The organism is Gardnerella sp. C0684A1 (genome assembly GCF_055326835.1).
In genome coordinates this window covers 115,344-230,686 of the sequence record NZ_JBLTSX010000003.1, presented here as the reverse complement: position 1 = coordinate 230,686, position 115,343 = coordinate 115,344, and the positions used below count along the sequence as shown (strand labels likewise).

Genomic DNA, 115,343 nt, shown 5'->3' with positions numbered 1-115,343 from the left:
CGTTTGCGGCATCAATTACTTTATTCAATGTAACAGTAACTTTTTGTTGAATATTTGTACTGAGTCGTTGTCTTTCTGCGTTTGCTGCAAGTATTTCTAGCTGCTTTTGTTCTTTTTCAAGCTCAGTTCTACGTGCTTTTAGAAGCAATAAATTATTGTCATCATTTCTGCGGTAATAAGCGAACGCAATAACTGTAAAACAGATTAACGCAACTATAAATCCAAAAACTAATCCAACGGACGCCATTTGCATAATGTCATAAAAATTGAAAGTGTTTAGGTTTGATGTAAAAGGTTGTATTTTATTTACATCTTGTGGAACATTTCTTGAAGCTATACCAATTTTTACTGCAAAAATAGCACATTCTACAAGCACTGTTGCGCTAACCCATTGCCATGTGCGTTTCTTACCGTAAAGCACTGCAGAGTAAATAATGCTTGGTATGAATAAATTAGCGAACAAAATATTAGGTAAGAATATTAGCTGTATTGCAGAAAATGTTGCAGCAATAACTGCGCAGGTAATTGGAGCTTTTCTGCGAAACATCAATGGAATCATAGTTGTGAGCGTAAATATTTTATAAAGCATTTGCAGAGAAAGTGACGTGGAATAGTTGTAAGTCATGTTGGAACCAAGAATAAAATCATAAGTTGGTACGAAAAACATAATAATCGTCCAAGGCGTGGCATAAATAATATCTCCAACAAGCCAATGTTGTTCAAACCAGTGTGATAATTGCTCAATTTTATTTGTAGAACCGGTTTGAGATTCAGGATTTTGTGCTGTTTTTGTGCTAGAAGCATTAGATTTTACATTATTTATAGTATTGTCTTGAATGCTCTTAAATGTTAGAGAATCAGTCATGCTTGATGAAGTATCTTCGTAAGAATATGGAATAAATGCAACAATACTGAATTTTCCATTCTTTTCTTCATAATCTAATTTTCCTTGAAGATGCTCAATTCTTTCTCTCATGCCAATTAATCCGTATCCGTGTGTGGATTTTGGATTACTATCGTGCTCTTGTTTTGCTTCTGTTTTATTTATTTCGTTAATAATCTTCAAAGTAAGACCCTGATTATTCCATTGTTCGTGAATATTTACTTTGACTCCGTCTCCAGCGTGCTTTCGAATATTACTAAGTGCTTCTTGGATGACTCGATACGCTACAATTTGTGCGTCTTTGTTGAGTTTATTTTGAGAATTTATTCCGCTTACTGTATGCCAAAAAATATTATTTGGAGAGGCAACGCGCGCTTTTTCAATAAGTAATGGTACATGATCCCAATCTATGGTTTGGGAAGAAGAATCGTTTAAAGCTTCTAACATTCGTCTCATGTCATGAACTGCGCGTTCAGCTTCATTTTTAATAATATGCATTGTTTTTTTAGCAAGCAAAATGTTTTGAGACGCAGCGTAACGTCCGCCATCAGCTTGCACAATAATAATAGAAAGTGTGTGAGCAACAATATCGTGCATATCTCTTGCAATTCTTGCTCGTTCTGCTGTAACAGCAATATGTTGTGCCTTTCTGCGGTACGTGCGTATAGCGTTATTGTGTTCTTGTAAAAGTTGAATAGTATGTACGTGAGTGCGTTGCCAGTAGCCAATAATGACAGTAATAGTAGTAATAATAATTGCAAAAACTACGGAAGGAATCGAAAAATCAAGTATATTTGAAACGCAATCTTTTATATTACTGCTATTTATATTTCGTACACTGCAAGTATAACTAGATTTCGAATGATTGCTGCCAAATATTGATCCCATTACAACATTCCACGATATTGCAACGCAAGATAGCACAGTTGTTATATAAGCTGCAGTAACAAATGTTTTTGTATGTTCTGTATTTCCGCGTGCAATAACATTAACTAGCAGCACAAAACCAAAGAAATCAGCAAAGACTATTGCTGGACCAAAAAGTATATGTATTGTGCAGATAATAAGAAAAATAATAGCTGTTTCTTCCGGCCATATTTTGCGTACTGAAAGTAATATTGCAATAACAATATTTATAAGCGTGATTGTGATATAAGAGCGTTGTGTTAATAAACCGTCAACATAATTTATAGAATGTCGACTGCTTGAAAATGTAAAAATAATAAATGAAATAACACCCAATAATATGTCGTTTAATGAGAGCTCTTTTCGTAAGAGCTGTACAACACTTTGAAACATATTAGGTACTTTCATATTTACTAGGCTAGTGCATAGCACTTTATAGAACAATCGAACTTGAGTATGATTTATAGAAGAGTGTTATTAATAGTTGCAATGTAGCACGCGAATATAGAAAGGGAATGCACTAATGGCGTTACTTACAAGTTATTATGTTCCTGGATTGCACGTAGAAGAGCGTGCGATTGATGTTCCACTTGATTGGGAGTCAAATACTCCAGGTGGAGCTATTAAAGGTGAGACTATTCGTTTATTCTGTAGAGTTCTTACGTCTCCTGAACATGTTCATGATAATTTGCCTCTTCTTGTATTTTTACAAGGTGGCCCAGGTGGTCAGTGCCCACGTCCACTTTCTCCATTTAGTGATGGTTGGATTCAAGAGGCTATTAAACATTTTCGTGTAGTTTTGCCAGATCAGCGTGGTGTTGGGCGTTCTTCTAGAGTAGATGCTTCTACTATGAGGCGTATGGCAGATGACGGTGTTAGCGTTGAGCGTCAAGCATGGTTTTTAAAACGTTTCTTAGCTGATTCGATTATTCGTGATTTTGAACATTTACGACTTACTGAATTTGATGCGAAGCCTTGGGTTTCTCTAGGTCAAAGCTACGGTGGTTTCTTAACTCTTACATATTTGTCACTTTTCCCTCAAGGTTTAATTGCAAGTTTTACTACGGGTGGAATTCCTCATGTTCCAGCTAATGCTCGTGAAGTTTATGAGCATACTTTTCCTCGCATGGCACGTAAAACTGAACAATTCTATGAACGTTATCCGCAGGATGTTGCGCGTGCTGCTGCTATTGCGGATCGCATTTCACAGGGTGATGTTGAACTACCTAATGGTGAAAAACTTACTGTTGAGCGATTCCAAATGTTGGGTTCTTCGTTTGGTATGAAACCAAGTTTTGAGCGAGTACATTGGTTGATTGATTCTGCTTTTGCAGATGGTGACGGATCGTTGAAAGCATTTAAGCATTGTGGAGGAGCTTCTGCTGGTAGTTTAAGTGACGAATTCTTATATGGTGTTATGGATGCGACCTCTTCAAGTCCGTTGTATTGGCCTTTGCAAGAATTTATTTACGCTGATGGCGATTTAGATCATCCTATTTCTTGGGCTGCTCAGCAAGTTCGTGAAACAATGCCTGAATTTTCCGGTTCTGCTCGTCCTCTTCTCTTTACTGGTGAAGCAATGTTTCCTTGGATGTTTGATCAGGAGAAAGCTTTGCAGCCTTTCTTGCCAGCTGTTGATTGCTTGATGAGTAATATGCAGTTTGGAAAGATTTATGATCAGGATCAGCTTGCTAATAATGAGGTTCCATTGCAGTCTGCAGTTTACTTCGATGACATGTATGTTGATTCCGGTTTGCAGCTTGATACTCTCTCTCGTATCGCCAATTCACATTATTGGACTACAAACGAATTTGAGCATGATGGTTTACACGGAGATGTAGTATTCGCTCATCTTTTCAATGAAGCTTTGAATCGTGGTGATTTAGAAGCATTATATAAGTGAGTTATTTGCGTAGTTTTGCGAATGAAATTGTACGAATATCTTGCGTACGACAGTATATGGTTTAATAGATTGGTTAGTTCAACTTATTTATTAAATTATAAATATTGTCGTACGCAATACATTAATAAGTGATAGGGGATTGTGTTCATGAGCGTTGTGCGCATAGGTACTGTAGGTTTTGTTGGTTTTGGCAATATGGCTCAAGGTATTGTGCAAGGTTTGATTAAAGCGAATGTTATTAAGGGTGAGAATATTGTTGCTTGCGCTCGCCGTTTTGATAAGCTTGCGAACAGTGCAGCTAAGTTTGGTGCACAAGCACTTCATAGTGCAAAAGAAGTATGCGAAGTAAGTGATGTGCTTGTAGTTGCTGTTAAGCCAAATCAGGTTGATGAAGTTCTTAAGCCTATTGCTGATATTATTTGTGAACGTCGTGTTGCTGTCATTTCTGTGGCTGCAGGTTGGACTCTTGAACGCTATCAAAAATTACTTGGTGAGAATGCTCATGTTCAGTGCATAATTCCAAATACTCCTATTGCTGTATGTCAGGGTGTGACTTTAGCTGAAACTAATCATTCGCTTACCGATAGTCAGCTTTCGATATTTAACGCTTTATTTGAGCCAATTTCTTTAGTAGAGCGTGTTACAGCTGATCATATGAATATTGCAATGTGTATTTCTAGCTGTGCTCCTGCTTTTACAGCAATGTATATGGAAGCGTTGGGGGATGCTGGCGTGAAGTATGGTTTGCAACGTGATTGCGCTTACCGTTTGGCTGCGAAAATGATTGAAGGAGTAGGCGCATTATACATGGATTCGCGCACTCACCCTGGGATTATGAAGGATGCAGTTTGTTCTCCTGGAGGAACAACTATTCGTGGTGTTGCGCAGTTAGAATCTCGCGGATTTAGGGGAGATGTTATATCTGCTGTGGATGCTATTGAAAATAAATAGTAAATAAAATCAAGTTGTGTCGGCTTTCCCGACGCTGGTCTAAACTAGGTGAATATGTCTTTAACTATTGGAATTGTTGGATTGCCAAACGTGGGCAAGTCCACTATGTTTAACGCTTTAACTCGTAATAACGTTTTGGCGGAAAATTATCCGTTTGCAACTATTGAACCGAATACTGGTATTGTTCCACTGCCGGATCATCGTTTACCAGTTTTAGCTAAATTAGTTAATACTGAAAAAATTGTTCCTGCAACAGTTACTTTTGTTGATATTGCAGGAATCGTTAAAGGCGCTTCTGAGGGTGAAGGCTTAGGTAATAAGTTCCTTGCTAATATTCGCGAAGCTGACGCTATTTGTGAAGTTGTGCGCGCGTTTAACGACGACGATATCGTGCATGTTAACGGAAAAGTGGATCCTGCTGACGATATTGATACGATTAATACTGAGCTGATTCTCGCCGATATGCAAACTATTGACAATGCTCTTCCAAAGTTGGAAAAGGATTTGCGAGGCAAGAAAGTTACGCAAGAATATGTTGATGCAGTGAACAAAGCTAAGGAAATTCTTGCTTCTGGAAAAACTATTGATCAGGCTCATAACGAAAAGCTAATCAATAAAAACGACGTCTACGATTTGCATTTGCTTACTGCTAAGCCGTTTATTTACGTGTTCAATGTGGACGATTCAGAGTTAGCTGATGAAGATTTGAAAGCACGCTTGTCTGCTTCTGTATCTCCTGCAAAAGCAATTTTCTTAAACGCTCAGTTTGAGTCAGAACTTACTGAACTTGACGAAGCTGACGCTCGCGAAATGCTTGAGGATGCTGGCTTAAAGGAATCTGGTTTGGATCAGCTTGCGCGTGTAGGATTTGATATTTTAGGTCTTCAAACTTATTTGACTGCTGGTGTTAAGGAAGTTCACGCTTGGCAGATTCATAAAGGTTGGACTGCTCCACAAGCTGCTGGCGTGATTCACACTGATTTTGAGCGTGGATTTATTAAAGCAGAAATCGTATCTTACGATGATTTCGTTGCAGCTAACGGTTCTATGGCAAAAATTAAGGAAGAAGGAAAGCTTCGTCTTGAAGGCCGTGACTACGTTATGCAAGATGGAGATATAGTAGAGTTTAAGTTTAATGTTTGATTTTGTATTAATATCACTATTTTGTGATTTTTTACAGTCTTAATTAATTAAATATTTTTTGGCGTTAACTTTTATTTTTATTGATAAGATATTAGTTAACGCCATTTTTTATTAGGAGGTGCGGTGTTATGAGAGTGTTTTTGAAAGAGATAGCATCGTGCGTTCGTAATATTTCAAATGCGTTAGCTTGGTGGCGTCGTAGTTCTGTTATTCTAAGAGTTTCTGCGATGGTATTGATTATGGCAATTACGTTACTCTATTTGGGTTTTGTAGACGCTGAGCTTAATAACATAACTAAATATGCTAATAAAAATTATCATTCTAAAATTTTAGTTAATAAACCAAAGAAAACGATTTCGAAGAATAAGAAGAACAATAGTACTAACGCTAAAGTTGCAGAGGATAAAAAATCACCAGTTAAATCAGATGATAAAAATGATTTTTGGATGAAACCAACTGGAGGTGAATATCCTAATCTTTCGGGAGTAATGGCTAATAGAATTCATGTAGAGGTTGATCTTTTTTCTCAGAAAGCGCGAATATACGTAGATAATAAAAACGTTTACACCATGATTATTAGTTCTGGAATTGCTAATACTACTCCTAAGGGAAGTTTCAGAATTAATGGAAGGGGTAATCATTTCTACAATTCTAGAGAAAAATTAGGTGGAGATTACTACGTGAACTTCTGGGGTTCTAAGTATTTGTTCCATTCTGTTCCGACGCGTCAAAATTTTGGAGATTATATAGCTTCTGAATCCGCAAAGCTTGGAACACCTGCCTCGCATGGTTGTGTAAGACTGAGTGTTTCCGATGCAAAATGGTTTAATGAGCATATACCAGATGGAACTTCTGTGCATATTGGCTGATATTTAATTGTGTATGAAAAAGGGAGATTCTTTTACGAATCTCCCTTTTGGTTTTATTTTATGAAATTTTATTAGAAGAATAGCACTGCTGCAGTGTAAGCCAAGGCTACTAAAACGATAGAAGCCAGGAAACTTGCTGCAAAAGCTGCGCGACCCTGCTTAAAAATAACTTTAAAGTTTACGTTAATTCCAAGTGCAGCCATAGCCATGCCAAGGAAAACGTATCCTGCTTCTACAAGAGTTGAAGAGTGTGCTGTTATGAAAGGAACATAAGTTCCAATAACAGATGCTGCAATAAAGCCAAGCATAAACCATGGGAAGCTAATCTTATGCTTTCCGCCATTTTCAACTTTGCTATGACGAGCATTCCACCAAATTGCAATAAAGATGGAAGCTGGAACGAGCATAAGAACTCGCGAGAGCTTCATTATTGTTGCAACATCGATACTATCGAATGCTCCGCCAGCTGCAACAGCATGTGCGATTTCGTGAAGTGATGCACCTGCTGTAATGCCAAGCTGTTGTTTAGTCATTCCAAAGTTAGGCAGGATGAAGATTTCAGCAAGAGCGTAAATAGTGCCCATAATTGCAACTGTTGCAACAGCCATAACTTCGTTCTGCTCTTTCTCATCTTCCTCTTCTGGAAGAACTGGCATTGAGCCAGAGAGACCCATAACTGCAGCAGCTCCACAAATACTTGTGCCTCCTGCTGTAAGCATTGCAAGCTGAGGATTTACTTTCAAGAGTTTAGCAATGTTATAAGTTACGCAAACCATTATTGCAACTAACACAGCTGCAATAGGCAAGCATTTAATGCCCTTGGTAAACAAATCATGCAAATTTAACTTAAAACCGAGGAGGATAATACCAAGACGAAGAAGCTTGTTTGCAATCAAACCAGCTGCGTTTTTAACGCCTGTTCTTCTTGAGTCATTATTTTTCTTATATACGTGCAAAGGCAGCTGCAGAGCCATGCCAACAAGCAACGCGATTATAAGAGCACCCAAAAGGCTAAGGCCTGGGTACTGTTTAAGCCAACTTCCTATAAAGGAAGCTATAAGTGTCAATACGGCAATAAGAGCCATATCGATGGTGCAGATTTTCTTTTTCCATTTAACAAAGAAATTAACCATTTAACCAAGTATTCTCCCATAATCGGACAAAAGTTAACAATAAATTAGAAATATTGCCTAAAAAAGGCCAATTTAGCTACAATTTTAAAAGACACGCCGAAATGTTATAACAAATAGTAACAAAATAAATAATTTTGTAACTTGTGTAAAAGTTGCTTTTGCTAATACTGCATGTTAATTTCAGGATTATTTTTAATACTCGAATGTTGGTTGTGAAGATTTTCAGCTTTAAAGAATTTACGATTATAAACTTTTGTTGGTTTGTATAAACAAAAATAAGTTGTGTATCCAGTTGGCATATAAATTAATTTTTGTTCTTATAGCTGGGTTTTATTAACAAAAGTTTAAGATTTTGTGTTTTTTCTCGACAGTATTGTGTACGCACATTAAAATGTCCATTTGGCGTAATTGCTTATATTAGAATCGTGAAAACAATTTTGCTATAAGCATGCACATAATCCAGTACTCTTTATGAGCAGGAGAAGATATGAATAATTTATTTACGTGGCAGCTTCACGGTGATGGCAAAACGTTAAAGCCTGGTGAAGTTGTAGAACCAGACGAGCGTTTGACTTGGACTCGTACTGCTGGAATTGGTGCTCAGCATGTTATTGCAATGTTTGGTGCTACGTTCTTGGTGCCTATTCTTACGCACTTTGATCCATCAACCACCTTAATGTTCACTGCTATTTCTACAGCACTGTTCTTACTTATTAATGCAAATAAGCTTCCTAGTTATCTGGGAAGCTCTTTTGGTCTTATAGCACCTGTTTCGGCTGTAACAACAGCTAATAAGGGTATTGCTGTTGCGAGCTTTGGCATTATGTGCACAGGCTTGCTTCTTGCTCTTATCGGTGTGATTGTGCATTTTGCAGGAGCTAAGTGGATTGACATTATTATGCCGCCTGTTGTAAACGGTGCAATAGTTGCAATTATTGGTTTTAATTTAGGGCCTGCAGTTTGGACTAACTTCCAAGTAGCTCCAGATACAGCGCTTGTAACATTAGTTGCTGTAATGCTTATTGCTGTAGTTTTCCGAGGTCTTATTGGTCGTTTGAATATTCTTTTAGGTGTTCTTGTTGGTTACGCATATGCATGCTTCCAGGGTCAAGTTGACTTTAGTAAGATTGAAGAAGCTTCTTGGATTGGCTTCCCTAAGTTCCACACTCCACAAGTTGACTTCTCTGTTTTGCTTATGTTCTTGCCAGTTGTGCTTGTTCTTATTGCAGAAAACGTTGGTCACGTAAAGTCTGTAGCTCAAATGACTGGTCGCGACTATGACTCTAAGATTGGAACTGCATTATTTGCAGACGGTTTTGGTACAGCTATTGCTGGTTTATTCGGAGGTTGCGGTACTACCACTTACGGTGAAAATATTGGCGTTATGGCTGCAACAAAAGTTTATTCTACTGCCGCTTATTGGTGTGCTGCAGCGTTTGCTTTCATCTTAAGTCTCTGCCCAAAGTTCGGTGCTGTTGTGAACTCAATTCCAGCTGGTGTTCTCGGTGGCGTGACTACTTTGCTTTACGGCATGATTGGTATGATCGGCATAAGAATTTGGGTTGAAAACAAAGTGAACTTCGATAAGCCAGTGAATATTATGATTGCTGCAATCGTTATGATTATTGGCATTGCTGACTTCCAGTTTGCAGTTTCTGGTATTCAGTTCAACGGCATTGCAATCGGAACCGTTGTGGTGTTGGTTGTATATCACTTATTGAAGGCTATTGGAAAGCTTACTGGAACAATCGCTAAAGATGATCCAGATATTGCTTAATCTTATGAGTTTCAATAAAATTTAACATTTATATTTGCATAAGCGCGTTTATGGTTACTTCTGTAAGCGCGCTTAATTTTATATGTAAACAAAATTTTGTACTTATTTTATTTACATAATTTAATATTGCGAGTTACATAATATAGTATTCTTATTAATATGTTTTATGTTATTTTGAAAATTTTGCTTCCGTTAGCAGCAGTCATTTTCATGACTCTACTTAACATATACAGAGGCAACAAAACGCGTCATCGTTCTGGTTATGCGAAAAACAGTAAACGTAAATCTAATAATACTGAAAAATCATATCAAAACGAATATAGTGATGGTAATCGCGCAAATCAAAATAATAATGAACCTGAAATTATTGATATAAGCGTTGATGAAGACAGTAATGAGAATTCAGAATCTTCTAACGATTCAGTAGGCAAGAATAGCAAGTTTTTATCTTTTATAGACGAAATTGAACGTTTAACTAATGGCTACGATGAAGATAGACCCATCGGTGATAAAAAGGACGATTCAGATAATCAAAAATCATCTAAAAAGAGTGAAAAAAATAGTAAAAAGAAGGAGAATAATTCTTATATGCACATAGATCTTAATTTTGATAAATTTATTAATATTACGAAAAAATGGCGTTGGATTTTAGCTGGCATAGTAGCATTTATAGTTTTTGCATTTTTAATAATTGTAGGTTTGTCTACTTTTATTAGTGATTGCATGTGGTATTCACAGCTTGGATTTGAAAGCGTAATTTGGATTCAGCTAGGAGCAAAAGTTGGAGTTTGGGCTCTTTACGCTGTGCTTATGGCAGTATTCGGATATCTTTCAGCATCACTTGCTATACGCACTCGTCCTACTAATGCTGATGGATCTTATATTCGTATTAGTGGAAATATAATTGATTTTAAAAAGGGCGTTAGTTCTAAAGTAGCTTTCCATATTGCAGGTATTGTATCTCTTATTGTGGGAGCGTTGTTTGGCTCGCAGTTTTACTCTCATTGGGCGCAAATTTTGCTTATGTTCCACGCTCAGCCTTTTGGTATTAAAGATCCGCAATTTGGCATTGACAACGGTTTCTACGTGTTTGTTCTTCCTGGTTTGCTGCTATTTATGAAAGCTTTTATATTACTACTAGCTTTATCATTACTATTCTCTGTTCTTACGCATTTCCTTATGGGAGCTATTCGTATAACCATGCCTGTAAATGGCAATGGCTTGTTTAATATTACAAAGCATGCTCGTAGACAAATTGGTATTTGGTTCCTGTTGCTTATGATTGCTTGGTCAGTAATACAGATTCTTGATATGTTTACGCTTGTAATTTTTGACGGTCCTAGAATTACTGGCGGATCTTACACTGATATGAACGCTAGAGTTCCAGCAAGTATTATTATGGCTATTCTTACTCTGATTGTTGGCTTAGTGATTTTTGTGTGGATACTTAAATCTCATTCTCTTAGCGGAAAAGTAGAGTTAGAAACGCGATTCTTTGCAGCTGTAAAAGCTTGGAAAACGCCTGCAGTAGCAGTAGCTTTCTTAGTGGTAACATCTATGATTATCTCATTCGCATGGCCGCTAATACTTCAAAGATTTAAAGTAAACCCTAATGCTCAAGAGCTGGAAGCTGAGTATATTCAGAGAAATATTAATGCTACAAAATTCGCATACGGGTTAAATAATGTTGAAGTGGAATCTTATAACGCTGCTTCGGAAGGTAAATCTGGAGCTTTAGCTAAAGAAGCTGAGTCTACGGCTCAAATTCGTCTTCTAGATCCTCAAGTAACTTCACCTACTTTCCGTCAGCTGCAGCAATCAAAACAGTATTATATGTTTGCAGATACGCTTGCAGTCGATAAATACAATATTGATGGAGTAAGTCAAGATACTGTTATTGCTGCTCGAGAACTTAATTTATCGGGTAACGACAATCATAATTGGGTAAATGATCATACTGTGTATACACATGGCTACGGTATTGTTGCTGCGTACGGAAATAAAGTTACAGCTGACGGTCAGCCGCAATTTATGGAGTATGGTATTCCTACTCAAGGTAAGATGACAAAATCTCAAAAGTATGAACCTAGAATTTATTTTTCTCCTAATGCTCCAGAATATTCTATAGTTGGTTCTCCTAAGGGAACTGCTCCATGGGAGTTTGATTATCCTACAGGTTCACAAGGTGCATTAACAACGTTTAAGGGGAATGCTGGTCCAAGCTTAGGTAACTGGTTCTCTAGGCTTATACACGCTATACGTTTTAGGTCAGATCAGATACTATTCTCAGATCGTGTAACTTCGCAGTCTCAGATTTTGTATGATCGAAATCCTAAAGATCGTGTATCTAAAGTAGCTCCATACTTGACTTTAGATGGTCGTGTTTATCCTGCTGTAGTAGACGGTAGAGTTAAGTGGATTGTTGACGGTTATACTACTTCTGATTCTTATCCTTATTCTCAAATGACAGATTTTGGTAAAATAACTCAGGACTCTACAACAAAAACTTCTCATTCGATTAAAGGTTTAACTAATCAGCGTGCAAACTATATTCGTAACTCTGTTAAAGCAACAGTAGATGCGTATGATGGATCTGTTGATCTATACGTTTGGGATACTAAAGATCCTGTTATTAAAGCTTGGAGATCAATATTCCCTGGTCATTATCATGATATTTCCGAAATTTCAGGTGATTTGATGAGTCACTTAAGATATCCGGAAAGTTTGTTTAAAGTTCAGAGATATTTACTAGCAAAGTATCATGTTGGTTCTGCTAGCCAATTCTTCTCTGGAGAAGATTTTTGGCAGACTCCTGTTGATCCAACTGAATCTCAAGCTGCGCAAAAGGACGATATTTTGCAGCCACCTTACTACTTGACTTTGCAAGCAGCAGGTACTAAGAAGCCGGTGTTCTCGCTTGTTTCTACTTATATTCCTGCAGGTAAAGTAACTCGCGAAATATTAACAGGATTCTTATCAGCTAATTCAGATGCGGGTAATACTCCTGGAAAAGTAAGTCCTGGCTATGGAAAGCTTAGATTGCAAGAATTACCTAAGGTTTCAAATGTTCCAGGCCCTGGTCAAGCTCAAAATAATTTCAACGCTAACGCAAATGTTTCTAAAGAGTTGAATTTGCTGGAATCTGGTTCTACTAAAGTAAAACGTGGCAATCTTCTTACTTTGCCGCTTGGTGGAGGATTGGTTTACGTACAGCCGGTTTACGTACAGTCAAGTGGTTCAACTAGCTATCCGTTACTTAAGAAAGTATTAGTTGCTTTTGGTGAACAAGTTGGATTTGCTGATACTTTGGATGAGGCGCTAAATCAAGTGTTTGGAGGAAATTCCGGAGCTGCTGCTGGAGATGCGTCTAATAATTCCGAATCTTCTGTTGCGAAGGCAGATAAGGATAATAGTACATCTCAAAAAGCTCAGGAAGATAAAACTAGTAGTCAGAGTTCTAATCAGACTACTATTAATCCTCAAATTAAAGATGCTTTGAATCGTGCTGCTAAGGCTTTGAAAGATTCTGATTCTGCAATGAAAGCCGGCGATTGGTCTGCTTATGGTAAAGCTCAGAAAGCCTTAAGTGATGCTATTTCGGATGCTTTAGCTAAAGAGTCTGAGAGCAATAATTCTGAGCAAAAGGAAGAATCCGAGCATAAGTAATTTGAAATTGAATTTATAACTCAACTATAAAGCGCCAGCAGATTCTCCTGTTGGCGCTTTTACTATACTTGTACTTATTTGCTTTACTTTTAGCGGTGCGTGTGAGTGTGCGCGTATCGCGCGTATTGCATTGTATTTATTAAAAATTAGAGTTGGTTATCTGGATCTTCCTCATCTTCAGCAGGTCCTAGAAGAATTCTTTCAGTTAAATTTACTGCGCACATCAATAATGTTGTAAGAATAATAATTACAAAAGTTGCAGAAAAAATAAGTGGTGTTCTGTACGAATTGTACGCAAATTGCAGCCAAATTCCGAGCCCATCTTTTGCGCCTAAATATTCTGATGTAGAAGCTAAACCGAAAGCGTATGCAGCACTTATTTTTATTCCTCCGAATATTTGTCTTGCTGCGACTCGTAATTTTACATGCCACAAGGTCCATACTCGTCCAGCTCCGCACGTTAGTGCAACGTCACTATAAAAAGTCGGTACTGCTTCAAGTCCTCTAATAGTTTGAACTGCAATAGGGAATAGGCTAAAAATCATAACTATTATGATTTTTCCAGAAATCTCAAAGCCGAACCATATTAGAAATATTGGAGCTATTGAAATAAGAGGTAGCGTTTGTGCAGCGCATAAAAGTGGGAATAGTGCAGAATGTAAAGGTTTGCATACGTGGAATCCAACTCCAAGAAGAATACCTAAAAATATAGCTAGCAGGAATCCAATAACAGTTTCTTGTGAAGTAACTATTGTTGCTGGTATTAGCGTAGGCCACGTATCATTCGTAGCATCTGCAATTGCTAGTGGTGATGGAATAAGATTCTCTGATAGCTTGTAATACATACACGCTAACTGCCATAAAGTAAAGAAAAGTATTACTGATACTACTGTTGGCAGATATTTGAAAATTACGTGTTTTAAACGCGAGTGCGTCATACGTGTAAATTCCTTCCGTAAAAGTTCCGTAAAAGTCATAGTATGTGCGAAATTCGATTGCTGCCCCAATCGGAATCTTTCAAGATTACTTATGCACAAGTCTTCAACTATTGTAAAGATGCGTGCCAACCATTTTTTATTTATAGAAAAATTAGTTTTTGTAATTAATCTTCTAAATGTCGGATGATGTGTGCATAATCAAAATCGTTTCGTGAGTCAATGTGTGGCAAACCGTGCATCGTGCTTTTTAAAGAGCGTGCGGGGGCATTGAACGGGCGCGGGCTAGGACCTTCATACCGTTTTCTGCCAAGTCTGTGCTGCATTTCCCAGAAAATGGTGAGTAAAAACAAAGTAGGGAACTCATGAATATGCGTGGTGTTAAACGCTTCTGTGCAGCACTTCTTTCAGTATGCTGTTTATATTCGTGTGCTGCATGCGGATCTTCGCAACAAAGTAATGGTAAAAATCTTCGTAAAGTATCGTTTATGCTTTTTTGGGCACCTGATACTAATCATATTGGTATTTATGTTGCAAAGCATAAAGGTTGGTTTAAAGATGCCGGTTTGGATGTTAATATTCTTGCCGTTGCACAAACCGGTTCTGAACATGCTGTAGATAGTGGTGCCGCTGATTTTGCTCTTACTACACTAACTAATGTTGCTGATTTTTCCACTAAGGGTGCAAATCTTGAGCAGGTTATGCAAGTTCAGCAGAAGCCAAGTGCTATATGGTGTTCTCTTGCAAGCAACAATAAGATTCATTCTCCTAAAGATTTTGATGGACGCACTTTTGCTACTTTCGGTTCTGCTGAAGGTGATGCTGTTATTCGTAGAATGATTCAGCATGATGGTGGAAAAGGTAACTTCAATAAGGTAACTGTTGGTACTTCTACATTCCGTACTCTCGAAACCGGTAGAGCTGATTTTGGTGGATTCTACGGTACTTGGGAAGGAGTTCAGTCTGAATTATTTGGACCGAAACTTCGTTGCTTTAAAGAAGGAGATTACGGTGTCCCAGGTCAGCCTGATACTATCGGTATAATTACCAACAAGAACACTATTAGTAAAGATCCAAAGCTTGTTCGTGCTTTCGTTAAGGCTGCAAAAAGAGGATACGAGTATGCGTACGAGCATCCAGATGAGGCTTCAAATATTTTGGTTGAAGAAGCAAAAGAAGCTAATCTTGATCCAAAATTCGTTAAGAAAAGCATGAAAATGATTGTTGACGGCGAATATTGGGGAAGTCACGCAGATATTAAAAGTGGAAAGTTTGTATTCGGTACTAGCGATGTAAATGGTGCTCAAAAGTACTTTAACTTCCTGAGTAAGGAAGGTGCTTACACTGATTCTAAAGGTAAAGTTACGAATCAATTGCCTAATGCTAAGAAACTTTCTACTGACGAGTTTTTGAAATAATGTAGGTCAAAAATAATATTGGCTATTTTCTTGCTAGAATAGGCAGGAGTATATAAAGGCGTATCAGCAAAGCGTCAATGTACGTTATGCGCGTGATACGCCTTTTTGTTTTATATTGCTTGTTTACAAATAATAGGCAAAGAAAATGGGGATAGTATGTCATCGGATTTTTGGCTGATTGCAGGTTTAGGAAACCCTGGTACGAAATATGAAGGTACTCGCCATAATATGGGGTTTATGGTTGCTGATGTGCTTAGTTCGCGTTGGTCAATATCTTTTTCGGATCATAAAGGTTTGGCTAAGCTTGGTAAAGGTGTTATGAATCTTGATGGCAAGCTTGCTAAGTTCTTTTTGGCTAAGCCTCTTACCTTTATGAATGATTCAGGTGCTGCTGTTGCATCAATAAGCGCATACTATCAGATTGAGCCGGATCATATTGTTGTTATTCATGACGATATGGATTTAGATTTTGGTCGTATTAAAGTAAAAGCCGGTGGTTCCGCAGGTGGGCATAATGGTATTCGATCAATTGATAGATCTCTTGGAACTCCTCAATATGCTCGTGTGAGAATGGGAGTAGGTCATGCTCAGAGAGGCTCTCATGCTCACGAGAATACAGTGAACTGGGTTCTTGGAGGTTTTGCTCCTCAACAACGAGCTGAACTTGATAATTTTTTGGCTGATGGTGCTGATGCTGTAGAAAGCGTTATTTTCCGCGGTCTTAGCGCAACTCAAGAGCACTTTAATGGACGCTAATTGTGCGTTATAGCGCAATTTTATAATTTGTAATTACACTAGTAAAACCGGTAGTTTTATGCAAAAAACTGTTACTTATCGCTCTGAAGTATCTTATAAAAAAGAGAATAATTATGGGGGAGCTTTATCTGATCTTCTTTCGCGCTTATGCGCAGGAGATGAGAAGTTTAGTAAACTTTGCGATTTGCGTTCTCGGCTTGAAAAAGAGCCTCAGAATGTGGATGAAAAGTATGTGAATATTGTTAATGTTTCTTCTCCTGTTGGAATAAGACCTGCTTTAGTTGCGAAAGTTGCTGAACAGTATCCTGTAGTTTTAGTAGTTCCTTCTGGAAGGGAAGCTGACGAAGTAACTGATTCTATTCGTGACTGGTATGAGGGAAATCAAAAAGATATAGCGAAACTTGAAGCTTGGGAGACTTTACCTCATGAAAGATTGTCGCCTAGAGCAGACACTGTTGCTTCGAGAATAGCTGTTTTTCGCAGATTGCGTCACCCTGATTCCTCTAGTGATTTATTTGGACCGATTCGCGTACTTGTTATGCCGGTAAGATCTCTTATACAGCCTGTTGTATCTGGTCTTGCTGATGTTGAGCCTCTTGTGTTTTCATGCGGATCTCAAATACCTTTAGAAGAAGCTATAAAACGTCTTGTTGAGAATGCTTATACGCGTGTCGATTTAGTTATGGAGCGAGGAGAATTTGCTGTAAGAGGCGGAATTCTTGATATTTTTGTTCCAACAATGACTCATCCTGTGCGAATGGAATTTTTTGGAGATGAGATAGATAGTATAAAACAATTTCATGCTTCCGACCAGCGTACGTACGGTAACGTTATACGTAGTCTATGGGCTACTCCTTGTAGAGAATTACAGCTTACTGAAAGTGTTTGTAAACGTGCTAAGTCTTTAATTGGTTCTATTCCTAACGCTGATGACATGCTTGAATCTATTTCACAAGCTATACCAGTAGAAGGTATGGAATCTTTAATTCCAGCTCTAATAGACAATATGGAATCAGTGCAAAGCATGCTTCCAGATGATGCTGTAATCATGTTTTCTGATATTGAGAAATGTAGACGAGCTGCTGATGATGTTACTAAAACAGCTAATGAGTTTCTTGCAGCAAGCTGGCATGTTGCAGCGAGTGGACGCGGTTCGGGTGCTCCTATAACTTTTGATCAAGCTAATTTCTTAGATTTTGAAGAAACATTATCATCTTTATATTATTCGCAACATGATGTTTGGAAATTAACATCACTAAATATTGATGCAGATACAGTTAGCAATAATCAAATAAACGTTAATCTTCCTGCTATATCTCCTAATGAGTTTAGAGGTAGTGAAGAAAAAGTTACAAACGGTATTAATGCATTGCTTGATGACGGATATGATGTGACGATTACTGCAGCAGCAAGTGGTACTGTAGCAAGACTAAGCCGTGCGTTAAAACAGACAGGAATTGTACGATTTTCTTCTTTAGTTTCTAATGCAGTAGACGGATTTATAGACGAAAGCGCTCGAATAGCTTTACTAACTGAAAGAGATATAACAGGACATTCTTCTGCTGCAAGTCGTCTTAAAACTCCGCAAAAAAGACATAAAGCTATTGATCTTATGGAGCTTAAGCCAGGTGATTTCGTTGTACACGATCAGCATGGCATAGGCCGTTTTATTGGTATGAAACAGCGCAATATTGCTGTTTCTGGTGGTACGGCTGAAAGAGAATATTTAGTAATAGAGTATGCTCCAAGCAAGCGTAACGCTCCTGCAGATAAACTTTTTATACCAACAGATCAACTTGATGCTGTAAGTAAATATATTGGTGCGGAAATACCAAAACTAAATAAGCTTGGTGGGTCTGATTGGGCTGCTACAAAAGCGAAAGCAAGAAAACATGTTCATGAGATTGCAGAAAATCTTATTAAACTATATTCAGCAAGACAACAGTCTAAAGGTTTTGCTTTTAGTAAAGATACTCCATGGCAAAAAGAGTTGGAAGACGCATTCCCATATCAGGAAACTCCAGATCAGCTTACTACAATTGATGAAGTAAAAGCTGATATGGAAAAACCAATGCCTATGGATCGTTTGATTTGTGGCGATGTAGGCTTTGGTAAAACTGAGATTGCTTTAAGAGCTGCGTTTAAAGCAGTGCAAGATTCAAAACAGGTTGTTGTACTTGTTCCAACAACTCTTCTCGTACAACAGCATTTTGATACTTTTACTGAAAGATTCGAAGGTTTTCCTGTAAAAGTAGCTGCTATGAGTAGATTCCAAACTAAAAAAGAGATAGATAATACTTTGGAGGGTCTTGCGGACGGTAGTGTTGATGTTGTAATTGGTACGCATAAGCTACTTAATCCTAGTATAAAATTCAAAGATTTAGGATTAGTCATCATTGATGAAGAGCAGCGTTTTGGGGTTGAGCATAAGGAAACTTTAAAAGCTTTACGTACGAATGTAGATGTGTTGAGTCTTTCTGCAACGCCAATTCCTAGAACGCTTGAAATGGCCGTAACTGGAATTCGAGAAATGTCAACTTTGGCTACGCCTCCTGAAGATCGTCTTCCTGTATTAACTTACGTTGGCGCATATGAGGATGCTCAAGTTGCTGCTTGTGTGAAGCGTGAATTGTTGCGTGCAGGTCAAGTATTTTATGTGCACAATCGCGTAGAAGATATTAGTTCTGTTGCTAATAAAATTCATGAGCTTGTTCCGAATGCGCGCGTTGCTATCGCGCACGGAAAAATGGGAGAGAAACAGCTTGATGCTGTTATTCGTGATTTTTGGCATAGAGATATTGATGTGCTTGTTTGTACCACGATTATTGAAACTGGACTTGATATTTCCAACGCAAATACGCTTATTGTAGATCATGCTGACAGATTTGGACTAAGTCAATTGCATCAGTTGCGTGGAAGAGTTGGTCGTGGACGTGAGCGCGCATACGCTTACTTCTTGTATGATCCGTCTAAGTCTATGACACAACAGTCTCACGATAGACTTGCAACAATTGCTCAACACACTGCACTAGGCTCTGGTTTTGATGTTGCTATGAAAGATTTGGAATTGCGTGGTACTGGTAATCTTCTTGGCGATGAGCAAAGTGGTCATATTGAGGGCGTTGGTTTTGATCTTTACGTCCGCATGGTTTCCGAAGCTGTAGAAAAATATAAGGAGCCTGAACGTAAAGAGGCTGTTTCGGTTAGTATAGATCTTCCTATTGAAGCATCTATACCAACGGATTATATTGATGCGGATAAATTGCGATTAGAAGCTTACAGGAAACTTGCGCAAGCTCAGAATGATAATGATCTTAAAGAAATCAGTGATGAGCTTACGGATCGTTATGGTAATCCTCCTAAATCTCTTGAAGCTTTATTTGATGTTGCCCGTCTTAGATTTAAAGCTAGAGATTTAGGAATAACTCAGCTAGTTTCGCAAGGTCACTCACTTAGAGTTGTGGGATTTGATCCAAAAGAGTCAGTATTGATGCGAATGAAACGCATATACAAATCATTACAGTACAGGCCGTTAAATCATTTGCTGATTGTTCCAACTCCTTTTGAAACTTCTCTAGGTTCTGCTGCTATGAGCGAGCATGAAATCATAAAGTGGGTAGATCAGTTGCTTGATGATCTAGCATGGTAAGTGCAGTAATTTCGCTATTTTTTGCTATTTTTTCTACTCTTGCTACTTTTACTGCACTTTAGTTATGAGATTGTACCCATGATTAGTAAGAACAGACTGTAGTTGCAATAAGTATGTGTGGGCTGCGTCAGAAAGATTTGTTCTCTCATTTTTTATCCAGCCAACAAGCATTGTTTCTTCGCACTCCAAAGGAATCGTAACAATTTTTTCATTATTAAGATCGCCGTTGTCAATTCCAGTGCAAACTGTGTAACCGTTTAAACCAATAATAAAGTTAAGAATTGTTGCGCGGTCACTTACATTAATTTTCTTTGGAGGATGATTAGGCCAAACTGCCTCTTCTGCAAAGAAGAAACTTCCATCTTCGCCCTGCTCGTATTGTATAAAAGGATATGGTTTTAAATCGTCCAAAGTTAAACTGCTTTTTGAAGCAAGTGGATTGTCTTTCGAAATAAAAACATGAAGCTTTGCGCGGAAAAGTGGGTGAAATTCTAAATGCTTTTCTCTTAGCATTTTTCCAATAACATCTTTATTGTAGTCTGAAAGATACAAGATTCCTATGTCTGCGCGCATATCATTAACTTGATTAATAATATTTTTTGTACGTGTTTCTCTAATAGAAAACTCATACTCATTTGACTGTATGCTACGAATCATTTCTACGAAAGCTTCAACAGCAAACATGTAATGTTGAGTAGCCACGCTGCATAATTGCCTTCTAGGTTTTTTACTAGAATATCTTTCCTCAAGTAATGCAGCTTGATCTAAAACCTGCCTCGCGTAAGTCAGAAATTCTGCACCTTCTACAGTAAGAACAATTCCTTGAGATGATCTCATAAAAATTTCTATGCCGAGTTCTCTCTCTAGTTCGCGAACTGAAGAACTTAAAGCTGGTTGTGATACATATAATTCATGTGACGCTTCATTCATAGATCCGCATTCGAAAATTTTTACAATGTACTTCAACTGAAGTAGCGTCATAATAAGTACCTTCCTGGCTGCTTTTTATAATTTTTCTATTTAATTTTTCTATTTCTCAGTGTATTTAAATTAAATAGAGCTTTTACTCAACAATTCTGTCACTGCTTAAGCGTTAGCTAACTGTTACATAACTACTATAAACTTACGCCTAGTGAAGCTAAATCTTTGCGTGCTTGTTCAGCTGTTGTAAATACAAATGCATTCATATTTACATTATTAGCACCATCAATATTTTGCGGTTTGTCGTCAAAAAATACTGTACTTTCAGCTTTTAGTCCAAACCTACTAATAGCAAGTTTGAAAATTTCCGGCTGTGGCTTATGCAAATGTTCTACACCAGAAATAATAGTTCCTTGCAGAAGTGTTGAAATCTCTGGGAATTTTTTCAACGCAAGTGGGAAAGTCTCACTAGACCAATTCGTTAATCCCCAAACACCATAACCTGCATTTCGTAAATCTTTCAGCAAATCAACCATGCCAGGCATCATGCGCGTAAGAACTTGATCATAGTGTGCGCAGTACCAGCGGAAAGCTTCAGCGAGTTCACTTCCAAAACGGCGTTCGTATTCAGGCATAAGATCTTTCAAAAGTTCGCCGCCGTCCATGCGATCTTCAAACTCGTAGAATCCGGCTAAATCGTCCTTTCCAAAGCTTCCATTAGGGCAAATCGTATCAACTAAATTTGGGAATTGTTTTTCTAAGCAATTTCTACAGTTCCACTCTAATAGAACTTTGCAGTAATCAAACATAACGTCGTGAATCTCAACTGTTTTTGTACTGTTCATATTTTTGATACTTCCTATTTTTTCGTATTTGTTTTTCATATTTGTTTTTCGTGTTTGTTTGCGTATTTTTATTAGCTTATTTTTAAGATTTCACTTCATATTTATGAGAATCCCAAAAACGTGTGGTAATGCTGCGATTATGTCGCTAGCAACAATTGGGTGTTCAAGCATAAGAGGTTTCTTGGCTTTCACAAGTTCCTTAACAAACTGTGTGTAATTATTTTCGCTACTGCTATAAGCTGCCAACATTGCTGAAATGCCATGTATTACTGCTGCGCTAGCCGCAATAATAGCGTAGTTTTCGATAGTTTCTTCCTGTTGAGCGAGAGTAGCGCCAATAATTCCAGACAGTACATCTCCAGATCCTGCTGTTGCGAGCCAAGATGGACCATATTGTGCTACATATACTGGTTTATTAAGATTTTTTGGCGATGCAACAATTGTTTTTGCGCCTTTAAGTAGTACTGTTGCGCCAGTAAGATCTGCTGCTTTTTGTGCGTAATAAATTGGATTGCTTATTATTTGCTGCGAGCTTATGCAAGAATCATATCGTTTAAAAAGGTAACTTAATTCGCCGGCGTGTGGAGTTAAAATTACTTTTTGGCAAACGTTTTTTGGTAGTAAGTCTAAAGCGCCTGCGTCTACGCATACTGGCGGCAAGGATTTTTGAGTTTCTGATTGTATATTATTTTCTTCAGATTCGTATTTTTTGAGTATTTCTTCTATATATTTTCGTTGAGATTTTGTTTCTTCGTCGTAACTGTGTTCTGAATCTGATATTCCTGACCCTATTGTTAAAGCGTTTATTTTTCCTTGTAATTTTTCAGAAACGACTGCTTCTGGCAGTGATTGTAATACTAAATTTTGTGCGCGTAACGGTCCTGCGTAACGCACCATTCCTATATTGCAATATGCAGCTGCTTTAGTACTTAATACTGCTGCTCCGGGATACGAATTTGAACCTGTGATTAAACCAAGAACTCCTCGTGAATACTTATTGTCAGTACTTTGTGGGGTTCGTACGTATTTTGACACAGTTTGCATGTTAATTTCTATTGCAGATGTGCCTTCTGTTTGTGAATAACTATTTTGAGAATGTAGGTTTAGCTGGGTTTCTTGGAATGTCATATTATTAAGTTTAATCGTTGTGATGCATGTTAGTAAGTTTGTTAGTTTACTGTTTTATTTTTTATATTTGGACAAATGTATTGTTCGATTAACATATGTTGTGTTCCAATATGTAAATATTTTGAGAAGAAATGTAATTTTTGAGTTATTCGCGTGTTGCGGCGTGTCGAGCGTGTTGAGGTAAAAATTAGAATTTTTTATAGCAGAAATATTTGATATAACAAATTTATTAGTGCTTTCAGTATTTGCTTATATATAGCCGTTTTATCTATGTTATTTTTTGTTTGATTTTATGCATCAAATCAAAAAAATAGTATTATATCAGATAAAATTTTAGCAAAACGCGTTTTTTAAAAATAAATTATATTTTTCCACATTTTTGATTGACCTATGCGCATATTTTTCTTATGCTATAAGCGTTATTGCGAATGATTATTTTTTTCATGAGCAAAGTCTCGAAATCGACCCCTGCAATAACGCTAAAGATTCCTGAAAGGAACAATGTGAAAACTGCACGAATTTTCGCAACTGCTGCTGCGGTTGCATTACTAGCAACTTCTATGAGTGCTTGTGGTTCTTCAAAGAACTCTGATAGCAAAGCAAAAGGTAATCAAGTGAACGTAGTTGCAACAACTACTCAGATTTGCGATTACGTAACACAAATTGCGTCAACTGCAGACGCAAAATCTGGATTAAGTCTAAACAAAACCGATTCTCAAGGTAAGAAGTCTGTAATCGGAGCTCCTCAAGATAAAGCAAAGTCCACTATTAATTTGACATGCTTACTCGCACCGAATGCTTCTGCTCACGAACACGAAATGACTCCAGCTCAATCTAAAGCATTATCTAAAGCTGACTTAATGCTGGTTTCTGGCGTTGATCTTGAGCACTTCTTGGATCAGGCTGTAAAAGCAACTGGCTTCAAAGGCACTATGGGCGTAACATCCGGTATTCTTACAGCTGATGAAATTAAAGATCCAAAGGCTGAAGCTGCTAAAGAAAAGAATCTTCCATACAAGATTGATCGTGGTATTGCTAAAGTGCATGCTGAAAAGTGGCCATTCCCTCCAGAAGAAGGTGAAAAAGAGCCTGAATTCCAATATGATCCACATATTTGGACAAGCACTAAGAACACTATGATTCAGGTTAAGAATATCGGTAATTTCCTCGGTAAAGCTCTTCCTGGAAGCAAAACAATTTTCGACGAGCACGTTGAAAAGTTTACAAAGTCTTTGACTGATTTGGATTCATGGGCTACTGAAGCTTTGAATAGTGTTCCTAAGGAGCATCGCGTTCTCTTCACTTCTCATGATGCTTTCGGATACTTCTCAAGAGATTACGACGTAAAGTTCATAGGTGCTGCACTATCTGACTTCAATAGCCAGCAGGATGCAACAGCTGAGCATATTAAGCAAGCTGCAGAAGCTGTTAAAAAGTCTGGTGCGGTAGCGCTCTTTGCTGAAAATTCCAACAATTCTAAGTCAATCAAGGCTGTTGCTTCTGCGGCAGGTGTAAAAGCTATTATTGGTGACGATGCTTTATATGGTGATTCTCTTGGACCAGTAGGCTCTGCGGGAGAAACTTATATTGGATCCATCGTTCACAATGTTGAAACCTTAGTGAAGGCTTGGAATGGTAAGGTTCCAGAGCTTCCAGACACGATTAAGTCCATGTTGAAGAAGTAGTTAACGATATAAAAGGTCGGTAAATAGTGAGTAAGAGCGTCCTCGCAATGAAAGATTGCGACCTAGCATACGGCTATAAAACCGTAGTTACTGGGATTAACGGTAGCTTAGAATCTGGTGAGGCTTTGGCTTTGATCGGTCCAAATGGATCTGGAAAAACAACGTTTTTGCAGGCCATAATCGGAATTGTGCGCGTAAGTCATGGAGAGTTACGCATGCCAAAGTCAATCTCAATTGGCTACGTTCCTCAGCAAGTTGATTTGGACTTGACATTTCCAATCACTGCTAGGCAAGTAGTAGCCATGGGATTGAGCAGAAAAACTGGATTCTTTGGTATTTTGCGTAAATCGCAGAAAGCTGCCGTTGAGGACGCTCTTCGTCACGTTGGTCTTTTAAAACGTGCAGACATGCGCTTTGGTGATCTTTCTGGAGGTCAAAGACAGCGAGTTCTTCTTGCTAGAGCTATAGTTGCAAAGCCGACTTTAATATTACTTGATGAACCGTTTAATGGTTTAGATGAGCCGAATAGGCGAGAACTTCTTACAATTATGAAATCAGCGAAACAAGAAGGTATATCTTTCGTAGTTTCTACACATGATCTTGTTATAGCTGACGCTATATGTGAAAAAGCATTGTTGCTAGCTGGTAAGCAAATAGCATTCGGAAATTTGCGAGAAGTAATGACAAAAGAAAATATTTCTATTGCATACGGCGGTACTATTCCAGCATCAACAGCCGGATTGACGCTTAATGAAATTTCTGATGAGTCTGCAAATAATGATGATTCAAACTCTTTAAAGGGTGAGAATCATGCTAGCTGAACTCGTTGAATATTTGAGGCAACTTTTAGAACCAATTGATGAGCTTGATTTTATAGCATCAGCACCTTATCTTTTTCGACCGTTCTGTCTGCTAGTTATGCTTGCAATAGCGAGTGGCGTAGTAGGTGTTTTTGTGAATTTGCGTTGCGCTGAGTTTAATGCTGAAGCGTTTGTTCATGGAATATTCCCAGGTATAGTTGTTGGAGCGCTTTACGGTGGTATAGATAATATTCTTCCCGGTGCGTCCATTTGCGCTGTAATTTTAGTAATTGCGCTTGTATTTGCCACAAGATGTGAACGAATAAACGAGTCTATTATTGCAACTGTTCTCACAACATTCTTCGCGTGTGGAATCGTTATCTCGCTTAAAAAAGGAGATATGTCAGGACAGTTAGAAGCTCTTATGTTTGGGCGACTTCTTGACGTTACTGACGATAGAATGACCCAAGCTATGTGGATTTGCTTGCTAACTATAATTGTTTTGCTACTGACTTGGAAACAGCAAGTTATTGTGGCATTTGATAGAACGAGCGCACGTCTTATGGGCGTAAATACTCTTTTTGTTGACATAATTTTGAATGCTGGAATTGCTGCAGTAGTTGTTTCAGCATCATCCGCGGTTGGAGTGCTGCTTGTTATAGGATATTTGATAATTCCTGGAGCTAGCGCAAGATTAGTTGCAAGAACTGTCAGATCAATGGCTTTCGTGGCTATTGGCGTTGGTATTGCTGGAGTTTTGCTTGGAATGTATGTGATGAATCTCGAATTAGATCACCCTATTTCTCCTCAAGCTGCAGTTGCTTTAAGCATATGCGCAATGTTCGTGGTTGTACTTATTCTACGAACAATTTATAGATGCATATATTCACTGCTTCAATCTAAAAGAATTTTGAAATTAAGTAATTCTCAGTCAGATACTGATGTTGATCTTACTGATCTTACTGACGCAAAGCGAGGCTAATCATGGTAAGTATGTGGCAAATTATTGCGCTTCCCATGGTTGAGGCGGTAGTTGTAGGAGCCTTGTGTGGACTTGTTGGATCACTAGCTTTATTAAATCAGCGTATTTTCTTCACTGAATCTATTACACATGCTGCATTTCCTGGAGCAGTTTTAGGTGTAGTTGTAACCTCAATGTACACAATTGATCAGAATATTCTTTCTATAGGATTATTTGTTGGAGCAGCTTTTGCTTGTATAGTTCTTTCTTTTGTAATGCATGCTCTTTCCAAATTAAAAGGAATATCTTCTCAAGCTGCTGCTGGAATTACGCTTACTGTTGGCTTTGCAAGTGGATACTTTTTAAACAAGTGGTTTGCTCCTCTTCCGTTACGTATTGAAAGCTTCTTAGCAGGATCATTGCTGAATTGTACTCATGCTGATGTTGCAGCTGCATCATTTACGCTTTTGCTAGCATTATTACTTTGGATGTTGAACGCTGCTAACTTGGTTCACTGCTCTTTTGATCCTACTGATTACAAAGCTTCTGGTGGAAGAGCTGGATTAATGCAAGGTCTTGTATTAGCTCTTATTATCATAACTGTTTCTGTTATTATTCCTGCGGTTGGAACTGTTGTTTCTGTCTCTCTTATAGCTGCACCTGCTGCAGCGCTTAAGGGCAGAGTCTCGTCAATTCACATGTTTGTTATTGCTTGCGTTTTAACTTCTGTGATTATTGCTTTAGCTGGATTGGGTATAGCGGTAATATTTAGTCTTTCTGCTGGCGGTAGTATAGCAATCGTTGCTGGAGCTTTCTTCCTTGCAGTGAAGTTATGTGAAAGTTTATTTGTTGCCTTACATCAGTTATTTACAAAGCATTTTTCTTCTAAACAAAAACTAGCAAGTAGAGTATTTAGTAAAATTTAATACAATTAGCGAAAATAATTACAAAAATCTATTAGTTTTTAGTAATTTTACTATTCTGTCTGCTGTGTGTTCTAGAGTGACAAGCAATTGTGCGTGAAAAATGCGCGCGATTGACGTCGTTGTTTTAAACGGCTTGCGTAATTTTGTTGCGTAAGCCGTTTATGTATGTGATATGTTTATAAATTCATCGACGCCACACAAGTCCAGGTCTGCACATTAGTAACGCAAGACCCCGATAGAAAAGGACAATTATGGCTGAAAATACCATCTCCATCACCGTAAACGAGGAACGCAAGGAGGTGGATGCAAGCTTCACTGGCGTTGAACTTTTCGCGGAAGATAAGAATATTATTGCCGTGCGTTTAAATGGCGAGTTGCGTGATTTGTACACGCCTCTTCATGACGGCGATACCGTGGAATCAGTAGCTCTTGATAGTGAAGATGGCATCGCAATCATGCGTCATTCCGCTACCCATGTGATGGCTCAAGCTGTTCAAGAAATTCGACCAGACGCAAAGTTGGGCGTAGGTCCTGTAATTAAAGACGGCTTCTACTACGATTTCGATGTTGATACTCCATTTACGCCAGACGATTTGAAGCAAATCGAAAAGCATATGCAGCGCATTATTAAAGAGTCTCAATCCTTCCGTCGTCGCGTTGTAACAGAAGATGAAGCGCGCGCTGAAGAAGCAAACCAACCTTATAAGTTGGAGTTGATTGGGGATAAGGAAGCGGCTCTTGATCCGGCTGCTGCTGGCGAAATCAGCAAGCATGAGCTTAGCATGTACGACAATTTGGATCGCGAAGGCAATAAAGTTTGGAGCGATTTGTGCCGCGGACCTCACTTGCCAAATACTCGCTATATTAAGGCTTTTAAGCTTGAGCGTGTAGCTGCAGCTTACTGGCGTGGCTCGGAGCAGAATCCTATGCTTCAGCGCATTTACGGAACTGCATGGCCAAGCAAGGAAGAACTTAAGGCTTACACAACTCGTATGGAAGAAGCTGCTAAGCGTGATCATCGTAAGCTCGGCCAAGAGATGGATTTGTTCTCCTTCCCAGATGAGATTGGCCCAGGCTTGGCAGTGTTCCATCCAAAGGGTGCTGCAATCATTAACGCAATGGAAGATTATTCTCGCGAGCAGCATCGCAAGCATCACTACAGCTTCGTACAAACTCCTCACATTACTAAGGGTGGATTGTATGAGACTTCCGGCCACTTGCAGTGGTACAAGGATGGCATGTATCCTCCAATGAAGCTTGACGAAGAGCGCGACGAAAACGGTAACGTAACCCGCCAGGGCGCTGACTACTACTTGAAGCCAATGAATTGCCCAATGCATAACTTGATCTTTAAGTCTCGTCAGCGTTCTTATCGTGAGCTTCCTTTGCGCTTGTTTGAGTTTGGTACCGTGTATCGCTACGAAAAGTCTGGCGTTGTTCATGGCTTAACTCGCGTGCGTGGCTTGACTCAGGATGATTCGCATATTTACTGCACTCGTGAGCAGATGCGCGATGAGTTGAAGAGCTTGCTTAACTTTGTGCTTGGTCTTCTTAAAGACTTCGGTTTGAACGACTTCTACTTGGAGCTTTCCACTAAGGATGAGCACAAGTTCGTTGGTTCCGACGAGATTTGGGAAGAAGCAACTAACACTTTGGCAGAGGTTGCTAAAGAATCTGGTTTGGAACTCGTGGACGATCCAGGTGGAGCTGCATTCTACGGCCCGAAGATTTCTGTGCAGGCACGCGACGCAATCGGCCGCACTTGGCAGGTTTCTACTATTCAGCTCGACTTCAACTTGCCTGAGCGTTTTAAGTTGGAGTACATTGCAGCTGATGGTAGCCACCAGCGTCCGGTTATGATTCACCGCGCACTCTTCGGTTCTATTGAGCGTTTCTTCGCTATTTTGCTTGAGCATTATGCAGGCGCATTCCCAGCATGGTTGGCTCCAGTTCAGGTAACTGGTGTTCCTGTTGCAGACGAGTTTGCTCCACACTTGCAAAAGTTTATTAGTGATTTGGAAGAGAATATGGTTCGTTGCGAAATGGACAGCTCCGACGATCGCTTTGGCAAGAAGATTCGTAACGCTTCTAAGTCTAAGGTGCCTTTCACTTTGATTGCTGGTGAAGAGGATGTGAACAACAATGCTGTGAGCTTCCGCTTCCGCGATGGCAGCCAATTGAATGGTGTTCCAGTTGAGCAAGCTAAAGAGTGGATTTTGTCCATTATTAAGCAGCGCGTTCAGGTGAATACCGCCGAAGATTTCGAGTGCTACACTAAGTAATTTAAGTTAGCTAGGTGGTAATCTAGCTAGCCTAAATCTGAATGTAAGCTGAATCCGTAAATAAAAAGCCCACACTTCTTAGCGTTGTGTGGGCTTTTTTATATCTAAATCTCTACACCGTTATTTTCTCAGTTTGTTGACTGAGTTTTTAACGGTGTTTTGCTATTTACCGTTATTTTCTCAGTTTGTTATCTGAGTTAGTAACGGTGTTTGTATCTTCTTACAGTCGCTTGGTTAGTATGGGATTGTTTATTAAACACAAGCCTTATTTGTTTAGTTACGCTAGGAAGGTTGAATTCAATGCTGGAATCATTACGCAGTGGATTTAAACGTGCTATTTCTCCAATTGCAAAATTCCTAGTGCGACTAGGCGTAACTGCTAATTCAATAACAATTGTTGGCACGGTAGCAGTAGTTATTATTGCTTTTGCTACTGCTTTTAGTAAACAGTTTGTTATTGGTACTATATTCTTAACTGTTTTTGTGCTTGCAGACAGTTTAGACGGTTCTGTTGCTGCTTTAACAACAGGCGGTACTAAATTTGGTGCATTTCTTGACTCAACTCTTGATCGTATTGCGGACTGGTCTTTATTTATATCAGTGTGCATATGCTTGTATAAAGCTCACGAAAAAGAAATGTGCACTTGGATTCCAACTTTTAATGGAAACATAATAAAATACGTAGGATTGTTAAGTTGTTTGATTGCTCTTATGGGAGCTTTCGTAACTTCATACACTCGCGCTAGAGGGCAGTCAATAAATGTCGATCCTAAAAAAGGTTTAATCACTCGCGCAGATCGCGTAGCTGTGATCCTTGTATCTATGGGACTTGTTGGTCTTACAAATCAACTTTTTTGGTTAAGTCTTTCTATGATTTTGCTTGCTATTGGCGGTATTATTACCGTTTTCCAGAGAATTTTTGAAGTCAAAAAAAGCCTTAATCGTATAAGTGAGTAAATTTGTCTTGAAAGCGCAATAAAATCGTTTCGTTTGATTAACTGTACGTTTTAGGAGTATCATGTCAGGTCATTCCAAGTGGGCGACTACAAAGCACAAGAAGGCCGCTATAGACGCAAAGCGCGGCAAGCTTTTTGCCAAGCTTATTAAGAACATTGAAATTGCTGCTCGTTTGGGCGGTGGTGATCCTGATGGTAATCCTACATTGTACGATGCCATCGTAAAAGCTAAGAAAGCTTCTATGCCTGCCGATAACATCAAGCGCGCTGTAAAGCGTGGCTCTGGTGAAGAAGCTGGCGGCGCTAACTATGAGGAGATTGTCTACGAAGGTTACGCTCCTGCAGGTGTTGGCTTGATTATCGAGTGCCTTACAGATAACCGTAATCGTGCTGCTGCTGATGTACGTTCAACTCTTACTAAGGGTAATGGCTCTTTGGCTACAAGTGGTTCTGTGAGCTTTAACTTCGAACGTAAGGGTTTGATTGAAGTTCCATCTGAAGGCGTTGATTACGATAAGCTTTTTGATGTTGCAGCTGAAGCTGGTGCTGAAGATGTTGTTGATGACGGAGACGTTTACTCCGTTTACACTAATTCTAGCGATTTGGTTACAGTTCGTAAGGCATTGCAGGAAGCTGGTTTCGACTACGATTCTGCTGACGTTATTATGCATCCAAATAACGAAGTTGAGTTGAGTTTTGAAGATGCTCAGAAGGTTTCTCGTTTGATTGATAATCTCGATGACCTCGATGACGTTCAGAATATTTATAGCAACTGGACTGCTTCCGACGAGGTGATGGCTCAGCTTGAGGAAGACGAATAATCTCCTATGATGATTTTTGGCGTTGATCCCGGGCTTACGCGTTGCGGGGTCGGCGTGATTGAAGCCGGCGTTTCACGTCGGCTTTCTTTTATTCACGTCGATGTGTTACGTAGTGATCCTGACGTTTCGCAGGATTTGCGTCTTCTTTCTATATATAACGGTTTAGTCAAAAAAATTGAGCGGTTTTCTCCGGATGTTGTTTCTGTAGAGCGAGTTTTTGCGCAAGAAAATCGAAATACTGTTCTAGGTACTGCTCAAGTTGCAGGACTTGCTATGCTTGCTGCAGCTCAGCATAGCATTCCTGTTGCTTTGCATACTCCTACTGAAGTTAAACTTGCTGTTGCTGGGAACGGAAAAGCGGATAAAATGCAAGTGGAACGCATGGTTGCGCGTTTGCTTGGTCTTAATGTTTTGCCTACTCCTGCAGATGCTGCAGATGCTTTAGCTCAAGCAATTTGTCATGCTCTTCGACCAGAAGGTGCTTTGCAAGGTGGTGAGCGCGAGCAGCATTTAACCTCAGCTCAAAAGCAGTGGGCTTTAGCTCAACGCGCGGCTCGCACAAATAAATCTGTCTCTCGAGGAATGTAGGATACTTATAGAACATCTGTTCTATTTATGTTTGTTTTGTAGCGCATAAATAGATTAGTTTTCGAGTGTATTGTTGGTTTATTTGCAAGTTGAGTTAGGAAGAAGGTGAGTGCTTGTGATAGGTATGCTGGTTGGGAAAGTAGTGTCTGTTGACGCTCACGCTGCGCTTATTGTTGTTTCAGGTATAGGATACGAAACTTATATGCCTTCAACTGATCTTTCTTCTTTAAGAGATGGACAGGAAGTTACGGTTTATACTTCTTTGCAGGTCTCTCAAGATTCTTTAACTTTGTATGGATTTACTAGTCAATCTGCAAAGAAAATGTTTTTGCAAGTTCAAAAAGTAAGTGGAATAGGTCCGAAAGTTGCGCTTTCTTTGCTTTCTACACTTAATGTTGATCGTCTTTTGAAGGCTATTGAAGAGGGTAATATTAGCGAGCTTTCTTCTGCTCCTGGCTTGGGTAAAAAAGGCGCGCAAAAAATTATTTTAGAGCTTAAAGGCTCTATTGATATTGATTCAATGCATGATTCTGATTCAACTTCTCGCCGTAATGCTGTAGATTCTTCTATGCAATCTATTGTTGATGGTCTTATGTCTCTTGGTTGGAAGCAAAGTGATGCGCAATATGCAGTGAACTCGGTGTGTGAACGTTACGATATTGCATTGCCGATATCAGAATCTGATGTTCCTAAAGTGTTGAGGATGGCTTTAACTGCTCTTGATAGAGGAAAATAGTGTGATGAATTATGATTTATGGGGATGATATGGATAATTTATCAGTTGACAGTATGAGTACTTTTCCTGCAGTAAATACTGGTGCTGCGGAAGACTCGTTGCGCATGGTTTCTTCTTCTCCTTTAGCTAATGAGCAGTTAAGTGACGAAGAATTACGCCCTCATGCTTTGGACGGATTTATAGGACAGCCTCTTCTTAAAGCTCAACTTCAGCTTTTTCTTGATGCTGCTAAAAAGCGTGACGTTCCTCCTGACCACATGCTTCTCGCTGGCCCTCCAGGACTTGGTAAGACAACGCTTGCAATGATTGTTGCTAATGAGCTTGGTGTTTCTATTAGGATTACTTCTGGACCTGCTATTCAGCATGCTGGAGATTTAGCTTCTATATTAAGTGCGCTTGATACTGGTGAAGTTCTTTTTATTGATGAGATTCATCGTTTGCCTAGAGCTGCAGAAGAGTTGCTTTATATTGCTATGGAAGATTTTCGAGTTGATGTTATGGTTGGTAAAGGCCCTGGTGCTTCATCTATACCATTAACTCTTCCTCGTTTTACTGTTATTGGAGCTACTACTCGTGAGGGCATGCTTCCTTCTCCGCTGCGTGCTCGTTTTGGTTTTACAGCTCATCTTGATTTTTATCCTCACGAAGAGTTAGAAAAGCTCGTTGAGCGTTCTGCTAAAGTTCTTGGAGTTAAGCTTGCTGATCAAGCTGCTAAAGAATTATCCTTACGCTCAAGAGGAACACCACGTATTGCAAACCGTTTGCTAAGACGAGTGCGAGATTGGGCTATTGTTCACGAACTGTCTTTAGTTTCTCGTGAAGATGTTGTTAATGCTTTAGCGTTATACCAGATTGATACTTTAGGTCTTGATAGGCTTGATATTGCTGTTCTTCAAGCAATAGTTAAACAATTTAATGGCGGCCCTGTAGGACTTAGTAATTTAGCTGCCATGGTTGGAGAGGAAGCTGAAACTGTTGAAACAGTATGCGAGCCGTATTTGGTTCGTGAAGGTTTCTTAATAAGAACTCCTAAAGGTCGTGTGGCAACTAATAAAGCATGGAAACATTTAGGAATAAACCCTCCTGACAATGTCAGCGAGATAGCATAAAATGATGATTTTGGGCAGCATTTCGACTGTCCTGTGGTTGGATATTTAAGGAGTGTATCGTGCCCCAAGTTCTTAGCCAATATGGTATGCTAATCATCCTAATCGTATTCATGGTCGCTATGATGTGGTTCCAGTCTCGTAACGCTAAAAAGCGCCAAAATGAGATGCGTTCATTCCATGATTCATTGGAAGCAGGAACGGAAGTAATCACAATTGGTGGCATTATTGGCAAAGTTGTTAGCGTAGACGCAAAATACGAAGAAATTGTTATTGATTCAGAAGGATCACTTCTTCGTGTTTCATTCCGCGCAGTAAACAGAACTTATATTCGTCCAGCGTTTATCAGTGATGAAGAAGCTGAAGCCGCTGAAAAAGCTTCTGAAAGCAAATCTGATACGGATGCTAAAGAAGTTGAAGATTCTTCGAAAACAGTAGAATCTAGTGCTAGTACAGAAAATAAATAAATAGTAGTGATAGCAGTCAAGGAGTAGCGCAAAAAATGTTACGACTTGACTGCTCTCTTTTCTAGTAAAATATGTAATCCTTTTGGAGAAAAGAATACTTGGTACTATGAAAACAAAAGATATTACTATAAAGCCTTTGCAAAACGTAAATTTAGAGGATAGAGAATATCTCGTTTCGCTTATTCGTACAATTCCAGGTTTTCCTAACCCAGAGATTACTTTTAGAGATTTTATACCTGTTTTTGCAGATGCTCGCGGTTTTAGTATTTTAATCGAAGCTTTAGTAGATGCGTTGCCAGTACAAGCTGACGATATAGATATTATTGCTGGTCTTGAAGCAAGAGGTTTCTTATTTGGACCAGTTTTAGCATCTAGATTAAAAAAGGGTTTTGTTGCTATTCGTAAAGCTGGTAAATTACCTCCAGAAGTTGTTAGTGAATCATACGATCTGGAATATGGTAAAGCCAGTGTTGAGATTGAAAAAGATATTATTAAACCTGGTCAACGAGTGCTTATTGTAGATGATCTTATAGCTACAGGTGGTACTGCTAAGGCTGCAGCAAAACTTATTGAAAGATCTAAAGCAAAAGTCGCAGGCTTTGAATTTGTTATGGAACTTACTGGCATAAATGGTATGAGTGATTTAAGTGAGTATCATTGCAGTAGTTTAACAACAATGCCAGCATAACTATTAATGCCATATTACGTTTCTACCGTATGATATTAAATAATCGCATATGCTAGTTCTAAAAATTTAAAATAAAAATTTTAGTATTATTAATTATTGACGTAAGTAATATGAAAGAGGGGGTTGGTATGGATAAGTTAAAGTCGTTTTCGCTTAATATTGTCCGCGGTATTGCAGCTCCTCTTGTAGCATTATTCATATTTGCTTTATCAGTTGGTCTTTTTCTTTCTCTTACTCTTCTTGTGGTGTCTATTGAAGAGGGAACTGGAAATCTTTCCGATTCTTCAATGTCTATGACATGGGCTGTTCTAATATTCTCGCAAGGTGTTGGTCTGTCTATCGGAAATTGCGTATTAACTATAATTCCTTTAGGTTTAACGCTTCTATTACTGCTTCTTCTAATATCACTTATTCGTAGATTCCAAGATAGTGTACTATCATACTCAACTGGCTTCGTATGTTGGATACTAGCGAATGCTATTCTTTCTCAACATACGAACGCTATTTTTACTGACTCTTTCTCCATAATTGTTACTAAAAGCGCTATATTTTATGTTGTCGCGCTAATATTTGCAGTATATCCAAAGAGTTCTTTGTCTAATATTTTGCATGAACGTATTAAGCATTATCTTCCTGAGTGGATATTGCATAGTATGCGTGTAGTTCGAATTTCAACAGTGGTGTTGCTTTCGCTTTATGCTTGTGTTGCTGTTATTACTGTTATTGTATGGTCCTTCTTTGGTTCTGGAACTGTAGAAGTTTATTACAATAAAATTGGTATGCAAACTGGTTCTAGAATATTAACTACTTTAGCTTGCCTGGTATGGCTCCCGAACGTTGCTATGTGGGCGTTTTCGTGGATTTGTGGAGCAGGATTCCATATTGGAACTGTTGCCAAATTTACTATGGTAAGTGTTTTCAAAAAAGTTTTACCTCCTATACCAGTATTCGGTGTGTTTCCTGAACCAATTAAAGATAATTTGTACAGGATTATTAGCATCAATATTGTTCCTTCAGTGTGTGTCATATTGATGATTATTGTTCTAGTTCATAAACGTTTCTGCAACCTAAGGATTAAAGGTAGTGATGAGCGTTTAGACATAAAAGAGATGTCTATTGATTTTTCTCGTGCAGCTCTTACGCTGGTAGGTATTTCAGCTGTTCTTACTGTTATTATGAGCATATTTTTCTCCATAGTTAATGGAGCTCTTGGAACTTTAAGACTTTCATCAATAGGTGTCGATGCTATTGATAGCACTAGAGCAGTAGGACATTTAACATTATTTGCTTGTGCTATTGCATGGATTGCTGTGCTTGTATCTTGCCTTGCAGTATGGTTTATTAGACACTTGTATTTCGTTCTTATAACGAGACGTAAGTCTTATAAAAATAATCCAAATGTAGAATCTAATAAAACAATTACAGAAAAGAAACCACCTTTATCTGCGAATCAATCTTCTCCTAGAACGGTGACCTCGCAGATAGTAACAAAATAATCCTCACCTAAATCAAGGAAGGGCGTGACCGTCGTGCAACAGATACATAAGCAAGAAGCAGATGCAGATGTGCTGATAACCACAGGTAAGAGGTCGATTAATAGAGTACTGGTTTCAGTATTTTGTAAAGATGGTTTGGAGCCGCTAGCTGAAGCTTTTGTAAAAGCTGGCACTGAAGTAGTTTCTACAGGCTCTACAGCTGCTCGACTTACGCAGCTTGGTGTTGCTGTTACTGAAGTTTCTGACGTTACCGGCTTTCCGGAAAGTCTTGATGGAAGGGTGAAGACTTTAGATCCGCATATTCATGCTGGAATTCTTGCAGATATGAATAATGCTGATCATGTAAAGCAGCTTGAAGATTTAAACATAAAGCCATTTGATGCTGTAGTAGTAAACCTTTATCCGTTTGTTGACACTGTTATGAGCGGTGCTGATAGTGACGCAATTATTGAGAAGATTGATATTGGTGGACCTTCTATGATCAGAGCTGCCGCTAAAAATCATAATTCTGTTGCAGTTATTACTGATCCTGCAGATTACCAGCTTTTAGCAGATCGTGTGGCTTCCGGCGAAGGATTTAGTTTGCAAGAACGAGAATATCTTGCCGCTAAAGCTTTTGAGCATACTGCAGCTTACGATGCTGCAATATCTCAGTGGACTCAAAAATCTTGGCCAAAGCCGGAAAGCTTGAATACAAACGTTGTTGAAGACGAGTCTAAAAATGCTGAAACTGTGTTGCTTCCAGCAGACTACACGCGAACTTGGCATTTGGAGCATGAGCTTCGTTACGGCGAAAACCCACACCAGCAGGCCGGATTGTACGTGGATCCTTTGCATAAGGGTGGTTTAGCTCAAGCTGAACTTCTTGGCGGAAAACCTATGAGTTACAACAATTATGTTGATGCTGATGCTGCTTGGCGTGCAGTATGGGATTTTGCTCCGCAAATTGCAGTTGCTGTTTGCAAGCATAATAATCCTTGCGGATTGGCGATTGGGGAAACTGCTGCAGAAGCTCATAAAAAAGCTCACGCTTGCGATCCTGTAAGTGCTTACGGTGGTGTGATTGCTGCAAATACTACAGTAACTTTGGAAATGGCAGAAAGCGTGCGTCCAATTTTCACGGAAGTTATTGTTGCTCCAGACTACGAGCCTGAAGCTTTGGAATTGCTTCGCACTAAGAAAAAGAATCTTCGTATTTTAAAGGTTGCAAATCCGCCAGTTTTGGATTTGCAAGTGCATCCTATTGACGGTGGTGCGCTAGTGCAGTCGGCAGATAAAATTGACGACTTTGGTGACGATCCTGCTAATTGGACTCTTGTTTCTGGAAATCCTGCAGATGCTGATACTTTGCGCGATTTAGAGTTTGCTTGGCGCTCACTTCGTTGCGTAAAGTCTAACGCCATTTTGCTTGCGCACGACAATGCTACTGTTGGCATTGGTATGGGCCAGGTTAATCGCGTAGATTCATGCCATTTGGCTGTTGAGCGTGCGAATACTTTGGCTGATGGGGTTGAGCGTGCTCGCGGAGCTGTTGCGGCTTCCGACGCATTCTTCCCATTTGCCGATGGTCCGCAGATTCTTATTGAAGCTGGCGTTCGCGCAATTGTACAGCCTGGTGGATCTATTCGCGATGAGGAAGTGTTTGAAGCTGCGCGCGCAGCCGGCGTAACGATGTACACTACCGGCACTCGCCACTTCTTCCACTAAATCCGTAAATCATTAAGTAAGTAAATATCCTGAAGATGCAGCGTTTGTTATAACTTCAAGCGCTGCATCTTCTGCGTTATGTCCTAAAAGAATTTATGTCTTATTATCTAGTTATTGCGAAGCAGGTATGATACAAGTATGACTAAGAGTGAAAAGCAGATTGAATCTAATAAAACAGAGCATCCTTATGTGTCAGAAAAACGCGAGGGTAAGCCTTATGCTGAGTGGATTGTAGCACTTATAGTATGCGTATCTGCTGTCTTAGCATTTTTTGGGCATACAAAAGCCGCCACAATTATTATTTCTGTGACGGCTATTGCTTTAGGTTTAATGCGATTAATACTTCGCAAACGCAGTCCGTGGAAAGTGCGTTCTGTACTTTTTGACTCTATACTGAGTATTTTTCTTGGGATCGGTTTGCTCGGAACTTATCTATCAATAATATTCATGGTATGAGTGCATCAGCATTATGTTAAGCTAACGCACTCATATGCGCATTTTATTTTATTTGCTTAATGTGTCGAGGGTTTCTTCATCGTCAGTTTCATTATTTTCATTACTTTCATTACTTTCATTACTTGAAACTGATTCTTCAGAATTATTCAACAATTCAAACTTGCTGCTGCGTTTATGAGAATTAAGTTTGTGTGCAGAAGTATGATTTGCTTTTTCTGCTGCAAGAATTATGAGTTTTCCTGCCAAAGCTAGGAAGCCTACAATTGCTGCAGCGAAAATTGGTGCAACAAAGAATACCCAAAGTTGGTTAAGAGGAGGGGTTATAGAAGATTTTGGATTAGCTAAAACTGCTACAGCAGTTGATCTAGCAGGATTCAAACCAACATTAGTTGCGTAGTATGTTAGCAAAGCTGCTACAACATAAGCAACACCAATATACCCAACATAGCCTTTCTTAGCTTTGCCATTTTCGTCCATATTGTTTATTGCAGTAGCAACAACAATTACAGTTGCAATAGTTTCAATCACAAGAGCCGATATAACTGTAAACGTTAAATTATATTGGAAGTGGAATTTTGCAAATGGGAAAGAAACATTGTAACTGTTCGTTGCAGCTGAATACCAGTCAGACATTTTCATATCTTTTAAACCAACTTTTGGAGTAATCAATGGAATAGTAAAAGCTGCAGCAAAAGCACCAACGAATTGTGCAATTATATAGAATAATCCGTCTAAATATTTTGTTTTTCCGGTAAGCATTGCTGCTATTGTTACAGCAGGGTTTACATGACTGCTGTGTAATCTTATAAAAGCAGAAATTGCACAAGAATAAGCAAGACCAGTTACAAGAATAGTAACAGTATTAGTAACAATATTTTGATCTTGAATCAAATTAAAGAATATAGAAACTGCGTATATTACTAGCATCGCGAAGAAGCTTGCGGCAAATTCTATTGCAATTCGTAGAATGAGCGGAAAAGTAGGTTTTGCATTATTCTGCAACCCTTGTGAAGATGTATCTGTCATATTAGATTCCTCAATACATGCGTAATAACACATTGTTATACAATTTTATTAAAAATTACGTTTGTTATACTATCACGGCCATGCCATACGGTAACATAAATAGTTGCGGTGATTTTCAAATTTTCACAAATTTTATAAAAAGCCGCACAGTAATTAGTTTAAAAATAACGAATTGTCGATTATTTAGCGCTGTAGTTTTATTAATTAGTGCGAATAATTGTTTGATAATTCTTTAGGTCACGTTGGGAGAACGATGCCAAACGCATATTCCCGCGCCAATCAGGCGCATTCAGATGACAACAACGCCATTCGACTGCAGAAGCTGCTTGCTGAAGCGGGATTTGGTTCAAGACGCAAATGTGAAGAGATTATTCTAGATGGGCGTGTTGAAGTAGACGACGAATTGGTAACAACACTGGGTACTAGAGTAGATCCAAAACGCCAAAAAGTGCGTGTTGATGGTTCTAGAGTGAAATTTAATACGAAATTAGTAACTCTTGCTTTGAATAAGCCTAAGCGTGTTCTTAGCGCAATGGACGATCCAAAAGGGCGTTTCACTTTAAGAGACATTGTTGGAGACAAATACGAGCGAATTTTCCACATGGGACGTTTGGATTACGATTCTGAAGGTCTTATTTTAATGACCAACGATGGTGAGCTAAGCCAACATGTTATGCACCCAAAGTATGAAGTTGAGAAAACTTATATTGCAACTGTTGAAGGAAAGATCAACGGTTTGGTTTGCAGACGCTTGGTTTCGCAAGGCGTAAATCTTGAAGACGGTTGGATTAAGCTCGATCGCTGCGCAATAATCGACCAGAATCACGATGCAACTATTGTAAAAGTTGTGTTGCACTCTGGTAAGAATCGTATTGTGCGAAGAATTTTTGGAGCAGTAGGATACCCTGTAAAGCGTCTTGTTCGTACGCAAATTGGCCCTATTAAATTGGGTGACTTAAAAGCTGGATCGTATCGAGTGCTTTCTCAAACAGAAGTGCGCTCGCTTTCTAAGGAGGTTGGCCTGTGATTTGCGTAGCAATTGATGGACCAGCAGGAGTAGGTAAATCTTCTACTTCTCGTGCTTTAGCGCAATACTATGGTTTTGCGTATTTAGATACGGGCGCAATGTATAGAGCTGCTGCTTGGTGGTGCTTGAAACAAGGTATTGATTTAAGTACGCAACTTGAATTGGATGAAGAAGGAAATCCTGTAAATCCAGCGGATACTGAACGTTTTAATCAAATTGTTGAAGCCGTTGGAGCTTTGTTCACTGAAAGTGACGCTGATTTTAGCGTTGATCCTAAAAATCCTGTAGTGACTGTCGAAGGTGAGGATATTAGCGAAGAATTGCGTTCTGGAGAAGTTTCTTCGCATGTGTCTACTGTATCTTCAATTCCTGCAGTTCGCCGTATGCTTATTGCTGCTCAGCGTGCGTATATTGCTTCAGAGTCTAGTGAAGATTCTTTCTCAGGCGGAGAAGGAATAGTTGCAGAAGGCCGCGATATCACTACTGTTGTGGCTCCTAATGCACAAGTTCGCGTGCTTCTTACTGCTCGTGAGGAAGTGCGTCAAGCTCGCAGAAACAAGCAGGATATTGCGCAAGAAAATTTGCAAAATAATGAATCTAAGAATAATGAATCTGAAGAAGACGATATTCGCGCTCGTGACGCTAAAGATTCTAAAGTTACGCATTTTCTTCAAGCGGCAGACGGCGTTACAACTCTCGATAATTCTGATTTGACTTTTGAGCAGACTCTTGACGCTCTTGTTGAAATGGTTGATGCTGCGATTGAGCAGGATGAGTACGACCGTTATGCAGCTAATCTTGAAGGCTACGATCTTGACGATGAAGATCGTGCGCTTCTTCGAGGCGACGAAGTAAATCAAGACAATGCGAAAGATTCTAAAGCTGTTGGAGTAATTGCCGTTATAGGTCGACCAAACGTTGGAAAATCAACGCTTGTAAATCGTATTTTAGGTCACAGAGTTGCTGTTGTAGAAGATACTCCAGGTGTTACGAGAGATCGCGTAAGCTACGACGCTGAGTGGGCCGGAACCAACTTTAAGCTGGTTGACACTGGTGGCTGGGAAGCAGATGTTGAAGGAATTGATTCTTCTATTGCTCAGCAAGCTCAAGTAGCAGTGCGTTTAAGCGATGCTGTGATTTTCCTAGTAGATGGCCAAGTTGGTTTAACAGCTACCGACGAGCGTATTGTTTCAATGCTTCGTGCTGCAGGTAAGCCTATTACTTTGGCAGTTAACAAGGTTGACGATGCTAGAAGCGAGTATTTAACTGCAGAGTTTTGGAAGCTCGGAATGGGTGAGCCTTACGGAATTTCTGCAATGCACGGAAGAGGCGTTGGAGATTTGCTTGACGCGGCTCTTAACTCTTTAAAGAAAGCGAATAAAACTTCAGGATTCTTAACTCCAGAAGGACTTCGCAGAGTTGCTTTAGTAGGCCGTCCAAACGTTGGTAAGTCTTCGCTTTTGAATCATTTAGCTCACGAAGAACGTTCTGTTGTGAACGATTTGGCTGGAACTACTCGAGACCCTGTTGATGAGGTTGTGCGAGTTGATGGAGAAGACTGGCTGTTTATTGACACTGCTGGTATTAAGCGCAGGCAGCATAAGCTTACGGGTGCTGAATACTATTCTTCACTTCGTACGCAAGCTGCGATTGAGCGTTCTGAACTTGCTTTGATTCTTTTCGATTCTTCACAGCCGATTGCAGAGCAGGATTTGAAAGTTATGAGCCAGGCTGTGGACGCTGGTCGCGCAATCGTACTTGTTTTTAACAAGTGGGATTTGATGGACGAATTTTCCAGGCAGCGCATGGAACGCTTGTGGAAAACTGAGTTTGAGCGCGTAACTTGGGCTGAGCGCGTAAATCTTTCCGCAAAAACAGGATGGCATACGAATCGTCTTGCGCGTGCTATGCGAACAGCTTTAGACAGCTGGGATAAGCGTATTCCTACAGGCAAGCTGAACGCTTTCTTAGGGCGTATTCAGTCTGCTCATCCGCATCCTTTGCGAGGCGGAAAGCAAGCGAGAATCTTGTTTGCTACGCAAGCTTCTACGCGCCCTCCTCGTTTTGTAATATTCACAACCGGCTTCTTAGAGCACGGTTATCGTCGCTTTATTGAGCGTTCTCTTCGAGAAGAGTTTGGATTCGAGGGAACTCCTATTCAAATCTCAGTAAAAGTACGAGATAAGAAGAAGCGTAAGTAAAGCGCAAGTAAATAAATTTGCGATTAAAGTCACGAGTAAAGCTTAAGTAAAGTAGGAGCGTATATGGCTGGTTTGGGCGAGTTAGCTTTTGATTTGCATCATGCTAGCGAAGATGAGATTTTTCAGGCATTTGTTGATTGGGTTAAAGATAACAAGCATGTAGATTTGTGGCCGCATCAAGAAGAATCCGTTATGGATTTACTTGCAGGAGACCATGTTATTTTAAACACTCCAACAGGTTCTGGAAAGTCGCTTGTCGCGCTCGGTATGCATTTTGCGGCACTCGCCACCGGCAGACGCTCCTACTATACTGCGCCAATTAAAGCTCTTGTATCCGAAAAATTCTTCGATTTAGTAGCTATTTTTGGGCGTGACAACGTTGGTATGATTACAGGCGACTCGCATATTAATGCGGATGCTCCAATAATCTGCTGCACGGCGGAAATCTTAGCAAATCAAGCCTTACGTGAAGGCGCAAACGCTGAAGTTGATTGCGTTGCAATGGACGAATTTCATTACTATGGCGATCCAGAGCGCGGATGGGCTTGGCAAGTGCCGCTACTTACGCTTCCAAATACGCAATTCTTACTTATGAGCGCAACTCTTGGAGACGTATCGGATATTGCGGAACGCTTAGAAAAATCAACAAAACGTAGTGTTGATATTATTGCAGACGCGCCAAGACCAATACCGCTTGAATACGAGTACACAGATAAGCCGCTTGCCACAACTGTAGAACTCTTATTTAACAAGGGTTTAACTCCAATCTACGTAGTTCATTTTTCGCAAGATGCAGCTTTGGAAACAGCGCAAGCGCTTGCTAGTACGGGAGTTTCAAGCAAAGAGCAGCGAGACAAAATTGCTCAAGCGATTAAAGGAACTAAATTTACTACAGGCTTCGGCAAAATTTTGCAAAGGCTACTGCGCACTGGCGTCGGCGTTCATCATGCTGGTATGCTTCCGCGCTACCGTAGGCTTGTAGAACAGCTAGCTCAGCAAGGATTGCTGCCGGTTATTTGCGGCACAGACACTCTCGGCGTTGGTATTAACGTGCCAATTCACTCGGTTGTGCTTACAGCTCTTACAAAGTTTGACGGGAACCGTAGTCGAAAGCTTCGCGCTCGCGAGTTTCATCAAATTGCAGGACGTGCAGGCAGAATGGGATTCGATACTGAGGGCTTAGTAGTTGCAGAGGCTCCAGAGTTCGAGATTGAGAATGCGCGAGCTGTTGCAAAAGCTGGAAATGATCCTAAGAAGCTTAAAAAAGTTAAGCGTAAGAAAGCTCCAGAAGGCTTTGTTGTTTGGGGTGAGCAGACATTTACTAAGCTTATTGAAAGCGCTCCAGAAACTTTGAATCCTCACATGGTTGTAACGCACTCAATGATTTTGAACGAAGTTACGCAAGGTGGGGATGCTAGAGCGCGCGTTGAAAAACTTATTGAAGATAGCGCACAAAAGCCGCAAGATAAAGAAAAATTGCTTGAGCGTTGCGACGATATTTTCCAAACTTTGCTCGATACTAAAGTCATTGAATGCAGAGAGATTTCGGATGGTTCTTGTGATTATGATCTTGATATTGCTATGCCAGAGGGCTTTGCGCTAGATCAGCCGCTTTCTCCGTTCTTGCTCGCAGCTTTGGAACTTCTAGACCCAGAATCTCCAAGCTATGCGCTTGACGTAATTTCTATGGTTGAATCAACTTTAGATGATCCTAAGCCTGTGCTTCGTGCGCAAGAGCGTAAGGCTCGCGATGCTGCAATGGCTGGTATGAAGGATGATGGCATTGATTACGAAGAGCGCATGGAACGCTTAGCTGAAGTTAGCTATCCTAAGCCTTTGGAAGATTTGCTAGCTCCTGCTTTTGCGCAATATCGCAAGGATGTTCCGTGGGCAAACGACTATTGGATTAAGCCTAAATCTGTGCTTCGAGACATGGTTGAAACCGCCTCTGATTTTACTGGATACATTTCTCGTTATGGCATTGCTAGAAGTGAGGGAACGCTTCTTCGTTACCTTTCGGACGCTTACCGTTCGCTTGCTCGCACTGTGCCAGAAGACATGCTTAACGAAGAATTGCGTGACATTATTTCGTGGCTTCGTCTTGTTGTTCGCTCTATTGATTCAAGTCTTGTTGACGAGTGGGAAAGTGCAGGAGGATCGGATGCTGAAGCTAGCGCTGTAACTATGGCTGCGCCTTCAACTTCTGAGTCTGTAGTTGAGGATCGTCGCGGTCTTATTGTGTTGATTCGAAACGCAATGTTCCGTCGTGTGCAGCTTATGGATTTGGAAGATGCGGATACTTTAGGGGAGCTTGACAAGGCTTGGGGCTACGGCGTTCACGAGTGGAATGATGTGCTTGACGACTATTACGATGAGCACGAGTATGTTGGAATAGACGCCAAGGCTCGAAGTGGAGACTTGTTTATTTTGGATGATTCGCTTGAGAAGAGTGAACATTCGTGGAAAGTTCGGCAGATCATTGACGATTCAGACGGAGATCATAATTGGGCTATTACTGGCGTTGTTGATTTGGATGCAACGCAAGATGAAGGCGAAGTTGTGTTCTTCGATTATCAGGTTTCGCACGTGTGATTTTTAAAAATGTGCTAACAGAACGCAGAACGCAGAAGTAGAAGCAGAATGCAATCGAACGTTTGTTCTATATGTAGTGTAAGCTGGTATTTATGGAGCAAGATTTATTTGCAGCAAGTAGCGCACCAAGTGATGTAACGCGTCCTTTGGCAGTTCGTATGCGACCGAGCGCTATCGAAGACGTTCTTGGGCAGACTCATGCGCTAAAAGATGGTTCTCCTTTGCGCAGGCTTGCAAATCCTCAATCTAAAGGTTCTCTTACATCTCCAAGTTCTGTTGTGTTGTTTGGGCCTCCAGGAGTTGGTAAAACTACGCTTGCTTATATTGTGGCTCAACAGTCTGGTCGCGTGTTTGAAGAGCTTTCTGCTGTAACTTCTGGAGTTAAAGATGTTCGAGCGGTGCTAGATCGCGCGCATGAGCGTTTAGTTAGTAAAGGTCAAGAAACAGTTCTGTTTATTGACGAAGTTCATCGTTTTTCTAAATCTCAGCAAGATGCTTTGCTTCCAAGCGTAGAAAATCGCGATGTAACTTTTATTGGAGCTACTACCGAAAATCCAAGTTTTTCAATTATTAAGCCATTACTTAGTAGATCAGTAGTTGTTAAACTTGAGTCTCTTAGTGTAGAAGATTTGCGCACGCTTATTGAACGCGCAATTTCTAGCGAAAATGGTCTTAATAATCAGCTTAAAATCGACGATGACGCTATTGATTCTATTATTCGTTTAAGCGGGGGAGATGCTCGCAAAACTCTTACTATTTTAGAGGCGGCGGCAGGAGCAGTAACAGGAGATGTTTCGTTGCAGTATGGCAAAAAGAAGCCTGTTATTACTGCCGATATTGTTTCTAACGTAATGGATACTACTACAGTTCGCTACGACAAAGATGGCGACGATCATTACGATGTGATTTCTGCTTTTATTAAGTCGATGCGCGGAAGTGATGTTGACGCTTCTTTGCATTATTTAGCGCGAATGCTTAGAGCTGGGGAAGACCCGCGTTTTATTGCAAGGCGAATTATGATTGCTGCTGCTGAAGAAGTTGGCATGGCTGCTCCGCAAATTTTACAAGTAACTGTTGCTGCAGCTCAAGCTGTTGCTTTAATCGGAATGCCAGAAGCGCGCATTATTCTTTCTGAAGCTGTGATTGCTGTAGCAACTGCTCCTAAATCAAACGCAAGCTATAACGCTATTAATAAGGCTTTGCAAGATGTTGATGCTGGAAATATTGGTCAAGTGCCTCTTCATTTGCGAAACGCTCCAACTGCTTTGATGAAAAGTTGGGGCAATCACGACGGGTACAAGTATGCTCACGATTATCCGGGTGCTGTAGCATCTCAGCAATATATGCCAGATGAGCTAGTTGGTCGCGAATACTATCAGCCGTCGAATCGCGGCTATGAGCATGAGCTTACTCAGCGCTTATCTCAAATCCGCAACATTCTTCATAAATCCGATGACAATAAATAAAGTCAATAATTAAAAGGCTCCTTAGAATTTTAAGAAGCCTTTTAATGCAGTATTACTATTTTTTTAAGAGAGTTTTATTCGCGCACGAGCATAATGTGATCAACATCTTCACGAGTTGAGACGCGGAAAAGTACAAAACGATTGCCTATTACTTGCACGATTTCAGCGCCGAGCTTTTGAGAAAGTGCATCAGCAGCTTCTTTAGCACTTAAGCCAGAACCATCTTGCACAGCGCATTTCATGAGTTCGTGGTACTGCATAGTTTCGTCTGCCTGCTTCACAGCTGCATCAGTAATATCGTTCTTGCCAACGTATAAAAGTGGGCTTAGCGTATTAGCTAGCGCGCGAAGCTGCTTAATCTGCTTCTTTGTCAATGCCATAAGGCGTCCTTTCAAATGCAAGTCTTATAACGCAAAAGTTATTGCATAAGTTACACAAGTGCTTAACGGATTATACAGTATATTGCGAATTGTTGCATATTGCTAATAGAAACGTAATATTCCGAACGTAATAATCGCGCTAACAAAACCAACGGCCACAACTAATAGCAGCACGTCTTTTGCGCTAACTTTTAACGTGTGCAAATGAGACCTTGTTGCGCTTGGTGTGTAGCAGCGAGTGTCAAGTGCTAAAGAAAGTGTTTCTGAGTGGCGAATAATGCCTGCAAAAGCAGGAACAATAAGCGAAGATATTGCGTGAATCCGTTTGCAAATTGAGCCGTCCCGTATGCTTCCACCTCTAGCGGTTTGAGCGTGCGCAACTTCTACTGCCTCGTTAGAAAGCGTTGGTAAAAATCTCAATGCTAGGCTCATAATAAGCGATATTTCCTGCGTTGGCACTCCAATAGTTTTAAGCGGCGACAGTAAAGACGTGCAAGCTTCGGTTAGTACTGTTGGGCTTATTGTCATAACTAATATTGCGCCAATAATAATTACAAGCGAGAATCTTGTGGCAAATAGTATTGCGCAATTAATTCCGTCGTAAGTTACAATAATCGGCCCAAGTTTATAAAGTATTTTGCCTGTGCGAACGGCAAGAATATTAAGCAATCCCGAAAAAGTAAATATTGCAATAAGCATGTGTAGTGAAGAAATTAGTTTTATGAATTGTATTTTTGCGACAATAATTAGACACAGTGTGGCAAAAGCAAGAACAGCTAACTGCGTGTAATGAGTGATGCTAAAAGCGCTTAGCATGAGCATAAAGCAGGATATAAGTGTTATTCTGGGATCAAAAGAGCTAAGTAGTGAGGTTGATTTTTCTTGCGAAGTTTCTTCCTGTTTAATCGTTTCTTGTGATGATTTATTTTTATCTTCTAAACTTTCACTTTTGTTTGCCTTTAGTGTTACTAATCTTGCTCCTAAAGATTTTGCTTCTTGAAGATTATGCGTAATCATAACTATTGTTACGCCTTGATTATTAAGAGTTCGAAGAATTTCTAGAATGCGCAACGATGCTTCAAAATCTAATCCTGCTGTTGGTTCATCAAGCACAAGTACTCGCGGTCTAAAAGCAAGAACGCCCGCTATTGCTACAAGACGCTGTTGGCCGCCGGAAAGAGAAAAAGGAGATTTTTCTGCCAAATTTTCAAGATTAAGCAGTCTCAACGTTTCATCTACACGTTCTTTAAGGGCGTCTCCTTTTATCCCAAAATTTTTAGGACCGTAAGCAACATCTTCGCGTACAGTTTCTGCAAAAAGTTGCTGTTCTGGAAGCTGCATAACGTAGCCAATAGTTTTGCGTAAGTTTTGCCGATTCTTTTTAGAAGTTTTTTCACTAACAGGTATTTTTTCTACGCTTATAGAACCAGATTCTGCTTTTAATAATCCGCACAAAGCTTTCGCAAGAGTGGATTTTCCACAGCCGTTTTCGCCCATTATTGCAACTATTTCACCTTCATTTACATCAAGTGAATAGTCGTTAATTACAGCTGGAGATTTATCATCGTATTTAACTGTTAAGTGTGATATTGAAATTGCTTTATTTGTATGTGCGCTATCGCTTATACTTGCGTTTTGCTTCGCATAATTATTAATATTTTCCTGCGCTTTTTTTGAAAAACTATATTTAGAATTGTTGGAATATGATTCCAGTTTTTCTAAACAAATTTCGTGAAGCCCCCCATTTTCTAGCAGAAGTATGCGATCTGCATTCTGGCATTCGTCAATTCTATGTGTAATCTGCACAATACTCGTGCCGCTTTTATGCAAATCGTCAAATAATGTGTCAACGTTTTCGCGAGATTTAGAGTCGAGCATAGAAGTAGGCTCGTCTAGCACAAGTAGCTTTGACTGCATTGCAATAGATCCTGCTAAAGCAACTTTCTGCATTTGTCCTCCACTCATAAGACTCGGGTTAGAAAGTCTATGATTTTGCATGTGAACAGCTTCTAAAGCATTGTTAACAAGTTTTCGCATTTTATGCTGTTCTACGTTTAAATTTTCCAGTCCAAAAGCAACATCATCTTCAGTAACAGTAGTAACAATCTGATCTTCTGGTCTTTGGAACAGAGCGCCAATAAATTTTCGCGCATTTTTGTAAGCGTCAGCATAAGCAGTAGTATTTTCAAAAACTTTTTCGCCGCACAATTTAACATAGCCGCTATCCGGAGCTGTTAAACCGGCAATAATCTTTGCCAGCGTTGATTTGCCAGAACCATTTTTTCCCACAATCGCTACGCGTTCGCCGGAGCGAATTGTAAGACTTAGATTGTTAAGTGTCCAAGTTTTTCCATCATCGTAGCTGAAGCAAATATTTCGCAACACTACTAGAGTATTGTTTTCAACTGCGCAATTTTGAGTTTCGTTCATACTACTGCTTGTGCTGGTATTTTGCATAGTTTATGCCGTTTATAAGATTTACTTGCTGTGGTGAAGTAGTTTAGAAACTGGTTTATAAACAAGCATTGTTACTACAACGTGAAGCGCAAGTTTAATAATATTAAACGGTAACAGTGCTGGAATAATAAGAGCCACAACCTGCGAAACAGTCATGTGAGCGTAAAGAGGAGTAATAACAAGATTTCCTGCTATTGCGAGCGCAATAGCAACAATAGAGCCTGCCGAAAGTGCAATGATTGCGCCTTTTTTGGTATGCATTTTTTTGTATACGATTGCTGCTGTAACGCTAGCTCCTAAAGATACGAGTACGGCCATCACGGTTCCGAGTGGATTAGTAAAGAGGTGTGGTGCAAAACCGAGTATGCTTACGATTGCTGCTGCAGCCGGTCCGTATGCGAATCCTGCTACAAGACACACGATTCCAGAAGGATCGTATTTTAGGAATGAAAAGTCTGGAATAAGCGGGAATTCTATGAAGCTTACTGCCATTGAAAGTGCTACAAATAGCGCATATTTCGCAATTTTTTCGCTTGACCATTGAGTGTTATTGGCGTTTGTTTGATGATTATGAGTATGCGAAATTCCCATGGTGGGTCTCCGTTTCTTCCATCCGGACTGTAACCGTTGGCTTCGGAATTGAACCGAATCAGCAGCTTGTATGCCGCTCGCGGGCTTCGAAAATGCTTGTAATGCTATGTTTCGTTACCGCCAGTAAGGATTTTCACCTTCCCTGAAACTACTATTCTTTTTTATCTCAAGCTAAGAACATTGTGAACTTTTCGTGACGTGCTGATTCTTTTATGTGTTATGGTGGCGAGGGTAAGTGCGAGAATACCAGTATGAGCAATATGGGTAAATTGAAGAATACTAGTGTAAATACTATTGATAAGTTGGCTGTTGTTGTGGTCACTTATAAGCGTCAAGAATTATTGGAACATTTATTCCATTCTTTTGAATGCTTAAACGAATGCCCTTGGCGTATTGTTGTTGTTGACAATGAGCAGAGTGATGAAACTCGCAGTATGGTGCATGGCTTGGAAGATGCTTTAACTGCTCGTTGGGGAAAAGCTGAAAAAGATTCTGAAGGAAATCAATCGCACGTTGTTTATGCTCCTCAGTCTGAAAATCTTGGCGGAGCTGGCGGTTTTAGTGCTGGTGTTAAGAAAGCTTATGAGCTTGGTGCCAAATGGTTTTGGGTTATGGACGATGATGTTGAAACTGTTCCTGAAGCTATTGAACGTCTTGCACCTTGGACTAAGCGTCACGCGGTTATTCAAGGTAGCCGTTTAGATTATGACGGTGGTAATTTCTACTGGCAGTATGATTTTTTGGTTCCTCTTGGTATTCCTAATCCTATTGCTCCGGCCAAATTTGGTCGTTGTGGATATCGTGTTATGAATACGATGTGCTTCGAGGGTGGTTTGATTCGTCGCGATATTGTTGAGAAAATTGGTTTTCCTGATTCTCGTTACTTTATTTATTGGGATGATACTACTTATGGGTATCTTGCTAGTAAAGTAACGAATCCAATTGTTATTCCAGATATTATTCTTCGACGTACGCGTGATATTCCTAATTGGGATATTGCTGGCGTTCGTCAATTAAATTCTACTTCTGACATGAATCGTTACCATATTATGAGAAATCGTGGTTTTATGGCGCGCTATTTTATGGTTCATGGCGATTTTCGACCGTTTATGTTTGCGATTGGTACTGCTTTAACTGCTGCGAAGGAAATTATTCGCTTGTTTGCAGTTGATCGTGAGCATATTTTTTCTGGTATTCGTAAGTTGTTTACTGGCTGGGTTGCTTCTAGAAAAATTTTGCATGATGGTTCATGGAAACCTATGCCTACTTTGAAATAGTTTTCTGTTCGAAGTTTGTATGTAGCTATGGTTTAAAGTTATGATTTAAACGTTCAGCTTTTGAATTTGCTTTATACTAGCTAATAGTCTCATAGCATAATTTTTAAGCGTGTCGTGTAAATAATACGATAGAATGGACGTGATATTCCATTGTCCGCATTCAGAGGAGAGTGTTAACGATGATTGACACAGCACAAGCGTTTGGTGTTGATATTGGTGGTTCTGGTATCAAAGCTGCACCGGTAAATTTGGAGAAGGGTGAGTTCGCTGAGCCGCGTTATAAGATTCTTACTCCTGCAGTTTCTACGCCTCAGGCTGTTGCTGATATTGTTCGTCAGCAGTTGGAACATTTTAACGTTACTCCAGATGTTCCAGTTGGTATTGCTTTCCCAGCTCCAATCAAGCCTGGTAAGAAGCTAGAGTTTATGGCGAATCTTGATCAGTCTTGGATTGGTGTAGACGTCACTGAAGTATTCAGTGAAGCTTGCGGCAGACCTGTAACTGTTGTTAACGATGCCGATGCAGCTGGTTTAGCAGAACAGCATTTTGGTGCTGCAAAAGATAAAGATGGTTTAGTTATTGCAACGACTCTTGGAACAGGTATTGGCACTGCTTTGATTTATAACGGTGTTCTTATTCCAAATACTGAGCTAGGTCATATTCAACTTGAAAAAGGTAAAGGTGATGCTGAAAAGTATGCTGCTTCTTCAGTTCGCGAAAAGTTGGATATGGGTTATAAGAAGTGGGCTAAGCGTTTGACTAAGTACTACGGTTTGATGGAAAAGTACTTCAACCCAGATTTGTTCGTTGTTGGCGGTGGCGTGAGCCGAGTAAGTGAAAAGTTCTTGCCACATATCGATATTAAGACTCCTATAGTAGTTGCTTCGCTACACAATGAGGCTGGTATTATTGGTGCAGCCTATTACGCGATGCAACAACGGGAGAAGTAAGGTGACCCTGCGTAGTTGATAATAAAGAAGATGAGCGCTACGCAGAAGTAAAGTGCGCTAGGTGAGATGATTCTATTCCTCGCCTAGCGCACTCTTATATTAGATAATAAATTTTTTTAAAAACGTTAATTTTTAAGAAAACCTACTCGTATCGACTATGAGATAGTGTAGTTAGGTGCGTTTTTCTTCTCGAGTTGATGTTAGCGAGCCAAATCCTATTATTCTGGCTCAGCGCGAAGCTGTGTCGCGCGGTATAAAGCTTACAAAACTTAATGATTCTAATCCTACTTCTCACGGACTTGCACCAAAATGTTTGAGTTCTAAATATGTTGCTGATCCGCGTGGACCGAAGGAAGTGCGCAAACTACTTGCAGATTATATTAACAATCGAGATAATCGTGGTAGTAGTAGCAATAATTCTGCTGCGCTTCTTAATCCTGATAATTTATATGTTCTTTCTTCAACATCCCAAGCTTACGCATGGTTAATGATGCTTCTTTGCGATGCTGAAGATGCTGTGCTAGCACCAACCCCAGGATACCCATTAATAGAATCTATAGCGCGATTGCAATGCGTAAAAACTATTAATTATCCGCTTAGATATGACGGATCCTGGACTATAGATTTAGTTAAAGTGCGTGAACTTTTAGAGGATTCAAGTAATAGAATTCGTGCTCTTGTGTTAATTAATCCGAATAATCCAACTGGATCTTATATAAAGCCGCAGGAGAGAGCGGAACTGTTAAAACTGTGCGCAAAAAATCAAGTTGCAATTATTGCTGATGAAGTGTTTTACGGTTATAGTCTTGAACCTTTTACCGGTAACAAGCGTTTAGCTGGAGAAGAATCAACGCTTGTTTTTGCGCTTGATGGATTCTCTAAAATGTTAGCTGCTCCTCACGCAAAAGTTGGTTGGATTGAAATATCTGGACCTAATCTTCTAGTAGATGAAGCAAAAAAGCGTCTTGATGTTATTGCAGATGACTTTTTGCCGATTGGTTCTACTGTAGCAGATAGAATTCCTGAACTTTTAGGCTACGCAAACGAGCAAACTAATATTGTTCTTAATCGAACCAGAAATAATTTGCGGATTTTGCGTGAAATATTAGCAAGTTGGCCATGCTGTTGCGTTAGCGCACTTAGAGCGGAAGGCGGATGGAATATTCTCCTGCGCGTACCTTCATGCCTTGATGATGATGATTTATCAATTAGGCTTATGAAAGATTATGCGCTAGTGTCACAGCCTGGATACTATTTTGATATGCCAGTAAGTGGGTATTTGGCTCTTTCTCTTCTACCTGAAACTGAGAAATTTGAGGCTGGTGTTCGCTCGCTGCTTACTACTGTAGATAGAATGATTTCTGAACTTTCTTGATCTAAAAGTATTTTAACTACTTTTAAATATTTTAATTAATACATGAAAGTAAACAGATTTTTTGCAATATGCCACAGTGAAGGGTAGAAGCGTATCATTGAATCTTCTCGTCCTGTTACGAACCAGCTTAAGAAATTAATTGCTATAGAGAAGAACAAGAAAGCAAGTATTGCAGCTCTTAATGCGTATACGAAAATCTTTTTTATAATCGTATCTTCATCTGATAAAGTAGCATATTTTTGAACAACCACAGCGATACCAATAACTGCAGCAAGTGCGAAAGACCAAGCAAAATCAGCAATATAACGCCAACCTATACCAGCTTTAAGACTGTCAAAAATTACTAAAATTATTCCTGCAAATACGTATAGTGCAGAATAAAAATACGATATTTTGCTCTTATAATTTTTTCGCATTATAAGCGCCGCTACAACTCCTATAAACACTAGAGGGCATAGTGCAAAAAGACCGCCAATCATAGGCTCTGCGTATTGCCAACGGTCAAAAGCAATAGGTTGAATTCCAATCCAAGGGAAGGTTGGTATGAATCGCAAAGGAAGAGCTAAATAACTTAATATTGACGGTATTATGTTGCTCTTCGGCAGTTTCATGGTAGTCATATCCGTAATAGTGATTTGATATTCGTTACCAAAGTTCAGTGGAGAGCCGAAACGAAGCATATTGTAAATTCCGAAAGGAATTGCAGTTAGTACAACTGGCATAATCCAAGCGCACAGTAAGCGCAGTAATTTACTCAAATTGTAAGCAACTTTTGTATGATTAAAAATATTAATAACGCATGATAATACGCGTTTATATATAAGCGGAATAGCCAAAAGTATTGCTATTGCAAAAGTTGGTCTGCAACCAATATTTAATGCTATAAAGAAAGAACCTAAAGCTAGTCTTTTAAGCGAAAGATTATTATCTTCTTCTCGTATTGCACCGCAGTAGAACCATAATCCAAATGATGTGAAAGCTAGCGAGGCAGCCATAGGTACTGAATAGAACGATGTGCGGAACAGCAGATATGAAGTGTTTGAAGCAATGAAGAAGAAAGTTAGCGAAAGAGTTACTAATGCTAAAGAAGGATTTTTAACAGTTTTTTGTAAGAGTCTTATTACAAGAAGTGAACCTGCAATGAAGAAGAAAGTTAGGAAAACCAAAGTTGCTGCGGAGGTTGGTAGCATTGCTCCGCCAGGAACCCAAATCTGTGATATTAGTTGATACGGTAAGAAAAGTAATACTGCTGGGAGTAGTCCAAAATATGAATACCAGTGACCGTTGTAATATGCGTAATCCCAGTAAATGTTGCTTACACCGTTTTTAAGCAGCTCATTTCTTGCAGCAGGATCATAAGGGTTACTCAACTGAGTTAGTTCTTTAGGAACTGGAAGCATGAGATGAGTTTTTCCGTGAAGTAATGCGTCTGCAGTGTGAGCGTATTGATCAAAATCGTATGTGTAATTTCCTGGAATGTAGAAACGCATTCTAGTTGCAGCTTGTATGGACCAGATAATAACTGCGATTGTTATAACGATTGAAGGAACCCAAGACGCTACAAGAGCAAATCTTTGCTTTCGACTGCGCGTATTAAGTGGCATGCTCCACAATCTTGACCAAGGATTCCACAAAGCTAACATTATGGAAATTAAGGCTAGTATTGTTACGCGCAACCAAGACCACGTAAATTGTGCGCGCGCATTTGCTCTAACATCTTCTATGTCTAGAACTGTACCAGCAGGATGTTCTAGCCAAACTCGTAGAGTATTAGTTGCTCCGCGTGATTTTGGCGGCATAGGTAGTAAAGCTTCATCAAGAATGCACGGATTGGCGTGTAAAGGTTTTCCAGCATACTTATTTACGTCAATTCGTACATGAATATCACAAGTAATATTGTATTTAGAATTTTTAGCAGGCTCTTTTATTGAACGTTGCAGTCTTATGTAAGGTGAAGATCCGTCAGAAACAACTTCTAAGTACGCTTCAGTAGGATCTGTTATTAGAAGACCTCCGGTTTTTAATCTTGTTACGCCAGAACCTAGAGTATTGTGTGCGAAAGCACTGTCTGTACTTGCAGAAATACTGCTCCAAAATTGTATATTTCCAAGCGTGCATTCAAAGGCACTGATAAGTAGAACAATAAGAAGTGGTATGCGTATAGTGTGCCAAACACGTTTCAGTACATGATGAGTGCAATTACAATTATCAAATGAACTGCTTAAGTTCTCTACTGTAGATTTTTTTACGCAGTTTACTTTCGCTAAATTGTGTGCGTGAGAAATATTATCATTAGACTGAGTTTGCGTTTGAGACGCGGAATCTAGTGTCTGTTCACATCCCATAATTGCACCTCATATTGTTTTCTTTGTTTGCGCACTTACTACTTTAGTAGCTACTTTAGTAACTATTTTAGTTGCTACTCTTCTGCTACCAAGTCAAGATACTCGTCATTCCACAAGTCTTCATCGCCATCCGGCATAAGAAGAACTCGTTCCGGCTGTAATGCTTCAACAGCACCCTCATCGTGTGTAACTAAAACTATTGCGCCCTCATATTTTGCAATAGCTTTAAGTATTTCGTCACGAGAAGCAGGATCAAGATTATTTGTAGGCTCATCGAGAAGCAATACGTTAGCTTGAGATGTAACAAGTGTTGCGAGCGCAAGACGCGTTTTTTCGCCGCCTGAAAGCACTCGAGCAGGTTTCATAGCGTCGTCGCCTGAAAACAGGAAGCTTCCAAGCATAGAACGCGCTTGCGTATCGTCCAAATTTGGTGCAACATGCTGTAGATTTTCCAACACAGTCGCGTCTAAATCCAAAGTATCGTGTTCCTGAGCAAAATATCCGATTTTGCAGCCGTGACCATATTTTACTTCGCCAGTATCTGCTGTTTCTTCTCCTGCTAAAATACGCAATGTTGTAGTTTTACCAGCACCGTTGTATCCCAAAATAACAACTCGAGAACCTTTGTCTATTGCAAGATTAATTCCCGCGAAAACAATATTAGAACCATAAGCTTTAGAAATATCTTTAGCCATAATAGGTGTTTTGCCGCAAGGAGCTGGTTCAGGGAAACGAATGTCTGCAACTTTTTCGCGGCTTTGAGCCTCACTTGTTTCACTGAGCAAACGTTCGGCTCTACGCATCATATTCTGCGCAGCAACAGCCTTCGTAGCTTTTGCATGCAAGCGAATACCTTGCTTCATAAGACGTTCTGCCTTCTTTTCGGCAACTTCGCGCTCTCTACGGCGACGCTCTTCATCTACTACGCGCTGATGCAAATAAGCCTTCCAACCCATAGAATACATATCTATTTGAGCAAGCTGAGCGTCCAAATGCCACACTTTATTTACTACTTCATCAAGCAGCTCAGTTGAGTGCGAAATAACAAGGAATCCACCTTCGAAACGTTTCAAATAGTTTCGCAACCATATAATAGAGTCTGCATCTAAATGGTTTGTAGGTTCGTCAAGAATTAATGTGTCTGCGTTAGAAAACAGAATACGTGCGAGCTCAATACGCCTGCGCTGGCCGCCGGAAAGAGTTCCTAAAGATTGCTGCATAACTTCTTGCGGAAGACCTAAGCTTGTTGCCATTGATATTGCTTCGGATTGTACAGAGTAACCGCCTGCTTTTTCAAAATCTTGCATAGCTTTGTCGTAGCGGTTCATAGCTTTAGTTATGACATCCGGGTCTGGGTCTGTCATTTCTTTTTCAGCCTTGCGGATTCTAGAAACAATAGAAGAAATATCGCGAGCGCTCATAATACGATCAATTACGCTTTGCTCGGGATCAGCTGCATGTGTATCTTGAGGAAGATATCCTAAACCTCCACTTACTCGAATAGAACCTCCAGCAGGAAGCATATCTCCTGTAATCACGCGTGTAAGAGTAGTTTTGCCTGCACCGTTACGACCAACTAAACCGATTTTATCTCCTTTAGTAACGTGAAAATCGGTAGGGTTTAGCAGTGTGCGCGCACCAATTTGTATGGTCAATGCTTGTGCGTCAATAGGCATAATATGTATCCGTTTCCCAAAAATTAGGCTTCTGTTGTGTGTGTATTTAATAAAGTATTAGCCAAACTCACCATTATACTGTTAGGCTGTCACGAAGAGCTACTTAGAACATTATTTTGTGCTTCATTCAACAAAATAAAGTAAATTTTACTTTTTCGAACACTTGTTCTATACTTAGTAAGTGTAATTTGTTTTTGGGGGAGTAGCGTATGCGTGGAGGTGTGTTGTGAATAATAAAGTAAGTCAGCAATCTGATATATTACAAGTATTGCTTAATAATGCTCCACTTAATGAGCATGACGGCACTATAGTATCAGATTTATCTAAAGTTCCTGCTGAATGGAAAATAACAATTCAAGGCGCTCGCGAACATAATCTAAAAAATGTTAGTTTGTCTATTCCTAGGAACCGTATGGTGGTATTTACCGGACTTTCAGGATCTGGCAAATCTTCTTTAGCTTTTGACACATTGTTTGCAGAAGGACAACGTAGGTATGTTGAATCTTTAAGCGCGTACGCTAGGCAATTTTTAGGAAGAATGGATAAGCCTGACGTTGATTTTATTGAAGGATTGAGTCCAGCTGTTTCTATTGATCAAAAAACTACGAATCGTAACCCTCGTTCTACTGTTGGAACTATTACAGAAATATACGATTATTTAAGATTATTATTTGCTAGAATTGGTATTCCTCATTGCCCTGAATGTGGTCAACTTGTTAATGCTCAAACACCTCAACAGATGACAGATACATTACTGTCATTGCCTGAACGCACGAGATTGCAAATTTTAGCTCCAGTGGTCAGAGGAAGAAAAGGAGAGTTTAAAGATACTATCGAATTATTGAGATCAGACGGGTATGCGCGCGCAATTATTGACGGTAATATGTGTGAGCTTTCTGAAGATATTACTCTCGAAAAGCAGAAAAAACATACTATTGAAGTTGTTATTGATCGTCTAGTTATAAAAGATGGTATTAGAGTTCGTCTTACAGATTCTATAGAAACGGCTTTGAAACTTTCAAAGGGCGTTATGATTGCTGACTTTGTCGATGAGCCGAAAGATTCTTCTAATCGTCGTCAATCTTTTTCTGAGAATCGTTCATGTCCTAACAATCATCAACTAGAACTTGATGAAATTGAGCCAAGAACCTTTTCGTTCAACGCTCCTTATGGAGCATGTCCAGAATGTTCCGGAATTGGGTACAATCTTGAGATTGATCCTGAACTAGTTATTCCAGACCCTGATAAATCTCTTGCTCAAGGCGCTATTGAACCATGGTCAATGAATAAAGCTGCAGGTATGTACTATCAGCATATACTTTCCGGCCTTTCACAAGATTTAGGTTTTAGTATGAACACTCCTTGGAAAGATTTGCCAGAAAGTGTTCAGAAATCAATCATGTATGGCCATGATTTCAGCGTAAAAGTTTCATACAAAAACAGGTGGGGTAGGCAACGTGAATACTCTACAGGTTTCGAAGGCGTTGTACGTACTCTTATGCGAAAGCATGATGAAACTGATTCTGATCAAATGCGACAGTATTATGAGTCATACATGCGTGAAGTACCGTGCCAAAAGTGTCAGGGAAAGCGTTTACGTCCAGAAGTTCTTGCAGTAACGGTATCAGATACTTCAATATCTGAAGTTTGCGATATGCCAGTTGAAAAAAGTTTGCAGTGGGTAAATTCACTCAAGTTAGAAGGTTCAAAAGCGCTTATTGCAGGAGAAGTTCTAAAGGAAATACGTGCTCGACTTGGATTTTTAAATGATGTTGGTTTAAACTATCTAACTCTTTCAAGAGCAGCAAAAACACTATCTGGTGGTGAAGCGCAACGAATCAGATTAGCTACACAAATAGGTTCAGGTTTAGTAGGAGTAATGTACGTACTGGATGAGCCTTCTATTGGGTTGCATCAACGAGATAATGAGCGTCTAATTGCAACACTTCATCACTTACGCAACCTTGGCAACACTCTTATAGTTGTTGAGCATGATGAAGATACAATTCGTCAAGCAGACTGGCTTGTAGATATTGGCCCTGAAGCTGGAGAGCATGGCGGTGAAGTTGTTTATTCTGGTCTTTCAACAAATATTGTTAAAGCAAAACGCTCAATTACTGGAGATTATATTTCAGGAAGAAAATCAATAGAAGTGCCTAAAAATAGGCGTTTGGTTGATTCAGAACGCATGCTTAATATTATTGGTGCTAAAGAGCATAATCTTAAAAATATTGATGTAAGTATACCTTTGGGAGTATTTACCTGCATTACAGGAGTGTCAGGATCTGGTAAATCAACACTAATAAATTCTATTCTTTACCCAGTTCTTGCAGATAAGCTTAATGGAGCACGAATTGTTCCAGGAAAGCACAAGAGAGTAGAAGGCCTAGAGTATTGCGACAAAGTGGTTCATGTAGATCAGAATCCTATAGGCCGTACGCCTCGATCTAATCCTGCAACATACACGGGAGTATGGGATAAAATCCGTTCGCTTTTTGCACAAACAGCAGAAGCAAAAGTTAGAGGTTACGGCCCTGGAAGATTCTCATTCAATGTTAAAGGTGGTCGTTGCGAAGCGTGTCATGGTGACGGTACTTTAAAAATCGAGATGAATTTCCTGCCGGATGTGTACGTAGAATGTGAAACATGTCACGGAAAAAGATATAACAGAGAAACTTTGGAAGTTACTTATAATGGCAAGTCTGTTTCTGATGTTCTTGACATGTCTATTTCTGAGGCAGCAGTATTTTTCAAAGCTTACCCTTCTATTTCACGTTATTTAGACACTCTTGTACAAGTTGGATTAGGTTATATTCGTTTAGGACAAAGTGCCACAACACTTTCCGGCGGTGAGTCTCAGCGAGTAAAACTTGCCACAGAATTGCAACGTAGATCTACAGGAAAAACTGTTTATATTCTTGACGAACCTACTACAGGTCTTCATTTTGAGGATGTTAGAAAACTTTTAACAGTTCTTCAATCCCTTGTAGATAAAGGTAACAGTGTTATTGTTATTGAGCATAATCTTGATGTTGTAAAGTCTGCTGATTGGATTATTGATTTAGGGCCAGAAGGGGGAGATTCTGGAGGAACTGTTGTTGCTCAAGGAAGTCCAGAAAGTGTTGCACTATGTGAAAAAAGTTGGACTGGTAAATTCCTTAAGCAAATGCTTAACAATAAATAGAATGCGATCAACCTTTACAGTCTGCTGCAACTTTTAGGTAAATAAATTTTTAAGCAAATAAATGAGATTTTCTTATGTGAAAGGAGGTGAATAATGGATAGTTCGAATAATTCTATAAGCGATAATTTATTAGATAATTTGAAAGATGGTAAGTCTGCAGAAAATATTAATTGGCATAAAACTAAAACTGATTTTAATATGGTTTCTGATTTTAATGAGAATCATGTAAACGCTTTAGGAGCACCATTATTAGGTGACACTAGAGATTTATTCAGGCCGGCTTCTAAAGATATTCCTGCGCAACCTGGTGTATATAAGTGGAGAGATGAAGAAGGCCGTGTAATTTACGTTGGTAAAGCTAAGAATTTGCGAAATCGTCTTGCTAATTATTTTCAGCCTCTTTATCAGCTTCACCCTAGAACTCAAACTATGGTTTTAACTGCTCGTAGTGTGGAATGGACTGTTGTAGAAACTGAAATAGAAGCACTTAGTCTTGAATACACGTGGATTAAAGAGTTTAATCCAAGATTTAATGTTGTATTTCGAGATGATAAAACATACCCTTATTTGGCTGTAAGTGTGGGAGAGAAATTCCCAAGAGTATGGATTACTAGAAACCGTGGTAGTCGTGGAGCGCAGTATTTTGGGCCTTACGCTAAAGTATGGCCACTTCGTCACAGCTTAGATTCATTACTAAAAGCTTTTCCAGTTCGCACTTGCACTTCAAGCGCATTTAATAAAGCAAGAAGAACAGGTAGACCATGTTTGCTTGCTTCAATAGGAAAGTGTTCGGCACCTTGTGTAGGAAGTATTGATTTTAAAACTCATAGAACGTATGTAAGTCAACTCGTTGGAGTGCTTACTGGCAGTGTGGGCGAATCATATTTAGCACAACTCAATCGTGATATGAAGCAAGCAAGTGAAGAATTGGAATTTGAACGAGCAGCAAAATTACGAGACAAAATTAATTTGCTTAGTACAGTTTTGCAATCAAATTCTGTAGTTCTAGATGAAGATGTAGAGGCAGATGTTTTTGGTTTAAGCAGTGACGAACTAGAAGGATCAGTTCACGTCTTTTTCGTACGTTCCGGAATTATTCGAGGTGAACGAAATTGGGGGGTTGAACGTGCCGACGATAAAGACGATACAGATCTTCTTGCCGACTTATTAGTGCACTTGTATGGAGAATATCAAGAAAATGCGCAAATTGATCAAAAAAATCATGAAAGCATCGTAGAAAGTTTAAAATCAAAGAACTCAAATTCTCGAATAGAAGAAACGCGTAACGCAGTATCTAATACTCAGAATGCTACTGCTACGGATTCTAATTTGCGTGCGAAAGCAACAAAAATGAGGCGAGAAAGACAAGAGACAACTGGTAGAGAAGATTTTCTTGCACCAATTTCTCCAATACCTAGAGAAATTATTGTTCCTATCGCTATTCAAGACGAAAGGCGAAGTGAAATAGAATCATGGCTTACGCAATTAAGAGGTTCAAAAGTAACTATTAGAGTTCCTTCTCGTGGAGAAAAACGTGAATTACTTGAGAGGGCAAACGATAATGCTAATCAGGCTTTAACAAGACTAAAAGCCAGCCGCATAAATAGTTTAGAAAAGCGCAGCCAAGCAATGAATGAAGTTGCTAAAGCTTTAGGATTATCTAAGTCACCTCTGCGTATAGAATGTTACGATATTTCGAATACTGTTGATGGTACTTACCAGGTAGCTTCAATGGTTGTTTTTGAGGATGCAATAGCAAAACCAAGTGACTACAGGCATTTTGCTATTCGTGGAGATGATGGTAACGGTCGACTTGATGATTTAAGTGCAGTCTATGAAACAATTTCGAGAAGATTTAAACATGCTGACTCCTCAATAAGCAATTGCGAGAACGAAAATAATATTGGCTCTGAAAATAGTAATACTAAAAATACAGGAAAGAGCAATCACCGTTTTGCTTATTCTCCTAACCTAATAGTTGTTGATGGAGGTAGAGAACAAGCCAAAGCAGCTATGAAAGCATTAGAAGATAATTCTATAACAGGAGTAGCAGTATGTGGACTTTCTAAAAAGTTAGAAGAGGTATGGCTTCCAGATAGTGATTATCCTATTATTCTTAAAAGAAGTTCGGAAGGATTATATTTGCTACAGCGCGCTCGCGATGAATCTCATCGTTTTGCTATAACTTACCATCGCAATCGTAGACGTAAAGGATTAATTAAATCTTCATTAGACTCTATACCTGGAATCGGAGCCGTATATAGAAAGCGACTTATTGGCGCTTTTGGTTCTGTAAAAAACTTGCGTGAGGCTTCAGTTGAACAGTTAAAACAAGTGGAAGGAATAGGAGAGAGTAAAGCTGAAATAATATACGATTACTTCAAAAATAAGTGAGGATGTTTGAAGCATAATATTGAAGCATAATTCGTATAGATAGCAAAATATAACTTCCACTGATGATTAAAATTAGTGTCACTAATAAAATTACAGCCTGACACACTACAAGATGCCAGGCTGTAAATTTAGCTTTAAATCCAAATATTGTAAGTTAATATAACTATTAGCGAATATCACTATTAGCGAATATCACTGTGGAACGGGTTTATAACAACATTGCAACGTTGGAAACTTTTAACATCCACGTATCCTGTTGAAGCCATAGTGCGTCGTAAAGCTCCAACAAAATTAGTTGTGCCATCAGCTTCATGACTTGGTCCAAACAGAACATTTTCCAAAGGAGCAACGGTTCCAACATGACTGCGCATTCCGCGTGGCAAAGAAGCATGACGAGCTTCAGCACCCCAATGAGTGCCGTGCCCAGGTGCTTCAGTTGCTCTCGCCAGAGGAGTGCCTAGCATTACAGCGTCCGCTCCCATTGCTAAAGCCTTTATGAAGTTGCCGGAAGTTCCCATTCCGCCATCTGCAATAATCTGCACGTAGCGTCCGCCTGACTCATCCATGTAGTCACGACGAGCTTCAGCAACATCAGCAATAGCCGTGGCTAATGGAGCTTGAACGCCAAGAGTGTTCATAGTTGCAGATACTGCGCCTCCGCCAAAACCAACAAGAATGCCAGCAGCTCCAGTGCGCATTAAGTGAAGTGCAGAAGTATAATCAGCGCATCCACCCACTATAACAGGAACATCTAAATCGTAAATGAACTTCTTCAAATCGAGTGGCTCGTGATCTTTTGATACATGTTCGGCAGAAACTGCAGTTCCACGAATTACGAAAAGATCAACGCCTGCTTCAATAACAGTGCTATAAAGTTCTTGAGTGCGCTGTGGAGAAAGAGCACCGGCTACAGTGACTCCAGCTTCTCGTATTGTGTGCAAACGTTCAGCTATAAGCTCTGGTTTAATTGGTTCCTCGTAAATTTCCTGAATACGCCTCGTTGCTATATTGTCAGGAAGCTCAGATATTTCCTTAAGAAGAGGCTCTGGGTTTTCATAGCGAGTCCATAAGCCTTCCAAGTCAAGAACACCAAGAGCACCCATTTGACCCATTGCAATAGCAGTATCTGGACTTGTAACAGAATCCATAGGAGCTGCAATAACAGGAACGTCAAATGTGTACGCGTCTACTTGCCAAGTAGTTGATACGGCTTTAGGGTCGCGTGAGCGTCGTGAAGGGAGGATAGCAACATCGTCGAGAGAATATGCGACGTGGGCTTTTTTGCCCAAACCTATTTCAATTTCCTGAGACATACTTACCAGGCTAATGCCGTATATTGACGAAATTAGTACGCATGTTTTATTGTCTAATACTGAAATCACGGAAGTTGTGATTTTATAAACCGTAATGTGTATAACTTTATTTTAAAAAAACCTTGATTTTTCAAGGAACACACCGACACCAGTTATAATTTATACACATTTTTTGATTTTATTCAAAATGCTACTTAATCGCGGTGTATGCTATTTCTAATCCGATTTTAAGTCGATATTTTTCTACTAAAAATTGGATTAAGAAAGATAGAGAAAAAAAGAGATGGGAAGATAAAAATGGTTTCTGTTATGGGAACAATGAAAGAACCATTTGATGAGAATCAAAGCGGTAGAAATGAAAATGAAAAGTGCGGAAACGAATGGGCATGTGGTATGGGAAATTGTGGATGGCAAAAAGAACCACCTCCACAATTTCCATATCGTTCGAGAGAACCATTACCAGCTCATGAGGGAGTATTACCTATTGGTTTTGTGAACTCTTCTGTGCCGTATCATATAGGCGTGTGTTTTAATAGCACGGATGACGAAAAGTTATTCTTATCACTCGCTTTAAGAACGTGCAGAATCGCTTGTGTTGTTGCTGATATTTCTCGCGGTCGTCCAGTCCCGAAGGCAATGAGGGATTTGCTTACGCCTGAATGTTCGGCAAAATTGAAGAATATGTGGTCAGTTTTGGACAACTTTTTTAAGGAAATTGAAGATTCTGAAAGTCGTTCAAGACTGCGCAGATTCCCTGCTATACCAAACATGATTAACGGTATGATGGTAAGTCCAAACCGCTTTGAAGGAGTGGTATGCGTTATGGTTGGCGTAATGCGCTATTGGGAATCACTGTCATTAGAGTATCGTCATGGAGCATGGATATGCACTTACGCAGACTTAGGCTAATCTTGCGAGATTAAGTCATAATTATGCGTGTCTAAGTCAGTTTTCATTTTTTATCTTGACTTTTTGTTTGATATTCGGTAACGAATCTCATTCAAAAAGTCAAGATATCTTTTAGTTGTATTGTCGTTTGTACGAATGTTTTTGTAAAAATAGATAATTTTGTGGGAATATTTTTGTATATATTCTGTTCGTGTCGGCATATTTAATCACGTACAATAAAAAGCATGCTGCGAGAATTTTCTGTAGAGTCTATTCACCCAACTAAAGATGGTGACACAATTTATTCATTGCTTGCCAATAGGGCGATGCATGACCCTCAAGGTTTAATTGCACAGTGGCAAGATGATGATACTCGTCAATGGCATGATGTTACTGCTGCTGACATGCTTTCAAAGGTTCGTTCGGTAGCAAGAGGATTAATTGCTCTTGGCGTTACTCATGGATCAAAAGTTGTTATTTATTCAGCAACATGTTATGAGTGGGGTGTTGTCGATTTTGCTTGCGCTTGTATTGGCGCTGTAAGTATCCCAATTTATGAAACTGATTCTGCTTTACAAGCTGCTGATATTATTGCGGAAGTGAAGCCAGTAATTGCTTTTGCTGGTGACAGTGAGCATGCGCAATGTTTAGAGAGAGTCCGTCAAGACAATAAGAAAATTACTCTTAAAGCAGTTTTTAATTTTAAAGCTGGCGGTATTGGTGCTGTAACTGATTTTGGTAAGTCTGTTGCAGATGAAGAACTTAATAATGCAATCAATGCAGTTCACGCAGATGATTTGTCTACTATTGTTTATACATCTGGCTCAACAGGAAAACCTAAGGGAGCTATGCTTTCGCATCGCAACTTTACTCATATTGTTTTCGCAGGCTATGATGTTCTAAACGAAATGCTTTATAAACCAAGTCGTTTGCTTTTATTCCTTCCGTTGGCACATTGCTTTGCGCGCTATATACAGTATGTTGCTATTGGTGCGCACGGAGTTATTGCTTACGTTCCTAATGCGAAGCATTTACTTGCAGATTTGCGCAGTTTCAAACCTACATATCTTTTGGGAGTTCCACGTGTGTTTGAGAAGGTGTATAACGCAGCATCTCAAAAAGCTGGAGCGGGTATTCGTGGACGTATTTTTGCCAAGGCTGTTAAGCATTTCATTAAATGGTCTAAAGACAGCGTAGAAGGTAGATCGCATTCTTTATCAGCGCGTATACATCACAATTTCTATATGCGCACTGTAGGATCTTCTATTCGCTCAGCATTGGGTCCTAATTTAGCTTGGCTTGCATGCGGTGGTGCTCCTATTAATGCTGATTTGGCGCATTTCTTCAATGGTCTTGATGGCATAACTTTTATTCAAGGTTATGGTATGACTGAAACTGCAGCTCCATGTGTTGTTAATTTCGAGCATGCTAATCAAGTTGGTTCTGTTGGTCGCCCAGGTCCTGGAATTACTATTCGTTTAGCTGATGATGATGAGGTTATGATTAAAGGTCCTAACGTTTTTATGGGCTATTATAATAGGCCTGATCTTACTGATGAGGTTCTTGATAAAGATGGATGGCTGCATTCTGGTGATCTTGGTGAAATAGATGATGAAGGATTCCTTTCTATTACTGGTCGTAAGAAAGATATAATTATCACTGCAGGTGGAAAGAATATTAGTCCAGCTCCTATGGAAAATATTATTTCTCAGTGTCCGCTAGTTTCTCATGCGGTAATAGTTGGTGATGGCAAGCCGTTTGTATCTGCTCTTATTGAGCTTGATCCTGATATGGTTCGTTCTTGGCTAAAGAATCAGGGTATGGATACTTCATTATCTATGGAGAAAGTTGCAAGTAATGATGCTGTTCGCTCTGTTGTGCAACAGTTTATAGATCAGGCGAACAGTACAGTTTCTAGGGCTGAGTCTGTCCGTAAGTTTGTTGTTTTGAGTGAGGAATTTACTCAAGATAATGGTACTTTGACACCTAGCATGAAAATAGTTCGTCCAAAGATTCTTGCTCGCTACGCAGATATTATTGAAACGCAGCTGTATGCTCCTAAGCCTAACACTCGTCCACTTCCTGCGACTGTGAAAATATTAGATAAGACTACTGAAACAGTTAAGCAAGCTCAGGAAACGGTTAAGCAGGCACAAGAGGCTGTTACTCCTCGTGTTCGTCAGGCTTTGGATCAAGCTACCACTCATTTGAAGCATTTTAGTGAAGACTCTTCAGAATTAAATGAAGATTGTGATAATAATTCTGAATCTGCTGAAGATAATAGTAAACAAAAATAGTAGTTTTTAGCTTGAAAGTAAGCTGAGTATGTGTACTATCTTTAGTTGGTATGTTTTCTGATTTTACTTGTGCTTCTATGTGTTAAGGAGATTTTTGTGACTATTCGTACTATTCGAGTAATCCCAGATCCTGTACTTCGTACTACTTGCGACGAAATACGTGATATTAATGCCTCTGTTAGGCATTTAGTTGAGGATTTACTTGAGACTGTGAATGATCCTGGTCGTGCAGGGCTTTCTGCAAATCAGATTGGCGTGAGTTTGCGAGCTTTCTCATACAATATTGATGGTCGTATTGGATATATTCTGAATCCTGTTATTGAGGAGCTCAGCGGAGAGCAGTACGACGATGAGGGCTGCTTATCTGTTCCAGGTTTATGGTACAAGACTCGCAGAGCTAATTATGCGCGTGTTCGTGGCATAGATCTTGACGGTAAAGAAATAGTATTAGAGGGTGAAGGTCTTATGGCGCGCATGTTGCAGCATGAGTGCGATCATCTTGATGGACATATTTATCTTGATAGACTCGAAAAAGATGTTCGTAAGCAAGCGTTGCGAGATCTGAGAAGTAAAACGCGTTAATTTTTACTATTTTGTTTTAATCGCTTTTTAGTCTCGTTTTTATTAATTTATTCAGTCAGTGTTGCTGCCGTGTTTTGCGGTAACAACACTGACTTTTTAGTAGTGCTCTTCTGGTATAATCAACATTCGCGTGTCAATTTTGAGCATGAGTATTGTCGCGTTATATGATTGCTCGCTTTTTATTGTCTATCAGACACGCAAATACGCGCCATGTACGCGTCCGTTCGTGTCGGTCGGCTTGGGTTTTATACGTAAGTTAAACCAAGTTGCATGCGAACAGACATGGCCAGGCAAGAACCGACAAGAAAGGTATAATGATATGGCACAGATTACCATGAGTGAAATGCTGAAGGCTGGTTTGCACTTCGGACATCAGACTCGTCGCTGGAATCCAAAGATGAAGCAGTTCATTCTTACTCAGCGCAATGGTATTCATATCATCAATTTGTTCAAGTCACTCGACATGATTGACAAGGCTTACGATTTCATTAAGCAGACTGTTGCTCACAACGGTACTGTTTTATTCGTAGGCACTAAGAAGCAGGCTCAGGAAGCTGTTCAGAATCAAGCAACTCGCGTAAACATGCCTTATGTTAGCGAACGTTGGCTTGGTGGTATGTTGACAAACTTCCAGACCGTTTCCACTCGCGTAAAGCGCTTGAAGGAACTTGAAGAAATGGACTTCAGCGATGTGCGTGGATCCGGATTAACTAAGAAGGAGCTTTTGCTTCTTGAGCGTGAGAAGGATAAGCTTTCGAAGCAGCTCGGCGGTATTCGTAACATGAACCGTACGCCTTCTGCTATGTTCGTGGTTGACATCAACAAGGAAGCTTTGGCTGTTGAAGAAGCTCATAAGCTTGGTATTCCTGTTATAGCTATTGTTGATACAAACACTGATCCTGAAGCTGTTGAGTATCCAATTCCAGCTAATGACGATGCAATTCGCGGCGTTGAACTTCTTACCAGCTTGATGGCTGATGCTGTGGCTGAAGGTTTGCTTGAGCATGCTGGCAAGGGTGCTAAGGCTGATGGTGCTGAGGCACAGCCAATGGCAGCTTGGGAGAAGGAACTTCTTACCAAGGAAGGTGAAGCTGAGGCTGAGCCTGCTAAGGAAGAGAAGTCTGAAGCAAAGGCCTGATAAGCTAAGATTCATTCAGTAAAGCTGTGTTAATCGTATTGCTTATTTTTAGTACGTTTGCATCTTTACTGTGAATCATATTGATATGAGGAGAACAAAATGGCAGCAATTACTGCAGCGTTGATCAAGCAGGTGCGTGAAGAAACTGGCGCCGGCATGATGGACGTTAAAAAAGCTCTTACTGAAGCTGAAGGCGACGTTGCTCGCGCTAAGGAGATTATCCGCGCTAAGGGTATTCAGGCCGCTGGTAAGCGTGAAGGCCGAAAGGCTCAGGAAGGCACCATCGCTTCTAAGGTTGTAAAGTCCGATGAAGGCGAAACCGGTTACGCAGTTGAAGTGAACTCTGAAACTGACTTTGTTGCTAAGACTCCAAAGTTTGTTGAGTTCTCTGAAACTGTTCTTAACCATGCTATTGATGCTTCTGCTTCCACTGCGGAAGAAGTTTTAGCAGCTAAGACTGGAGATGCAACCGTTAAGGAAGCTGTTGAAGAAGCAGCTGCCTTGTTCGGTGAGCACGTCAAGGTTGGCCAGGTTGCTAAGGTAAGCGGTCCACACGTTGAGATTTATGCTCATAAGAAGTCCGTGGAGTTGCCTCCAAGCATCGTGTCCATGATTGCTACTGATGAAGCTGGCGCTAAGGTCGCTCATGAAGCTGCTTTGCAGATTTCCGCTATGGGTGCTCAGTGGCTTCGTCGCGAAGATGTTCCAGAGGAAGTTTTGGAATCTGAGCGTCGTGTTGCTACCGAGAAGTCCTTGGCTGAAGGCAAGCCAGAGAAGATTGTTCCAAAGATTGTTGAAGGCCGTATGAATGCCTTCTTCAAGGAAACTGTGCTTCTCGAGCAGGCTTACGTAAAGGATCCTTCCAAGAGCGTTGGTGACTTGTTCAAGGAAGTTGGCGGTACCGCTTTGGCTTTCGCTCGTCTTGAGGTTGGCAAGGGTGCTGCTGAATAAGCATCGCTTATAATAAGAATCAAATCTGGTTCTTAATTAAATGAGCTATGTGCAATCTTTGCGCGTAGCTCATTTTTATATTTGTGTTTTAGGTGTCGTTGTTGACGGATACCATAGCAATGATATGCTTGCATTCGCTGTGAGGACTGGAGGATCTATGACTATCGCACAAGCGGAGGAAAGCAAGTCCCGTAGAGTGTTATTAAAACTTTCGGGAGAAGCATTTGGTGGTGGAGCTGTTGGCATTGATACTCATGTGATTCGTAGAATCGCTGGTGAGATTGTTACTGCAGTGCAGCAGGGTGTTCAAGTTGCTATCGTTGTTGGTGGCGGTAATTTCTTCCGTGGTGCTGAGTTACAGCAGGCTGGTATAGATCGTAGCCGCGGCGATTATATGGGAATGCTCGGCACTGTTATGAACTGTCTTGCACTTCAAGATTTTCTTGAGCAAGCTGGCCAGGCAACTCGCGTACAAACTGCTATTACAATGGGGCAAGTAGCTGAACCGTATATTCCGTTGAAAGCAATTCGGCATCTTGAAAAAGGTCGTGTAGTTATTTTTGGTGCCGGTGCAGGTATGCCATACTTCTCTACAGATACTGTATCTATTCAGCGTTCTTTGGAAATTCACTGTGATGAAGTTCTCATGGGCAAGAATGGTGTTGATGGAGTTTATAGTGCGGATCCTCGTAAAGATTCAAATGCTAGAAAATTTGTCACACTTAGCTACAATAAAGCTCTTGTTGATGGTTTAGCTGTTATGGATGCTTCTGCTCTTTCTATGGCTAGAGATAATAAGCAGAAGATTCGAGTATTTGGTTTGGAAGGCGATGGTAATGTTACAAGCGCACTGATTGGTAAACAAATTGGTACTCTTGTATCCGATGCTGAACCTACATTTGCTTAAAACGAAATTTGCGTAGCATTTGAATATTGTAATTTCGTAAATTATATTGTGAAAATTGACTGATGACAGGAGAACACACATGTCAGGTATTATTGACCAGGCTCGTGAACAGATGAATAAGTCTGTTGAAGCTACTAAGGAAAATTTTGTTGGTATTAGAACTGGTCGTGCTAATCCTGCATTACTTAACGGCATTATGGTAGATTACTATGGTGCTCCAACACCAATTAAAGCTGTTGCTTCTATTGGAGTTCCAGAGCCTCGTACGCTTTCTGTCACTCCTTTTGACGCTTCGCAGGCTAACGCTGTTGAGAAAGCTATACGTGACTCTGATTTGGGTGTAAGTCCAAATCGTGACGGCAATGTTATTAGAGTAACAATGCCAGAACTTACAGAAGAACGTCGTAAAGAGTACGTTAAACTCGCTAAGCTTAAGGCTGAAGAAGGCAAGGTTGCTGTTCGTAATATTCGTCGTAAGGCTAAGGAAAATATCGACAAGTCTGTTAAAGATGGCGATATGGGCGAAGATGAAGGCGATCGTTTACAGAAGGATCTCGATAAGCTTACTAAGCAAATCACTGATTCCTTAGATTCTCTGCTTGAAGGTAAGCAGAAAGAAATTATGGAAGTCTGATTTTAGTAAGATCTCCTATAAGTATTAATAAATGGGTGTTGTATGAATCAACTTAATCATGATGATATAAGTGCGAAAAATGAATTAGTTAATGATAACTCCAGTAAGCTAGCTTCTGCTGAGTTATCGTCGCAAAAGAATTCTTACAACGCCCATGAAACATTAGATGATATTAATCGTCGTACAGGTCGCAATATGCCTCAAGCTATTGCGACTGCTGTAGTTTTAATTGCGGTTATTGTTGGATGCTTGCTTATTAGTACTGATGCTTTTGTTGTGCTGCTGTCTGTTTTTATGGTATTAGCACTTTGGGAATTGCATGTAGATTTTGCAACTATAGGATTACATATTCCTTTCGTTGTTTTATCTTTATGCTCTTTATCAACAATATTCGCAACATACTACGCTAAATGGCATGCTGTAGCAATGGCTAGTGGTATTGCGGCTTCTTTGCTGTTGACTGTTATTGCTGCAACTCTTAGTAGTACTGTATCTGCTAGAACTATGCAGGCTGTTGAGAAAAAATTACAGAGAACTTCTACTTTTGATTTAGAGCGCAATACTCTTACTAATATGTCTGCTTCTCTGTTTGTTGTTTTATATATACCTCTTCTTGCGTCTTGTCTAATTCTTACCTTAACGGATACTAAATATTCTATGGCACATGCCATGCTGCTAGTGTTTTTACCTGCTTTAAGTGATACAGGCGGATTATTTGCTGGTGCGTGGCTTGGCAAGCATAAGCTTTCTCCGAGAATTTCTCCTAAAAAGTCAGTTGAGGGTTTGCTTGGCTCAATGTTTTTGGCGATTATAGGAGCTTATGCTATTGTCGCCGGATTCTACGGTAATAGTTGGTTATCGTATTGGTGGATTCCATTCGTTATGGGTGCTCTTTCCGGCGTAGTTGGAACTTTTGGAGACTTATGTGCTTCTATGCTTAAGCGTGATATTGGTATTAAGGACATGGGTCATTTACTTAAGGGTCATGGTGGGGTATTAGATCGCGTAGATTCTATTCTTCTTTGTAGCCCAGTTCTTATGGTTTTGCTTGGATTTGCAAAACTGTAATATATTTATTTTTTATCAATCATGGGCTAATACTAGAATTTTGCCCATGTATCTCGCTTATATTCCTTCGCCGAGCTTTTCAAAGTTTTCTATCGGCCCAATTACTATTCGTTGTTATGCACTAGCTATACTTCTTGGTATTGCTGTTGCTATGTATATTATTTCTCGCCGTTGGAAACGATGTGGCGGCAGTTTCGATCAGATTATTGATCTTTCTTTAGTAAGTATTCCTTTTGGCATTATTGGTGCTCGTTTATACCATGTGATTACAACTCCTGAACGTTTCTTTGGTTCTCATGGAGATTTTTTCGAAATATTTCGTATTTGGAATGGCGGCTTAGGTATTTGGGGTGGCATTGTTTTAGGTGCATTGGCTGCATGGTTCTGGTGCATGCATAAACATTATCCTACTGCTTTGTTAGCTGATGCTGCAGCTCCTGCGTTGCTTATAGCGCAGGGCATAGGTCGTTTAGGCAATTGGTTTAATCAAGAGCTTTATGGTGCTCCTACAACTCTTCCTTGGGGATTGAAGATAAATAATACGGGTAGCGCTATCGGTAATTTTGAGAGTTGCTACGATGGTTCTACTTGTCCTGCTGGAACTCTTTTCCATCCAACTTTTTTGTACGAAATGATATGGAATTTTGTTGGTGCAGCTTTGCTTATTGGATTCGGTAAAATGCTTTCTGAACGTTTGAAAGCTGGTTCAATATTTGTTCTGTATGTGATTTGGTACACTGCTGGAAGAGCGTGGATTGAAGCGTTGCGTATTGATTTTTCGCATCTTTTCTTGGGTGTGAGAATTAATGTGTGGGTTTCTATCATCGTGTTTATTCTTTCGGTATTTGTTTTTGCTTATTTGCAGAAGAGTAAACAAACTCGCAGTGAGCTTTCTAAAAAACTTATTGATATTACATCTGATGAGATGGAAATTCAGCGTCAAGCAAAATAAAGTTTTATGCTGTAGTCTCTTGTATTTCTTAGAATGGAACCCATGAATATACAAATAGCACCTAGTATTCTTTCCGCAGATTTTTGCAATCTTGAGCGAGATCTTGTTGCGATTTCAAATGCGGATCTTGTTCACGTTGATGTGATGGATCACCACTTTGTACCGAACTTAACTTTAGGCGAACCTATTGTTAAGCGTATTTGTGAAGTTACAGATTTGCCTGTTGACGTGCATCTTATGATTGAGGATCCTGACCGTTGGGCTCCTGAGTACGCGAAGCTTGGAGCTGATTCTGTAAGCTTCCATATGGGAGCCACTCATGCTCCTGTGCGTTTAGCTCGTCAGTTGCGTTCTATGGGTTGCAAAGCATGTTTTGCTGTGCGTCCTGCAGAACCTGTGGAACCTATTTTCGACATTCTTGACGAATTTGACATGGTTCTTATTATGACCGTTGAGCCAGGTTTTGGTGGTCAGAAGTTTTTGAGTAATCAGATGAATAAGGTTCGTCGTTTGCGTGACGAAATTACTCGTCGTGGATTGCAGACTCATATTCAGGTTGATGGAGGAGTTAGCCCTTCGACTGCAGCAACGGTTGCTGAAGCTGGCGCTGACGTGCTAGTTGCAGGATCTGCGGTTTACGGAGCTGAAAGTCCATCTGAGGCTATTGAGACTATTCGTCAAACTGCTCAAGCCGCTTGGCGTGCATAGTTTTTTTAAATCGGGGGCATTTGTAATGTCCCCGATTTTGTACTTTCTGATTATTTAGATTGTGCAGTATTTTATTTTGAATGTGGGTTTCTGCTGTAAGTTAGTTGGATTGATTGTAGTGCTATAGCATGTACAATGGCAGTATTAGACGCGTTATGGTGCATTGGAGGACTTTTTATGGCTACATCTGCTTCGGATAAGGAGTATAGTCCAGAAGCGCGTAATAACGTTTTTACTGTGCCTAATTTAATAAGTTTTTTGCGTATTTGTTCAATACCATACGTTGCTTGGCTTATTGCGCATCATGACATGTTATTGGCGTTGATTATTCTTGCTGTTTCTGCTTTTTCTGATTGCGTAGACGGTTATATAGCTAGGACTTTTAATCAGGTAAGTAAGCTTGGTCAGATTCTTGATCCTATTGCTGATCGTTTGCTTATTGTTTTTAGTACTCTTGCTCTTGCTTACGCTAATGTCATTCCTTGGGCAGCTTTGGGATTGATTATATTGCGAGATGCTACTATGGCTGTAGTGATTTTGCTATTAGCTCAATACGGTTATGGACCGTTACCTGTTAACTTTATGGGTAAAACTGGCACTGCGTTAATTATGCTCACTATTGTGTCTCTGATGGTCGTTTATGCTTCTCCTGCTTCCGTGATTGTTTCTCTCCTTTACGCTGCAGCTCTTTCTTGCGGAATTTGGGGTATTGTCTTGTATTGGTGTGCGGGAATCATGTATGTTCGTCAAGCATATTGTTTACTTTTCAAAAAGCGCTAAGCGCTGATTGCAGAGTATTAATTTAGTTATGCGAGGTGTGGCAGTTTGGGATATCGTGATGATACTGAAAACTCTGTAGAGCATGCTCAAGATTTGAGCGTGCATAGTGAGTTTTTGCCTGAATTGTTAGCTCCGATTCCTGTGTCGTTTCCTGCTCAAGACGGTTCTTCTCTTGCGCGTAGGCGTGCAGTTTTTTCCACTTCAATTTTTAATATCGATACTCATCACGCAACTCGGAATGTGAATCGTTTTGCTAGTCAGCATGATCGTAGGCGTTATGTTGATGACTATTCGTTGAAACTTATTGACGATTTGATTAATCGACCTGTAGATCCGCTTTTTATGGATTCTAGGCTGGGTAGGCAAGAAGTTGGTGTAGTAAGCCGCTGGATTACTAGAATTGTAGTATTTATTATTTGTATTGCTATAGGAACAGTTGGTAGTCAGTTTGTTCGTAGACTTCATACTGATCCTCGTAAAGCGATTCGTAATTCTCTTGCTAACGAGTTAGTTGAGCATACTAATCGTTTTGATAGTTTAGTTCAGGAAGTCTCATCGCTAAAGAATAGTGTTAATAAAGAATCTCAGCGTATGATTACGCCTGAAGAAGATAAACTTGTTCAATCAGACGATATTACTAATGGTACGCGAGCTGTTTCTGGCTCAGGAGTTGTGATTACTGTAGCAAATCCGATGGTTGCTACTTCTGATGCTGTTGGTTCAACATTGCCTCGTGAGGCTAAGGGCGCTAAAGTTCGAGTTATTACCGATCGAGATATACAAATTTTTGTATCAATATTGTGGAATGCTGGTGCCGAAGCTATATCTGTTAATGGTCATCGTTTGGGTGCTCAAACTTCAATTCGTACTGCCGGTCAAACTGTATTAGTTGGTGTAAATCAAACTCAAAGTCCTTATGTTATTGAGGCGATTGGTAATCGTGACAATATTATTAGGAAACTTGATGAGGCTAAACTTTCGCCATGGTATGCGTCTTTGACTAATGCTGGTATGAATCCGCAAATTACGACTTCGGATATGATTAAATTATCTGCCGCTGGAACTGGCGATTTGAAATTTGCAAAGGAAAAATGATTATGGGAAAAGAGAACAAGGAAGGCAGAAGGTAGATTATGGCAGCAATTCTTGGTTTGATTATAGGAGCACTGATTGGTATTGTTGTCCATCCTGATATACCAATTGTTATTCAACCATATTTGCCAATTATGGTTGTTGCTGCGTTAGATGCTTTGCTTGGCGCTGCAAGAGCTTACTGTGAGCGTAATTTCTCTGATAAAGTTTTTGTTATTTCATTCTTCTCTAATGTTATTGCTGCTACTTTGCTTGTTCTGCTTGGTAATCAGCTTGGTGTTGGAGCTCAACTTCAGACTGCGGTTATTGTTGTTTTAGGTATTCGTATCTTCTCTAACGTTTCTGCAATTAGACGTTTTATTTTCAGGAGTTAAGATGGCACCTCTTTTCTCTACGCCTAATAAAGATGATATAGTTCGTAAGCTTCACCGTCAGCATGCGAAAGATAAGGAAAGTGATTTAACTCAAACTGGGTCATTTCCTGTTGTTCGTCGTAAACTTAAGCCTTCTTTAAGTGAGCACACCACTCGTACTCGTATTATTACTGGATTGCTTATGATGTTTTTGTGCGCTTTGCTTGGTTTTGCGTACATGATTCAGATTAATAACAGTACAACTTCTCTTTATGAAACTATGAATGAGGAGGAGCTTACTAGACTTATTACTGAAACTAATTCGCAAATTCAAAATTTAGAGCAACGAAAAAGTGAGTTGAGCGGTCAGCTTAATTCTTTACAAGCTTCAGTTGATAAGCAGAAAGAAGCTCGTCGCATTGCGCGTCAAAATGCTGAGACTAACGGAATTATTTCTGGCCGTCTTCCTGCTGTTGGTAAAGGCGTAGTTATTAATATTACTGATGGTGATAAAGATAGGGTTGATTCTGCCACAATGTTTCAGCTTATTGAGGAGCTGCGTAACGCTGGGGTAGAGGTTATGTCTATTAATGACATACGCATTGTAACATCAACATATATTTCAGATACTAAACATGGATTGCTTTGTGATGGTGTTTCTATTGAGCCTCCGTATGTTGTAAAAGCTATCGGAGACCCTCAGAATTTGCAAAATGCTGTCAATATTGCTGGTGGTGTTGGCTCTAGGCTAAAAGTTAAATTCGGCGCGTCAGTTTACGTGTCAACGCCTGAGGAAGTAGAAATTACTACGACACGCGAACCAAAACAGTATCAATATGCAAAACCGGTCGAGTAACAAGGTAGAATAGCAATTATGACTGAACCGATTCCTACCGCTGGCGAAACCACTATTATTGGTATGCCAGCCATACGTATTCCTATTACTTCTACTTCAGATCGTCCTTTAAGGCAGGATGATCTTGATACTATTTCTAAGCTTTCGCCTGGTACTGCACTGTTGATTTCTACTAGGGGAGCTGTGTCTGGTTCTCGTTATTTGCTTGATGAGAATGTTGTTTCAGTTGGTAGAGATCCTCATGCTGATATTTTATTAGATGATTCTACTGTTTCTCGTTCGCATGCTGTTTTTCGCCGTTACGGTGATACTTTCACAATTACTGACGCAGGTAGTTTGAATGGTACTTACGTTAATAGGAAGCGTGTCGATGAGGCTGTGTTGCATAATGGCGATGAGATCATGATTGGTAAATTCCGCTTGGTATTTTTCTCTTATGATGCGTTGCCTAATAATTATTCTGAATGATTTAGTAGAATGATTCGGTAATTTTATAGAACACAATTTTTGCGAGTTTCGTGTATGTTCGATTAACTTATGTAGGGTGTTTGTTTATTCACTTTATGTGAGTGATAGAGTCTTGTGTGAGCTGCGTAATTTTTAATATAAGAGTTGCGTTGCTCACACTGCTTCTCGGTTTTTTATATTTTTTTATATTTCAAGGTTGGATATGAGAGCAAACGTGGAAGGTCCTGAGAGCCAGTTTTTTGAGACTCCAGTGCAGGGGGAGTTGTTTGCGTTTGCTCCTGAGAGTGAGAATATACGCGGTTATCGTGGTAGTGTTGCTATGAAAATTGCGGGTATAACTTACCGTCAGCTTGATTATTGGGCTCGTAAACGTATTATTGAACCTTCTGTTAATCCTTCTCATGGTTCTGGATCTAGGCGTTTGTATTCTACTAAAGATATAGCAATTATGGCTGTTGCTAAACGTTTGCTTGATGCTGGAATGAATTTGCAGAATGTTACTACTGCTATCATGTTTTTAGATCGTCATTCTTTTGCTCGACTTAGTGATATGACTATATTGTGTAATGGCTGCTGTGTTAAAGAGTGTGATGCAAATCAGCGAAATATGCAGCAGATGCTTGCTGATGGTGATGCTGTTGTTGTTCTGTCTCTTTCTAATATTATGAGCAAAGTAGAGTCTTCTCTTGAATCTGAAGAGTTTTCTACGTGTATTGAAGATGATTAGAATATTTTTTAGTACAAGAATATAGTACAGGTAAAGTTTAGGGATCTAATTATGTTTAACATGTTTAGCGATGATGCTCTTAGTAATATTCTTGCATGTGCAATAATTGTTTTGTGGGTTTCGGTTTTGATTATTTTCTTAATTAGCTTTTTTATGTTCCTTATACCAATTTCTAAATATAGGGAAAAGTTAAGTAGAGATAGGAAATATATTAAGAGTATTGGTGGGGATGTTTCCTCGTATAAGCCTTCTTACCGGCCGCCGTTAGTTTCTTGGAATTGTATTGCTTTATATTGCAGTGCGTGGCCGCTTATGATTTTGTCGTATATTCTCGTTTGTGTTTGCGATTTTTATAATCTTATTTCTGATGAAACTTTTGAGCAGCTGCATGCTTTTGTTGTTCCTGTAGAATTTACTAGCGTTGGTTTTGCTTTTGTGATTTTAATTTGCATGATTGTTTACTCTTTTTATTCTGTTTCTGTAACAGATAAGAAGTAGATCTATAAGAATCGAATGTATAAATAGTGGATTGTTGATATTTGCAGAGTTACTTTTATGTAGTTACTTTTATAAAAAATATCTAATTTGACATAACGTACATTATCGGATTTTGAAATACTCGTTAACTGCGCTACAAAGTTCACTTACAGTATCAATAATCCTGTATGATCCGTGAGAAGCCAATTCACCCGGCTCAGCGTAACCCCAAGCGCAACCTAAGCAATCAAGTCCACAATCTTTTGCGCCGTCAGCATCAGTCCAACGATCACCAATCATAAGTGCCAAATCTCCACAAGACGGATCGTAATGAATGTTGTCAAAAACGTAACGAATAACTTGAGGCTTCGTAATTCTAGACATATCGCGACTTGCGCCGTAAATGCCGTCAATAAGCGTTGTTAATCCAAAATAATCACAAATAGGCTTAATCTGATACTCAGGCTTACAAGAAGCAGTAACCATATAAAAACCTGATTCTCGCAAAGCTACAAGCTGCTCAGGAATGCCATCATACACTCTATTAAGCAAGCATCCAGGAATTTTATGACCAGGATTTTTGGGATCGTCAAAAGTTGCTACTTCTGAATAATACTTGCGATATAAAGCAACGCCTTTTTTCTGCAGGCTTTCAGGCATATGATTACGCTGGAAAGATTCTAGAATTGACGGCCCGATAAAGCGTTGCATTTCGGCATCATCAGGAATTGGCTGGCCTAATTCTCTCATTGCGAGTTTTGCACAAGCAATAATACCAGCATCAGATTGTGTTAATGTGCCATCAAGATCCAGCAGCAGAATCTTGCGTTTGTTCTCGCTGGAAATCTTTGAGTAGCAATCACTCATAATCAGGAATCCAACCTTCATGATGCATTTTCAGACGCTTCTCAAGCAAAGTTTTAAGCTCTTCTTCGCTGCGTCGTTCCAAAAGCATATCCCAGTGAGTACGAGTTGGCTTGTTAAAATCGTCTTCAGGGCGATCGTCTTCACCTTCACGATGAGCTATAGCTCCGCAGCGGCATTCCCATTCTTCTGGAATTTCAGCTCCCTGAGCAAAAGGAAGAATAGTACGATGACCTTTAGGACACACATATGCTATATCATTACGCTCAGCAAAATCTACATTGTCATCAGATTCAAGCGACTTTGCGCCAATACTCATTCCGCGCAAACTACGTTCTGCCATAGTAACTCCTTAAAAAATCTACTTACAAAAATATCTAATAATACGGACTATATTCAGGAATTTAAAATTTTGCGTTTTCGTATAATTTCGCATAATCATACGTCTGAATATGCTACTACTCCCCTTTTCATTAATTTTGCAGCTTCACTAGCACAATCGGCAAGATATGGGTCTACGCCGTCGATAGCTTTAAGATACTCTCCTGCAACAGAAAGCTGTGTAAGTATATCTACCAGTCGCTTAGACTGTCTAACAAAGTCGCCGCCGGTAATATCAGTATGATCGCGCAGAATTTCCGACAACTCAGCACCTTGAACCCAATCGTACATCATATCTACTGCACCAAATTCAAGTGTTCTAAGTTCAGGCAAATGAGATTTATCGCACAAGGCTTGTGTTTGCATGAAAACATCCTTCATAGCGCACACTCTTTCAAACACTATTCCTTTTTGCCCTCCAGGGTATCTTCGTGGTTCTCCATCGCTAAAACCACGAGACTCATATACAAGAGCCGAAAGGCATGCAGCAAGCTCTTGAGGACGCAAATTATTGAAAACTCCCCCACAAATACATTCGGCAAATACTATATCAAGCTCATTGTAAAGTCTTCTTAAAAGCTGACCTCGTTCAGTTAAAAGCTGCATTGCACTATGATCATCGCTTTGCGTAATATAATTTAGTTCTCGAAGAACGTTACAAATACGGTCAAACTCTCTAACTACTGATCCAGTACGAGCTTCGTAACGTTCACTTACTTGACTAAGCTCTTTATTTTCGCGAATCCAATGATATCCCCAGCGAAGATGATCAACAATATCAGTACAACTTGCGCAAGGATGATTCCTTTCTTCTTTGCGAAGCTTATCTATCTTATCGTCTAAAGCTTTAAACGCAGCACTTCTTTCAGATTCAGTGCGAAATATAGTGTGTTTCAACTTACGGCGTTGATCATGCTGAGCATCTTTTAGCTGCATACGCAATTTCAAAAATTCAGAAAAATCGCCTTTATCACATTTGAACGCATCCTCGTAACCTTTAAGAGCGTCCTGAAGCTCTTTCATACGATTTTGAAGTCGTTGAGCAGATTCATTTGCTTCCCACTGAGCAAAAGACTTATCAAGCGTTTCTCTCGCAGTTACAGTGTCACTAGTGTGCAAAAGATTCACAGCCATATTAAACGTAGGAGCGAAACTTGAGTGAAGAGGATAAACGCGTTTACTGGAAAGCGCTGCAGCTTGTTGAGGCACAAAATCAGCATTATCTACAAGAACAGCATGACCAATATCGTCAATACCTCTTCTACCAGCACGACCAGTAAGCTGAGTGAATTCTCCAGGAGTAAGAGGAACATGACCAGTTCCATCGAATTTAACAAGTTTTTCAACAACCACACTTCTAGCTGGCATGTTTAATCCGAGAGCGAGAGTTTCAGTAGCGAACACAACTTTTATAAGACCGCGCTCAAAAAGAGTTTCAACAATATGTCTGAATAGTGCAATCATTCCAGCATGATGTGCTGCGAATCCCTGTTCTAAATCGTAACGGAATTGCTCAAATCGAAGAGCATGAAGATCTCCCTTGGAAAGCTGGTCTGACACCATAGAATCCACAATCTTGCGAATTTCATACATTTCATCGTCGCTTGTGAGAGTCAAACCAGCGTTTAAGCATTGCTGTACAGCTTGATCGCAGCCTGAGCGAGAAAAAATAAAATAAATTCCAGGAAGCATATTCAAATAATCAAGCTCATCTATAACAGCCCAACGTTTAGGAGTATGGCGTTTAGCACTGGAACTATTATTAGATTCGTTACGGCCATTAGAATACTTAGAAAGTTTTCCCCTACCGTGTTTGCTATTTCTAGAGAATTTAGCTCTCTTAGAGGCATAACGATCTAATTCCAAAAGACGTCTAGCAAGAGTAGGATTAACACGCTTATTAGCGCTTGTAACGCTTTTAGAATCGTAAAGATTTAAAAGTTCAGGTTCTGTTTGCCCATCTTTTTGTATTACAACGTGTCTTTCAAGAGGAACAGGACGATGCTCATCAATAACAAGATGAGTATTTCCACGTACTGAAGTAAGCCAAGCGGAAAAATCTTCTACGTTAGAAACAGTAGCTGATAAGCCAATAATTTGCACATCTTTAGGAAGATGAATAATAACTTCCTCCCACACAGCACCACGGAACTTATCGGCTAAATAATGAACCTCATCAAGAATAACGAAACCAAGAGATTGCAGTGTAATAGACTTCTCGTAAAGCATGTTTCTAAGAACTTCTGTAGTCATAACTACAATATCTGCTTCGGAATTTACGGAAGTATCTCCTGTTAACAGGCCTACTTTATCAACTCCATAAACTTCGCATAAATCATGGTATTTCTGATTACTAAGAGCTTTCATTGGTGTAGTGTAAAACGCTTTAACACCACGTTTTTGCGCTAAAAATACAGCAAAATCAGCAATAACTGTTTTTCCTGCTCCGGTAGGAGCTGCTACCAGAACATTATCGCCATTCTCTAAAGATTCATTTGCTTCCTTCTGAAAATCATCAAGCTCAAATGGCAAAGTGCGTTCAAACTTAGCTAAGTTTGTAAGCTCTCGTTTCTGTAATTTTTTGAAAGCTTGATATCTTTGATAAGGTGAAAGTGATTCGTCTTCTGTATCTATGTCTGATTGCTTAGCATTATGCGACGAGCGCGAAGACATAAAGTATCTCCTACTTGATCATATAAAACGTAAATGTGAAGTATGCGTAATCTAGTATTACAGGTCTTCTTCTCGTAAAGACTTTTTACTCCATCTTTCCCATACTGCTTTGTGCTTTTCTCGCTTAAGATTTTTCCTTGCGATAACAAATTTTAAAGTCTCTTCGTGAAGATCTGCAGCATCTTTCAAAGGCCTTGTAAAAAGTGGGTCGCGATTAACTTCAACACTATTTTCGCAAGTATTAAGATGATCGAATTTAGAGGAGATCTTACTAGAAAGTGCGCTGCAATTTTTTACTATGCGAAGTAAGGAAACTACTACTAAAAATATTCCCAAAACAATCATGCATAGCATGAACAGTGTTATAAGTAACCAGACCCACCAAGGCATTTATTCCTCCGTTTGAGGAGTATCGGCATGATTTACGCTAAGTTCGCGTTCTGCTCTAGCAATAATCATGCTGCGAAGTGTTTCAGGAGCAACGGCAGTAATATGGCGGGAATGTGCAATGCAGAACGCCACAAACCACGAGTCAGATGAAACAGTGAGATGTACTTTTACACCATCACCGTATGGTTGCATCTCTGCTCCCGAAAGCTTTTTCAGGAAGTTAAGATCAGTTTCATCAGTAATAAAGCAAGTTTCAGTGCCATTGTCGAAACTCCACTTACGAAGTTCGCTTACTGGAACATCAGGTACTTCAACAGGAGATACAGGCTTTACAACTTCAGCATGCTCAATACGAGCTATACGAAGCACTTGCCAAATTCGCGGCAAACCGTTTGCTTTATTAATAGAAGTATCTTTTTTAACTAAAGACTTTTTATCTTCAGGAGCTTGATTTTCTACATCAGTCCACACTGCAACGTAGTAAACGCCTTCATCTACAAAAACTTTAGAAGGTGCAACAACTTTACGTCGAGTACGACCAGCTCCATCAGTATATTCCATATCTAGCAAAGAACCGGAATTAATTGCGCTACGAACTACAGAGCAATTACGAGGTTCTACTTCGTACCCGGTTAGGCTTAACCACGGAGTTTCTCCCGGACGAACGTGTCTACGCAAGCGCATGTAAAGTGATTCGGCTTTTTCGCGCTGATCGTCTGGAAGCAGTGGAGAATGAGCTAGATAATTAGCAGACGCTGTTAGCATACTCATATACTGTTGCGATACGCCTGCAAGTCGTTCCAAACCGAGAGAATTTGTTGCAGAAACAATACTCTCTGATTCAAGAAGGGACCAATCAATATCAAAGAACTGGCTTCCTGCCATTTCGCCGTCATCAGAAACGGTTGTAAGAGTATTAATATCTTTATGCAGGATTGTCACAAACCTATGAAGTTCGTCATCATTCTTTGGCTTGCCAATAAACCTTTCTGCAAGCTCATCTAATGGGAATTCTTCTCCGAGGTGAGCCGAGAGGAAAAGCATTAAGCGAAGTCTACGATCTACTTCACTTCCGGTTTGGAAAGAACTTTTCTTTTGATGAGAATTATCTGATTCAGATTGAGATTCGTTCTCTAATGTTTCGTTTTGCGAATTCTCGTTTGAATTTTCGGAAACTGATTCATCGCATTTAGTAAATTGCGTAGCAGAATGAAGTCTACGGTGGAAAGCATCAACTGCTTCCTGTGGGCTTACTACGCTAGAACCAGGATGTTCGAGAACGAACATTGCTAAATCGTCTGAATCTGTATAAGCAACGTTTAGATGCTCCCCATCAACATCAACTGTTGCTGCAAATCTACGAGAATCAATAACCTTTACTAATGCGTCTGGAATAGTTTGTGTACCAAGACCAGGAGCAATGGAGTCCAAGCCTAGACCCGGAATAGGGGTCTGAGGAACGCGAGGAGCTGTTCTAGAAGTGCGTTGCTGCTGCTCTCTTTGCTCACATTCAGAAGAAGATATAGACATAGAGCGAGCTAAATAGTTCGCAGCTGCAAGTACAGGAAGTTCATCTTGTGCAAAACGAAGTCTTACGCGAGGTTCATCTCCTAGCTGAAGACGATATGAAGCAAAATCCTGGCCCTCTGACTTTGATGAGTACTCCGGCTGCCGAGATTCTATTGCAATTCCCATTGCAGCTAGTTTGGCTCTATCTCGCTGGAACTGTTTTGCAAATGCTGCTTTAGCGGCTTGATCGGCAAGCTCACCGTAGGAATCAGCGTAAGCTTTTACTCGTTGTGCTATTTGACGCGAAGTCAACCATTGTGGGAATGCGGAAGACAATACAGCTAGCACATCTAGCTCATGTTTGCCCCACTTATCGGAAAAGCGTCGTCTTCCGTTACTTCCTTCAGCCATCGGTCCTCACGTATCGTTTTATTGTTAATTTCTTCTAATATGCACACTACCGCATCTGCTACAATTACTTGGTTTGCACAGTATGCGAATGCGCGCATGCTTTTTCTATTTTAGTGGCATTTTGCGGTACGTGTGGACATTTCTTAAAAAACTAATAATTTTTCTTTAAATAAAATCCACAGTTCACTCTAATAACGTTGAAAATCCGCCATTTTCAGGCGACACGCCATAGTGTAATTTTTTCTTAAAAATTACTACTATTGCACGTTTTTTAACGTTATTTACAGCAAAATGCTCTTTTGCGGGATCATTTTATCCAAGAATCTGGTTCAATTCCTTGTGGTCCCACAAACTCTCCATTTGGTACATAACTTGGTTCTCCCATGTCCTCTAAAACAGCGTCAGAAAACATAGAAACTTGGTTACCAAAAGTCCAATCACCCCTAATAGTTACTGATTTTGCAGCAGCTAATGCTGGTACTGAATAAGGGAAACGCTCGTTGAAATCATTTATATTACGGTAATATCTTGGATCTAAGTCAATGTCTGGGAAAATATAATTTCCGTCTTCCATTTCGTAAGAGTCTGTCAAATGGAATCTGTCTGAGCGCATAATAAAAAGATCGTTAGTAGTTTTTACTGGTAAGAAGCGCATGCGGTCTACTTCTACGCAAATTGCTTCGTCAAACAGTGATACGATTGCTCCCATTGCAGTTTCTAACTGTACTACTTGAATGCTGTTTTCGTCTGTAGGATCAACAGTTTTTCTATTACAAATAACAGGAAGTGGAAGTATCCCATGGTACTCTTCTAATTTTTCTTGCAACGCATCAATACGAATCCAAATATTATTTGTATTAAAATACGGATGCTTTTTAATACTTTGAGCGCTTCTGCGATCTTCAGGATGAACTTGTGTCATTTCGCGAAGCAATAATCTACCGGTTTCTACGCTTCTAACTATATGTCCGCCTTTTCGGTCGGCTTGAGTTCGTCTAGCAACTTCAATCATGATAGGCGCGCCAGTATTTTCAAAATGCTGCGCTAGTGTGCGAGAAGGCCTTGCTCCTAAATTATCAGAATTCGATATGAACAGATAATTAAAACCATGCTCTTTTAATGTGCTTAGTATGTTTGATTCCCATATGGTTGAGAAAATATCTCCATGTCCCGGTGGGCACCATTCAAGAGAAGGATCCGCTTCGTAAGATACAGGCTCTCCTGTTTTTTCTACTAATTTTGGCTCCTGGTGCTGAATAATTTCTACAGGAATATTTTCTTGCACAAACTTGCGGTTTCGTTTAAGTACTTGCAAAGTATCGCGAGAAGTGCGGAATGAGTTCATAAATATAAGAGGAAGATCCACTCCAAGACGTTTCCTGGCAGTTAAAACTTGACCGATTATTATATCTATAAAACGCATTTGCCGAGCTTTATGCCTACGAACAGGAAGTAAAGATTTTGCGCATGACAAACCCATAGATGTTCCTAATCCGCCGTTAAGTTTAATAAAAGCAGTTTTTCCAAATGCTTTTACAGCATTATCATGATCAATCGTTTCGTAAATTTCATGAAAATTTGGAACAGTTTTTATAGGCTCTACTGTACTTTCGCGAATAAACTCTCCAGATTGATTATTGCGCCAAACTTCGTAGAGGTGAGCAAATTGTTCAATAGAAGTATCGCTCATATTGTGTTCGCGCATCTTTGCAGCGGACAACTCAAAGGTGTCGTCCATGTAAAAGCCTCCTCGTATGCATGTGACCCTAATAGTTTAGCGATTTGTGCTCTTTCGTGCAAACGGTTTGGGATTTATAACCTAAATGTAAAACAAAAAGCGTAGTGAATGCTTATTTGGTATCCACTACGCTTTTTCTAGTGTTAATTCTTTAAATCAAAAATTGTCTTTAATGTTGTTGTCAGCGTCATCTTGTTCTGTTTCATCTCCAGTTTTAAGATGATGCTCATCGTATCCCTGAATGTAGCGCGTCCGCTGCCAGTGATGAATAGAAGCATTAGTTCCACGGTGGTGAACGTGATACTTTCTTGGAGTTCCACCATAAGGTAGTTCCTTAACTTCTTTAGCAACAGCAATTTGGTTCACATTTGAAGGATCCATAATTGCAATTGGTGCAACTGGATCTGCCTCTGTTGGAGCCGCAGTACGATTCTTCAAGTGAGATGGCAGCCATTCTGCAAACCATGAAAGCGCAAGGCAAATCAGGAAGTATAAGACTGCAGCAACGCTTAAGGTTTGCAAGATATTGAAGTACATTGATCCAAGTCTGCGTGACTCTTGAAGAAGATCAGTATACATAATAATCGATCCAAGAGCAGTATCCTTAAGTACGACAACAATCTGAGTTATTGCAGCCGGAAGCATAGCAATAACTGCCTGTGGCATTTCTATTTGAGTAAGTGACTGATATTCTGTTAATCCTAAAGCTAAAGAAGCTTCTCGCTGACCGTTTGGCAAATTACCAACACCAGAACGAACTAATTCTGCTACAACGGAACCGTTGTACATAATCAGAGCTAACACTACAGCCCAATATGATGCTTCTTTCATTCCAGAAAGCGCAAAAGCTCTCCACAAGAAGATCATAAGAAGAAGTACTGGTACTGCTCGGCAAAACTCAACTATTATTGCGGAAACTACACGAGTAAGCAAATTTGGTAAAAGTCGGCACATGCCGAAGAATAAGCCAAATGCTATAGATCCGACAATAGCAACAAGAGATGCCTTTAATGTCATCCACAATCCTGGAAGATAAAAATCAACCCAAGCTTCGGAATCTACTGCAGGATTCCAAAGTACGGGCGAAAGCTGATTTTCGCCGTCTGGAGGATTACTTAATCGCATAAGAACAGCAATAATAAAGATTGCAAATAAGCATCCTGCAATAATATTAGCTATTCGTATTTTCTTAAGTGCGCGAGGACCTGGCGCATCAAATAAGAGTGATTGTTCTTGATTTTTAGCCATGATCATCACCTTCTAACAGCGAGCTTGTTTGAAAGATACGTTGTTAAAATGCCAATAGGAATAATCAAAATGATGTATCCTACGGCGAATATGAGGAATATTGGGATTATAAGATCTGCGTTCTTCTCAATCATTTCGCTCATAAGTGACGAAGTTTCAGTAGCTACTGACGCTGCTGCAGCTACCGTAGAATTCTTCAGTAAGGCTATGAAAGTGTTACCGAGAGGCGCTACAGAACCGCAGAAAGTTTGCGGCAAAATTATGTGCGTAGCTGATTGGAAGAAATTAAGACCTAAAGCTCTACAAGCTTCTGCCTGTCCAAGAGGAACAGTGTTTAATCCTGATCTGAGCGATTCGCATACGAACGCTGCTGTGTAAAGAGATAAACCTGCTACTGCAAGCCAGAAGAAGTTTATGTCGAAAATTTGTGAAAAACCTATTTTCAGCTGAGCGTACACACCTAATACCATGAAAACCATGATTATAGTGAGCGGCATGTTCTTAAACAGTTCAACGTAAATAGTTGCTATAGTTCTCAGTGAAGATACTGGGCATATTCGCATAGTTACTAAAATTACGCCGATAATAGTCGAAAGAACTACACAGCATAAGGTTATTTCAATATTTACAAGAAACGCTCCTGGAATATTGTATTCACTAAATAATTGTATAAAATCTTGCATCACTTCTCCCCTTCCGCTGGAACTGGAGGATTGTACTTTTTATTAGGCTTGAATCCAGTACCTCGAAGATTATCATCTAAGGCTCGTTGCCAAGACCCATTTCGAATCATGTCTTTCAAAGCGGCATTAATGCGCTTAGCAAGCTTCGTATTACCCTTTTTGATGCCAATTCCGTAATATTCGGCAGTAAATGGTTTATTAACAAGCTTTAGTCTGCCTCTAGAAGCGGTTGCAAGGCCTGCAAGAATAATATCATCTGTAGTTACAGCGTCAACAATTCCTGAGAACAATGCTGTTGCACACTCTGCGTAACCCGGTTGTTGCATAAGCTGTACTTTTGATGCGTAACGCTTTTTTATAACAATTGCAGAAGTAGAACCAGTTACTGAGCAGAGTCGTTTTCCATTCAAATCGTTAGGTCCGCTGACTTTGTGCTCGTCTTTACGAACTAACAAATCTTGACCTGCAACAAAGTAAGGTCCTGCAAAGGAAATTGTCTTTTTGCGCGCATCAGTAATTGAGTATGTCGCAACAATCATATCTACGTCACCGTTTTGAAGCATTGCTTCGCGTTGCTTCGATGGTGATTCTTTCCATACGATTTGATCTTCTGAATAGCCTAGTTTTTTAGCAACGTATTTGGCTACATCAACATCGAATCCTACGTATGTTCCGGATTTTTTAAAACCTAAACCTGGTTGATCAAATTTGATGCCGATACGAATTACTTTTTTGCCATCGCTACGATCGCATGCAGTGAGCGGGAACACGCAGCATATGCTACAAATCATAGCTATCAGCGAACGTAGTATTCGTTTGTGTAATAGTTTCATGTTTGTAAATCCCCTCTATATCTGCTTTTAGCAGTGAAAAACTTACGAAAACTTAAAATACTTGTGATGTTTAGTGCGTAAGAATCTTTGAGAGGAAGTCTTTTGCGCGATCTGTACGTGGATGCTCGAAGAATTCTTCTGGAGTGTTTTGCTCAAGTATTTGACCATCTGCCATAAACACTATTCTGTCGGCTGCTTTACGAGCAAATCCCATTTCGTGCGTTACGCAAATCATTGTCATGCCTTCTTTTGCAAGTTCGACCATAACATCAAGAACTTCGTTTACCATTTCAGGATCAAGTGCTGATGTTGGTTCGTCAAAAAGCATAACTTTTGGTTGCATTGCCAGTGCGCGAGCGATTGCAACACGCTGCTGCTGGCCACCAGAAAGCTGAGACGGCATTTTTTGAGCTTGATTATCAACGCCAACTCTTGCAAGAAGATCCATTGCAAGGCTTTCTGCCTCGTCTTGGCTCATGTGACGTACTTTCATTGGTGCGAGAGTTACGTTTTCTAGAATAGTTTTGTTAGCAAAAAGATTAAAAGATTGGAAAACCATACCAACTTCGGCTCGTAAAGCAGCAAGTTCTTTACCTTCTTGAGGTAAAGCTTTACCATCTATACGAATATCTCCGGAGTCGATCGTTTCTAATCGATTAATAGTGCGGCACATTGTTGATTTTCCAGAACCAGATGGGCCGATGATAACAACTACTTCGCCTTTATTAATGGAAAGGTTGATATCCTTTAGAACGTGCAATTTGCCAAAATGTTTTTCAACATGGCTGAGTTCTACCAATGGAAGAACTGTTTTTTTAGTAGTATTTTTTTGTGTATCCATGGAAAGAATGCTAGTAGATTTGTGTTACGTGTAGTTATCGCATACGTTACTTTTTTACTTAAACTTCGTTGCATCGATATGTAAAATATGTTAAAAATAGTCAATTTTTCTTTAATATGTTGCGAATTACTGTAATATTCTGACTCCGCTCTGTAATATTTACACAAAACTACTTTTATTATATAAAAAATACCGCTGAAAGGCGTTTTTGTAACCCTTCAGCGGTATTTAATAATTAAATTTTATTAAGAATAATTAGTAAACAAAACTATTCGTAATATTATTCGCAAATGTTACGAAATAATTTACTCGTCTTCTTCTGGATCATAATCAACGCCAGTTTCTGCACGCTGCTCGTCCGAAATTGGGGCTGGAGCGCCAGTCAGAGGGTCGCGTCCGCCGCCAGCCTTAGGGAAGGCGATTACGTCGCGAATCGAGCTTGCGCCTGCCAAAATAGCAGCAGTACGATCCCAGCCCAAAGCAATACCAGCGTGAGGTGGAGCACCATACTTGAAAGCTTCAAGCAGGAAGCCGAACTTTTCGTCAGCTTCAGCTTTATCGATTCCAAGCACGTTAAGAACGCGGTCTTGAATATCGTCACGGTGAATACGAACGGATCCGCCGCCCATTTCGTTACCGTTGCACACGATATCGTAAGAATCGCTCATAGCATGCTCTGGATCTTTATCGAACTTATCGATCCAATCAGCAGATGGCATTGTAAATGGATGGTGCATAGAAGTCCACTTGGAGTGGCCAACTGCAACATCGTCATCATCTGGATCATCAGTGCGCTTAAACAGTGGGAAGTCAACAACCCAAGTAAAAGCAAACTCATCTGGGTGAAGCAATCCTGCGCGGCTTGCAAGCTCTACGCGAACAGCTCCAAGAAGAAGTTGGGAAGATTCGCGGCTTCCAGCTGCGAAGAACACTGCGTCGCCATCTTCTGCACCAACGGCTTCCTTAAGACCTGCGCGCTCTTCTTCGCTAAGATTCTTAGCAACAGGACCCTTTAACTCGCCATCTTCACCAAACACAACATAAGCTAATCCCTTAGCTCCACGCTGCTTAGCCCAATCCTGCCAAGCGTCAAACTGACGACGAGGAGTTTCAGCACCACCCTTAAAGAGCACAGCACCAACATACGGAGCCTGGAACACGCGGAATGGAGTGTTCTTAAAGAAATCAGTCAACTCAATAAGTGGGTTTCCAAAACGCAAATCTGGCTTATCGGAACCGTACTTATCCATTGCTTCCTGCCAAGTAATACGAGGCAAAGGAAGAGTAATTTCGTGACCTGCTTCCTTCCAAATAGCAGCAATAACGCGCTCTGCCATAGCCATAACATCTTCCTGGCTGGCAAAGCTCATTTCCATATCAAGCTGAGTGAACTCAGGCTGACGATCTGCACGGAAGTCTTCGTCTCGGTAGCAGCGTGCAAGCTGATAGTAGCGTTCGACACCAGAAACCATGAGCAACTGCTTTAAGAGCTGAGGAGACTGTGGAAGTGCATACCAAGAGCCTGGAACCAAGCGTGCTGGAACAACGAAGTCGCGTGCACCTTCTGGAGTGGACTTAATAAAGGTTGGAGTTTCAACCTCAGTGAAGTCCATATCTTCCAAAGCGTGACGAGCAGCCTTGGCCATATCGGAACGCAACTTCAAATTGCGCTGCATAGACGGACGACGCAAATCAAGATAACGATACTTTAAACGTACATCTTCGCTAGGAAGCTTGTTTTCGGACTCGTTTTCCAAAGCTGTCGAAACTTGGAATGGTAATGCATCGGACTTTGCAAGAACAGTAACTGTTTCAGCAACAATCTCAATCTTACCTGTTGCCAAGTGATCATTTTCGTTACCATCTGGACGCAGACGAACTTCGCCAGTTATTTGCACAACAAATTCGCTGCGCAATGGTCGTGCCGTCTCCTCATCGTAAATAACAACTTGTACTAATCCTGTATTATCGCGGACATCGACGAAGGCAACGCCACCGTGATCACGGCGACGATCAACCCAACCTGCGATGGTTACTTTTTGCCCGACCAATGCTTCAGTCACTTCAACGGCATGGTGCGTACGATACGCCGTTTGGCTCATAAGTCCACTTCCTCTATGTTCTAATAATGATGTAATCATTTTTCCATTGACACAAATCTGTGCTTATTATGCGAGTAAAAATACACGCAAACTATTTAGCACAGGAAACTGTCTGCCGGGCATACACAGTATCTGGTTGCCACGACGTGACATCTGCTGATTCTTGGTCTCCTGTAATTATGTTCTTTACTTCATCTTGAGAAGACTCAGATTCGGTACTGTCTGCAGGGAACCAAACGTAAGGAATACCAAGCTTGTCAGCATACTTGATTTGCTTTCCAAGTTTTGCTGCAGTAGGAGCAACATCAGTTGCAATACCGCGATCGCGTAATACTTTTGCAATAGCATTACACTTTGGTCGATCTTCCTCATTCCACACTGCAACAAGCACAGCTGCAGGAGAAACTCTAGAAACTGTAGCTTTAGCTGTGTGAAGCATATATGAGATCAAGCGAGAAAGGCCAATTGAAAGGCCAACGCCTGGATATTTTTTCTTTCCTTGAGAAACAAGATTATCGTAACGGCCACCAGAACAAATGGAACCTAGTGACGCAGCATTATCAAGGAAAGTTTCATAAACAGATCCAGTGTAGTAGTCAAGTCCACGAGCAATCTTCAAATCAGCAACAACAGCACCAGGACGTATGCGAGCTGCTTCATCTACAATCATTGCGAGAGTCTCTACGCCTTCTACTGCAAGAGAGTAAGATTCATTATCTTCACTTCTAGAAATATTATGCTTATCGCATAGTGCATTAAAGCGTTCTTTAAGTTCTTCGCCAGTTTCTGCAGTAAGCTCAGCTAATTCTAAGCAAGCAGCAGCTTGAGAATCTGTAGCTCCACACTCTTTTACCAGGAGTTTAGACACTTCTTCAGAGCCGATTTTATCTAACTTATCGATTTCTCTAAGAACGCCCTCAATATCTTTTAGTCCAATACCACGGTAGAAACCTTCAGAAAGCTTACGATTATTGGCGTGAACTGTAGCTTTTGGTAAGCCAAACTCTCTTAAGCGCTCAAGAGCTTCAACCATAACAAGAGGAAGCTCAACTTCGTAATGAGATGGTAATTCACCATTCCCTACAACATCAATATCAGCTTGCACAAACTCGCGGAATCGACCTTCTTGAGGACGCTCGCCACGCCAAACTTTTTGCATTTGCCAACGCTTAAATGGGAATGCTAAATCACCAGTGTGTTCAACAACGTAACGGCTAAGTGGAACTGTTAAATCGAAGTGTAAACCTATGCGATCTTCTACAGGCGTGTCGGACTCATGACCGACCTCTTGTAAGCGCGATAATAAATAAATTTCTTTGCTTGTTTCGCCTTTTTTCAAAAGGCTTGATCCCTGCTCTACTGCACGCGTTTCAATGCCAATAAAGCCATTAAGTTCGAATACTTCCCTAAGTGTGTCAATTACTTTCTGTTCAACAGCACGTTCGCTTGGAAGCCATTCGGGAAAACCAGATATTGATGAGCCTTGTACCATGTCCACTATAATAGGTTATGTTACGGAAAAATCATGGCTTACCGTCATACTTATTCGTAACACTGTTACCGTGCATATGCTGTAAGGAGTCGTCCCGTGACCGAACAGACTAAACCTGAAGAAAATACCCAATCCACCGCTACAACAAAGCCGCATGCGCCGTCGCCTGCGAGCTTTGCCCATAAAACTAGAGTTGTAGCTCAAGCCCCAACTATTTCGTATAGTGATGAGGATGTAAAAGCTGCAAAAACTTTTGGGCGTGTTGACGAAAATGGCACTGTTTATATTCGTGAAAATGGTGATGAAAGGGAGGTTGGACAGTACTCCACTGGCACTCCAGATGAAGCTTTAACTTTCTATGTTCATCGTTATCTTGATTTGAAGATTAAGCTCGATCTTTTTGAAAAGCGACTTGAAGCTTCTAACGTTAAGTCAAAAGAAATTGACGAAACTCTCAACACTTTAGAAGCAGATCTTGAAAATCCTGCAGTTGTTGGAGATGTGGCAGCTTTGCGTACTCGACACGCCGAGCTTAAAGTAAAAGCTGATGCAAAAAAGGAAGAAATTGCTAAAGCTCGTAAAGAAGCTTTGGAAAAGGCTTTGAAAGAGAGAACTTCTATCGTTGAGCAGGCTGAAGCATTAGTAGCGAATATGGGTGAAGCAACCAATTGGCGTTCATTAGGAGACAAGCTGCGTTCACTCTTCGACAAATGGCAGCAGCACCAGCGCACTACAATTCATTTGAACAAAGCTGATGCAGATGCCCTTTGGCAGCGCTTCTCTAAAGCTCGTTCATCTTTCTCTCAGGCTCGTAGCGCATGGGTTAAAGAGCGTGATAATGTTCGCGAAGGAGCAAAACATGCTAAGGAAGAGATTATTGCAGAAGCTGAAGTCTTAAAGAATTCAACTGATTGGCGTGAAACTTCTATGAAGTTCAACGCTTTGATGGATCGTTGGAAGAAGGCAGGTAATGCTGGCCGTCAACATGATGATGAATTGTGGGCTAAGTTCCGTGAAGCTGCAGATGTCTTCTACCATGCTCGTCAAGCTGATCGTGAAAAGCTTAATGCTGACGAGAAAGAAAATCTTGCTAAGAAAGAAGCACTTTTAGTTAAAGCCGAAGCTTTGCTTCCAGTAGCAAATGAGGAAGAAGCTAAGAAAGCTCGTAAGGCTTTGTCTGCTATTCAAGATGAGTGGGATACTATTGGCTATGTTCCTCGTGAAGACATGCGTCGAGTTGAAGCTCGTTTGAACGATGTAGATAAGAAGATTAAATCTGTTGAGGATGCTGCGTGGAAGGATGAAGATCCTGAAGCTAATGCTCGTAAGTCTAGTTTTGCTGCACAATTGCAGGCACAGCTTGATGAGCTTAATGCTGCTATTGCCAAAGAAACAGACAAGAAGCGCAAAGCTAAGTTGGAAGCTGAGAAGGCAACTAAGGAACAGTGGCTTAACGCTATTAAATAGTTCTGCTTTTAGCTTATAAACTTCTCTAAATACATTTATGAGGCTGCTTGAAAATTCAAGTAGCCTCTTTTTGTGAAATTAACTATAAGTTGGATTTTTCCATTAAAGAATTAGCGAGTTTAACAAAAGTAGCAGCTAATTTAGAATCTGACAATTTTCCTTCCTCATTTAGCACAGCAGGTCGTCCGCTTTCTCCTATTTCGCGTATGGATGTGTTTAAAGGAAGTTGTGCTAGAAGTGGAACATCAGTTTTAAGTGCCTTGCAAAGCTGCTCGCTTACTCGCTTTCCACCTCCTGAACCAAAAATTTCTAGGCGCTCGCCATTGTTTTCAAACCAACTCATGTTTTCAACTACGCCGCGCACTTTTACTGGTATTTGTAATGCCATAAGTCCTGCTCTAACTGCTACGTCTGATGCGCTTGGCTGAGGCGTAGTAATAACAACAAGTTCTACGTTTGGAAGTGATTGTGCTACAGCTAATGCCATATCTCCTGTTCCAGGTGCTAAATCAAGTAGTAAAACGTCAGGATTTCCCCACCAAACATCAGATAAAAACTGTTCTAAGGAGCGTTGTAATCGAGGTCCCCTCCATAAAATCGCTCTGTCTGTTCCTGCAAACATTCCAATTGATATAAGTTTTACTCCCCAAGCTACTACTGGCATAAGCATGCCGTTTAAATTAGTAGGTTGGTTATGAACACCAAACATGTGCGGTAATGAGAAACCGTAAACATCTGCGTCTATAGCTGCAGTATCGTATCCTAAAGCAGCGAAGGTTGCAGCGAGATTAGCTGTTATTGAAGATTTTCCAACTCCGCCTTTTCCGGAAGCTATTGCAAATATTCTTGTGTGATTGCCTGATTTATTAAATGGATTTTCTTTACGCTCCGCTTTTAAGTCAGCTACTAGCTTCTCTAATTTATCTTTGCTCATAGCTGCAGTAGTTATTTGCGGTATAAGTTTAATTTTAGGATATTTAGATACTGCTTCTTTTACTCTTTCTGTTATAACTTCTGCAAGAGGACAGTTTGGTACAGTAAGTTCAAGATTGATATCAACATTGTAGGTTGGCTGCGAATTTTCGCACGTTGAAGTGTCGCATTGCATTTTAGATACACTTACGCCAGTTACCATATTTAGTTCAGTTACAGAACGTCCTAGCTCTGGATCTATTACGCTGCTAAGAAGATCGTAAACTTTTGTTGCTATCTGATTTGAATCTTCCATTTATTAAGATTCCATTTCGTTCTCGCTTGTATTTGTATTTACATTGTCAAGCGAAGTGTCAAAAGATTCGTCGAGTGTTGTTTCCGCTTTCAATGCTTCTTCTAAACTGCCTGTTTCAAGTAAAATATTAAATTGGTTCTCATTTAACATAGGAATTCCAAGCTCTTGTGCTTTAGTTGCTTTGGATCCAGAGTTTTCGCCAAGTATTACGCAATAAGTGTTTTTGCTTACAGAATTTGAGGCTTTTCCTCCTCTAGAAACAATAGCTTCTTTAGCTGTATCTCTAGTAAAACCTTGCAACGATCCTGTAACAACAACAGTTTTTCCGGTTAAAGTTTGTGAAAGAGTTGAAGTTTCAACTTGACCTACTACCCCAGCTTTTTTCCAAGCGTATAAGATTTCAGATCTCCAGTTTTCTGCAATTTGTGCTTGCTTAAACCAGTCGTACACGGCTTGTGCAATTTCAGGGCCTACGCCGTCTATGCTTGTAAGCTCTTTAACAGAAGCTTTAGCAATATTATCTAAAGATCCAAAATTTGCCGCTATAACGCGCGCAGTTGGAGGACCTAGTCTACGAATAGAAAGCGCTACTAGCACACGCCACAATGTGGCTTTTTTGCCTTTCTGAGCTATTTCTTCAAGCATACTGCGTGTTGTTTCTGAAGGTCTTGTGTAAGTTGGCACTTTTACAGTTACAAGATCATTTCCTTTTTTGATACGTTTAATCGTAAAACCATTTACAAACGCATCATTTGGAACCTCAAATTGAGGATATTGTGGGTTCCATTGGGATTCGTTATCAGCTATATTTTTGTCTTTTTCCTCTGAAGAATTTTCAACACTATTATCTACAAATTTTGCTTCTAAAGTGCGAGTCCAAAAAGCTGAAACTTTTCTCCAAAGACCAGATCCGCCAATTTTGCGCGTGCGTTTTTTCAGTTTTCCATCTTTGCTTACTTCTTGCCATTCCTCAACTAGAGGAATTTCTTTCCAAACCATTACTTTGCGCAAATCATCTGCGGTTATGTTGAAAATTTCTGCTTCGCTACTAAGTACAGGATTTTGCGGTTCAGGTAATACTAAATTTGGATCTGGCGTATAAGTTTGCTGAGAAGAACCACGTTTTATTACGATTTTATCCATATTTGGGCAGTAAACTTCCACAGTGTTTGGCCTAGAATCTTCAGGATTCGTAAGAGCTAAAGCAGCGTTATCGCCAAGATTTTCAATATCAAAAGCATTCCTGGAAGCTAAGTTAATTATTCTCTCTGTAAGCTGTGCTGGGCAGCTTTCTACGTTTGGACAGCGAATATCTTTATCTCCCTGTTTATCTGGAGCTAATTTAGTTCCGCAAGAAGGACAATATTGTGGCATAACAAATTTGCGAAGCTCATTTTCGCGTCCTTCTCTAGCTTTTAAAACAGGTCCTACTAGTTCTGGAATTACGTCTCCAGCTTTGCGAACTACAACAGTGTCTCCAATTAGAACACCTTTGTGTTCAACTTCGTAAGCATTATGAAGAGTTGTGCGAGATATAGTGGAACCTGCTACAGTTACGGGTTCAAGAACTGCTACTGGAGTTACTCTTCCAGTCCTACCAACTTGTACAACAATATCTTTAAGAACAGTATTTACTTCTTCTGGTGGGTACTTATACGCTATTGCCCAACGTGGGGCGCGGGAAGTTGCACCAAGTCGACGTTGCAAAGCGCGATCATCAACTTTAACTACAATACCGTCTAAAGCGTGTAAAACATTTGCTCTATTATCTCCGTAGTAGTTAATCATTTCCTCAATTTCAGAAAAATTCGTAACTTTTCTGGTGTATGGAGAAACAGGAATACCCCACTGTTTATATAACTTGTACGCGTCCGACTGATTAAAAGATGTTTCACTATTTTCGTGACTAGATGAAGGGTTCCAACGTAACTCGCCTAGTCCGTGTGCAAAGAAACTTAATCTGCGAGTTGCTGTAATACGAGGATCTTTTTGACGTAAAGAGCCTGCTGCTGCATTTCGAGGATTTGCAAAAGGTGCTTTTCCAGCATCTTCCTGCTCATCATTTAATTTTCTGAAATCATTCCATGTCATAAATACTTCGCCGCGTATTTCTACAAATTCTGGAATGTCATCTACATTTTCAGCATGTAGTTGCGTAGGTATAGCTTCTATAGTCCTAACGTTAAGTGAAATATCTTCACCTGTTACGCCATCTCCTCGAGTAAGTCCCTGCTCAAGTGTGCCGTTTCGATAAATCAAATTCAACGCAAGGCCGTCAATCTTTACTTCGCAAGTCATTGGAAGAGGTTTAGATTCAGGCCAGTTAAGATCTCGAATTACCCCATCATACCAGTCATGCAATTCTTCAATTGAAAAAACGTCATCCAAGCTCATCATTCGAGATGGGTGTTTTACAGAAGCAAAATCATTTGAAAAAGTTCCGCCCACGCGATGTGTTGGAGATTGAGGAGTATCTAAAGTTGGGAATGTTGATTCAAGAGCATTTAACATTCGCATGCGTGCATCGTATGCCGCGTCTGAACTCGTAGGAGCATCTTCAACGTAGTATGCAATCTGATCAGATTGCACCCATGCAGCCAATTTTGCCCAAAGTTTTGCAGCTTGCTGTGTGGTTAAAATTGCTGGCTGTAGACTTGAAAGAGCTAAAGCATCAGAGTCTGTAGGCTTCAAGTTTGCAATCCACTTTTCAGTGTCTATTGTTGAGTTCCACTCATTCGCTTCATGCATGTAGGTTTTGCTATCAGTTTTGCTATTTTTACTGTCAGTTTTGCTATCAGACTGAGTAACAGTATCTGTTTTAACTGTACTCATGCTATTAGTTTCGTTTTTTTGCGCTTCATGAGATATAGTTTGCTCGTCAAAATCGTCAAAAAGCGATAACTGTTCGCTCCCTGTTGACTCTTCGCGAATACTATTTTCACTCATGAATATTCCCTTCAGCTACGTTTTACTAACGCCTATAAACAGTATCTAATAAGACTCTATAAGCACAGTAAAAACTATTCAATGATGTATTGAGTATTAAGCTAATAAATTTTAAAACTGCTTGCTTTATTTCTTAAGCGTTCAAAGATCTTAAGAACTGTGTTTGTACTGTGCTACTTATATCTTCTCTAGAAGTCATTCGAATATTTGCAACACATAAAGTTCTTGCTATAACAAACATTCCATCGTTCACAGTTAATTTTGCTGCTTTATCAATAATCTCTTCTGCTTCAATATCAGGCCAAGCTGGTATGTCTTCAGAAAGAAGAGCCATTTGTGCTTCATGTATATTGCTCGGTATTAGCTTGCACTGCGATCTCATTCTAGAAAGAAGCTCATCAAGTTCCATTTCTAGTGGCTCAATCTTTCCTGGAGCTAAGTATTGTGCCATTCTATACGAAGATGCAGCAATGAGGAAATTATTCTGCATCCATTCCGCATAAGCGAGCTTATAGTAAGCAAAAGCAGCGTCATCCCTATCGAGAGACACATTCAAAGCGTTAATGCAAGCTGCAATAACAGATGGCCAATCTTCTTTTTGCGCAAGTATATCAGCTAATCTCAAATGAGAAAGAGCGTAAGTAGGAGCGTACGAAACCATAATATTTAAATGGCGTAAAGCTTCGTCATGTTGGTTTAATTGCGAAAGTAGATCAGCAAGTTCCATATGCGCGTAGAAAAGACCGTCAGGAATAAGTCTTGTTCGTTCTTCTTTAGTTGCAAATAGATGATTATAAATTACTCTTTCAGCGTAGGAATTAAAATATCTTGGTACAGCTTCACTATTAGTAAACATAGTATCGAATTGTGCTACAGAACTTTCGTACTCTTTTAAAGCCTCGCTAAGATCCCCATTCATAAACTGTTCGTGAGCTTTTGTACGAATATCTCTTATACGCTTTGCTGCAGTAAATGAAAGATTAGGTAAATCTGTTTCGTCAATTAGCGCTCGTGTTATTGAATCCGCTTGAGCGTTAAGTTCAGGATCGTCAATACTTTCAATAATACTCATAGCTTCGTGAGCTTTTTGTGCAGTTGTTGGCATAAGTTCTGAAGCAATATGATGGAAGTCGGCAACAGCTTGTTGCAGAAGATCTTCACGCTGTATAGAAAGCCCTTGTGCGTATTGCGTTCCCAGTATGCTTTCCTGATCTGCTGTAAAAATTTTGTCAGAAAATTCAGGTTCTTCTTGTGATCCATGAGGAGAAAAACGGCTACTGTGAACATCAAAATCTGGTTCGATGGTATTTAATTTTCCATGAGAATCAATGTTTAATTTGGCATTAAATTTTTCGTATGTTTTTATAGGATTATTTAATCCGTTTTGGTGAATAATTTTTATAAATCTGTCTCTGCTAAACGTAACTGTAGTTAGAGCTCGTATGGATGGTGCTGTAGTAAAAGCTGCAAATGGATTTTCTTCTTTAGACTTATCCATGCTGTTTTCGGACAGTTGATTTTCGCTAGAATTTGCGTTTGTGCCTGTTTCTGAGTTTAATTCTTGGCTACTTGCGCTCGCATGTATTGATATGACATTATTGTTCGTCTTGTTTGCGTTACTAAGATTAATCTGCTGTATTTCTTGCAATTTAGACGGGTCTCCATGTACATCACCGTCTTTTGGCTCTCCTTTTGATTTAGATGAATCATTATTTGCAGCGTCACTATTCATAACGTTAAGCGCATTAAGAGTACGATTCACAAGATTGTTCATAGCATTGTTTTGTGCTGTAACCATCTCTTCTAAGCCTATTGAATCTAAGCGTATAGAAACATTTTTTACTTTGCTGCTTGCTCCAAAAGCTAGAGTAGACATTATCATTCCAACTTGAAGATTGTAGTTTGTAGCTAGTTTTTCTTTATCGTCGTCGTTTAGATCTTTCCAAGATTTATCCTCATTAACGTAAGCTACAGATGGCATAAGTGCAGCGCCAGCTGTGGTAAGGTTTATTGCCACGTTGCCATCTTCTAAATTAGATCGAAATTCCGCGTCAAAACGGAACGGCAAGTATACGCTTCTAATAAGATTAGAAAGACGCTGTCTATAAGACCATTCACTGTCGTTATCTATCTTATTGAAATACTTATCGTTATTTTTTACCTGCTTTGCTCTTCTCCACATATGCAAAATAGGTCTTATTTTGTCGTCCATCAAAGGATTGCCGAAAAATTGCATACCTATTGAACCGCTCGCTGCAAAAGCAACATCTTTAATCATTGCCATGTCGATTTGTGATGCCTGCTCTTCTTTTATAGTATTTTCGCAAGTTTTTCCTCCTGCAATGGAGTTAATTTGCAGACAATCATAAATTGAATATAAACGGTTAATAGCGCCTTCTATTTTAAGTACTTTGAGTGCAGCATTTGGTTCCAATGCGTCATCCCAAAGTAAGTAGTTTGCTTCTGTTTGCTGAGATTTTTGCATGTGTAGGCGTTCTGCACCATGCACTGCTTCCAGGCTGCGCTCTGTTTCTAAAGCTCCGGTTGAGCGCATTAATTTTTCGAAATATTCTTCTAAACCTGAAACTCTTAGATTCTCTTTTTTTGCTATTTTTATGTCTTCTACGCTTCTTCGTATTGCTCCTAAAGGTGCTTCGTGTTCTAGTCTGCGAAGTACATTGCTGTAGCCAAATCCGGTTAAAGACTTGTGCATGTCTGGAATGAATAATGCTGCAAAGAATGCTATTGTTATTGCTTTTCTGTATGTAAGATTGCATCGCAAGTTTTCTGGAAGCTTAGTTCGTAACTCTTCAAGCGTATAAGTTTTTTTAGATCCGAACCCATGTGCCATCCATGATCCGATTTTAATTAAACCGTCATCTTCTGAAAGTTGTAAAACTAAGTCTCCATTTGATACGCAAAATACGTTTTCTTTTCTAATTTTTGAAAAAGTTTTAGAAAAGTAGTTTATTTTTCCAGCAAAAGTTTTAGAGCGTTGTTCTGATTTTAACGCGCTTTTAGACTTACTGCTTTCTAAAGAAGCGAGAAAATCTTCTACGGTTGCGTTGCCATTTAAATAGGATTCTACGATATTATCCATCTCATAGTCTGTATGTTTGATGTATGTTTCGTCAAACGCTTCCGAAAATGCACATTTTAGAGTAATTTTTGTTTTTTTATATTGTTTTCCATAAAAACGGTGTAAATCTTTCAGTGAAGAATTATTTTTTTCTACAAAAGAAAGTTGCGGTCTCATGTCTTGAATATCTTCGTAGCTAAGTTTGCTGCCGAGAAATATTCGCCCTTCTGAATCTGCTACCGCTAGTTGAAGGAATTTTCTTCCGTCTTCTTTAAATAATCCAATTGACGTGTATTCTTTTTTCTTGCTAAGCTGAACCCAGCCTAATTGATTGTTGATATTTGTTTGTGGAAAATCTTTAATAACGCACTTTTTAGCGCGCGACGAAATGTCTATTGAATTGCCTTCTGACCACAACGAGTTAAGAGATTCTTGTAGTTGCAACATACTATCTTCCTGAGATTCTGAATTTTCAGTAGTTTGCATGTTGTTAGTCATAATCCCCATTCTTTCACTTTGCTTTGTGGCATGTGAGTTTTTGTTTTATATTTTTAGCGCACATAATGTGGCGTTTAATCACATTATTTTAGTATATAAGAAATTATGCATGTTATAAAATGTGAGGCGTTATTTATCAAAATTATTTCATCAACAGATTGCTAATACGAGAATATGACGACTTCGAATATTGAGAAAAATGGAGCGGACAACGGGACTCGAACCCGCGGTCTCAACCTTGGCAAGGTTGCGCTTTACCAACTAAGCTATGTCCGCAGAACATAAAGTATTCTACTTGCTTTTTATTGCGAATGCAAATTTTAATATGTTTTTGCATTTTACATGGTTAAATTCTTTGCTATATTTGGGTTTCTGCGGTGTGTTGATTGTGCTTTAAAAAACAATGAAGCCGACATATTACTGCCGGCTTCACCATGATTTATTAGGTTTCACTATGATTACTAGCAAAACCTAAGTGATTTTATTTTAGTTGTCGTCACTATTAGTGTCGTCGTCACTACTGCTACTGTCGTCGTCGCTACTAGTGTCGTCATCACTGTCATCTACATCAGTGTCTGAATCAGTATCATCGTCGTCTCCTGCAGTATCTACGGAATAACCATATATTGATACTCTTTTTTCTGTATCTACTGTGAAACTTTGCTCTTCACCATCTTTATTTTGCGCAACTATGTTATAAATTCCAGGATAAGCAAGAACATCGTATTCGTTATTGGAAGAGCTGAAGCTGGAAGTAGAAAGATCAAGATTATTATTATTCACTTTTATAACTTTAGAATTTTCAGGAACTCTTATTCGCAATAATCTTGTCATGCTTCTTGGAGATACCTGATACTTAGTGAACATAAACATTTGCGTACCGTTAGGTCTTACTACTATTTTCTTTTTAATAAGATTTCCACCAACATAGTAACTTACATCAGCATTGTAACAAGTAGTTTTTTTGTTCGCGAATTTTCCTGGAAGATATTTAGCATATTTATATTCATAGTATGTTCCAACAACACAATCATAAGGTTTTACGGACAGAACTTGAGGATTGTACATATGTGACTTTGCATCTTTTGCAAATTCGTCTGTAACAATTCCCGTGAGCTTATATTTATCAGCTTGTGTTTCGTTATATTTGTTCGTTGCTTCCGTATATTTTCCTTGAGCTAGCAAATTCAAATAATTAGTGACTACAGCTTTAGGAGAATATACAAAATTGCTTAATGCAAAATATGCTCCAACGGATCCAGCAATAAGAATTAGCAAAACTACTACTGTTATGATTATGTTTCGCTTAGTCTTGCGCTTCTTATTGTTAAGTGCATACTCCTGCTGATTTGCATAGTCTTCAGGCGTATAAGCATATTCTTGATTTGGATTCGCATTCGTGTCGTAATATTGCTGATTTTCTGGGTAGTACTGCTGCTGAGCATCTTGAGAATAGTTCTGATATGCTTGAGCATTTGGATCATACTCTTGTACAGGCGCAACATTGTACTGCGGTTGGTCATATGAATTATATGGCGCTTCGTACGCTTGATTTTGCGCATAGGATTGTGCTGTAGTAGCTGGCTGCATATTTTCGTAGTATGCTACAGGGTTGCTTGCAGCTGCTTCTTGTTGTGGATTTTGGTAAGTTTGATTGCTGACAGGTTGATTCGCTAAATTATTTTGTATAGCTGAATTAACTGTTTCGCTATTCTCGTTTTGGTTAATTTCTTTAGCAGATTCAGTATTTTTATTTTCTGCCTCGTTAGATGCTTCAAAATTTGTAGTTTGATTTACAGTTTCTGTATTTAATTGTGCAGAATTGTTATCGTCGGTGTTTGCAGTGTTTTCCGTATTCTGTTGTTCTGTTGGATTATTTGATTCGTATACAGGCTCTTCATTTTTTGCTGCTGCAGTTTCTGCAGGAGTTGGATTTATTGGTTGAGCATGTTTTGGCTGAGTGTATTCAGTAGGCTGAGCTGGCTGGTAAGTTTGCTGCATAGGCTGCTGGTATTGCGGCTGGCCATATTGTGTAGGCTGTCCGTATGGTGCAGGCTGTTGTCCGTATGGTGCAGGCTGCATAGGCTGCATAGGCTGCTGGTAGGAGGAATAATTGCCATTTCTTAATGGCGTATTATAACTTGAAGATGTGTGACTTACCAAAGGCGCTGTACTCCAAGTATCTACTTGATTATTTTGCTGGTATGAGTATTTTGTTAATGCAGCACCGCATGCGTGACAGAAATTCATATTATCGGCATTATCAGTTCCGCATAAATTGCAGTACACCATATGCTTCTCTCCTTTGCTTGAGTCAATCACATCTCTTATAAGAATACGCTATACAAAGTAATAGTTACTTTTGTTTTGCTAAAAGAATACAAAATATACATAAAATATAAAAGCAAATTTGAGAATATTGCTGATTTTTTCAGTTGGTATTAAAAAATATTAGTAAATTGTATAAATCAAAAATTTTCTAAAAATAGTAAATAATTATGTTTATAACGAAAGCCCCGCAAAATATGTTACAAATAATGCGAGGCTTTCGTAAAAATAACTATTTAAATTACTTAGTATTATTTAGGTATTTCAAAAAGTTATTATTCTATTTATTTTCATCATCGCGCTTTGGAGAAGATGGTGTTGCACCTTTTTCAAGTACTCGACCTGGGCCTGCAAGATAAGCTGCGCGACCTGCTTCAATGCCAAGCTTGAATGCTTTAGCCATAAGCACGATATCTTTTGCAGTAGCAACGCCAGTATTTGCCATTACTGCAGCAGCGCCCATTTCCATTGCTTCAGCAGCCTGGCTTGGAACACCAATACCAGCATCGACAATAACAGGAAGATCGATCTCATCAATAATAAGCTGAATAAACTTCTTAGTTTCAAGACCCTTGTTAGAGCCAATCAAAGAGCCAAGAGGCATAATTGCAGCAGCTCCAGCATCGCGCATTGCCTTAGCAAAATAAAGGTCAGGATACATGTAAGGAAGAACAGTAAAACCTTCGTCAGCCAAAATCTTTGTTGCCTGCAAAGTGGCTTCATTGTTTGGAAGCAAATACTTGCGATCTGGAATAATCTCCAACTTAATAAAGTTACCGCAACCCATTTCGCGAGCAATATGAGCAGTGTTTACTGCTTCCTCTACAGTTACGCAGCCGCTAGTATTAGGCAAAATAGTAACGCCTTCTGGAATATGCTTTAAAATTCCTGCAGCTTTCTCACTATAGCGAATTGCTACAGTAATCATTTCAGCTTTAGCGCTGTTTACTGCTGCGTCAATAAGTTCCTCAGAATATTTTCCAGAACCTAAAATGTATCGAGAAGTAAACTTCTTACCACCCAATTCTAAATAATCTTCATTCTCCATAATTTCCTCCATTTTTTATCCATTTCAGCGCTTCTAACGCTTCTAAACTCGCAATAATCGAAACATAAGGCAAATACAAGCCGTCTTCAGGAGAAGACTTAAAATCACCCACTAAGCACACGTTTGAAATATGCTTAATTTTGACGTTCCTAATATCTCCAAGTCCAGATAAGCCAGAAGCAGTAATAACATATTTGTTAGGATGATTCATGAAATAGTCAAGAACCATTGCTTTCGATTCTCGATTGTCGAATGCTTCAATAAACAAGTCGGAGCGTTCAGCAATCTCGTCTAACGATTCCGGCGTAACTTTCTGCACAAAAGCTTCTACTTCAACGTACGGCAAAGTTTCATTAAGCCGCGCTTTAGTAGCAGATACTTTGTGTTGTCCAATTTCGTTAATCGTATAATTTTGACGGTTTAAATTCGAATACTCTATACTGTCAAAATCGTAAATGAACAACTTTTTTACGCCGGCTCGCGCAAGCATTAACGCAATATTTGATCCTAAACCGCCACAGCCAAGTATTGAAACTGATTGTTGAGCAAACAAATCATTATCTTCCTTTAGCTGACGCTTAAGAACTTTTGCGCGAATATCGTCACTTTCCATTCATCCTCCTCCCATAATGCTAAATACTTCAATTTTTGCGTTATCTTTAACTATGAAAGTTTCAAAATCTTTGCGTTTTACTAATTCACCATCAACTTCTATTGCAACAAAAGTACTGTCGTAACCTTCGCGCTTAAGTAGTTCAAGTAAATTCTCGTTCTCAACATAATCCACAGTATCGTGATTAAGTTTCAGCACACTTACCTCCTTTCTGCAGATATATGCTTTAAGTTTTAAATATTACGTTTAAAGATTCTACCTAATCCTTAGCTGGATGAAGAATAAACTTGCCCTTGAAGTCTTTGCAAACGCCATTTTCTTGGCTGTAAATTTCTTCACCGCGAAGCAAAGTTCTTACCACCTGGCAGCCAATAGTGCGACCAACGTACGGGCTGAACTTGTTTCGATACTCAAGATCTTCAGCTTTAAGAACATAAGGAGCATTTGGTTTAATGAATGCCAAGTCTGCGTCATAACCCAAACGTATGCTGCCTTTTCCTTTCAAATCAAAGCGTTTTGCAGAATTGCTAGAATTCAATGCCACAAACTGAGTTAACGACATTCCGCGCTTTTGCACAGCCTCATCAAAGAACACATCAACATCATTTTGAACACTACCAATACCACCCCAAGCTGTGAAAGCATCATCAGTTTGCTTCAAACTCAAAGGAGCTGGAGAATGGTCGGAAACAATGAAGTTAATAGAGCCGTCGAAAACCTTTTCCCACAGGCCATTCTGGTTTTCCTTGTCACGAATTGGCGGAGTGCACTTAGCAATATTTCCAATCTCGTCAAGCTCAGAAGTGTCGAAATACAGGTAATGGTTGCAAGTTTCGCAGCTTACGTCAACGCCATTCTTACGAGCATTAGCAACAGCTTGAGCGCCTTCTGGGGAAGACACATGAACAATATGAATTCTGCATCCAGTTTCTTTAGCAAAAAGGCAAGCGCGTTCAATAGCTTCAACTTCAGTGAAAACAGGTCTGGTTGCTACAAACTCAGAAAGTTTTCTAGCTCCCATTTGATGAGCTTTCTTTCCAAGCTGATCTGTAATAGGAGCGTTTTCGCAATGCATAATCAAAATTTTGCCTGTTTTAGCAATCTGCTGCATACCTGTGTACAAGGAGTAGTCATCGCAATTGTACAAATCAACTTGCAAATCCTTGTCGCCAGTAGTGCCGAGGAATGCTTTGTAGTTAACAACACCCTGCTTATCTTGCTCGCATATTCCACCGTTTAGATTTTGTGGCTCCAAGCCACCAGTTTGACCAACATCAACCTTGAGCTTTCCGTCGGCTTCTTCAAGCACTGCTTCAAACGATTTTCCATCAGTAGTTGCAGGAATCTGATTGCAAGGCATTTGCAGCATTGTTGTAATACCGCCTTTTGCGCCGGCAGAAGTTGCGGTTACGAAACCTTCCCAATCGTCGCGAACTCCGCCGCCTGGAGCGTTAATATGGACATGAGAATCAACTTTTCCAGGAACAACTATTAAACCAGTTGCGTCAATAGTTTTCTCTGCTGCAAAGTTGCTTCCGAAAGCAGCAAACTTGCCATCTTTAATTGCTATATCAGCTTTAGTTGCTTCATTATCGAATACAACCAAACCATTTGTAATTACTACATCGTAGTTCATATTATTTCCTTTCTTTAGCCATTGTTGGCTGAAAAACTTTTGATAGTAATATTTGACACACGAAGCCTACAGCGCATCCCACAATCCATGAGATTTGAGTAAGCGGTGAAAGTGGCGGAATTATCTGCCCGGAAAGAGCAAATAAAAGCCCAAGTATCGTAGCAGTATAAGATATCCAGTTAGTTCCAGAATAAGCAGATTTCGACGAGCTGTTTGTACTGTAGTAAATTTGATCAATATCAATATTTCTACGTTTTACCACGTAATAGTCAGCAAGTAGAACACCTGCAATAGGACCTAAAAGCATACCAATAAGATTCAAGAAGCCAGTAATATTAGCCATAAACTTCCACGGCATTAACACAGTGCTTACAAGAGCTGCAATAATTACGCCACGCTTATAATTTACAAATCGCGGAGCTAAAGCAGTTAGCTGGTATGCTGCAGGAACAATATTTCCAGTAGCATTTGTACAAACTGTAGTGAGTAGAAGCAACCCAGTAGCTATTGCAATTGCGGGAAGATTATCCCACTTGTTTATGATAACAAGCACGTCTGTAATGGTTTCATGGTAAAAAAGCGATCCGCCCACTAAAATAACTACGCTTGTAAAAGCAAAAAGTGCGTAACTAAGCAAGAAGCTAGCAATTTGACCTTTTAGCTGAGCCATAGTTGACTTTGCGTTTTGCGTAAAATCAGCAATAGAAACGGCAGGGGCAGCCCACACGCCTAGCACAGAATTTACAACCATCATCATGAAAAGGCCAAGACCGTAATTAGTTGGAGCTTGAACAGCAGCATGATATTGCATGATTGCAGATAATCCGCCAGCACAACTAATAGCCCATACGCTCATGCAACCAAAAACAACGTAAATAAGCGGGCTTAATACTACAGTTAGCTTATTAAGAGTTTTTCCTCCACCTAAGCCAATTGCCAAATTAAGCAACCAGAATATTGTGAAGGAAATAATAATAGGTATGTGCGCACCTACAAATGGTATTTTATTTCCAAACGTAAGAAACTCAGGGCAAATTTTGCCAACTAGAATCTCTAAAGCTTTAGCACCAATATATGTTTGAATACCATACCAGCAGATTGCGGCGACTACTCCCCTAAGGAATCCTGGTAGTTGAGCGCCTGCTTTTCCGTATGTTGCACGCAAATGCATAGAAAACGGTATTCCATATTTGGAACCTACAACACCGTTAGCAACCATAACGATTGCTGTAAGAATTGCGCCAAGCATGATACCAATCATTACGTAAATCGGAGAGTATCCCATTAAAAGGAACGCACCAACTGCAGCATAATTAGGAATATTGTGTACAGACTGCATCCACAAAGTGCAAAAATTAAGAGCGCTCATTGTGCGTTTTTCTTGCGGCTTCGGCAGTAAATCTTCGTTAGTGTAGCCGCGCTCGCGATAACGCTTTAGCTGCTCTATACTCACTGATTCGTCTTTTAACAGTATGCTGTTCTTCATCAACACCTCCTTATGTGTTCTGCTGTTTTGTAATTAGATTTCGTGGTTTTGTTTCGTTTCGTGGTTTTTCGAAAGAAAGATAACAATTTTGTCCAAAAATAAAAAAAGATACGAAAGGATGTCGTACCCGTGGTGGTGCGCCCCTTCGTATCAGCCTCTTATTCGTGAATAAGTGTTGTACTCTCATTCGATATTCACTTTTCTTCGCTGCGATTAATTAAGCAGTGAAGTTTGCATAATATATGCCTTTTGGTGTCCTTCCTAAATTTCTATTTTTAGTTTTTAGTTAGTTCTTAGTTAGTTCTTTTTATTTAGTTTTCATAAGCTAAACTATGCAAAGCGTCTCGTAAAAGCTTTACTCCATGAACCGCATCTTGAGGATCTGTGTATTCTTCAGGAGCGTGGCTAATACCATCTTTTGAAGGAACAAAAATCATTCCAGACTTTACAAACGGAGCAAAAATCTGAGTATCTTGTCCAGCGCCTGAATGCATAACTCTGTAGGCGTAACCTTGCTGATCAGCCTGATCTTTCAAGAGATTTATAATGTCATCGCTAAGAGGTGTAGGATCATCAGACATCCATTTGTCAATCTTCGCTGTAATCCCGTAAGCGTCGGCAGTTTTGTGAATATCTTCGTCGAGTTCCTGCAAGAATTTATCAAGAAAAGCTTTGTCTGTGTGACGGCAGTTCATTGAAAAAGTAACTTCTCCAGGAACAATATTTACTTGATTTGGAACTACGCTGATTCTACCGAAAGTAAGTACCAGTGGGTCTCCTGCTTGCTTGGCTTTATCAAGATTCTTTGTGATTATATGAGACATGCAATCTACAGCATCGTGCCTGTAAGACATCATGGTTGTACCAGCGTGATTTTGTACGCCTTTAAGATGGATATCCCAACGATGTTGACCGGCGATGCTAGTAATAATGCCTAAATCTTCATGATTACTGTAAAGCGTTGGTCCCTGCTCAATGTGTAACTCAATCCAAGCTTCAAGATTTGCAAACTTAGGTTGAGTTGTTTGATAATTGAACCCAGCTTCACGCATTGCTGTTTCGAAAGGAACACCGTTGCTGTCGCAAATATTTTCTACATCCTCTTTTTTAGCTAGTCCGAAGAAATTCTTTGAACCCCAGAATACGTATGGGAAACGTGAGCCTTCCTCTTCCGCTAAGCAGATAATGCGTAAACTCTTTTTCGGTTTTCCGTATCTAGTAAGCAAATTTTTAACTGCCAAATAAGCTGCAACTATTCCAAGTTGGCCGTCGAAACGACCTCCTCTTGAAACAGTGTCAATGTGAGAACCGCAAGCTATTACGCTTTCTGGTTTTTCACTTCCTTCGACAGTTGCGATTAGATTTCCAATCGAATCGAATTCAACAGTCATGCCGAGTTTTTCGAAGCGTTGGCGAAGAGCAAAAAGAGCCTGTTTCCAGGATTTTGTGTAAAGAGGACGTGTAACTCCTTGTTCGCCTGGTTTTTCTGTGAATCCTGCAAGCCAGCTTATGGCTGATTCTATAGTTTCAGCATTTATGCTGCTATCAATCATTTTGCAGTCTTTCTCCTTGTGTTGTACAAGTTTCCCTCCCTAAAGGTTATGTAGAGAGGATGTTTTTAGTTTTTCTTTAATTAGTTTTTCTTTAATTGTTTAGTTGATACTCGTGTAATTGCTACTACTTTGTGGCAACGCAAGATATCACGAAAATCGTGATAGAAAGAAATCACTTACTGTAATTGCTCCCTACGCATGTCTTAACAAAACAGGTTCAAAGGGTGTTTCTCAACTGTTTCCAGTACCCCTGCAATTTTCACTTGTACGATGCTGAGTATAGCACGATATTAAATGAACGCAAAATGAACATTATTATGTGTGTTTTTGTGAAGAAATAACTAATTTATATGAGATATTACTTATTTTGCTATTATATGATTGCAATGTTTCCAAATTTTCAATCTGCAAGTTAAAGACTAACAGTAGACAACATGGAATAAATAATAGCCAGATAACAAAAAACGCAGTGCTTCTACACTGCGAACATATTGTGGGTGATATAGGAATCGAACCTATGACCCCTTCCGTGTGAAGGAAGTGCGCTAGCCGCTGCGCCAATCACCCAAAATTTTTTTAATTATGCGTGAAAGGCAATCCTTTCGAGTGGGCGATACAAGGTTCGAACTTGTGACCCCTTCCGTGTCAGGGAAGTGCGCTACCACTGCGCCAACCGCCCGGTTGTGTATTAAGCTAACCCGCTTAATCGAGGTGGGTACGAGAGTCGAACTCATCTATACGGCTTTGCAGGCCGCTGCCTAACCGCTTGGCTAACCCACCGTAAGGTCGAATAACTCATCGGACCTAGAGCGGACAACGGGACTCGAACCCGCGGTCTCAACCTTGGCAAGGTTGCGCTTTACCAACTAAGCTATGTCCGCGATGCATTCTTGCTAACAATGTCAGCGCCGAAGCACGAGTAACTACTATACCCTAAATATTCTCAAATGCAAGCCCTCGCCTATTTGGCGTGTCGTTTGGTGCCGCTTGCGCGCGTTGGTTGTTTGTTATGAGTATGGATTGGAGCATTTGCGAGCGCAAGTGTTACTTTCTCAGTTGGTTAGCTGAGTTTTTAACGGTGTTGTGCTTATTAGCGTTACTTTCTCAGTTGGTTAGCTGAGTTTTTAACGGTGTTGTGCTTATTAGCGTTACTTTCTCAGTTCGTTAGCTGAGTTTTTAACAGTGTTTAGATCTTGGCTTATGCTCTAGAATGTTCACAAGCTTCGCAATCTTCATTTTAAGTGTTTTTTAATATAAGATTTATTCATCTGCGTCGTAATCTGCAGAATGTTGACGACGTGGAATCCCTAGTTTATCTACCATTTCGTTATATGAATCAAGATAGTCATCGTCGATAAGATTGTATGCTTCAATAATAAGTTTGCGAGGAGTATTTTGGTGTTCCCATGCAAAGCTTAAGTAATCTGCTAACGCTTCATAAGGCTCTCCTGCGCATGTAGCATTACTAGCAGCTTCTTTGCAAAGTTTATCCATGTATGGCTCGGCATAAGGACGGAGTTTCTCAGCCATGTCATAATAAATTTTCTGCATGTTAATCAGCTTCTCACTCCTCTCTTATCTTTTATATAATTATACGCAGTAACAACACGCTAAGCTTTTTCTTTTTGATAAACGCATTTCCAGGATAGCATCAGCGTATGCGGGAAAGCATGTGAGCCAAGGTGAAAAATGACACAATATTCCAGCGATAATAACGAGTGAGAGTATGGCTGATAATATTGTATCCAATTTCATAATGAGTCTGCAGTATAGTGGATAGTGAGTCCCGGACACTTGGTCTGTTCGGGACTCTTTATTTACTTATTGCGCTTCAAGGATTACCACTGCGTAGGATCACCCCCGCGTATGCGGGAAAGACTATTTGGTGTTGCTGACTTCGTTTTTTGACGAAGTCAGTCCTCGCTTGCGTTGAAAGCACACTGTGCTTTCAACTTTGAGCAAGCTCGGCGTTCCAAGGTGCTTTCGCGCGCATTGTGCTGCGCTCAAGCAGGTTGTCTCGCCCTGCGTATGCGGGAAAGACGAATTACGCGATCACACAGAGGCAATTAAAGAGGGATCACCCCCGCGTATGCGGGAAAGACGCCGTAGGGTACGTATCGCGCATAGATCATTGGGGATCACCCCCGCGTATGCGGGAAAGACCCATTCACAAGCGCACTGATACCACCTGCAATAGGATCACCCCCGCGTATGCGGGAAAGACGGCGAAATATAAATACAAACGATACGAGAAAAAGGATCACCCCCGCGTATGCGGGAAAGACTTAGGCAAAATTTCCTGCACGGTATTGCCATAAGGATCACCCCCGCGTATGCGGGAAAGACAAAGCTAGTAAGGTTCCGGATAAAACAGTTAAGGGATCACCCCCGCGTATGCGGGAAAGACTACGCTATCAGGATGCAAGATGTTACCTTGATGGGATCACCCCCGCGTATGCGGGAAAGACTAACAAGAGTGAAACGTTTACGAAGCGCGTTAGGGATCACCCCCGCGTATGCGGGAAAGACAGATTCCGTTGATGATACTAAAGTGACTCTTGGGGATCACCCCCGCGTATGCGGGAAAGACTTTTTGCATAAAGCAC

87 protein-coding genes, 5 tRNA genes, 1 CRISPR repeat array and 2 riboswitches (2 of these 95 cut by a window edge) are annotated in these 115,343 nt (G+C 39.9%); of the genes, 51 read left to right on the top strand and 41 right to left on the bottom strand.

The genetic code is table 11. From position 1 onward, the window contains the following. Positions 1-2,197, bottom strand: partial view of a histidine kinase gene (locus ACNEUN_RS04270; protein WP_463631040.1) — the 5' portion only. Its footprint begins 299 nt before the window's first position; the window shows 2,197 of its 2,496 coding nt (coding positions 1-2,197); its start codon is at positions 2,195-2,197; its stop codon lies beyond the left edge, outside the window. Between the two features lie 115 nt (positions 2,198-2,312). Here ACNEUN_RS04270 and ACNEUN_RS04265 point away from each other — a divergent pair, with 115 nt between their 5' ends. The 4 genes from ACNEUN_RS04265 (at position 2,313) to ACNEUN_RS04250 (ending at position 6,655) form a co-directional block, all read left to right on the top strand. Continuing rightward, complete coding sequence (locus ACNEUN_RS04265) at positions 2,313-3,692, top strand: alpha/beta fold hydrolase (RefSeq protein ID WP_427876776.1); 1,380 nt, start codon at positions 2,313-2,315, stop codon at positions 3,690-3,692. Between the two features lie 147 nt (positions 3,693-3,839). Further along, complete coding sequence (gene proC / locus ACNEUN_RS04260; RefSeq protein ID WP_463631038.1) at positions 3,840-4,643, top strand: pyrroline-5-carboxylate reductase; 804 nt, start codon at positions 3,840-3,842, stop codon at positions 4,641-4,643. A gap of 54 nt (positions 4,644-4,697) precedes the next feature. Beyond that, on the top strand, positions 4,698-5,786 hold the full coding sequence (gene ychF / locus ACNEUN_RS04255; protein ID WP_463631036.1) for a redox-regulated ATPase YchF: 1,089 nt from the start codon (positions 4,698-4,700) through the stop codon (positions 5,784-5,786). Between the two features lie 128 nt (positions 5,787-5,914). After that, positions 5,915-6,655: a L,D-transpeptidase gene (locus tag ACNEUN_RS04250; RefSeq protein ID WP_463631034.1), complete on the top strand. Its 741-nt coding sequence runs from the start codon at positions 5,915-5,917 to the stop codon at positions 6,653-6,655. Between the two features lie 71 nt (positions 6,656-6,726). Here ACNEUN_RS04250 and ACNEUN_RS04245 read toward each other — a convergent pair whose 3' ends face one another. Beyond that, positions 6,727-7,788, bottom strand: a complete 1,062-nt coding sequence (locus ACNEUN_RS04245) for a YeiH family protein (RefSeq protein WP_463631032.1) — start codon at positions 7,786-7,788, stop codon at positions 6,727-6,729. Between the two features lie 487 nt (positions 7,789-8,275). Between ACNEUN_RS04245 and ACNEUN_RS04240 the strand changes: the two genes are divergently transcribed. Continuing rightward, positions 8,276-9,565 (top strand): uracil-xanthine permease family protein, encoded by a 1,290-nt coding sequence (locus tag ACNEUN_RS04240; RefSeq protein WP_463631030.1) that lies wholly within the window; start codon positions 8,276-8,278, stop codon positions 9,563-9,565. Positions 9,566-9,724: 159 nt separating this feature from the next. After that, on the top strand, positions 9,725-13,231 hold the full coding sequence (locus ACNEUN_RS04235) for a UPF0182 family membrane protein (RefSeq protein ID WP_463631028.1): 3,507 nt from the start codon (positions 9,725-9,727) through the stop codon (positions 13,229-13,231). Between the two features lie 146 nt (positions 13,232-13,377). On the opposite strand, the gene ACNEUN_RS04230 is transcribed toward ACNEUN_RS04235, so the two are convergent. Further along, the gene (locus tag ACNEUN_RS04230; protein ID WP_427876789.1) at positions 13,378-14,169 is read right to left on the bottom strand and encodes an ABC transporter permease; all 792 of its coding nucleotides are present in this window, start codon (positions 14,167-14,169) and stop codon (positions 13,378-13,380) included. A gap of 362 nt (positions 14,170-14,531) precedes the next feature. Between ACNEUN_RS04230 and ACNEUN_RS04225 the strand changes: the two genes are divergently transcribed. The 3 genes from ACNEUN_RS04225 (at position 14,532) to mfd (ending at position 19,989) form a co-directional block, all read left to right on the top strand. Beyond that, on the top strand, positions 14,532-15,584 hold the full coding sequence (locus tag ACNEUN_RS04225) for an ABC transporter substrate-binding protein (protein WP_427876791.1): 1,053 nt from the start codon (positions 14,532-14,534) through the stop codon (positions 15,582-15,584). Between the two features lie 156 nt (positions 15,585-15,740). Beyond that, positions 15,741-16,340, top strand: a complete 600-nt coding sequence (pth, locus tag ACNEUN_RS04220) for an aminoacyl-tRNA hydrolase (RefSeq protein ID WP_427876793.1) — start codon at positions 15,741-15,743, stop codon at positions 16,338-16,340. 58 nt (positions 16,341-16,398) lie between these two features. Then, entirely contained in the window at positions 16,399-19,989 is a 3,591-nt protein-coding gene (gene mfd, locus ACNEUN_RS04215; protein ID WP_463631025.1) for a transcription-repair coupling factor, read from the top strand. Positions 19,990-20,037: 48 nt separating this feature from the next. On the opposite strand, the gene ACNEUN_RS04210 is transcribed toward mfd, so the two are convergent. The 3 genes from ACNEUN_RS04210 to ACNEUN_RS04200 all read right to left on the bottom strand — a co-directional run bounded on the left by ACNEUN_RS04210 (position 20,038) and on the right by ACNEUN_RS04200 (position 22,799). Next, on the bottom strand, positions 20,038-20,970 hold the full coding sequence (locus ACNEUN_RS04210) for a LysR family transcriptional regulator (protein ID WP_463631024.1): 933 nt from the start codon (positions 20,968-20,970) through the stop codon (positions 20,038-20,040). Positions 20,971-21,104: 134 nt separating this feature from the next. Continuing rightward, the gene (locus tag ACNEUN_RS04205; RefSeq protein WP_463631022.1) at positions 21,105-21,755 is read right to left on the bottom strand and encodes an HAD family hydrolase; all 651 of its coding nucleotides are present in this window, start codon (positions 21,753-21,755) and stop codon (positions 21,105-21,107) included. A 90-nt stretch (positions 21,756-21,845) separates the two neighbouring features. Further along, positions 21,846-22,799 carry an ADP-dependent NAD(P)H-hydrate dehydratase gene (locus ACNEUN_RS04200; RefSeq protein WP_463631101.1) on the bottom strand — a complete coding sequence of 318 codons (954 nt, stop codon included), beginning with the start codon at positions 22,797-22,799 and terminating at the stop codon, positions 21,846-21,848. A 587-nt stretch (positions 22,800-23,386) separates the two neighbouring features. Here ACNEUN_RS04200 and ACNEUN_RS04195 point away from each other — a divergent pair. The 15 genes from ACNEUN_RS04195 to ACNEUN_RS04125 all read left to right on the top strand — a co-directional run bounded on the left by ACNEUN_RS04195 (position 23,387) and on the right by ACNEUN_RS04125 (position 38,558). Beyond that, entirely contained in the window at positions 23,387-24,568 is a 1,182-nt protein-coding gene (locus ACNEUN_RS04195) for a metal ABC transporter substrate-binding protein (RefSeq protein ID WP_427876799.1), read from the top strand. 47 nt (positions 24,569-24,615) lie between these two features. Then, positions 24,616-25,389 carry a metal ABC transporter ATP-binding protein gene (locus ACNEUN_RS04190; protein ID WP_427876801.1) on the top strand — a complete coding sequence of 258 codons (774 nt, stop codon included), beginning with the start codon at positions 24,616-24,618 and terminating at the stop codon, positions 25,387-25,389. Beyond that, a complete protein-coding gene (locus ACNEUN_RS04185; RefSeq protein ID WP_463631019.1) occupies positions 25,379-26,350 on the top strand; it encodes a metal ABC transporter permease in 972 nt (323 codons plus the stop codon). The genes ACNEUN_RS04190 and ACNEUN_RS04185 overlap by 11 nt, the downstream gene beginning before the upstream one ends. Before the next feature lie 2 nt (positions 26,351-26,352). Continuing rightward, entirely contained in the window at positions 26,353-27,255 is a 903-nt protein-coding gene (locus ACNEUN_RS04180) for a metal ABC transporter permease (RefSeq protein ID WP_463631017.1), read from the top strand. Positions 27,256-27,506: 251 nt separating this feature from the next. Continuing rightward, complete coding sequence (gene thrS, locus ACNEUN_RS04175; RefSeq protein WP_463631015.1) at positions 27,507-29,537, top strand: threonine--tRNA ligase; 2,031 nt, start codon at positions 27,507-27,509, stop codon at positions 29,535-29,537. 300 nt (positions 29,538-29,837) lie between these two features. Next, positions 29,838-30,494 (top strand): CDP-alcohol phosphatidyltransferase family protein, encoded by a 657-nt coding sequence (locus ACNEUN_RS04170; protein ID WP_463631013.1) that lies wholly within the window; start codon positions 29,838-29,840, stop codon positions 30,492-30,494. A gap of 61 nt (positions 30,495-30,555) precedes the next feature. Beyond that, positions 30,556-31,314: a YebC/PmpR family DNA-binding transcriptional regulator gene (locus ACNEUN_RS04165; protein WP_463631011.1), complete on the top strand. Its 759-nt coding sequence runs from the start codon at positions 30,556-30,558 to the stop codon at positions 31,312-31,314. A 6-nt stretch (positions 31,315-31,320) separates the two neighbouring features. Further along, on the top strand, positions 31,321-31,902 hold the full coding sequence (ruvC, locus tag ACNEUN_RS04160) for a crossover junction endodeoxyribonuclease RuvC (RefSeq protein ID WP_427876813.1): 582 nt from the start codon (positions 31,321-31,323) through the stop codon (positions 31,900-31,902). 115 nt (positions 31,903-32,017) lie between these two features. Continuing rightward, positions 32,018-32,638, top strand: coding sequence for a Holliday junction branch migration protein RuvA (gene ruvA / locus ACNEUN_RS04155; protein WP_463631009.1), 621 nt, complete (start codon positions 32,018-32,020; stop codon positions 32,636-32,638). A 53-nt stretch (positions 32,639-32,691) separates the two neighbouring features. Further along, entirely contained in the window at positions 32,692-33,747 is a 1,056-nt protein-coding gene (gene ruvB, locus ACNEUN_RS04150) for a Holliday junction branch migration DNA helicase RuvB (protein ID WP_463631099.1), read from the top strand. A 59-nt stretch (positions 33,748-33,806) separates the two neighbouring features. Continuing rightward, entirely contained in the window at positions 33,807-34,211 is a 405-nt protein-coding gene (yajC, locus tag ACNEUN_RS04145; protein WP_427876816.1) for a preprotein translocase subunit YajC, read from the top strand. A gap of 106 nt (positions 34,212-34,317) precedes the next feature. Next, the gene (locus ACNEUN_RS04140) at positions 34,318-34,899 is read left to right on the top strand and encodes an adenine phosphoribosyltransferase (RefSeq protein ID WP_463631007.1); all 582 of its coding nucleotides are present in this window, start codon (positions 34,318-34,320) and stop codon (positions 34,897-34,899) included. Positions 34,900-35,027: 128 nt separating this feature from the next. Beyond that, positions 35,028-36,395: a cell division protein PerM gene (locus ACNEUN_RS04135; protein WP_463631005.1), complete on the top strand. Its 1,368-nt coding sequence runs from the start codon at positions 35,028-35,030 to the stop codon at positions 36,393-36,395. A 33-nt stretch (positions 36,396-36,428) separates the two neighbouring features. Next, entirely contained in the window at positions 36,429-38,102 is a 1,674-nt protein-coding gene (gene purH, locus ACNEUN_RS04130; protein ID WP_463631097.1) for a bifunctional phosphoribosylaminoimidazolecarboxamide formyltransferase/IMP cyclohydrolase, read from the top strand. Between the two features lie 138 nt (positions 38,103-38,240). Beyond that, positions 38,241-38,558 (top strand): DUF3017 domain-containing protein, encoded by a 318-nt coding sequence (locus ACNEUN_RS04125; RefSeq protein ID WP_427876822.1) that lies wholly within the window; start codon positions 38,241-38,243, stop codon positions 38,556-38,558. Positions 38,559-38,606: 48 nt separating this feature from the next. Here the strand turns inward: ACNEUN_RS04125 and ACNEUN_RS04120 are convergent, their stop codons facing one another. Further along, positions 38,607-39,584, bottom strand: a complete 978-nt coding sequence (locus tag ACNEUN_RS04120; RefSeq protein ID WP_463631003.1) for an MIP/aquaporin family protein — start codon at positions 39,582-39,584, stop codon at positions 38,607-38,609. Positions 39,585-39,837: 253 nt separating this feature from the next. On the opposite strand from ACNEUN_RS04120, the gene ACNEUN_RS04115 reads away from it, so the two are divergent. From ACNEUN_RS04115 to ACNEUN_RS04100, 4 genes are all read left to right on the top strand, one after another. Continuing rightward, positions 39,838-40,611 carry a pseudouridine synthase gene (locus ACNEUN_RS04115; protein WP_427876826.1) on the top strand — a complete coding sequence of 258 codons (774 nt, stop codon included), beginning with the start codon at positions 39,838-39,840 and terminating at the stop codon, positions 40,609-40,611. Beyond that, positions 40,608-42,812, top strand: coding sequence for a bifunctional cytidylate kinase/GTPase Der (gene der / locus ACNEUN_RS04110; RefSeq protein WP_463631001.1), 2,205 nt, complete (start codon positions 40,608-40,610; stop codon positions 42,810-42,812). The genes ACNEUN_RS04115 and der overlap by 4 nt, the downstream gene beginning before the upstream one ends. Before the next feature lie 63 nt (positions 42,813-42,875). Continuing rightward, positions 42,876-45,404, top strand: a complete 2,529-nt coding sequence (locus ACNEUN_RS04105; RefSeq protein ID WP_463630999.1) for a DEAD/DEAH box helicase — start codon at positions 42,876-42,878, stop codon at positions 45,402-45,404. 92 nt (positions 45,405-45,496) lie between these two features. Beyond that, positions 45,497-46,870 (top strand): replication-associated recombination protein A, encoded by a 1,374-nt coding sequence (locus ACNEUN_RS04100; RefSeq protein ID WP_463630997.1) that lies wholly within the window; start codon positions 45,497-45,499, stop codon positions 46,868-46,870. A gap of 74 nt (positions 46,871-46,944) precedes the next feature. Here ACNEUN_RS04100 and ACNEUN_RS04095 read toward each other — a convergent pair whose 3' ends face one another. The 3 genes from ACNEUN_RS04095 to ACNEUN_RS04085 form a co-directional block, all read right to left on the bottom strand. Then, complete coding sequence (locus tag ACNEUN_RS04095) at positions 46,945-47,250, bottom strand: YhbY family RNA-binding protein (RefSeq protein WP_463630995.1); 306 nt, start codon at positions 47,248-47,250, stop codon at positions 46,945-46,947. A gap of 102 nt (positions 47,251-47,352) precedes the next feature. Further along, a complete protein-coding gene (locus ACNEUN_RS04090) occupies positions 47,353-49,680 on the bottom strand; it encodes an energy-coupling factor transporter ATPase (RefSeq protein ID WP_463630993.1) in 2,328 nt (775 codons plus the stop codon). A gap of 48 nt (positions 49,681-49,728) precedes the next feature. After that, positions 49,729-50,298, bottom strand: a complete 570-nt coding sequence (locus ACNEUN_RS04085; protein ID WP_427876837.1) for an ECF transporter S component — start codon at positions 50,296-50,298, stop codon at positions 49,729-49,731. Positions 50,299-50,304: 6 nt separating this feature from the next. Beyond that, positions 50,305-50,452, bottom strand: a riboswitch (FMN riboswitch). Between the two features lie 97 nt (positions 50,453-50,549). Here ACNEUN_RS04085 and ACNEUN_RS04080 point away from each other — a divergent pair. The 3 genes from ACNEUN_RS04080 to ACNEUN_RS04070 all read left to right on the top strand — a co-directional run bounded on the left by ACNEUN_RS04080 (position 50,550) and on the right by ACNEUN_RS04070 (position 53,900). Further along, the gene (locus tag ACNEUN_RS04080) at positions 50,550-51,575 is read left to right on the top strand and encodes a glycosyltransferase family 2 protein (protein WP_463630991.1); all 1,026 of its coding nucleotides are present in this window, start codon (positions 50,550-50,552) and stop codon (positions 51,573-51,575) included. 179 nt (positions 51,576-51,754) lie between these two features. Next, complete coding sequence (gene ppgK / locus ACNEUN_RS04075; RefSeq protein WP_427876841.1) at positions 51,755-52,525, top strand: polyphosphate--glucose phosphotransferase; 771 nt, start codon at positions 51,755-51,757, stop codon at positions 52,523-52,525. A 175-nt stretch (positions 52,526-52,700) separates the two neighbouring features. Beyond that, positions 52,701-53,900, top strand: coding sequence for a pyridoxal phosphate-dependent aminotransferase (locus tag ACNEUN_RS04070; protein ID WP_463630989.1), 1,200 nt, complete (start codon positions 52,701-52,703; stop codon positions 53,898-53,900). Positions 53,901-53,935: 35 nt separating this feature from the next. On the opposite strand, the gene ACNEUN_RS04065 is transcribed toward ACNEUN_RS04070, so the two are convergent. Together ACNEUN_RS04065 and ACNEUN_RS04060 are read right to left on the bottom strand one after the other, a co-directional pair. After that, positions 53,936-56,245, bottom strand: a complete 2,310-nt coding sequence (locus tag ACNEUN_RS04065; protein ID WP_463630987.1) for a beta-carotene 15,15'-monooxygenase — start codon at positions 56,243-56,245, stop codon at positions 53,936-53,938. A gap of 74 nt (positions 56,246-56,319) precedes the next feature. Then, positions 56,320-57,921 (bottom strand): ABC-F family ATP-binding cassette domain-containing protein, encoded by a 1,602-nt coding sequence (locus ACNEUN_RS04060; RefSeq protein WP_463630985.1) that lies wholly within the window; start codon positions 57,919-57,921, stop codon positions 56,320-56,322. A 226-nt stretch (positions 57,922-58,147) separates the two neighbouring features. Here ACNEUN_RS04060 and uvrA point away from each other — a divergent pair, with 226 nt between their 5' ends. Both uvrA and uvrC read left to right on the top strand, forming a co-directional pair. Then, entirely contained in the window at positions 58,148-61,105 is a 2,958-nt protein-coding gene (gene uvrA / locus ACNEUN_RS04055; protein WP_463630983.1) for an excinuclease ABC subunit UvrA, read from the top strand. A gap of 93 nt (positions 61,106-61,198) precedes the next feature. Beyond that, positions 61,199-63,499 (top strand): excinuclease ABC subunit UvrC, encoded by a 2,301-nt coding sequence (uvrC, locus tag ACNEUN_RS04050; protein WP_463630982.1) that lies wholly within the window; start codon positions 61,199-61,201, stop codon positions 63,497-63,499. Between the two features lie 182 nt (positions 63,500-63,681). On the opposite strand, the gene ACNEUN_RS04045 is transcribed toward uvrC, so the two are convergent. Next, complete coding sequence (locus tag ACNEUN_RS04045; RefSeq protein WP_463630980.1) at positions 63,682-64,812, bottom strand: GuaB3 family IMP dehydrogenase-related protein; 1,131 nt, start codon at positions 64,810-64,812, stop codon at positions 63,682-63,684. A 297-nt stretch (positions 64,813-65,109) separates the two neighbouring features. Between ACNEUN_RS04045 and ACNEUN_RS04040 the strand changes: the two genes are divergently transcribed. From ACNEUN_RS04040 to ACNEUN_RS03960, 17 genes are all read left to right on the top strand, one after another. After that, complete coding sequence (locus tag ACNEUN_RS04040; protein WP_427876855.1) at positions 65,110-65,721, top strand: hypothetical protein; 612 nt, start codon at positions 65,110-65,112, stop codon at positions 65,719-65,721. A gap of 224 nt (positions 65,722-65,945) precedes the next feature. Beyond that, complete coding sequence (locus ACNEUN_RS04035) at positions 65,946-67,997, top strand: AMP-dependent synthetase/ligase (protein WP_427876857.1); 2,052 nt, start codon at positions 65,946-65,948, stop codon at positions 67,995-67,997. Between the two features lie 96 nt (positions 67,998-68,093). Then, complete coding sequence (gene def / locus ACNEUN_RS04030) at positions 68,094-68,579, top strand: peptide deformylase (RefSeq protein ID WP_427876859.1); 486 nt, start codon at positions 68,094-68,096, stop codon at positions 68,577-68,579. Between the two features lie 319 nt (positions 68,580-68,898). Continuing rightward, entirely contained in the window at positions 68,899-69,717 is an 819-nt protein-coding gene (rpsB, locus tag ACNEUN_RS04025) for a 30S ribosomal protein S2 (protein WP_427876861.1), read from the top strand. Positions 69,718-69,816: 99 nt separating this feature from the next. Further along, a complete protein-coding gene (gene tsf, locus ACNEUN_RS04020; RefSeq protein WP_463630976.1) occupies positions 69,817-70,668 on the top strand; it encodes a translation elongation factor Ts in 852 nt (283 codons plus the stop codon). Between the two features lie 157 nt (positions 70,669-70,825). Continuing rightward, entirely contained in the window at positions 70,826-71,575 is a 750-nt protein-coding gene (gene pyrH, locus ACNEUN_RS04015) for a UMP kinase (protein WP_427876865.1), read from the top strand. Between the two features lie 79 nt (positions 71,576-71,654). After that, a complete protein-coding gene (gene frr / locus ACNEUN_RS04010) occupies positions 71,655-72,209 on the top strand; it encodes a ribosome recycling factor (protein ID WP_427876868.1) in 555 nt (184 codons plus the stop codon). A gap of 42 nt (positions 72,210-72,251) precedes the next feature. After that, positions 72,252-73,277, top strand: a complete 1,026-nt coding sequence (locus ACNEUN_RS04005; protein ID WP_427876870.1) for a phosphatidate cytidylyltransferase — start codon at positions 72,252-72,254, stop codon at positions 73,275-73,277. Between the two features lie 46 nt (positions 73,278-73,323). Further along, complete coding sequence (gene lgt / locus ACNEUN_RS04000; protein WP_427877536.1) at positions 73,324-74,229, top strand: prolipoprotein diacylglyceryl transferase; 906 nt, start codon at positions 73,324-73,326, stop codon at positions 74,227-74,229. 42 nt (positions 74,230-74,271) lie between these two features. Next, positions 74,272-74,937, top strand: a complete 666-nt coding sequence (rpe, locus tag ACNEUN_RS03995; protein ID WP_427877538.1) for a ribulose-phosphate 3-epimerase — start codon at positions 74,272-74,274, stop codon at positions 74,935-74,937. Positions 74,938-75,114: 177 nt separating this feature from the next. After that, the gene (locus tag ACNEUN_RS03990) at positions 75,115-75,717 is read left to right on the top strand and encodes a CDP-alcohol phosphatidyltransferase family protein (RefSeq protein WP_463631095.1); all 603 of its coding nucleotides are present in this window, start codon (positions 75,115-75,117) and stop codon (positions 75,715-75,717) included. A 93-nt stretch (positions 75,718-75,810) separates the two neighbouring features. Next, on the top strand, positions 75,811-76,812 hold the full coding sequence (locus ACNEUN_RS03985; protein WP_463631093.1) for a DUF881 domain-containing protein: 1,002 nt from the start codon (positions 75,811-75,813) through the stop codon (positions 76,810-76,812). 38 nt (positions 76,813-76,850) lie between these two features. After that, complete coding sequence (locus tag ACNEUN_RS03980; RefSeq protein ID WP_427876871.1) at positions 76,851-77,183, top strand: small basic family protein; 333 nt, start codon at positions 76,851-76,853, stop codon at positions 77,181-77,183. A gap of 1 nt (position 77,184) precedes the next feature. Beyond that, positions 77,185-78,018: a DUF881 domain-containing protein gene (locus ACNEUN_RS03975; protein ID WP_427876872.1), complete on the top strand. Its 834-nt coding sequence runs from the start codon at positions 77,185-77,187 to the stop codon at positions 78,016-78,018. A gap of 18 nt (positions 78,019-78,036) precedes the next feature. After that, positions 78,037-78,486 carry an FHA domain-containing protein gene (locus ACNEUN_RS03970; RefSeq protein WP_463630973.1) on the top strand — a complete coding sequence of 150 codons (450 nt, stop codon included), beginning with the start codon at positions 78,037-78,039 and terminating at the stop codon, positions 78,484-78,486. Between the two features lie 202 nt (positions 78,487-78,688). Next, positions 78,689-79,213, top strand: a complete 525-nt coding sequence (locus tag ACNEUN_RS03965; RefSeq protein ID WP_463630972.1) for a MerR family transcriptional regulator — start codon at positions 78,689-78,691, stop codon at positions 79,211-79,213. 51 nt (positions 79,214-79,264) lie between these two features. Then, a complete protein-coding gene (locus ACNEUN_RS03960; protein ID WP_427876878.1) occupies positions 79,265-79,711 on the top strand; it encodes a hypothetical protein in 447 nt (148 codons plus the stop codon). A 102-nt stretch (positions 79,712-79,813) separates the two neighbouring features. Here ACNEUN_RS03960 and ACNEUN_RS03955 read toward each other — a convergent pair whose 3' ends face one another. The 12 genes from ACNEUN_RS03955 to hisS all read right to left on the bottom strand — a co-directional run bounded on the left by ACNEUN_RS03955 (position 79,814) and on the right by hisS (position 94,855). Beyond that, positions 79,814-80,557: an HAD hydrolase-like protein gene (locus ACNEUN_RS03955; protein ID WP_427876880.1), complete on the bottom strand. Its 744-nt coding sequence runs from the start codon at positions 80,555-80,557 to the stop codon at positions 79,814-79,816. Continuing rightward, positions 80,550-80,897, bottom strand: a complete 348-nt coding sequence (locus ACNEUN_RS03950) for an RNA polymerase-binding protein RbpA (RefSeq protein WP_427876882.1) — start codon at positions 80,895-80,897, stop codon at positions 80,550-80,552. The genes ACNEUN_RS03955 and ACNEUN_RS03950 overlap by 8 nt, the downstream gene beginning before the upstream one ends. 95 nt (positions 80,898-80,992) lie before the next feature. Continuing rightward, complete coding sequence (locus tag ACNEUN_RS03945; protein WP_463630969.1) at positions 80,993-83,608, bottom strand: DEAD/DEAH box helicase; 2,616 nt, start codon at positions 83,606-83,608, stop codon at positions 80,993-80,995. Positions 83,609-83,665: 57 nt separating this feature from the next. Then, positions 83,666-83,998, bottom strand: coding sequence for a hypothetical protein (locus tag ACNEUN_RS03940; protein WP_463630967.1), 333 nt, complete (start codon positions 83,996-83,998; stop codon positions 83,666-83,668). Beyond that, complete coding sequence (locus tag ACNEUN_RS03935; protein WP_427876887.1) at positions 83,999-85,918, bottom strand: helix-turn-helix transcriptional regulator; 1,920 nt, start codon at positions 85,916-85,918, stop codon at positions 83,999-84,001. Between the two features lie 307 nt (positions 85,919-86,225). Next, a complete protein-coding gene (locus ACNEUN_RS03930; protein WP_427876889.1) occupies positions 86,226-87,656 on the bottom strand; it encodes a UTP--glucose-1-phosphate uridylyltransferase in 1,431 nt (476 codons plus the stop codon). Positions 87,657-87,812: 156 nt separating this feature from the next. Next, the gene (locus ACNEUN_RS03925; protein ID WP_463630964.1) at positions 87,813-88,904 is read right to left on the bottom strand and encodes an amino acid ABC transporter permease; all 1,092 of its coding nucleotides are present in this window, start codon (positions 88,902-88,904) and stop codon (positions 87,813-87,815) included. A gap of 5 nt (positions 88,905-88,909) precedes the next feature. Next, positions 88,910-89,587 (bottom strand): ABC transporter permease subunit, encoded by a 678-nt coding sequence (locus tag ACNEUN_RS03920; RefSeq protein ID WP_427876893.1) that lies wholly within the window; start codon positions 89,585-89,587, stop codon positions 88,910-88,912. Then, positions 89,587-90,420, bottom strand: a complete 834-nt coding sequence (locus tag ACNEUN_RS03915) for a glutamate ABC transporter substrate-binding protein (protein WP_427876895.1) — start codon at positions 90,418-90,420, stop codon at positions 89,587-89,589. The genes ACNEUN_RS03920 and ACNEUN_RS03915 overlap by 1 nt, the downstream gene beginning before the upstream one ends. A gap of 70 nt (positions 90,421-90,490) precedes the next feature. Then, positions 90,491-91,261 (bottom strand): amino acid ABC transporter ATP-binding protein, encoded by a 771-nt coding sequence (locus tag ACNEUN_RS03910; protein ID WP_427876897.1) that lies wholly within the window; start codon positions 91,259-91,261, stop codon positions 90,491-90,493. 305 nt (positions 91,262-91,566) lie between these two features. After that, on the bottom strand, positions 91,567-93,363 hold the full coding sequence (gene aspS, locus ACNEUN_RS03905; RefSeq protein ID WP_463630962.1) for an aspartate--tRNA ligase: 1,797 nt from the start codon (positions 93,361-93,363) through the stop codon (positions 91,567-91,569). Between the two features lie 91 nt (positions 93,364-93,454). Further along, a complete protein-coding gene (gene hisS, locus ACNEUN_RS03900) occupies positions 93,455-94,855 on the bottom strand; it encodes a histidine--tRNA ligase (protein WP_427877544.1) in 1,401 nt (466 codons plus the stop codon). Between the two features lie 96 nt (positions 94,856-94,951). Here hisS and ACNEUN_RS03895 point away from each other — a divergent pair, with 96 nt between their 5' ends. Then, positions 94,952-96,322 (top strand): DUF349 domain-containing protein, encoded by a 1,371-nt coding sequence (locus ACNEUN_RS03895; RefSeq protein ID WP_463630959.1) that lies wholly within the window; start codon positions 94,952-94,954, stop codon positions 96,320-96,322. 82 nt (positions 96,323-96,404) lie between these two features. On the opposite strand, the gene ACNEUN_RS03890 is transcribed toward ACNEUN_RS03895, so the two are convergent. From ACNEUN_RS03890 to ACNEUN_RS03815, 16 genes are all read right to left on the bottom strand, one after another. Then, positions 96,405-97,550: an Mrp/NBP35 family ATP-binding protein gene (locus ACNEUN_RS03890; RefSeq protein WP_463630958.1), complete on the bottom strand. Its 1,146-nt coding sequence runs from the start codon at positions 97,548-97,550 to the stop codon at positions 96,405-96,407. Between the two features lie 3 nt (positions 97,551-97,553). Next, positions 97,554-100,298, bottom strand: coding sequence for an NAD-dependent DNA ligase LigA (gene ligA, locus ACNEUN_RS03885; RefSeq protein WP_463631092.1), 2,745 nt, complete (start codon positions 100,296-100,298; stop codon positions 97,554-97,556). Positions 100,299-100,629: 331 nt separating this feature from the next. Next, a complete protein-coding gene (locus ACNEUN_RS03880) occupies positions 100,630-104,073 on the bottom strand; it encodes a tetratricopeptide repeat protein (RefSeq protein WP_463630956.1) in 3,444 nt (1,147 codons plus the stop codon). A gap of 200 nt (positions 104,074-104,273) precedes the next feature. After that, a tRNA-Gly gene (locus ACNEUN_RS03875) sits at positions 104,274-104,349 on the bottom strand. Positions 104,350-104,559: 210 nt separating this feature from the next. Continuing rightward, positions 104,560-106,365 carry a zinc ribbon domain-containing protein gene (locus ACNEUN_RS03870; RefSeq protein WP_463630954.1) on the bottom strand — a complete coding sequence of 602 codons (1,806 nt, stop codon included), beginning with the start codon at positions 106,363-106,365 and terminating at the stop codon, positions 104,560-104,562. 316 nt (positions 106,366-106,681) lie between these two features. After that, complete coding sequence (locus tag ACNEUN_RS03865; protein WP_427876907.1) at positions 106,682-107,449, bottom strand: thiazole synthase; 768 nt, start codon at positions 107,447-107,449, stop codon at positions 106,682-106,684. Next, complete coding sequence (thiF, locus tag ACNEUN_RS03860) at positions 107,439-108,062, bottom strand: sulfur carrier protein ThiS adenylyltransferase ThiF (protein ID WP_463630951.1); 624 nt, start codon at positions 108,060-108,062, stop codon at positions 107,439-107,441. The genes ACNEUN_RS03865 and thiF overlap by 11 nt, the downstream gene beginning before the upstream one ends. Next, positions 108,063-108,260, bottom strand: a complete 198-nt coding sequence (thiS, locus tag ACNEUN_RS03855) for a sulfur carrier protein ThiS (protein WP_004106666.1) — start codon at positions 108,258-108,260, stop codon at positions 108,063-108,065. Between the two features lie 61 nt (positions 108,261-108,321). Further along, positions 108,322-109,698, bottom strand: a complete 1,377-nt coding sequence (gene allB, locus ACNEUN_RS03850; protein ID WP_427876912.1) for an allantoinase AllB — start codon at positions 109,696-109,698, stop codon at positions 108,322-108,324. Position 109,699: 1 nt separating this feature from the next. After that, on the bottom strand, positions 109,700-111,184 hold the full coding sequence (allW, locus tag ACNEUN_RS03845) for an allantoin permease (protein ID WP_427876914.1): 1,485 nt from the start codon (positions 111,182-111,184) through the stop codon (positions 109,700-109,702). Positions 111,185-111,495: 311 nt separating this feature from the next. Continuing rightward, positions 111,496-112,737 carry a hydantoinase/carbamoylase family amidase gene (locus ACNEUN_RS03840; protein WP_427876915.1) on the bottom strand — a complete coding sequence of 414 codons (1,242 nt, stop codon included), beginning with the start codon at positions 112,735-112,737 and terminating at the stop codon, positions 111,496-111,498. 172 nt (positions 112,738-112,909) lie between these two features. Continuing rightward, positions 112,910-112,999, bottom strand: a riboswitch (TPP riboswitch). Positions 113,000-113,231: 232 nt separating this feature from the next. Beyond that, positions 113,232-113,304, bottom strand: a tRNA-Val gene (locus ACNEUN_RS03835). A gap of 40 nt (positions 113,305-113,344) precedes the next feature. Then, positions 113,345-113,416, bottom strand: a tRNA-Val gene (locus tag ACNEUN_RS03830). Between the two features lie 30 nt (positions 113,417-113,446). Further along, positions 113,447-113,517: transfer RNA gene (locus ACNEUN_RS03825), tRNA-Cys, on the bottom strand. A gap of 28 nt (positions 113,518-113,545) precedes the next feature. Further along, a tRNA-Gly gene (locus ACNEUN_RS03820) sits at positions 113,546-113,618 on the bottom strand. Between the two features lie 379 nt (positions 113,619-113,997). After that, the gene (locus ACNEUN_RS03815) at positions 113,998-114,294 is read right to left on the bottom strand and encodes a hypothetical protein (protein WP_463631090.1); all 297 of its coding nucleotides are present in this window, start codon (positions 114,292-114,294) and stop codon (positions 113,998-114,000) included. A gap of 517 nt (positions 114,295-114,811) precedes the next feature. Next, positions 114,812-115,343: direct repeats of the CRISPR family, unit length 28 nt; unit sequence GGATCACCCCCGCGTATGCGGGAAAGAC; it runs 289 nt beyond the window's last position.

Bases quoted from the DNA above. Each gene is read 5' to 3' on its own strand.
- ACNEUN_RS04200 (WP_463631101.1), bottom strand. From the start codon at position 22,799: ATGCAAACTGTGTCAAAATACGTACGAACCCCACAAAGTACTGACAAT.
- ACNEUN_RS04085 (WP_427876837.1), bottom strand. From the start codon at position 50,298: ATGGGAATTTCGCATACTCATAATCATCAAACAAACGCCAATAACACT.
- ACNEUN_RS03865 (WP_427876907.1), bottom strand. From the start codon at position 107,449: ATGGAGAATGAAGATTATTTAGAATTGGGTGGTAAGAAGTTTACTTCT.
- ACNEUN_RS04040 (WP_427876855.1), top strand. From the start codon at position 65,110: ATGGTTTCTGTTATGGGAACAATGAAAGAACCATTTGATGAGAATCAA.
- ACNEUN_RS03965 (WP_463630972.1), top strand. From the start codon at position 78,689: ATGAGAGCAAACGTGGAAGGTCCTGAGAGCCAGTTTTTTGAGACTCCA.
- ACNEUN_RS04045 (WP_463630980.1), bottom strand. From the start codon at position 64,812: ATGTCTCAGGAAATTGAAATAGGTTTGGGCAAAAAAGCCCACGTCGCA.
- uvrC (WP_463630982.1), top strand. From the start codon at position 61,199: ATGGATAGTTCGAATAATTCTATAAGCGATAATTTATTAGATAATTTG.
- ychF (WP_463631036.1), top strand. From the start codon at position 4,698: ATGTCTTTAACTATTGGAATTGTTGGATTGCCAAACGTGGGCAAGTCC.
- ACNEUN_RS03915 (WP_427876895.1), bottom strand. From the start codon at position 90,420: ATGAAACTATTACACAAACGAATACTACGTTCGCTGATAGCTATGATT.
- ACNEUN_RS04235 (WP_463631028.1), top strand. From the start codon at position 9,725: ATGTTTTATGTTATTTTGAAAATTTTGCTTCCGTTAGCAGCAGTCATT.
- ACNEUN_RS04035 (WP_427876857.1), top strand. From the start codon at position 65,946: ATGCTGCGAGAATTTTCTGTAGAGTCTATTCACCCAACTAAAGATGGT.
- ACNEUN_RS04170 (WP_463631013.1), top strand. From the start codon at position 29,838: ATGCTGGAATCATTACGCAGTGGATTTAAACGTGCTATTTCTCCAATT.
- ACNEUN_RS04115 (WP_427876826.1), top strand. From the start codon at position 39,838: ATGCCAAACGCATATTCCCGCGCCAATCAGGCGCATTCAGATGACAAC.
- ACNEUN_RS04105 (WP_463630999.1), top strand. From the start codon at position 42,876: ATGGCTGGTTTGGGCGAGTTAGCTTTTGATTTGCATCATGCTAGCGAA.
- ACNEUN_RS04165 (WP_463631011.1), top strand. From the start codon at position 30,556: ATGTCAGGTCATTCCAAGTGGGCGACTACAAAGCACAAGAAGGCCGCT.
- ACNEUN_RS04140 (WP_463631007.1), top strand. From the start codon at position 34,318: ATGAAAACAAAAGATATTACTATAAAGCCTTTGCAAAACGTAAATTTA.
- tsf (WP_463630976.1), top strand. From the start codon at position 69,817: ATGGCAGCAATTACTGCAGCGTTGATCAAGCAGGTGCGTGAAGAAACT.
- aspS (WP_463630962.1), bottom strand. From the start codon at position 93,363: ATGAGCCAAACGGCGTATCGTACGCACCATGCCGTTGAAGTGACTGAA.
- ACNEUN_RS04080 (WP_463630991.1), top strand. From the start codon at position 50,550: ATGAGCAATATGGGTAAATTGAAGAATACTAGTGTAAATACTATTGAT.
- ACNEUN_RS04205 (WP_463631022.1), bottom strand. From the start codon at position 21,755: ATGAACAGTACAAAAACAGTTGAGATTCACGACGTTATGTTTGATTAC.
- pyrH (WP_427876865.1), top strand. From the start codon at position 70,826: ATGACTATCGCACAAGCGGAGGAAAGCAAGTCCCGTAGAGTGTTATTA.
- ACNEUN_RS03880 (WP_463630956.1), bottom strand. From the start codon at position 104,073: ATGACTAACAACATGCAAACTACTGAAAATTCAGAATCTCAGGAAGAT.
- ACNEUN_RS04240 (WP_463631030.1), top strand. From the start codon at position 8,276: ATGAATAATTTATTTACGTGGCAGCTTCACGGTGATGGCAAAACGTTA.
- allB (WP_427876912.1), bottom strand. From the start codon at position 109,698: ATGAACTACGATGTAGTAATTACAAATGGTTTGGTTGTATTCGATAAT.
- ACNEUN_RS04245 (WP_463631032.1), bottom strand. From the start codon at position 7,788: ATGGTTAATTTCTTTGTTAAATGGAAAAAGAAAATCTGCACCATCGAT.
- ACNEUN_RS04090 (WP_463630993.1), bottom strand. From the start codon at position 49,680: ATGAACGAAACTCAAAATTGCGCAGTTGAAAACAATACTCTAGTAGTG.
- mfd (WP_463631025.1), top strand. From the start codon at position 16,399: ATGCAAAAAACTGTTACTTATCGCTCTGAAGTATCTTATAAAAAAGAG.
- ACNEUN_RS03920 (WP_427876893.1), bottom strand. From the start codon at position 89,587: ATGCAAGATTTTATACAATTATTTAGTGAATACAATATTCCAGGAGCG.
- rpe (WP_427877538.1), top strand. From the start codon at position 74,272: ATGAATATACAAATAGCACCTAGTATTCTTTCCGCAGATTTTTGCAAT.
- ACNEUN_RS03930 (WP_427876889.1), bottom strand. From the start codon at position 87,656: ATGGACGACACCTTTGAGTTGTCCGCTGCAAAGATGCGCGAACACAAT.
- ACNEUN_RS04060 (WP_463630985.1), bottom strand. From the start codon at position 57,921: ATGCCTATTGACGCACAAGCATTGACCATACAAATTGGTGCGCGCACA.
- ACNEUN_RS03955 (WP_427876880.1), bottom strand. From the start codon at position 80,557: ATGAGTGATTGCTACTCAAAGATTTCCAGCGAGAACAAACGCAAGATT.
- proC (WP_463631038.1), top strand. From the start codon at position 3,840: ATGAGCGTTGTGCGCATAGGTACTGTAGGTTTTGTTGGTTTTGGCAAT.
- allW (WP_427876914.1), bottom strand. From the start codon at position 111,184: ATGAAGAACAGCATACTGTTAAAAGACGAATCAGTGAGTATAGAGCAG.
- lgt (WP_427877536.1), top strand. From the start codon at position 73,324: ATGTATCTCGCTTATATTCCTTCGCCGAGCTTTTCAAAGTTTTCTATC.
- frr (WP_427876868.1), top strand. From the start codon at position 71,655: ATGTCAGGTATTATTGACCAGGCTCGTGAACAGATGAATAAGTCTGTT.
- ACNEUN_RS03925 (WP_463630964.1), bottom strand. From the start codon at position 88,904: ATGGCTAAAAATCAAGAACAATCACTCTTATTTGATGCGCCAGGTCCT.
- ACNEUN_RS03950 (WP_427876882.1), bottom strand. From the start codon at position 80,897: ATGGCAGAACGTAGTTTGCGCGGAATGAGTATTGGCGCAAAGTCGCTT.
- ACNEUN_RS04095 (WP_463630995.1), bottom strand. From the start codon at position 47,250: ATGGCATTGACAAAGAAGCAGATTAAGCAGCTTCGCGCGCTAGCTAAT.
- ACNEUN_RS04185 (WP_463631019.1), top strand. From the start codon at position 25,379: ATGCTAGCTGAACTCGTTGAATATTTGAGGCAACTTTTAGAACCAATT.
- ACNEUN_RS03910 (WP_427876897.1), bottom strand. From the start codon at position 91,261: ATGGATACACAAAAAAATACTACTAAAAAAACAGTTCTTCCATTGGTA.
- hisS (WP_427877544.1), bottom strand. From the start codon at position 94,855: ATGGTACAAGGCTCATCAATATCTGGTTTTCCCGAATGGCTTCCAAGC.
- ACNEUN_RS04065 (WP_463630987.1), bottom strand. From the start codon at position 56,245: ATGGGATGTGAACAGACACTAGATTCCGCGTCTCAAACGCAAACTCAG.
- ACNEUN_RS03980 (WP_427876871.1), top strand. From the start codon at position 76,851: ATGGCAGCAATTCTTGGTTTGATTATAGGAGCACTGATTGGTATTGTT.
- ACNEUN_RS04190 (WP_427876801.1), top strand. From the start codon at position 24,616: ATGAAAGATTGCGACCTAGCATACGGCTATAAAACCGTAGTTACTGGG.
- ACNEUN_RS04005 (WP_427876870.1), top strand. From the start codon at position 72,252: ATGAATCAACTTAATCATGATGATATAAGTGCGAAAAATGAATTAGTT.
- ACNEUN_RS04100 (WP_463630997.1), top strand. From the start codon at position 45,497: ATGGAGCAAGATTTATTTGCAGCAAGTAGCGCACCAAGTGATGTAACG.
- ACNEUN_RS03940 (WP_463630967.1), bottom strand. From the start codon at position 83,998: ATGCCTTGGTGGGTCTGGTTACTTATAACACTGTTCATGCTATGCATG.
- ACNEUN_RS03840 (WP_427876915.1), bottom strand. From the start codon at position 112,737: ATGATTGATAGCAGCATAAATGCTGAAACTATAGAATCAGCCATAAGC.
- ruvB (WP_463631099.1), top strand. From the start codon at position 32,692: ATGAGTACTTTTCCTGCAGTAAATACTGGTGCTGCGGAAGACTCGTTG.
- ACNEUN_RS03935 (WP_427876887.1), bottom strand. From the start codon at position 85,918: ATGGCTGAAGGAAGTAACGGAAGACGACGCTTTTCCGATAAGTGGGGC.
- ppgK (WP_427876841.1), top strand. From the start codon at position 51,755: ATGATTGACACAGCACAAGCGTTTGGTGTTGATATTGGTGGTTCTGGT.
- ACNEUN_RS03970 (WP_463630973.1), top strand. From the start codon at position 78,037: ATGACTGAACCGATTCCTACCGCTGGCGAAACCACTATTATTGGTATG.
- ligA (WP_463631092.1), bottom strand. From the start codon at position 100,298: ATGCATGAAGCGAATGAGTGGAACTCAACAATAGACACTGAAAAGTGG.
- thiF (WP_463630951.1), bottom strand. From the start codon at position 108,062: ATGGAAAGTGACGATATTCGCGCAAAAGTTCTTAAGCGTCAGCTAAAG.
- ACNEUN_RS04125 (WP_427876822.1), top strand. From the start codon at position 38,241: ATGACTAAGAGTGAAAAGCAGATTGAATCTAATAAAACAGAGCATCCT.
- ACNEUN_RS04230 (WP_427876789.1), bottom strand. From the start codon at position 14,169: ATGACGCACTCGCGTTTAAAACACGTAATTTTCAAATATCTGCCAACA.
- ACNEUN_RS03890 (WP_463630958.1), bottom strand. From the start codon at position 97,550: ATGGAAGATTCAAATCAGATAGCAACAAAAGTTTACGATCTTCTTAGC.
- ACNEUN_RS04225 (WP_427876791.1), top strand. From the start codon at position 14,532: ATGAATATGCGTGGTGTTAAACGCTTCTGTGCAGCACTTCTTTCAGTA.
- thrS (WP_463631015.1), top strand. From the start codon at position 27,507: ATGGCTGAAAATACCATCTCCATCACCGTAAACGAGGAACGCAAGGAG.
- pth (WP_427876793.1), top strand. From the start codon at position 15,741: ATGTCATCGGATTTTTGGCTGATTGCAGGTTTAGGAAACCCTGGTACG.
- ACNEUN_RS04265 (WP_427876776.1), top strand. From the start codon at position 2,313: ATGGCGTTACTTACAAGTTATTATGTTCCTGGATTGCACGTAGAAGAG.
- ACNEUN_RS03990 (WP_463631095.1), top strand. From the start codon at position 75,115: ATGGCTACATCTGCTTCGGATAAGGAGTATAGTCCAGAAGCGCGTAAT.
- ACNEUN_RS04180 (WP_463631017.1), top strand. From the start codon at position 26,353: ATGGTAAGTATGTGGCAAATTATTGCGCTTCCCATGGTTGAGGCGGTA.
- ACNEUN_RS03945 (WP_463630969.1), bottom strand. From the start codon at position 83,608: ATGTCTTCGCGCTCGTCGCATAATGCTAAGCAATCAGACATAGATACA.
- ACNEUN_RS03870 (WP_463630954.1), bottom strand. From the start codon at position 106,365: ATGGTGTACTGCAATTTATGCGGAACTGATAATGCCGATAATATGAAT.
- ACNEUN_RS03975 (WP_427876872.1), top strand. From the start codon at position 77,185: ATGGCACCTCTTTTCTCTACGCCTAATAAAGATGATATAGTTCGTAAG.
- ACNEUN_RS03960 (WP_427876878.1), top strand. From the start codon at position 79,265: ATGTTTAACATGTTTAGCGATGATGCTCTTAGTAATATTCTTGCATGT.
- ACNEUN_RS04120 (WP_463631003.1), bottom strand. From the start codon at position 39,584: ATGACAGATACATCTTCACAAGGGTTGCAGAATAATGCAAAACCTACT.
- rpsB (WP_427876861.1), top strand. From the start codon at position 68,899: ATGGCACAGATTACCATGAGTGAAATGCTGAAGGCTGGTTTGCACTTC.
- ruvC (WP_427876813.1), top strand. From the start codon at position 31,321: ATGATGATTTTTGGCGTTGATCCCGGGCTTACGCGTTGCGGGGTCGGC.
- ACNEUN_RS04250 (WP_463631034.1), top strand. From the start codon at position 5,915: ATGAGAGTGTTTTTGAAAGAGATAGCATCGTGCGTTCGTAATATTTCA.
- ACNEUN_RS04135 (WP_463631005.1), top strand. From the start codon at position 35,028: ATGGATAAGTTAAAGTCGTTTTCGCTTAATATTGTCCGCGGTATTGCA.
- ACNEUN_RS04210 (WP_463631024.1), bottom strand. From the start codon at position 20,970: ATGACGCTACTTCAGTTGAAGTACATTGTAAAAATTTTCGAATGCGGA.